The 115,343-nt window shown below is 38.7% G+C and carries 106 protein-coding genes and 2 tRNA genes (2 of these 108 running past the window's edge); 48 read left to right on the forward strand and 60 right to left on the reverse strand.

Features of this window, described 5'->3' with window-relative positions:
- The 6 genes from EHQ52_RS09390 to EHQ52_RS09415 all read right to left on the reverse strand — a co-directional run.
- Window positions 1-595 carry the 5' end (the start) of a hypothetical protein gene (locus tag EHQ52_RS09390; RefSeq protein ID WP_135614940.1) on the reverse strand. The gene continues 1,235 nt to the left of window position 1, outside the view, so only the first 595 of its 1,830 coding nucleotides appear in the window; the start codon lies at window positions 593-595; its stop codon lies off the left edge, out of view.
- A 2-nt stretch (window positions 596-597) separates the two neighbouring features.
- Window positions 598-1,188, reverse strand: coding sequence for a LolA family protein (locus tag EHQ52_RS09395; protein ID WP_135614941.1), 591 nt, complete (start codon window positions 1,186-1,188; stop codon window positions 598-600).
- 32 nt (window positions 1,189-1,220) lie between these two features.
- On the reverse strand, window positions 1,221-2,180 hold the full coding sequence (locus EHQ52_RS09400) for an electron transfer flavoprotein subunit alpha/FixB family protein (RefSeq protein ID WP_100708958.1): 960 nt from the start codon (window positions 2,178-2,180) through the stop codon (window positions 1,221-1,223).
- Window positions 2,181-2,191: 11 nt separating this feature from the next.
- Entirely contained in the window at window positions 2,192-2,953 is a 762-nt protein-coding gene (locus EHQ52_RS09405) for an electron transfer flavoprotein subunit beta/FixA family protein (RefSeq protein ID WP_100708959.1), read from the reverse strand.
- Window positions 2,954-3,049: 96 nt separating this feature from the next.
- Window positions 3,050-3,346 (reverse strand): LIC10362 family protein, encoded by a 297-nt coding sequence (locus EHQ52_RS09410; protein ID WP_135614942.1) that lies wholly within the window; start codon window positions 3,344-3,346, stop codon window positions 3,050-3,052.
- An 11-nt stretch (window positions 3,347-3,357) separates the two neighbouring features.
- Window positions 3,358-5,799 carry a glycosyltransferase family 39 protein gene (locus EHQ52_RS09415; RefSeq protein WP_135614943.1) on the reverse strand — a complete coding sequence of 814 codons (2,442 nt, stop codon included), beginning with the start codon at window positions 5,797-5,799 and terminating at the stop codon, window positions 3,358-3,360.
- Window positions 5,800-5,953: 154 nt separating this feature from the next.
- On the opposite strand from EHQ52_RS09415, the gene EHQ52_RS09420 reads away from it, so the two are divergent.
- From EHQ52_RS09420 to EHQ52_RS09435, 4 genes are all read left to right on the forward strand, one after another.
- Window positions 5,954-7,141, forward strand: a complete 1,188-nt coding sequence (locus tag EHQ52_RS09420; RefSeq protein ID WP_135614944.1) for an acyl-CoA dehydrogenase family protein — start codon at window positions 5,954-5,956, stop codon at window positions 7,139-7,141.
- Between the two features lie 141 nt (window positions 7,142-7,282).
- Entirely contained in the window at window positions 7,283-8,368 is a 1,086-nt protein-coding gene (locus EHQ52_RS09425) for an LIC_10091 family lipoprotein (RefSeq protein WP_135614945.1), read from the forward strand.
- Window positions 8,365-9,471 (forward strand): CapA family protein, encoded by a 1,107-nt coding sequence (locus EHQ52_RS09430; RefSeq protein ID WP_135614946.1) that lies wholly within the window; start codon window positions 8,365-8,367, stop codon window positions 9,469-9,471. Before EHQ52_RS09425 ends, EHQ52_RS09430 begins: the two co-directional genes overlap by 4 nt.
- Before the next feature lie 133 nt (window positions 9,472-9,604).
- Window positions 9,605-10,708, forward strand: a complete 1,104-nt coding sequence (locus EHQ52_RS09435) for an alkene reductase (protein ID WP_135614947.1) — start codon at window positions 9,605-9,607, stop codon at window positions 10,706-10,708.
- A gap of 49 nt (window positions 10,709-10,757) precedes the next feature.
- Here the strand turns inward: EHQ52_RS09435 and EHQ52_RS09440 are convergent, their stop codons facing one another.
- Complete coding sequence (locus EHQ52_RS09440) at window positions 10,758-11,843, reverse strand: SH3 domain-containing protein (protein ID WP_135614948.1); 1,086 nt, start codon at window positions 11,841-11,843, stop codon at window positions 10,758-10,760.
- A 35-nt stretch (window positions 11,844-11,878) separates the two neighbouring features.
- Complete coding sequence (locus EHQ52_RS09445; protein ID WP_100708967.1) at window positions 11,879-12,406, reverse strand: LIC10415 family protein; 528 nt, start codon at window positions 12,404-12,406, stop codon at window positions 11,879-11,881.
- Between the two features lie 368 nt (window positions 12,407-12,774).
- Between EHQ52_RS09445 and EHQ52_RS09450 the strand changes: the two genes are divergently transcribed.
- Window positions 12,775-13,299 (forward strand): hypothetical protein, encoded by a 525-nt coding sequence (locus tag EHQ52_RS09450; RefSeq protein WP_135614949.1) that lies wholly within the window; start codon window positions 12,775-12,777, stop codon window positions 13,297-13,299.
- A 74-nt stretch (window positions 13,300-13,373) separates the two neighbouring features.
- On the opposite strand, the gene EHQ52_RS09455 is transcribed toward EHQ52_RS09450, so the two are convergent.
- The gene (locus EHQ52_RS09455) at window positions 13,374-14,564 is read right to left on the reverse strand and encodes an LptF/LptG family permease (RefSeq protein WP_244244831.1); all 1,191 of its coding nucleotides are present in this window, start codon (window positions 14,562-14,564) and stop codon (window positions 13,374-13,376) included.
- 72 nt (window positions 14,565-14,636) lie between these two features.
- On the opposite strand from EHQ52_RS09455, the gene EHQ52_RS09460 reads away from it, so the two are divergent.
- Together EHQ52_RS09460 and EHQ52_RS09465 are read left to right on the forward strand one after the other, a co-directional pair.
- A complete protein-coding gene (locus tag EHQ52_RS09460; RefSeq protein WP_135614950.1) occupies window positions 14,637-15,110 on the forward strand; it encodes a HEAT repeat domain-containing protein in 474 nt (157 codons plus the stop codon).
- Window positions 15,111-15,119: 9 nt separating this feature from the next.
- The gene (locus tag EHQ52_RS09465) at window positions 15,120-15,881 is read left to right on the forward strand and encodes a HesA/MoeB/ThiF family protein (RefSeq protein WP_135614951.1); all 762 of its coding nucleotides are present in this window, start codon (window positions 15,120-15,122) and stop codon (window positions 15,879-15,881) included.
- On the opposite strand, the gene EHQ52_RS09470 is transcribed toward EHQ52_RS09465, so the two are convergent.
- The 5 genes from EHQ52_RS09470 to EHQ52_RS09490 all read right to left on the reverse strand — a co-directional run bounded on the left by EHQ52_RS09470 (window position 15,875) and on the right by EHQ52_RS09490 (window position 23,252).
- Window positions 15,875-17,413, reverse strand: coding sequence for an LA_0442/LA_0875 N-terminal domain-containing protein (locus EHQ52_RS09470; RefSeq protein ID WP_425269385.1), 1,539 nt, complete (start codon window positions 17,411-17,413; stop codon window positions 15,875-15,877). The two genes, EHQ52_RS09465 and EHQ52_RS09470, sit on opposite strands and share 7 nt — an antisense overlap.
- A 20-nt stretch (window positions 17,414-17,433) precedes the next feature.
- A complete protein-coding gene (locus EHQ52_RS09475) occupies window positions 17,434-18,762 on the reverse strand; it encodes an LA_0442/LA_0875 N-terminal domain-containing protein (RefSeq protein WP_135614953.1) in 1,329 nt (442 codons plus the stop codon).
- 144 nt (window positions 18,763-18,906) lie between these two features.
- On the reverse strand, window positions 18,907-20,184 hold the full coding sequence (locus EHQ52_RS09480; RefSeq protein WP_135614954.1) for an LA_0442/LA_0875 N-terminal domain-containing protein: 1,278 nt from the start codon (window positions 20,182-20,184) through the stop codon (window positions 18,907-18,909).
- Window positions 20,185-20,315: 131 nt separating this feature from the next.
- Window positions 20,316-21,359: a tetraacyldisaccharide 4'-kinase gene (gene lpxK / locus EHQ52_RS09485; RefSeq protein WP_135614955.1), complete on the reverse strand. Its 1,044-nt coding sequence runs from the start codon at window positions 21,357-21,359 to the stop codon at window positions 20,316-20,318.
- Window positions 21,360-21,368: 9 nt separating this feature from the next.
- A complete protein-coding gene (locus EHQ52_RS09490; RefSeq protein ID WP_167492198.1) occupies window positions 21,369-23,252 on the reverse strand; it encodes an ABC transporter ATP-binding protein in 1,884 nt (627 codons plus the stop codon).
- Window positions 23,253-23,261: 9 nt separating this feature from the next.
- Between EHQ52_RS09490 and EHQ52_RS09495 the strand changes: the two genes are divergently transcribed.
- On the forward strand, window positions 23,262-24,758 hold the full coding sequence (locus EHQ52_RS09495) for an ABC transporter substrate-binding protein (RefSeq protein WP_135614956.1): 1,497 nt from the start codon (window positions 23,262-23,264) through the stop codon (window positions 24,756-24,758).
- Here EHQ52_RS09495 and EHQ52_RS09500 read toward each other — a convergent pair.
- Window positions 24,733-27,123, reverse strand: coding sequence for a transglycosylase domain-containing protein (locus tag EHQ52_RS09500; protein ID WP_135614957.1), 2,391 nt, complete (start codon window positions 27,121-27,123; stop codon window positions 24,733-24,735). The two genes, EHQ52_RS09495 and EHQ52_RS09500, sit on opposite strands and share 26 nt — an antisense overlap.
- A gap of 207 nt (window positions 27,124-27,330) precedes the next feature.
- On the opposite strand from EHQ52_RS09500, the gene EHQ52_RS09505 reads away from it, so the two are divergent.
- Window positions 27,331-28,233 carry a class I SAM-dependent methyltransferase gene (locus EHQ52_RS09505; protein ID WP_135614958.1) on the forward strand — a complete coding sequence of 301 codons (903 nt, stop codon included), beginning with the start codon at window positions 27,331-27,333 and terminating at the stop codon, window positions 28,231-28,233.
- A 3-nt stretch (window positions 28,234-28,236) separates the two neighbouring features.
- Here EHQ52_RS09505 and EHQ52_RS09510 read toward each other — a convergent pair whose 3' ends face one another.
- The 6 genes from EHQ52_RS09510 to EHQ52_RS09535 form a co-directional block, all read right to left on the reverse strand.
- A complete protein-coding gene (locus EHQ52_RS09510) occupies window positions 28,237-29,493 on the reverse strand; it encodes an NAD(P)-binding protein (RefSeq protein ID WP_135614959.1) in 1,257 nt (418 codons plus the stop codon).
- Window positions 29,494-29,579: 86 nt separating this feature from the next.
- Window positions 29,580-31,424 (reverse strand): OmpA family protein, encoded by a 1,845-nt coding sequence (locus tag EHQ52_RS09515; RefSeq protein ID WP_135614960.1) that lies wholly within the window; start codon window positions 31,422-31,424, stop codon window positions 29,580-29,582.
- 69 nt (window positions 31,425-31,493) lie between these two features.
- Entirely contained in the window at window positions 31,494-31,811 is a 318-nt protein-coding gene (locus EHQ52_RS09520; RefSeq protein ID WP_135614961.1) for a hypothetical protein, read from the reverse strand.
- Between the two features lie 59 nt (window positions 31,812-31,870).
- Window positions 31,871-32,131 (reverse strand): hypothetical protein, encoded by a 261-nt coding sequence (locus EHQ52_RS09525; protein WP_135614962.1) that lies wholly within the window; start codon window positions 32,129-32,131, stop codon window positions 31,871-31,873.
- A gap of 177 nt (window positions 32,132-32,308) precedes the next feature.
- The gene (locus EHQ52_RS09530) at window positions 32,309-32,818 is read right to left on the reverse strand and encodes a TIGR04452 family lipoprotein (RefSeq protein WP_135614963.1); all 510 of its coding nucleotides are present in this window, start codon (window positions 32,816-32,818) and stop codon (window positions 32,309-32,311) included.
- Between the two features lie 165 nt (window positions 32,819-32,983).
- Window positions 32,984-33,349, reverse strand: coding sequence for a DoxX family protein (locus tag EHQ52_RS09535; protein ID WP_135614964.1), 366 nt, complete (start codon window positions 33,347-33,349; stop codon window positions 32,984-32,986).
- A 1,057-nt stretch (window positions 33,350-34,406) separates the two neighbouring features.
- Between EHQ52_RS09535 and EHQ52_RS09540 the strand changes: the two genes are divergently transcribed.
- Window positions 34,407-35,030 (forward strand): hypothetical protein, encoded by a 624-nt coding sequence (locus tag EHQ52_RS09540; protein ID WP_135614965.1) that lies wholly within the window; start codon window positions 34,407-34,409, stop codon window positions 35,028-35,030.
- A gap of 35 nt (window positions 35,031-35,065) precedes the next feature.
- Here the strand turns inward: EHQ52_RS09540 and EHQ52_RS09545 are convergent, their stop codons facing one another.
- The 3 genes from EHQ52_RS09545 to EHQ52_RS09555 form a co-directional block, all read right to left on the reverse strand.
- Window positions 35,066-36,301, reverse strand: coding sequence for a glycosyltransferase family 4 protein (locus tag EHQ52_RS09545; protein ID WP_135614966.1), 1,236 nt, complete (start codon window positions 36,299-36,301; stop codon window positions 35,066-35,068).
- A gap of 84 nt (window positions 36,302-36,385) precedes the next feature.
- Window positions 36,386-37,450, reverse strand: coding sequence for a hypothetical protein (locus EHQ52_RS09550; protein WP_135614967.1), 1,065 nt, complete (start codon window positions 37,448-37,450; stop codon window positions 36,386-36,388).
- Window positions 37,451-37,525: 75 nt separating this feature from the next.
- A complete protein-coding gene (locus tag EHQ52_RS09555; RefSeq protein WP_135614968.1) occupies window positions 37,526-37,912 on the reverse strand; it encodes a YfeK family protein in 387 nt (128 codons plus the stop codon).
- A gap of 136 nt (window positions 37,913-38,048) precedes the next feature.
- Between EHQ52_RS09555 and EHQ52_RS09560 the strand changes: the two genes are divergently transcribed.
- Window positions 38,049-38,627, forward strand: coding sequence for a hypothetical protein (locus tag EHQ52_RS09560; protein ID WP_135614969.1), 579 nt, complete (start codon window positions 38,049-38,051; stop codon window positions 38,625-38,627).
- Window positions 38,628-38,645: 18 nt separating this feature from the next.
- Here the strand turns inward: EHQ52_RS09560 and EHQ52_RS09565 are convergent, their stop codons facing one another.
- Together EHQ52_RS09565 and EHQ52_RS09570 are read right to left on the reverse strand one after the other, a co-directional pair.
- Window positions 38,646-39,191: a hypothetical protein gene (locus EHQ52_RS09565; protein WP_135614970.1), complete on the reverse strand. Its 546-nt coding sequence runs from the start codon at window positions 39,189-39,191 to the stop codon at window positions 38,646-38,648.
- Window positions 39,192-39,232: 41 nt separating this feature from the next.
- On the reverse strand, window positions 39,233-40,012 hold the full coding sequence (locus tag EHQ52_RS09570) for a class II glutamine amidotransferase (RefSeq protein ID WP_135614971.1): 780 nt from the start codon (window positions 40,010-40,012) through the stop codon (window positions 39,233-39,235).
- A gap of 126 nt (window positions 40,013-40,138) precedes the next feature.
- Between EHQ52_RS09570 and EHQ52_RS09575 the strand changes: the two genes are divergently transcribed.
- From EHQ52_RS09575 to EHQ52_RS09610, 8 genes are all read left to right on the forward strand, one after another.
- On the forward strand, window positions 40,139-41,266 hold the full coding sequence (locus EHQ52_RS09575) for a glycosyltransferase (RefSeq protein ID WP_135615704.1): 1,128 nt from the start codon (window positions 40,139-40,141) through the stop codon (window positions 41,264-41,266).
- Complete coding sequence (polA, locus tag EHQ52_RS09580; protein ID WP_135614972.1) at window positions 41,263-44,025, forward strand: DNA polymerase I; 2,763 nt, start codon at window positions 41,263-41,265, stop codon at window positions 44,023-44,025. Before EHQ52_RS09575 ends, polA begins: the two co-directional genes overlap by 4 nt.
- A 59-nt stretch (window positions 44,026-44,084) precedes the next feature.
- Complete coding sequence (locus EHQ52_RS09585) at window positions 44,085-45,041, forward strand: aldo/keto reductase (protein ID WP_135614973.1); 957 nt, start codon at window positions 44,085-44,087, stop codon at window positions 45,039-45,041.
- 78 nt (window positions 45,042-45,119) lie between these two features.
- Complete coding sequence (locus EHQ52_RS09590; RefSeq protein ID WP_135614974.1) at window positions 45,120-46,016, forward strand: alpha/beta fold hydrolase; 897 nt, start codon at window positions 45,120-45,122, stop codon at window positions 46,014-46,016.
- A gap of 84 nt (window positions 46,017-46,100) precedes the next feature.
- On the forward strand, window positions 46,101-46,922 hold the full coding sequence (locus EHQ52_RS09595; protein ID WP_135614975.1) for a histone deacetylase: 822 nt from the start codon (window positions 46,101-46,103) through the stop codon (window positions 46,920-46,922).
- Window positions 46,923-47,039: 117 nt separating this feature from the next.
- Window positions 47,040-47,396, forward strand: a complete 357-nt coding sequence (locus EHQ52_RS09600) for a PilZ domain-containing protein (protein ID WP_100708995.1) — start codon at window positions 47,040-47,042, stop codon at window positions 47,394-47,396.
- A 100-nt stretch (window positions 47,397-47,496) separates the two neighbouring features.
- Complete coding sequence (locus tag EHQ52_RS09605) at window positions 47,497-48,276, forward strand: GNAT family N-acetyltransferase (protein WP_135614976.1); 780 nt, start codon at window positions 47,497-47,499, stop codon at window positions 48,274-48,276.
- A 175-nt stretch (window positions 48,277-48,451) separates the two neighbouring features.
- Complete coding sequence (locus EHQ52_RS09610) at window positions 48,452-49,546, forward strand: hypothetical protein (RefSeq protein WP_135614977.1); 1,095 nt, start codon at window positions 48,452-48,454, stop codon at window positions 49,544-49,546.
- A 10-nt stretch (window positions 49,547-49,556) separates the two neighbouring features.
- Here the strand turns inward: EHQ52_RS09610 and EHQ52_RS09615 are convergent, their stop codons facing one another.
- Window positions 49,557-51,299 (reverse strand): acyl-CoA dehydrogenase family protein, encoded by a 1,743-nt coding sequence (locus EHQ52_RS09615; RefSeq protein ID WP_135614978.1) that lies wholly within the window; start codon window positions 51,297-51,299, stop codon window positions 49,557-49,559.
- Window positions 51,300-51,311: 12 nt separating this feature from the next.
- A complete protein-coding gene (locus tag EHQ52_RS09620; protein WP_135614979.1) occupies window positions 51,312-53,336 on the reverse strand; it encodes an oxidoreductase in 2,025 nt (674 codons plus the stop codon).
- Window positions 53,337-53,472: 136 nt separating this feature from the next.
- On the opposite strand from EHQ52_RS09620, the gene EHQ52_RS09625 reads away from it, so the two are divergent.
- Complete coding sequence (locus EHQ52_RS09625) at window positions 53,473-54,123, forward strand: TetR/AcrR family transcriptional regulator (RefSeq protein WP_135614980.1); 651 nt, start codon at window positions 53,473-53,475, stop codon at window positions 54,121-54,123.
- Here the strand turns inward: EHQ52_RS09625 and EHQ52_RS09630 are convergent.
- The 3 genes from EHQ52_RS09630 to EHQ52_RS09640 all read right to left on the reverse strand — a co-directional run bounded on the left by EHQ52_RS09630 (window position 54,112) and on the right by EHQ52_RS09640 (window position 58,502).
- Window positions 54,112-55,587: a flavin-containing monooxygenase gene (locus EHQ52_RS09630; RefSeq protein ID WP_135614981.1), complete on the reverse strand. Its 1,476-nt coding sequence runs from the start codon at window positions 55,585-55,587 to the stop codon at window positions 54,112-54,114. The genes EHQ52_RS09625 and EHQ52_RS09630 overlap by 12 nt on opposite strands.
- A 157-nt stretch (window positions 55,588-55,744) precedes the next feature.
- Window positions 55,745-57,751, reverse strand: a complete 2,007-nt coding sequence (locus tag EHQ52_RS09635) for a sensor histidine kinase (protein WP_135614982.1) — start codon at window positions 57,749-57,751, stop codon at window positions 55,745-55,747.
- Window positions 57,735-58,502 carry a response regulator transcription factor gene (locus EHQ52_RS09640; protein WP_135614983.1) on the reverse strand — a complete coding sequence of 256 codons (768 nt, stop codon included), beginning with the start codon at window positions 58,500-58,502 and terminating at the stop codon, window positions 57,735-57,737. The genes EHQ52_RS09635 and EHQ52_RS09640 overlap by 17 nt, the downstream gene beginning before the upstream one ends.
- A gap of 111 nt (window positions 58,503-58,613) precedes the next feature.
- Here EHQ52_RS09640 and EHQ52_RS09645 point away from each other — a divergent pair, with 111 nt between their 5' ends.
- Window positions 58,614-59,879 (forward strand): sugar transferase, encoded by a 1,266-nt coding sequence (locus EHQ52_RS09645; RefSeq protein ID WP_135614984.1) that lies wholly within the window; start codon window positions 58,614-58,616, stop codon window positions 59,877-59,879.
- A 12-nt stretch (window positions 59,880-59,891) separates the two neighbouring features.
- Window positions 59,892-60,305, forward strand: coding sequence for a hypothetical protein (locus tag EHQ52_RS09650; protein ID WP_135614985.1), 414 nt, complete (start codon window positions 59,892-59,894; stop codon window positions 60,303-60,305).
- Window positions 60,306-60,422: 117 nt separating this feature from the next.
- Here EHQ52_RS09650 and EHQ52_RS09655 read toward each other — a convergent pair whose 3' ends face one another.
- The 4 genes from EHQ52_RS09655 to EHQ52_RS09670 form a co-directional block, all read right to left on the reverse strand.
- Entirely contained in the window at window positions 60,423-61,448 is a 1,026-nt protein-coding gene (locus EHQ52_RS09655) for an LEA type 2 family protein (protein WP_135614986.1), read from the reverse strand.
- A 141-nt stretch (window positions 61,449-61,589) separates the two neighbouring features.
- The gene (locus tag EHQ52_RS09660) at window positions 61,590-64,940 is read right to left on the reverse strand and encodes an efflux RND transporter permease subunit (protein WP_135614987.1); all 3,351 of its coding nucleotides are present in this window, start codon (window positions 64,938-64,940) and stop codon (window positions 61,590-61,592) included.
- A 410-nt stretch (window positions 64,941-65,350) separates the two neighbouring features.
- On the reverse strand, window positions 65,351-66,451 hold the full coding sequence (locus EHQ52_RS09665; protein ID WP_135614988.1) for a DegT/DnrJ/EryC1/StrS family aminotransferase: 1,101 nt from the start codon (window positions 66,449-66,451) through the stop codon (window positions 65,351-65,353).
- A gap of 174 nt (window positions 66,452-66,625) precedes the next feature.
- On the reverse strand, window positions 66,626-66,841 hold the full coding sequence (locus EHQ52_RS09670) for a hypothetical protein (protein WP_100709009.1): 216 nt from the start codon (window positions 66,839-66,841) through the stop codon (window positions 66,626-66,628).
- A gap of 157 nt (window positions 66,842-66,998) precedes the next feature.
- Here EHQ52_RS09670 and EHQ52_RS09675 point away from each other — a divergent pair, with 157 nt between their 5' ends.
- From EHQ52_RS09675 to EHQ52_RS09685, 3 genes are all read left to right on the forward strand, one after another.
- The gene (locus EHQ52_RS09675; protein ID WP_135614989.1) at window positions 66,999-68,018 is read left to right on the forward strand and encodes a helix-turn-helix transcriptional regulator; all 1,020 of its coding nucleotides are present in this window, start codon (window positions 66,999-67,001) and stop codon (window positions 68,016-68,018) included.
- A gap of 9 nt (window positions 68,019-68,027) precedes the next feature.
- A complete protein-coding gene (locus EHQ52_RS09680) occupies window positions 68,028-69,266 on the forward strand; it encodes a M48 family metallopeptidase (protein ID WP_135614990.1) in 1,239 nt (412 codons plus the stop codon).
- A gap of 110 nt (window positions 69,267-69,376) precedes the next feature.
- A complete protein-coding gene (locus EHQ52_RS09685; RefSeq protein ID WP_167492199.1) occupies window positions 69,377-70,324 on the forward strand; it encodes a tetratricopeptide repeat protein in 948 nt (315 codons plus the stop codon).
- Between the two features lie 77 nt (window positions 70,325-70,401).
- On the opposite strand, the gene EHQ52_RS09690 is transcribed toward EHQ52_RS09685, so the two are convergent.
- On the reverse strand, window positions 70,402-71,544 hold the full coding sequence (locus tag EHQ52_RS09690; protein ID WP_135614992.1) for a DJ-1/PfpI family protein: 1,143 nt from the start codon (window positions 71,542-71,544) through the stop codon (window positions 70,402-70,404).
- Between the two features lie 116 nt (window positions 71,545-71,660).
- Between EHQ52_RS09690 and EHQ52_RS09695 the strand changes: the two genes are divergently transcribed.
- Window positions 71,661-72,773, forward strand: a complete 1,113-nt coding sequence (locus tag EHQ52_RS09695) for an AraC family transcriptional regulator (protein WP_208653471.1) — start codon at window positions 71,661-71,663, stop codon at window positions 72,771-72,773.
- 3 nt (window positions 72,774-72,776) lie between these two features.
- On the opposite strand, the gene EHQ52_RS09700 is transcribed toward EHQ52_RS09695, so the two are convergent.
- Window positions 72,777-73,199: a VOC family protein gene (locus EHQ52_RS09700; RefSeq protein WP_135614994.1), complete on the reverse strand. Its 423-nt coding sequence runs from the start codon at window positions 73,197-73,199 to the stop codon at window positions 72,777-72,779.
- A 574-nt stretch (window positions 73,200-73,773) separates the two neighbouring features.
- On the opposite strand from EHQ52_RS09700, the gene EHQ52_RS09705 reads away from it, so the two are divergent.
- The gene (locus EHQ52_RS09705; protein WP_008595389.1) at window positions 73,774-74,109 is read left to right on the forward strand and encodes an LIC10421/LIC12816 family protein; all 336 of its coding nucleotides are present in this window, start codon (window positions 73,774-73,776) and stop codon (window positions 74,107-74,109) included.
- A 63-nt stretch (window positions 74,110-74,172) separates the two neighbouring features.
- Here the strand turns inward: EHQ52_RS09705 and EHQ52_RS09710 are convergent, their stop codons facing one another.
- Window positions 74,173-74,409, reverse strand: a complete 237-nt coding sequence (locus tag EHQ52_RS09710) for a hypothetical protein (protein ID WP_135614995.1) — start codon at window positions 74,407-74,409, stop codon at window positions 74,173-74,175.
- A gap of 128 nt (window positions 74,410-74,537) precedes the next feature.
- On the opposite strand from EHQ52_RS09710, the gene EHQ52_RS09715 reads away from it, so the two are divergent.
- Window positions 74,538-76,100, forward strand: a complete 1,563-nt coding sequence (locus EHQ52_RS09715) for an LA_3751/LA_3752 family putative glycosyltransferase (RefSeq protein WP_135614996.1) — start codon at window positions 74,538-74,540, stop codon at window positions 76,098-76,100.
- A 79-nt stretch (window positions 76,101-76,179) separates the two neighbouring features.
- Here EHQ52_RS09715 and EHQ52_RS09720 read toward each other — a convergent pair whose 3' ends face one another.
- Window positions 76,180-76,587: a 5-fold beta-flower protein gene (locus tag EHQ52_RS09720; protein ID WP_135614997.1), complete on the reverse strand. Its 408-nt coding sequence runs from the start codon at window positions 76,585-76,587 to the stop codon at window positions 76,180-76,182.
- Window positions 76,588-76,676: 89 nt separating this feature from the next.
- Between EHQ52_RS09720 and EHQ52_RS20325 the strand changes: the two genes are divergently transcribed.
- On the forward strand, window positions 76,677-76,808 hold the full coding sequence (locus tag EHQ52_RS20325) for a hypothetical protein (protein ID WP_279638300.1): 132 nt from the start codon (window positions 76,677-76,679) through the stop codon (window positions 76,806-76,808).
- A gap of 23 nt (window positions 76,809-76,831) precedes the next feature.
- Here the strand turns inward: EHQ52_RS20325 and EHQ52_RS09725 are convergent, their stop codons facing one another.
- Entirely contained in the window at window positions 76,832-77,137 is a 306-nt protein-coding gene (locus tag EHQ52_RS09725; RefSeq protein WP_135614998.1) for a hypothetical protein, read from the reverse strand.
- 163 nt (window positions 77,138-77,300) lie between these two features.
- On the opposite strand from EHQ52_RS09725, the gene EHQ52_RS09730 reads away from it, so the two are divergent.
- The 11 genes from EHQ52_RS09730 (at window position 77,301) to EHQ52_RS09780 (ending at window position 88,828) form a co-directional block, all read left to right on the forward strand.
- Window positions 77,301-78,260: a helix-turn-helix transcriptional regulator gene (locus EHQ52_RS09730; protein WP_135614999.1), complete on the forward strand. Its 960-nt coding sequence runs from the start codon at window positions 77,301-77,303 to the stop codon at window positions 78,258-78,260.
- Window positions 78,261-78,279: 19 nt separating this feature from the next.
- Window positions 78,280-80,157, forward strand: coding sequence for a leucine-rich repeat domain-containing protein (locus EHQ52_RS09735; RefSeq protein WP_135615000.1), 1,878 nt, complete (start codon window positions 78,280-78,282; stop codon window positions 80,155-80,157).
- A gap of 45 nt (window positions 80,158-80,202) precedes the next feature.
- On the forward strand, window positions 80,203-81,096 hold the full coding sequence (locus tag EHQ52_RS09740; protein ID WP_135615001.1) for a 4-(cytidine 5'-diphospho)-2-C-methyl-D-erythritol kinase: 894 nt from the start codon (window positions 80,203-80,205) through the stop codon (window positions 81,094-81,096).
- A 10-nt stretch (window positions 81,097-81,106) separates the two neighbouring features.
- Window positions 81,107-81,182 (forward strand) — tRNA-Gln (locus EHQ52_RS09745).
- Window positions 81,183-81,207: 25 nt separating this feature from the next.
- Window positions 81,208-81,963, forward strand: a complete 756-nt coding sequence (locus EHQ52_RS09750; protein WP_135615002.1) for a sugar phosphate nucleotidyltransferase — start codon at window positions 81,208-81,210, stop codon at window positions 81,961-81,963.
- The gene (locus EHQ52_RS09755) at window positions 81,960-82,901 is read left to right on the forward strand and encodes a ribose-phosphate diphosphokinase (protein ID WP_135615003.1); all 942 of its coding nucleotides are present in this window, start codon (window positions 81,960-81,962) and stop codon (window positions 82,899-82,901) included. Before EHQ52_RS09750 ends, EHQ52_RS09755 begins: the two co-directional genes overlap by 4 nt.
- A 17-nt stretch (window positions 82,902-82,918) precedes the next feature.
- Entirely contained in the window at window positions 82,919-83,554 is a 636-nt protein-coding gene (locus tag EHQ52_RS09760; RefSeq protein ID WP_135615004.1) for a 50S ribosomal protein L25/general stress protein Ctc, read from the forward strand.
- Between the two features lie 42 nt (window positions 83,555-83,596).
- Window positions 83,597-84,160, forward strand: coding sequence for an aminoacyl-tRNA hydrolase (gene pth, locus EHQ52_RS09765; RefSeq protein WP_086447991.1), 564 nt, complete (start codon window positions 83,597-83,599; stop codon window positions 84,158-84,160).
- A 176-nt stretch (window positions 84,161-84,336) separates the two neighbouring features.
- Window positions 84,337-86,316 carry an ATP-dependent zinc metalloprotease FtsH gene (gene ftsH / locus EHQ52_RS09770; RefSeq protein WP_135615005.1) on the forward strand — a complete coding sequence of 660 codons (1,980 nt, stop codon included), beginning with the start codon at window positions 84,337-84,339 and terminating at the stop codon, window positions 86,314-86,316.
- Window positions 86,313-86,792, forward strand: coding sequence for an EVE domain-containing protein (locus EHQ52_RS09775; RefSeq protein WP_135615006.1), 480 nt, complete (start codon window positions 86,313-86,315; stop codon window positions 86,790-86,792). Before ftsH ends, EHQ52_RS09775 begins: the two co-directional genes overlap by 4 nt.
- An 11-nt stretch (window positions 86,793-86,803) precedes the next feature.
- Entirely contained in the window at window positions 86,804-88,828 is a 2,025-nt protein-coding gene (locus EHQ52_RS09780) for a PP2C family protein-serine/threonine phosphatase (RefSeq protein ID WP_135615007.1), read from the forward strand.
- On the opposite strand, the gene EHQ52_RS09785 is transcribed toward EHQ52_RS09780, so the two are convergent.
- From EHQ52_RS09785 to EHQ52_RS09815, 7 genes are all read right to left on the reverse strand, one after another.
- A complete protein-coding gene (locus EHQ52_RS09785; protein ID WP_135615008.1) occupies window positions 88,803-89,180 on the reverse strand; it encodes a hypothetical protein in 378 nt (125 codons plus the stop codon). The two genes, EHQ52_RS09780 and EHQ52_RS09785, sit on opposite strands and share 26 nt — an antisense overlap.
- A gap of 149 nt (window positions 89,181-89,329) precedes the next feature.
- On the reverse strand, window positions 89,330-90,829 hold the full coding sequence (locus EHQ52_RS09790) for a polyamine aminopropyltransferase (RefSeq protein ID WP_135615009.1): 1,500 nt from the start codon (window positions 90,827-90,829) through the stop codon (window positions 89,330-89,332).
- A gap of 1 nt (window position 90,830) precedes the next feature.
- A complete protein-coding gene (locus EHQ52_RS09795) occupies window positions 90,831-91,031 on the reverse strand; it encodes a hypothetical protein (protein ID WP_135615010.1) in 201 nt (66 codons plus the stop codon).
- 9 nt (window positions 91,032-91,040) lie between these two features.
- Entirely contained in the window at window positions 91,041-93,002 is a 1,962-nt protein-coding gene (locus EHQ52_RS09800; RefSeq protein WP_135615011.1) for a DUF4178 domain-containing protein, read from the reverse strand.
- A gap of 75 nt (window positions 93,003-93,077) precedes the next feature.
- Window positions 93,078-93,914: an adhesin OmpL37 family surface protein gene (locus tag EHQ52_RS09805; RefSeq protein ID WP_135615012.1), complete on the reverse strand. Its 837-nt coding sequence runs from the start codon at window positions 93,912-93,914 to the stop codon at window positions 93,078-93,080.
- A gap of 76 nt (window positions 93,915-93,990) precedes the next feature.
- Window positions 93,991-96,306 (reverse strand): heavy metal translocating P-type ATPase, encoded by a 2,316-nt coding sequence (locus tag EHQ52_RS09810; protein WP_135615013.1) that lies wholly within the window; start codon window positions 96,304-96,306, stop codon window positions 93,991-93,993.
- Between the two features lie 4 nt (window positions 96,307-96,310).
- Window positions 96,311-96,517, reverse strand: a complete 207-nt coding sequence (locus EHQ52_RS09815) for a heavy-metal-associated domain-containing protein (RefSeq protein WP_135615014.1) — start codon at window positions 96,515-96,517, stop codon at window positions 96,311-96,313.
- A 136-nt stretch (window positions 96,518-96,653) separates the two neighbouring features.
- On the opposite strand from EHQ52_RS09815, the gene cueR reads away from it, so the two are divergent.
- The gene (gene cueR / locus EHQ52_RS09820; protein WP_135615015.1) at window positions 96,654-97,046 is read left to right on the forward strand and encodes a Cu(I)-responsive transcriptional regulator; all 393 of its coding nucleotides are present in this window, start codon (window positions 96,654-96,656) and stop codon (window positions 97,044-97,046) included.
- Between the two features lie 61 nt (window positions 97,047-97,107).
- Here the strand turns inward: cueR and EHQ52_RS09825 are convergent, their stop codons facing one another.
- From EHQ52_RS09825 to EHQ52_RS09855, 7 genes are all read right to left on the reverse strand, one after another.
- Complete coding sequence (locus EHQ52_RS09825) at window positions 97,108-97,890, reverse strand: SDR family NAD(P)-dependent oxidoreductase (protein WP_135615016.1); 783 nt, start codon at window positions 97,888-97,890, stop codon at window positions 97,108-97,110.
- Window positions 97,891-98,003: 113 nt separating this feature from the next.
- Entirely contained in the window at window positions 98,004-99,179 is a 1,176-nt protein-coding gene (locus EHQ52_RS09830) for an MFS transporter (protein ID WP_135615017.1), read from the reverse strand.
- Window positions 99,176-99,559: a PilZ domain-containing protein gene (locus EHQ52_RS09835; RefSeq protein WP_100709034.1), complete on the reverse strand. Its 384-nt coding sequence runs from the start codon at window positions 99,557-99,559 to the stop codon at window positions 99,176-99,178. Before EHQ52_RS09835 ends, EHQ52_RS09830 begins: the two co-directional genes overlap by 4 nt.
- Window positions 99,560-99,566: 7 nt before the next feature.
- Entirely contained in the window at window positions 99,567-100,313 is a 747-nt protein-coding gene (locus tag EHQ52_RS09840) for an NRDE family protein (protein ID WP_135615018.1), read from the reverse strand.
- 1 nt (window position 100,314) lies between these two features.
- Complete coding sequence (gene lsa66, locus EHQ52_RS09845) at window positions 100,315-102,087, reverse strand: fibronectin-binding adhesin Lsa66 (protein ID WP_135615019.1); 1,773 nt, start codon at window positions 102,085-102,087, stop codon at window positions 100,315-100,317.
- A gap of 34 nt (window positions 102,088-102,121) precedes the next feature.
- Window positions 102,122-102,676 carry an NUDIX hydrolase gene (locus tag EHQ52_RS09850; RefSeq protein ID WP_135615020.1) on the reverse strand — a complete coding sequence of 185 codons (555 nt, stop codon included), beginning with the start codon at window positions 102,674-102,676 and terminating at the stop codon, window positions 102,122-102,124.
- On the reverse strand, window positions 102,673-104,532 hold the full coding sequence (locus EHQ52_RS09855) for a carbon starvation CstA family protein (RefSeq protein ID WP_135615021.1): 1,860 nt from the start codon (window positions 104,530-104,532) through the stop codon (window positions 102,673-102,675). The genes EHQ52_RS09850 and EHQ52_RS09855 overlap by 4 nt, the downstream gene beginning before the upstream one ends.
- 105 nt (window positions 104,533-104,637) lie before the next feature.
- Here EHQ52_RS09855 and EHQ52_RS09860 point away from each other — a divergent pair, with 105 nt between their 5' ends.
- Window positions 104,638-105,549: a DnaJ domain-containing protein gene (locus EHQ52_RS09860; RefSeq protein ID WP_135615022.1), complete on the forward strand. Its 912-nt coding sequence runs from the start codon at window positions 104,638-104,640 to the stop codon at window positions 105,547-105,549.
- On the opposite strand, the gene EHQ52_RS09865 is transcribed toward EHQ52_RS09860, so the two are convergent.
- Window positions 105,550-106,008: a YHS domain-containing (seleno)protein gene (locus tag EHQ52_RS09865; RefSeq protein ID WP_135615023.1), complete on the reverse strand. Its 459-nt coding sequence runs from the start codon at window positions 106,006-106,008 to the stop codon at window positions 105,550-105,552.
- Between the two features lie 46 nt (window positions 106,009-106,054).
- Here EHQ52_RS09865 and bufB point away from each other — a divergent pair, with 46 nt between their 5' ends.
- Entirely contained in the window at window positions 106,055-106,867 is an 813-nt protein-coding gene (gene bufB / locus EHQ52_RS09870; RefSeq protein ID WP_135615024.1) for an MNIO family bufferin maturase, read from the forward strand.
- Window positions 106,864-107,619 carry an HvfC/BufC N-terminal domain-containing protein gene (locus EHQ52_RS09875; protein ID WP_135615025.1) on the forward strand — a complete coding sequence of 252 codons (756 nt, stop codon included), beginning with the start codon at window positions 106,864-106,866 and terminating at the stop codon, window positions 107,617-107,619. The genes bufB and EHQ52_RS09875 overlap by 4 nt, the downstream gene beginning before the upstream one ends.
- On the opposite strand, the gene bufA2 is transcribed toward EHQ52_RS09875, so the two are convergent.
- Window positions 107,609-107,866: a BufA2 family periplasmic bufferin-type metallophore gene (gene bufA2, locus EHQ52_RS09880; protein WP_100705733.1), complete on the reverse strand. Its 258-nt coding sequence runs from the start codon at window positions 107,864-107,866 to the stop codon at window positions 107,609-107,611. The two genes, EHQ52_RS09875 and bufA2, sit on opposite strands and share 11 nt — an antisense overlap.
- A gap of 161 nt (window positions 107,867-108,027) precedes the next feature.
- Window positions 108,028-108,615, reverse strand: a complete 588-nt coding sequence (locus EHQ52_RS09885) for a YceI family protein (protein WP_135615026.1) — start codon at window positions 108,613-108,615, stop codon at window positions 108,028-108,030.
- A 170-nt stretch (window positions 108,616-108,785) separates the two neighbouring features.
- Between EHQ52_RS09885 and EHQ52_RS09890 the strand changes: the two genes are divergently transcribed.
- Window positions 108,786-110,375 carry an LA_3751/LA_3752 family putative glycosyltransferase gene (locus EHQ52_RS09890; protein WP_135615027.1) on the forward strand — a complete coding sequence of 530 codons (1,590 nt, stop codon included), beginning with the start codon at window positions 108,786-108,788 and terminating at the stop codon, window positions 110,373-110,375.
- Here EHQ52_RS09890 and EHQ52_RS09895 read toward each other — a convergent pair.
- The 3 genes from EHQ52_RS09895 to EHQ52_RS09905 are packed head-to-tail and all read right to left on the reverse strand — an operon-like array spanning window position 110,364 to window position 112,977.
- On the reverse strand, window positions 110,364-111,059 hold the full coding sequence (locus EHQ52_RS09895; RefSeq protein ID WP_100709045.1) for a glycosyltransferase family 2 protein: 696 nt from the start codon (window positions 111,057-111,059) through the stop codon (window positions 110,364-110,366). The two genes, EHQ52_RS09890 and EHQ52_RS09895, sit on opposite strands and share 12 nt — an antisense overlap.
- On the reverse strand, window positions 111,056-111,850 hold the full coding sequence (locus EHQ52_RS09900; protein WP_135615028.1) for a hypothetical protein: 795 nt from the start codon (window positions 111,848-111,850) through the stop codon (window positions 111,056-111,058). Before EHQ52_RS09900 ends, EHQ52_RS09895 begins: the two co-directional genes overlap by 4 nt.
- 11 nt (window positions 111,851-111,861) lie before the next feature.
- The gene (locus EHQ52_RS09905; RefSeq protein ID WP_135615029.1) at window positions 111,862-112,977 is read right to left on the reverse strand and encodes an LIC_10450 family protein; all 1,116 of its coding nucleotides are present in this window, start codon (window positions 112,975-112,977) and stop codon (window positions 111,862-111,864) included.
- 590 nt (window positions 112,978-113,567) lie between these two features.
- Between EHQ52_RS09905 and rpsT the strand changes: the two genes are divergently transcribed.
- The 3 genes from rpsT to glmM all read left to right on the forward strand — a co-directional run.
- A complete protein-coding gene (rpsT, locus tag EHQ52_RS09910) occupies window positions 113,568-113,837 on the forward strand; it encodes a 30S ribosomal protein S20 (protein WP_135615030.1) in 270 nt (89 codons plus the stop codon).
- 16 nt (window positions 113,838-113,853) lie between these two features.
- Window positions 113,854-113,926 (forward strand) — tRNA-Val (locus EHQ52_RS09915).
- Window positions 113,927-113,963: 37 nt separating this feature from the next.
- Window positions 113,964-115,343: the 5' portion of a phosphoglucosamine mutase gene (gene glmM / locus EHQ52_RS09920; RefSeq protein WP_135615031.1), read on the forward strand. 12 nt of this gene lie beyond the right edge of the window; only the first 1,380 of its 1,392 coding nucleotides appear in the window; the start codon lies at window positions 113,964-113,966; its stop codon lies beyond the right edge, outside the window.

Here is a 115,343-nt window from a genome sequence, read left to right on the forward strand (position 1 = left end):
AGATCTCTGGAGAAATTTCATCTATAAAGAGTGAGTCTAGTGAAATGAAGTTATTAAAAAACTTATTAAAATTCAAGACCACATTATAAACCAAGGGTCTCCAATGTCTCCAGCCTTGGCTTTCCGCAAGTCTGAGAGCTTGTAATGTGGAGATGATCTGATCTTCTTTTAATGCTTTGAATAATCTTTCTACCGAAGGCGCAATCTTAGAATTTCTTCCTAAGAATCCGACTTCAACTGTTCCGGTGTCTTTTGCAAATTTTGTTATATTCGCGTTTCCACCAAAAAGGTTTGCAAGGAATCCAAGTCCTGGTCCAGCATCCGGTTGTTTTTTTACAGGCTTAGGTGCTGTTTTAGAAGAAGAGGAAGATTGAGATGATTTGGAAGATTTGTCCTCTTCTTCAGATTTTTTGCCTGATTCTTCTTTCTTCTTTAGTTCGAACTCTTCATCCACTTTTTTCATCAAGTCGATGCGTATAAATATATCGTTCGATTTTTGTATGACTTCGTCTATCTTCTGTTGGTGTTCCGGAGAACGTGTCTTGCGATAGAGGTCCGCGAAGACCTTATGGGCGTCTGTGCGAGAAGTAGACAAACTTATTCCCTCTCGTTAAGCGGGTTCTCCACAATTTGCGCGTTGGAAGGTGCTCCGAAATTGAAGAGAGACGCAGGTAAACCTATACCGGTTTGGACTCCGGAAAAACTTACGGAGGTATATTCTCCGGTGGATCTGCTCTTCATTCTGAGGGAACGAGGAGTATTATCCGGACCTAAGGTGACTACGATCTCTTCGTAAGTCCTTGTTGCGGATTTTAGTCGAAGTGAACCTCCCACTGGAGTTACTTCTTCGTATCCCGAAAGAAGGCCGGCCATTCCACCGGTCATACCTTTTACGTCTTGTTTTCCTACAATTCCTCTGGAAGGGGAATAAAACCAAAGATAACGCCCGTTGGAAGCGATGACCCTTCCGTCGGAGAATTTTACATGTATATGATTTGGTCTTTGATAAGAAAGAGTTCCGGTGAGTTCGTTATTGATCGTAATACTCGCCCGAAAGCTGGAAATTTCGGCCATCTTTCCGATGACGCCGCTTAACCTTTCCTTGCCAGGATCGGATAAAATAGAAGTGCCGCAGACCAGTAGAGCTGCGGCACCCAAAAAGGATAATATACCCTTGGATGAAGCCATAATCGTTCCTACTATGGCTTCATTAGACGAAATTATCCAAGTACTTTTTTAAACTCGTCGGTAAGTGCCGGTACGACTTCAAAAAGGTCCCCTACGACTCCGTAGGTAGCTACTTTAAAGATTGGAGCATCTCCGTCCTTATTGATAGCCACGATATACTTAGAAGAGCCCATTCCGGCCAAGTGCTGAATTGCTCCGGAAATTCCGCATGCGATATAGCAGTTCGGGGAAACGGTTTTACCAGTTTGACCCACTTGATGGCTATGAGAAATCCAGCCAGCGTCGACCGCAGCACGGGAAGCTCCTAAAGCTGCGCCTAAAATGTCCGCCAAACCTTGGAGAACAGGCCAGTTTTCAGGTCCTTTAATTCCGCGTCCGCCAGAAACGATGATAGAAGCTTCTGCCAATTGAACTTTGTTCCCGCCGCTTAGATCGGAAGATACGATTTTAACTTTCGCGTCTCCTGCGGATGGACTTGCAGCTTCAGCAGCGCCTGCTCCAGCTTTTTGTACTACTTCTTGTGAGTTTGGACGAACAGTGAAAATAGCGATTGGGCTGGTAACTTTGAAATTACCGTATGCTTTTCCAGAGTAGATTGGCTTTTTAGCCACTACTTTTCCGCCGTCTACAGAAAGACCAACTGCGTCAGCAATGATCCCTGCTCCTACTTTTACAGCTACTCTTGGAGAATAATCTTTTCCTTGAGAAGTGTGAGGAACTAAAACAACAGAAGGATTTTTTTCCTTAATAACTCCGGCTACTAAATTCGCCCAAGTTTCTGCGTTGAAGTCTCCTGCATTTACAGTAACTACGCTATCAGCTCCAACTGCTCCCAGGTCTCCTGCGAATTTTTCAACTCCGGATCCGATGAGAAGAGCGGTAACTTTTCCTCCGAGTGCGTCCGCAATTTTGCGGCCAGCGGAAGTGATTTCTTTGGAGATCTTTTTGAGTTCTCCGTTTTTGAGTTCGCCTACGATTAAAACGTTGCTCACGGGTGTTCTCCTTAGATAACCTTAGCTTCTTCGCGAAGAGCTTTTACTAATTGTTCAGCATAACCTTTCGCATCAGCCGCTTCTAACTTGCGACCAGGAATACGAGGTGGAGGTGGCTCCAATGCTACTACTTCGATCTTGCTTGCAGGATTTCCTAAATCTGCAGGCGTTTTGGTTTCGATAGGCTTCTTCTTAGCAGCCATCAAACCTTTCAAGTTAGGATAACGAGGTTCGTTTAATCCTTTTTGAGCAGTGATCGCTACTGGTAGGCTGGTCTCCACAACTTGGGTTCCACCTTCTACCTCTTTAGTAGCTTTTACGGATGTTCCGCTGATCTCTAAGCTAACTGCGAAAGAGATATGAGCGATTCCGAGTCCTTCTGCAACTTGGATCACTACTTGGGAGCTGTCGCTATCGATAGATTGGCGTCCGCCGATGATGATGTCTGCATTTTCAGCTTTCGCGAAGTTTGCGATCAATTCTGCGGTTAAAACGGTATCAAAAGGAACGTAATTGTCCACTTTGATCTGAACGGCACGGTCCGCTCCCATTGCGTATGCTTGGCGTAATGACTCTTGAACGCGATCTGGTCCTAGAGAGACTGCAATAACCTCTCCACCATTTTTCTCGCGTAATCTAAGCCCTTCTTCAATTGCGAATTCGTCGTACGGAGAGATAATCCATTTAATTCCGGCTTCATTGATGGACTTGTCCCCGACTTTGATATTCGTTTCGGTGTCAGGCACCTGTTTCACTAAAACGATGATCTTCATGAACTTTCGTTCTCCAAATTAATAGTGCTATAAACACGAAATTTCTGAAAAGCGTGAGTGCAAACTACTTTTTTGCACGTATTCCGGAAATCTCGCCTATCGAAACAGAATGAGTGTTCTGCTCCAAAAATAGATCCAAAACAATCCCAAAATGATAACCAAAACATTCGCATCAGATTGAAGGAAGAAGGTTAGGCCCCAGAAAAACGGTAAAAGGAAAAAGCTGATCAGAAATAAGAACCAGATCCAAGATTTTCCGCTAAGAGGGGTCGCGAATGAGGCCTCGATCTCTGATTGGATCTCTTCTAAACTTTTAGGAAATTTTCCTAGATTGCGGATCGCGAGAAATAAAGTGAGAAGGCAAATTAAAGTTAATACGACAGAATACAGCATATTGATCCTCTTCAGGGAATTCTAGATAATTGCAGAGATTTTAGGACAGCTTGGTTGTCCTTTTTGGTGTGGAACCTGATCTGAACATCATCCGTTTCAGGATTTTCCACTGAAAATTCGATACTCATCTTCTTATCATCCCCAGCTCCTGAGGATTCATGTAAAATTAACGAAGAAGATTGGTTAGCGGTCACGCTGAAAGTAGCCTGGCTTAAAGATTCGCCTTCGAATTCTGCTCTAAACTTTCCCTTAGGATCTTTTGGGATAAAATGATCGTAGGCTCTTACTTCTTCGTAAACATTTAGATTATTTTTACGTTCCGATCTAACTGTTTTAAGCATGTATGCAAATTGAGAAGGAGCTATGGAAACTGCTTTTTTTGTTTGGGAAGAAGGTTTGGGATCTAATCCTAATTTATAAACCTGTAAAAAAGTTCCTCTATACAATAGAGTATCCGGATAACGATTCACTGTATCTACAGGATAATTCCCTTCCAAATGGATATTATCTACTTTTTCTAAAGTAACCGGTCCATCTTCTAAGTTAAAATCTTCGTCGATTAGATAAACATTCCAACCAGATTTGATTAACTGGCTTGCATTTTCTAAAAAAGGACGTGTCTTGCGGATAAGATAAGTGTCTTTCCCGCTTAAATAACGCAGGGGACTCGCAAGGTCTTCTTTTTTGGTAAAATAAATCGCCTTTTCACTAGGGAGAGAAATTGATAATCTTTCGAATTCTTCTGAGTATCCGGACAACATTCTTTCGAAGAAGATCAACCTGTCTCTATTATAAAGATGATATATATAACCTGCAAAAATGAAAACGATCAGGGCTGATTTGATTATTTGCCTTTTGATCGGTAATGAATAAAGTCCTATGACTCCCATAATACATGCAAATGGAATAGGGAATAAGACCCAGCGCCTCGAAGCCCAGAAATGGTCTGGGTAAATACTCGGTTCGTAAAAATAAACAAAAGAGAGAAGAGAACCTAATAACAAAAATACCAAAGAACCTGAGGAGTTCTTTCTGAAGATCAAACGATCGTAACCACCAATCCCAAATAGAACTAATATTAGAGGAACATAAAGTAAGAAGAATATGAAACCGTTCTTTTTGAAATAAAAGAAATCACTAAGATTTTCTGCGTTGGTCATCACAGGTCGGATGGAATACGCGAAAGTGATCAATAGGAATAAAAAGGATAAAATCCCGATCCTTAAGAACTTTCTATTCTTTAGGATAATATTTCGTAGAGATTCAATGGATTGTTTTCCAGACTTTAAGTTAGAGAAAAATAGAAGACCGGACAATAATACAGAAGAGAAAACACAGAAGAATGTTAATTTTAATAATTGTTTCGTTTTCCAGAGATCTATCATGTATGGTTTAGAATTTATATAACCATACAAAACTCCCAGGATAGAAATCGCCGAATATCCGAATAGAAAATTGAATCCTCTCCAAAGACTTTTCTTTCTTAAAAATAATAAATAACCTACGAAGATCACAATTGCAGGAAAATAAATTAAGCTATCGATCCGATTGAAACTGCTTAATCCTAATATGCCGCCTGCAAAGAACATCCATCCATTATTCTTACGAAAAAAATAAAGAGCTAAATAAGAAGAGAATAAGATCAGCAATTGTCCTAAGGGTTCGGATAAAGTTGTCCTAACATTCCAAAGTTGGGCCGGATTAAATGCGCAGAAAAATACTGCCATCAATGCTCCCCAAGGTCCTATCCATTTTTTTACGATCAAAAATATAAAAACTAAGGACAATACACCGAATATTGAGTTCACTCGGAACATTGCATCTAATCCGAATAGATCCGTAGATAAGGCTAAGTAAGTGGGTAAGAGTGGATAGAAGCGGGGAGAAAGAGAACCAATCGGAACAGAAGGGTCCTGTGGGGAATAATCAGAATGGATTGCAGGATAACCATAAATGATATTATTTCCTAAAACTTGGGTCAAGTCTTGGTAGCGGAAATCATCAAAGTTCAGGCCACCAGTTTTCTGGATCTTACTTCCAAAAACTACATACAATCCGTGGTCTCTATCTCCTTTTATATATTCGATAGGAAAAAGAGAATACATAGCTCCCGCGCTAAGAAGCAACAATGCAAGAGTAATGTTCGTAAGTAAATTTCTGGAACTGTCCCATCCGGAAATTGGGTTTAATCTAAAATCAATTTTTCGAAAGAGTATGTATATAATGAGTGATCCGGAGACTAAAAGTTGGATCAATACTACATACAGAATTTTATATGATTCGAAAGAAACTAAAAGAAGTGCGATGGACCCGGCTATTAAAATGGAGAGGGTGAAAGAGACTAAGTTTCTGGATAAGGGTTGTGGGAGTCCTTTTTTATGAAGAATGACCGATATAAAATAAATATTTAGGATGATACCTAAAAAAAATAAGAAATTTACCAAGGAAACCACTGCCTAATACGAAATAATATCTTATCCTAGATTTGTAAAGCTTGTATTTGGAGATGAAGATTTAGCACTTCTTAAATATACTTAAGTCTCGTAACTCGGTTGCAATTTACAGTGGGTCCAAAATACTTAAGTTGAAACTGAATAGGGCATTAGAATGAAGGGAATCCAAGAAAAAAAAATAGATCTATATAATCCAACCGATGATCATCTTTCCTTAAGAGAGAATGTAAGCGCTTTCGCAAAAGAGAATTTGGATCAACAAGCAAAGGATCATGACGATGAAGAATCCTTTAATAAAGATCTATTTCGTAGATTAGGTGCGGAGCTGGGAATCTTTGGAGTTACAGTTCCTCAAGAAGATGGAGGAATGGGGTTGGACCCTGTTGCAAGTGTGATCATTCACGAGGAATTCTCCGCATATGATCCTGGATTTACTCTATCATATTTAGCTCATGAAGTACTTTTCGTGAACAATTTCTATCACAGTGGAAATCCTTCCCAAAGAGCTAAATACATGCCAAAGGTTCTTTCTGGAGAATGGATCGGTGGAATGGGAATGACCGAGCCAGGAGCGGGAACGGACGTTCTTGGAATGACAACAGTTGCTACTCGTAAAGGCGATAAATTTGTGTTAAATGGTAGAAAACAATTTATCACAAATGGGATTGTAGGTCAGGTATTCTTGGTATATGCAAAAACCAGTAAGGATTCTCGCAGAACAACTTCCTTCATAGTAGAGAGTTCTTATCCTGGATTCAGTTTTGGCAAAAAAGAAGAGAAGATGGGAATGAGATCTTCTCCAACCACTCAACTCGTTTTTGAAAACTTAGAAGTTCCAGCAGAAAATTTGATAGGTGCCGAAGACGGGGCCTTAACTCATATGATGAGAAATCTTGAGATTGAAAGAGTAACTCTTGCTGCACAATCTTTAGGAATTGCAAAACGTTGTGTAGATGTAATGTGCGAATATACTATTCTTCATAGAGAAGCCTTTGATAAAAAACTGATAGAATTTGGACAGATCCAAAGATTGCTCGCTGAGTCTTATGCAGATTATCAAGCCGCAAGAGCCTTAGTATATGATGTTGCTTCTAAAATACATCCTGAAAACCGAAACTCACTTGGAGCTGCTTCTGCAAAACTTGTAGCTACTCAAATGGCGGAAAGAGTTTCCAGAAATGCAATCCAAGTGCTGGGTGGTTACGGTTATTGTAGAGAATACCCTGTAGAAAGATTACATAGAGATGCCATCTTGCTTTCCATTGGTGGTGGAACAAACGAGGCAATGCAAAAAAATATAGCTGCTGATCTAAAGAAGCTATATGCAAGCTCAGGAATGTAATCTAATATTTAGTCTATCCGGTCGTTCTTCTTGAGAGACGACCGGCTTTATATCCTTCCCTCGTAAAGTTCTTCCCGTATAAGCCCCGTTTAATAAGTTCTGTCTGCAAGGGCATTTAGTGTCCGGGGATGCAGGAATTTCATGAGAAAAAAAGGGCCTAAGACGGTCGTTTTACTTAAAAATAAAAAGAATTTATTCTTAACGGTTTTATTCATTTGTTCGGTTTTCTATCTTATCGATTGTTCTGCTGGCCAAGGTCAGAGGGATCATTCAGTATTCGGAAGAAGAGCTTCTTTAACTAGAGAAGGATTACAACTTTCAGCAATCGATACTCCTCCAGCAGATCGTCATCTTCATGCAGAACATTATCCTTCTTCAAATGAAAGAAGATTGGACCTGTTTAAATCCAGAGTAGTGGGTTTAGGCGGTGGTTATATGGGAGTTGGAACAGATCAGAATCTAACTTTGATCGCATGGGCAAGAAGTGAATTTGCTTATCTATTCGATTTTGATCCAGTAACAGTTTCCATTAATAGACTTCATCTTCATTTTCTAGAAATTTCTCCTACTTATCCAGAATTTGAAAAACTTTGGGATCCTAAGAATAAAGAGACTGTTCTTCCTATTATCGAAAAAAGATTTTCGAATGATCCAGAATATCAAGTAATTCTAAAGTCTTACCAAATCGCTCTTAGAAAGGGAGCCGTTCCTCAACGTTTAGGGGACTTACATAAGATCTCTAAAGTGTATCCTCAATTTACCTCTTTTCATAATGATACAAAGGATTATGATCACCTCAGAAATCTGGTATTAGATGGAAAAATAATTGCGATCGATGGGAATTTATTGGGAGACAAGACTATAAATTCGATTTCTGAAAAAGCGAAAGAGCTCGAGATCCCGATTCGTATTTTATATACTTCTAATGCAGAAGAATATTTTAGATATCCGGAAGGAATGAGAAAGAATTTCTTAAATCTGTACGGAGATACTAAAAGTATAGTGATCCGCACCGTTACTAAAGGTGCTAAGGTATACGGATTCCCGGATGGAGAGATGTTCCCCGCAGCGTTTCCTTTTCATTATAATATCCAATCTTTAGATAACCTAAAGACTTGGCTGACCAAAGAAAGTGTTCTATATACAACGATACTTCTTCGTAATCGTAAACCGATCGAAAAGGGATTTTCTTTAATAGAAGCATTACCTCCGGAACCTAAAAAATGATCAGAAGCTCTATCTTTTGTTTGGGGATTGCATTTTTTGCAGTTCCTTGTTCTTCTCAGAACGTTAAGACAGGTTCAACCACTGATTCAGTTCGAATTGTAGCAGTGGGAGATATCATGTCTCATCAAACTCAGATAGATACAGCTTATGATAAAGAATGTGACTGCTGGAAATTCGACGAGGTATTCCAAGAAGTGTCTTCCATGATCTCTGAAGCAGATCTTGCCGTTGGAAATTTAGAAACCACTCTTCCTGGAGATCCTAAACAATATACTGGTTATCCTCAATTCGGGGCTCCAGATTCTCTTGCGAAAGCAATTAAGGATATCGGTTTCGATGTGCTTTCTACTGCAAATAACCATTCCTGTGATAAAGGTAAGTTAGGAGTAGTCAGAACCCTTTCCGTGTTGGATCAATTAGGTCTGAAACATTTGGGAACGTACAAGGACAAAGAAGAATATGAAAAAAATAGAATATTATTTGTCCCTGTTGGAAATCTAAATCTTGCATTTTTAGATTATACATATGGAACCAATGGTCTGGAAATCCCTGCTGGAACAGTGATCAATCTGATCGACAAAGACCAAATAGCTTCTGATATTGTTTTGGCCAAAAAATCCAAACCTGATGCAATTATTGTAATGTATCATTACGGAACAGAATATCTGCATCAACCAGATCCTTTTCAGGTAGAAATGGTGGAACATGCATTTTCTTCCGGAGCGGATATTGTTCTAGGCGGACATCCTCATACACTCCAAAGATTTGGTAAAAAAATGATTAAGGATAAATTCGGGATCTCGAAAGAGAGATTTTATATTTATTCTTTGGGTAACTTCATTTCAGGCCAAGACAGACGTTATGTGGATGGAGGACTTATACTAAAATTCTCCTTATCTAAAGAGAATGATAAATTAAATATTTTTGATATATCTTATGAGCCTGTTTGGGTTTACATAGACAGAACTGGGTCTAAGGCGCAGTTTAGATTATTGCCTGTTAAAAAATATTTAAATAATGATCAGGAAAGAAAACTTCCTGAGACTTCGTTCCAAAGAATGAAACAATTCTATAAAGACACTGTAGATCTACTCGGTCCTTAGTCTGGATTCCGAACAACCGACTGGACATAAGTCGACTGAAAAATTCGGCGCCTTCTTCTTATATTTTCCTATCACTTTATGCAAAAAAGGTTCAATCATGAAGTATTTCCCTGTCTAAGAACCGAGGAAAGAAATGAACCTATTATTTACTGAATATACATTAGGAAAGAATAAGCTAAAAAACAGAGCCGTTATGGCTCCAATGACTCGCTCCAGAGCAATCGGAAATATTCCGAACGATTTGATGGCGGAATATTATTCCCAAAGAGCAGGCGCCGGTCTATTGATTACAGAAGGTGTTTCTCCTTCTCCCAATGGTTTAGGATACGCAAGGATCCCAGGAATTTTTTCAGATGAGCAAGTTCAGGCCTGGAAGAAGGTTACAGATGCAGTGCATGCAAACCAAGGTAGAATATTTGTACAGCTTATGCATTCAGGAAGAGTAGGGAATCATCTCAATCTTCCTGAAGGTGCGGAACTTGTAGGACCTTCTGCCATTGGATTAAAAGGAACTGTTTGGACTGACGCAGAAGGAAGCCAACCTTACTCTTCTCCAAGAGAAATGACTTCAAAGGATATCCAAGTAGCGATCCGAGAATATGTGACTGCTGCAGAGAACGCAATCAAGGCAGGATTTGATGGAGTTGAACTTCATGGCGCCAATGGATATTTGATAGAACAATTTTTACATCCAAGTGCAAATCATAGAACCGATGAATACGGCGGAGATTGGAAGAAGAGAAATAGATTCGCCGTAGAAGTTGCGACCGCAGTTGTGGAAGCAATCGGAGCAGATAAAGTAGCGATTAGACTTTCTCCTTACGGTGTATTTAACGATTTAGAAATTCATAATGAAATAGAAGAACAATACAAAGACCTCGCTACATCTTTAGGAAAACTTGGACTCGTTTATATTCATATAGTGGACCATTCTTCCATGGGAGCGATTAAACCGACTGATTCAGTGGTTACTTCGATCAGAGAATCTTATAAATCCGGAAATCCAAACGGAGCTTATATTCTTTCAGGTGGTTATGATCCTGGTCGCGCGGATTCTGATCTAAAAGAAAAAAATGCGGATCTAATTGCATTTGGTCGTAACTTTATTTCGAATCCAGATTTAGTGGAAAGATTGGAGAAGGGAATCCCTCTTGCTGAGCCTGATGCTTCTACATTCTATACTCCGGGAGAAAAAGGATATACTGACTATCCTATAGCTTCTCTTTCTAAAGTTTAAGAAAGATCAAAATCCCGCCGTTTGTATTAGCGGCGGGAACTGAAAAATATTAGCAGGCGTCTCCCGCACCTCTTAATAATAACTGCAAGGTCCCATTCTTTAATTCGTATAAAGATTTGATAGAAGAGTCATAACCTATATCAGTAAATAATAATATAGGAACCGGATCTTCTTCTCTATAAATGACTCCAATCAAATGATAAGAACCGCCGTAAAATCCTAATTCTTCAGTGAGTTTTTCGGATTTTTCGTAAGAGATCAAAATTCTGTCTGTCCCAAACTTGCGTCCTAATAGATAGAGATACCTTCTTTCCGCACCTTTTTTATGATAGGCAATCCTACCGGAAATGAAGGTTTCCTTTTTATTATTTTTGAAAGAATACACTTCTTCCATTGTGGAATGAAGCCATTCGGTTTCAGGATATCCTCTCGCTTTCCAAGTAGTTTCTGCTAAACTTTTGAAAAGAGTATAATCTGTATCTGTCTTAGATAATTCTTGGAGAGGAATAGATTGTAGTCCTAGATCTGGAGAATATACCAACCAATCTTTTTTGGCTTTAATATCTCCTGCAGGTTTTACTTTTAATGCGGGGAATTCTTGGCATCCGTAAGTAGTAGGCGAGGCCGCGGAAAAAGAAGGTCCCTTATCTCCTTCTAATAATGAAAAAGAAGGAAGAGAAGTATTCACACCACTCCTGAATTTATAATCAAATTCGTATTCGTCTTTTGCTTCTTGCCAACCTTTTGGACTGAAGAATGCAAGCGGAACAAAGATGGGAAGATCCTTTGGATCATATCCGGACCAAACAAATCCAATCAGTTTATATTCATCTAATGTGTCTGGTGGGGTGAGTCCTAAATATTTTCTGGAAACAAAACCTGTTCTACCGTCTTCAGATTTGATCTTAGCCCAATCGATAGGACCTTTTGTTTCATCGGGAAGGATTTTGACCTTATTTCCCCTGTTTAGGGTAAAGACGATCTTTCCGGTTTCAGGAGTCTCTCTAACGTTTAACACGCCTGAGGTGATTAGAACATAGTGATATGGATCTGAGGTCTGAGCGACCAAAGAAAGATACAATGGAGGTAGAAGTAATACTAATAAGATCCGGAATTTAAGCGCCATTGCAGCCACAGCATCGTTTTAAGATCCGGGCCCGCAAGAGCTTTTTAATCTTGGATCAGTCTTTCTATCGTTTTCTCGGATAGCTGCTTCATCTGAATATCTTTGCCGGAAAGGTTCTCGATCGATTTCCGGAAATTTTCAGGGTTCTTAAGCATTCCGACTGAGAGCACATTTTCGGATTCCACTTCGTATTTGCGGATAGAATCCATTAGTTGGTCCTTCTTCACTTGAACCTGCTCTCTTAATTGGTTTAGATCCTGATTTGGGTTCTCTACCAATTCTCTGAACAAAGGAGTTTCACCAAAAAGAATATTGATTAGATCATCTTTAGGCGTGCTCTTAGCTTCGCTCAGTACTCCGAGTTTCATTTGTTCTTTAGAAAGTTGTTCTTGGAGAGTCCCCAAGGTTTCTTGAACTTTCAAGTATCTAGAAGTCAAGCTGCTAGAAAACTCGGTTTTGTCGGCTGCGTTTTGGGCTTCCGAGGGTACTCCCGTCTTTCCTGGAACGGAAGATCTCTTGTCGCGGAGAAGTTTCTCTGCTGATGAGACTAGATTCGTAAGTTGAACGTCCATGTTCTTTACCCTCCTTTCGGTGTAATCCGCGAACCCTTGGAAAGATCGGTAGATAAACCCGATTCTTCATTTTCCAAAGAGTTTATGTCGCATCTAAGCGGTTACTCCCTAGGCATATCTGTACTAAGTATCGGTCAAACTTTAGAGAACCAATGAATTTTTTTCAAAATATTCAGTTTTTTTAGAAAAAAATCCGAATAGGAATAACTGGGCGTTTTATGGTTTAAATGGTCTTGCTCGCCTTCTTCCCTTATATTCTAGCCGCTTTGGAAACGTTGACATCTCCTATATGAAATAAATTATTCACATTTTGTCTCGTAAAAGGTTTTTCGGGATAAAAATTGAATAGGTTTACACGGAGTTGAACGATGAAAAAAAGAACCGATATCTTCAAGGTAGTATCCATCTTTGCCTTGTATTTAAGTTTATTTTCTACTGGGGCGTTTGCAGAAGAGGATGATCATTATATCCAGCCAGACGACTATTTTGTTTCCAGGGAAGAATATAACGATCAAACTTATATCAACGTATATATTGCTAAGGAAATGACTCCTGCTTCTGCCACCAAAACAAAAGGAGAAGGTGAATTCTTACAAGTGACTGACGGTAAGAAGTATTGGACCAAAAACTTTTACATGACCCGACTTGCTACAGACAAAGATCTGAAGTTAGGAGTAAAAGTGATCATGTTCGATATGGGAACAGAAGACGGCTACAGGGCGCCTGAATCCAAAGAAGAAGCCAGGACCGGAAGCTGGTTCATGGCAAAAATTACTGATACTTCTGATCTATTCAAAGGGATTATTACTGTTTCCGGAGGATATAAGATCCAAAAGAATAATATAAGAGTGATTGTACCAAAAGCGACTGTTACACCTAAGGGTGGAAAATAATATTAAAAAAATAGAATTCTCTTTTTACGAGAGTATTCTGAAAGCCTCCTTATTGGAGGCTTTCTTATTTTAGGTCAAACTTTTAACCTTTTATAAATTACGTAAAGTCCGGATAGGAAAAGTATAGGAGTGATCCAACTCGCAAGCCAGATAGGAATGACTTCGTTTTCTCCCAAAGATTTGAAAGAAGGATCCATGATCATATAAAGAAGGGCTACTCCGATACTAACTCCAAGAGAGGAAACAATCGCCATTCTTTTGGTAAAAAATCCACTGGCACATCCTACCAAAGTTAATACTACAATCAGTAAAGGTTCTGCGAATAATGTATGTTTTGCAATATCTACATCTCCGTAAGATAATCCTTTACGGATCCGATTTTCCTTTTCTTCTGAAAGTTCAAAGAAGTTCATTTCTTCTACTGAACCTTTTAACTTTTTAAAATAGTCTGGCTTTTCAGGAAGTGTATATTCCTTCTCTGTAAATTTTTGCACAGAGACTACTTGTAGTTCATCGTCAAATTTGGTCTCTTCTACACCCTTTAAGACCCAAACGTCTTTTTGGTAATCGAACTTTGCTTTTTGAGCTACTAAAAGATAATCAGGAGTTTGTTCGCGAGTTAGGCAGATATAATTAAATCCACCTTTGATCTCTTCTTCCTTTGTATCGTAATAATAAATATAATAAAAACCTTCTTGGCCCTTGAAATGTTTTTGGTAGACCACTCCGACTAAAGTGTTTTGGTCTCCCTCTTTTAACATTTTATGTTCTTCGTTCGCTCTTGCGTTTAATGGAGCCACGACAGTTTGTTTTAAGAAGAACGCAGCAAACCAAAGAACACAACTGAATGCTACGATTGGAGTCACAATCCTTCTGAAAGAAATACCAGCAGCCATCATTGCCACTAATTCTTTGTTCGCTGAAAACTGACCCACAGTGAAAGAAACTGAAAATAATATAGCGATGTTCATGATGTACTGGATCAGCATCTGGGGAAGTCGGAACAAAATGAAAAGCCAGCCGTGGATCTTTCCACCTTTGGAGGAGGCCATGTCCCCTTTGATATCGCTATAGGAAGACATAAGGGCCAAAAATCCTAAAGTGATCAATGCACCGATAAATATTTTTACAAACTCAGAGAATACATACTTATCCAAGATCCTAGGAGGGAAAAACTCCTCCTTTATTCTATGGATCCATTCTTTGGGACGGATTTCGGGAAGACTGAATTGCATTCCGAATCCATCATCAAAAGGCCGAGCCATTCCTACGAACCATTTATTTGGGTTGACGATCTTGGCTCTTAAGGGAAGATTTCTCGGTCACAGGAGGAGATCATGAAAAAAAGCGCCATTACGTTCGCAATACTCGCCACTCTTATTTTTACAGTTTCGGTTTCTGCCGAAAAAAGTACGGAAGATCATATTAAGGCACTTTCCAGCGGATCTGATCTGGAAAAAATCGAAGCTTCCCGTTATTTGGGAGATAAAAAAGAAAAATCCGCAATTCCGGAATTGATCAATCTTCTGAACCGTGCAAATGATCCTAAAGTTGCAGTTCCAGCAGGGATTGCTCTGGGGCAAATCGGAGAAGCAGGTGATTCCACTATCGCTTTAAAAAACAAAGTGATTAGCTCTGATAACGGAGACATCGTTTATACTTCTCTTGTTTCTATCCTAAATATCGTAATCAAAAATGAAAAGGCAGAAGACGCTGCGAAAGAAGCTCTTGAGTTTGCGGATAAAAACCGTAGATCCGATGAGTTTGTTTCCGACTTCTTAAACGTTCTCACTAAAAAATTGAAGGGTTAATCCTTTTCGGTGTTGAGTCCGGAAGAACTGAGTCGCTATTCCAGGAATATTCTTCTAAACGAAGTTAAGCGTGCAGGTCAGGAAAAACTCAAAAAATCCGTAGTAACGGTAATCGGAGCCGGGGGTCTTGGATCTCCGGCTTTGTTGTATTTAGGGGCGGCCGGAGTAGGAAATATCCGGATCATTGACTCTGATATCGTTGAAACCACAAATCTGCAAAGACAAATCATATTCAAACATTCTGATATAGGAAGATCCAAATCAGAAACTTCTTCCGAAAACCTTAGATCTTTAAATCCTTATATAAATGTAGAAGGTATAAAGGTCAGACTTAACGAAGAGAATGCAAAAGATCTATTGAGTGGGTCCGATTTAGTTTTAGAAGGTTCTGATAATTTTGATACTAAGTTTCTTACAAATGATGTCTGTGTAAGCGAGAAGATCCCTTTTATAACAGCAGGTGTTCTCCGTTTTGAAGGAATGGTAATGGGAGTTCGTCCTGGAAAAGATGCATGTTTTAGATGTGTTTATGAAAATCCCCCAGCCCCAGAACATGTACCTTCCTGTGCGGATGCAGGAGTGATCGGAAGTATGGCTGGAATGATTGGCACAATCCAGGCCACAGAGAGTATTCAGTTTTTATTAAGTGATTCTGAAAGGGATTCAGGATTATTCGGTAGAATTTTACAAATAGATTCTAAATCTATGGAATTCAGGACAATCTCCACAGTCAGACGTGAAGACTGTATTATATGCGGCTCATCTCACTGAGTTTCTTTTTTAGAGAAGTCTAAAGAATACCCAGCTCCTACAAAGATCGCCTTCGCTATAGAATTTCCTGCAAGTCCTTGTGTTAGAGATTGGATTAAAATAGAAGTAACGTAAGCAGAAACCGGATCTCCACTTAAATCCAAATCTCCTCCGAGGTTTTGCATTTTATAGGATAACTTGGAATATTGAAATCCTCCCCAAAAGAAAACAGAATCCTTCCAGTGGTAGATTAGTTTTCCAGAGATATTTAAACCATCTACTTTCCATTCGTTATTCAGCGCGGCTCTATTTTCATAGGCTCCTCCAAGAATTAAGGCGATTTGATCCCTGGTGTAGATTGAATTTCCATGTAAAAATTGCCTTTGTAATTCAAAACGGGTTTCCCATTTTTCTTTCCACTTAGATTCAATCGCAAGCCCGACTGATGGGCCGCTTAGGTAATCGCTGAAACTGGTTCCATATCTTATGGCCCAATCCACACTGCTAGAATTATTCGGGTCTTTTGGCGAAACATCGTAAGTAGAGTTGTCCTTCCCCGTTTGCCATATTTTATGATAACCTAATATAGGTCTGATTTCAAACAGAGAATCTTTATATGCTGTATAAGAAATTTGGGCATTTATTTGTTTATAGCTGATTGTATTAAAGGGAGCTTGCGCCGTAAATGCTCCTTGGCTTACTACATTTGAAGAGAGATCCGGATAGACGATGTATCCGACACTAGTCGTAGATTCCAAAGAATTCATATGAGAACCGCCGATTTCTCCTACAAAACGATTCCAGGTATATCTTAGATTTATCGTTTTTGCATCCGAGTCCTTGCGGGCCGGAGGATAGTTAAAAAAGCCTCCCCGTCCTCCTAATATTGTTGCGTATCCTTCCACTCCTCTATGAAAATTCGGTACCTGGCTTTCATATTTACTTCTGCCAATACCTGCAAGTATCTCTAATTTGTGAGTTTCCGCAGTGGGTTGAGGTTTTGTTTCTGTTTTAGGTTTTTCTTCGACGACGATTTGTTTATTTTCTTCCTCGATTTCTTTTTGTTTCGCCTCTTCTTCAGCTTTCAATTTTGCTTCTTGTTCGGCTTTCAACTTTGTTTCTTGCTCTGTTTTTAGTTTCTCTTCCTGTTCAGTTTTTAATTTAGCTTCTTGTTCAGCTTTCAGCTTTGCCTCTTGTTCTGCTTTTAACTTTGCTTTTTGCTCGGCTTTCGACTTTGTTTCCTGTTCGGCTTTTAATTTTGCTTCTCTCTTTCGTTTTAGCTTCGCTTCTCGCTCAGCTTTTAGCTTTGTTTCTTGTTCGCGCTTTGCTTCGATATCTGGTTTTTTAAAAACGATTCTTTCGACAGAGTTTTTTAGTATTTCTACTTCTTTCCCTTCTGCGTTTTTGAATTTGATTTTATCGGAGTTTTGATGGAGAACTTCTCCTTGGAGAATTCTTCCATCTTTCATATACACGTATTGTGTTTCGGAAAAAATATTGATTGGAATAAGGGCGAGTAAGCTTAAAACGAAAATTCGTTTCAAATAAAACATATCACGGGGATTAGACGATTTTATTTGTTAAAGTCGTACGAGTAAGTCGCACCAATTTGGATTGTGGTGGATTTTGTTTCTTTGAGCGCACCTGGACCAACCATAGATTCGAAAAGTACTTTTCCTATGATATAACTTTGAGGATCCACTCCTGAATCTTCATTGCCCACGCTTAATGCGGTTTGGGACATTTTATATGTCCAACTCATACTATTGAACCCCATCCAAAAACTGACTCCATATTTCCAAGGATATAGAAATTTCAGATCTATGATTGCTCCTTTAGCGACCCATTTATTATATACATCTATATCTTCTCCTTGGGATTGACCACTTACAGGTGCGTAAGCATTCAATTGTCGATCGTAAGTTCCAAAACCTTTCATTTCTAAAATATGAAATCCGGTGCGGATCTCGAACTTTTCGAATTTTACATCGTATTGGACTCCGTAGGAATAACCTTTTAAACCTTCTGCAACGGAAGTTGGATCAGTTCCAAAATATTGATCGCTAAACACAGGAGCGACTCCTGCTCCGAATGCGATAGAATTTGAATTTTCTGTTTTTGTCCAGAACTGATGATATCCAATCACTGGGCGAATATCGTATTTTGGATGTGGATATACTGAGTAAGAAAAATTTCCATAAACATGTTTCATGGAAACATCATAATTTCCCCGGATTAGTTTTGGGAAAGTGCCACTGCTTGGGCCATCTACTCCGATAATATTTTGGGTTGCAGTAGATGTTACAGAGCTTGCACCAACTTCGCCCACAAATCTGTTCCAAGAGTATCTGACTTCGAAAGATCTTGCCTTTCCACTTTTAGGTTTTGGTTCGATTGGATATTCGAATTTGCCGCTATCTTGGCCTAAGCTACTTCCGACTCCGATCACATTATCATAATAATTTGCACCCTGGAAATTTACTGTTCCCGATCCAGCTCCTAAAAATATATCTAAACGATTTCGTTTTGCTTCTTCGATCTGTTTTTTTCTTTTTTCTGCCTTCTCATCTATGACGGCTTGTTTTTTGGAATCTTCTTCCTGTTGTTTTGTAATTTCTTCTGGAGTTGGTGTAGGAGGTCCAACAGGAGTTTTGTCCTTAGGTTCCGGAGTTTTGGCTTCTTTAAATGCGACTCTTTTGATATCTTGTTTTGAAATTTCTTTTGTGGAGCCGTCAGGTAGTTTGATCACCATTTTGAATGCAGTTTGGGAAACGATCTCTGCAGTGATCACTCGTCCATCTTTCATATAGATGACCTGATCATTTGAATGGACAGAGGTTAGGGAAAAGACCATACATCCGAAGAAGATTGCCGCTCTGATTTTATTTTTTAGTCTTCTCATTTCCTATCCAGGTCCCATTCAATTTTTGAATTCTGGGAAATAATCCTTAGAAGGAAAGTAAGATTCAAGCAATAAATTGACATGCCCCGAAACTAAGAGTTGTTATCGTATAACAAATACTACATTAGCGAAAATATACTTCGGTTAATAATTTTCCTCAGGACCGAAGTTCAAGGTTTTGGAAACTCCAAATTGTATCGAAGTCGACTTGCTTGTAGCATTTATAGTTTGGGTTAGAAGTTTCTGGCCGAGATTCCAACTCACAAGTTCAGACAAAGTAGGAGGATCGGAATCCAGAGAAAGTGTGATTGGAAAATTTCCATCTTGAAGAGAGTAACTCCATTGATAAGAATCATATTTGATGAAAAATCCGATCCCCATCTTCCAGAAATAGCTTAACTTTAATGATGTGTGGGTTCCCTTCGCCTTCCAATCAAAACTGTAATCTGCAGGTAACACAAATAGAACGTTAGGAGGACTTAAGGATACAGCAGTATAATCTTGGTGGATGGACTGAGAACCTTTCATGGTTAAAGATTCAAACTCAGGTCTTATTTCAAATTTAGATCCAAATAAATAGGCAAAGCCAAGTCCAACAGAGGTTCCGCCCAAACTTTCAGAAGCTTGGAAGCTAGATTTCCCAGCCACACTATCTGCCTGAAAAACCTGCGACTGTGAATCCTTTGTTCTATTCCAAGTTCGAATATAACCTACACTTGGATATAACTCGAAATTGAATTTGGAAAGAGCAGAATAGGACGCTTTAAAGAAAGCCGCCTTCATTTGTTCCGGATAAGACCCAAAAACTATAATCGGCTCAGCTTCCGGCCCTATATTATTTGAACTCGTAGAAGTATTGGTTTCCATTCCTCCGGCTTCGAAGGAGAATTTTTTGAACTTATAATTGATCCCGGCCGATACAGATTTGCCTGCAGTACGTTTTGGGCTGCCAGCTAGAACAAAAGGAGTCGCTTCTATGATTAAACTTCGGATGTTTTGGTATTTATAATAAAAGTCTATAGTTTGGGGAGAGAAAGTCCCGCTCCCTGCTGCCAAATAAAAATCTATATAATGTCTTTCTAATGGACTTCTGACAACTCTTTTAGCTTGTTTTACAACCGGGGGAGGGGAAACAATTTCAGGTTCTTGCTTTTTGGACTCCTGTTTTTCGACAGGTATTACTGGAGTTTCGGCCTTTTTAGGTTCTTCTTTTTGAGGGTCTCTATAGGCGATTCTCAAGATAGTTTCTTTTTGGATCCGCTTTGTTTCTCCGTTTTGCAATTTTATATCGATATAGGTTGCAGTCTGATTGATGACATCCCCATGTAATATTTGGCCGTTACGCATGTATACTGTTTGGGATTCTGCAAATAGAAACGCCGGTAGGAATAATAAGAATAGAAATAAGATCTTGGATTTCATTTAACCTTCTTTGCTCATCATATGAAAATTTAGTTAAAAATTTATTTCCATTTACTATATTCTTACATAAATATAGGAAAGAGAAAAGAATCATACTATTTTTTAGGGAAAGGGAAAGTGTTTTTATACGATTAGATGAGACTACGGAGGGATCTTAAAAGCTCAGATTCATTTTCCAGAACAGTTTCTAATCTAAGATAGAACCATTTAGAAAAACTCATGTCATTTTTAATAAGCGAAGTGATCTTTACTCCGTCTTTTTCTGTACAGATAATATAATCTTGGCCGGAAGATTTTTCTGAGATTTGGGTTAGATCTTCTTTTGTATAGGAATAATGATCTGGATAGGATTTAGTTTTTAGCTCGAATGGATTTTGATCTTTTAAGGAAGAATAAAACGAGCTTGGATTTCCTAACCCTGCAAAGGCAAATATAGATTTTCCTGTTAGTTCTTTTACAGAAACTTCTGAAGCTGGCGAAGAAAGTGGAACTAAGCGTTGAGGAGAAAATTTAAATCTTAAAATTTGAGAAGGTCTGTATTTTTTGATCCACTTTGAAAGTGATCCTTCGTATTCTTCTGAAAACTTAGAAGCGATCAAAAAATTTGCTCTGGATGCTGAGCTGTAAGATTCTCTTAGTAAACCTAAAGGAAGTACAAATTCCATTTTAGAAAGTTTGGTACAATCTAATAAAACTAAATCCAAATCTCTGTTTAAAGCGTGGTGTTGGAATCCATCATCTAGTAATACAAATACCTTTTGATCATTTGGTATTTTGTTTTCTGATCTGAATTGAAGATAAGAATCGTAACGATTACTTCCTACATAGACTTCCGCAAATGGAAGATTCTTTTTTAAAAGAAGAGGTTCATCTCCAATTTCAGTGGCAGAAGAATTTTCAGTGACTCTTCTGGTTCCTTTTCCAGAAGAACCATATCCTCTACTTAAAATTACGATCGGGGTATTCGGAAAATTAGAATGAATTAATTTTGCTAGATGTAAAGTGAAAGGAGTTTTTCCTGTTCCGCCTACGCTAAAATTTCCTACGCTGATCGTTACGGCGGAAGGTAGATTTCTTTTTTTCTTAAGGCTTCTATCTAAAAAGAATAAGATCTTATAGATTAAGCTGAGCAAAAATAGGATCGGAAAAAATAGGATCTTTCCAAAAGAAATCATATTCTTTTCTTAAACCGGAGATTCTGCGAATTGCATCTCATATAATTTCTTATACTTTCCATCTAAGCGGATTAGCTCTGAGTGAGATCCTGATTCTACTACCTTTCCACCTTCCATTGTGAAAATAGTGTCCGCGATCTGAACTGTGGAAAGTCTATGAGCGATGATGATAACAGTTCTATTTTTGTATAAAGACTCGAGCGCTTGTTGTACTACTCTTTCTGATTCTGTATCCAATGCAGAAGTAGCCTCGTCCAAGATGAGAATTTCAGGATTATTCAATAATGCTCTTGCGATGGAGATCCTTTGTCTTTGGCCTCCGGATAACATCACTCCTCTTTCTCCCACCACTGTATCGAAACCATCTTCGAAAGATAAGATGAAGTCTGTTGCGAATGCGAGTTCTGAAACTTCTCTCATTCTTTCTTCTGTAACATTTTCTGTTCCGTAACAAATATTCTCTCGGATGCTTCCGTTGAATAAGAATACTTGCTGGTTCACGATAGAGATTTTTTTGCGCAAAGAAGCCAGATCTAAATTCCTAAGATCAGTTCCATCCCAAGTAATAGAGCCTTGAGTTGGATCGATTAGTCTTGGCACTAGATCCACCAATGTGGATTTTCCTGCGCCGGAAGAACCGACTAATGCAACAGTAGATCCTTTTTGAATAGAAAGATTTAAATCTGATAATGCGGAACTTTTTGCTCCTGGGTATGAATATCCTACTGAATCGAATTTTAATTCTTTAGAAAGTCTTTTAGGATAGATAGGGTTCGGAGGATTTTTAACATCCGTTTCACTATCCAACATTTCAAAAACTCTGGTTCCTGCTGCCACTGCACTTTGGATGGAGTTGGATAACATTCCCATTTGTTTGAATGGTCTGGTTAAAAACACCAAAGTTAAGAAGAAGATCATAAAATGACCTAAGGTTAATTTTTGTAGTTCGATCAAATACGCGCCGAAGGCCAAAAATATTACTGCGACTATAGAGCTAGAAAGTTCCACCAAAGAAGGGCCTATCTGATGATAGAAATGTCCTTTAAATGTTTTGTCTGAAAGATCATTATTGATCTCCCAAAATCTTCCCGCTTCTGTTTTTTCCATGGAGAATGCACGAATGACCCTGATACCTGAGATCACTTCCTGCAAATGTCCGTTTAATGCAGACAATCTTTCTTGTTGGTTGCGAGTCGCTTTTCTGATCCTATCAGCAAAAGAAGTTACTGGACCCATGATCAAAGGGACTACAACTAAAACAGCTATGAACATTTCCCAACTTAAGATAAGAAGAATTAGCAAATGTGTGATGATATAGAAAAAATCTACGATTGCATCTTTCAGATCCGAGCTGATCAGCTTTGCCAAAACTTCTACATCGTTTACGATACGACTCATAAAGATCCCGGTCTTCTCTTGAACGAAATGATTGAGTGGAAGTTCTTGAGCCTTAGAATAAAGTTCTAATCGTAAATCTCGGACAGCTAGATAACCACCCGAGTTGATACAGTACACAGCACCCGTTAAAAACAAAAGTTTTGCTAGATAGATCGGAAATATGAATAAACAAAAAATGAGAACGAGTTGGTCTTTAGGAAGAGTGGTTAAATAAAAGTTGGTCTTGATCTTTATATCAGCGACTAGGGCTTCTATCTTTTGGATTGCCTCTAATTCTTTTCCTTCTTCCCTATCTTTTAATGCGATACTTTCTTTTTTGGTGAGTGAAATTTGAAAATCTGCTTTTCCACCTTTTCCGATCGCGTTGAAAATTGGAATAACGCTAGTAAGAGAGGCTCCATTGAGTATGGATACAAAAAAGGATAGTACGACCCCGGTGATTAATCTGTATTTATACTTGAAGGAATACCCCAAGAGGCGTCTATAGACGTTCATAGGTCCGGAATGTTTTATCCTAGATTTCTAGACTCGGTCACTTCCCGATTTCAGGTCGGACCGAAACCGACTCTTACCTTTTCCCTGGCTTTCCTTCTTTTGTCCCTTCTTTTTTATGATTGTGGAAAAGCAGAGAGAAGTCCCGAAAAACTGGTATTTTCACTACCTTCTGATCCAATCTCTTTAGATCCGATCCGATCCACTGACTTATCTTCCAGAATTGTTCTAAAATATATCTACCCTAGACTTTTTGAAATAAATGGAGAAGGTACAATTCTTCCTTCTTTAGTAAGATCGTACAAGTTGGCAGAAGGTCCGTCATCCAAGATCAGAAGATTGATCTTGGAACTTCACACTGATCAGAAATCAAATCTAAACGCACAAACAGTCCTAGGATCTTTAGAAAGATTAAGAAATACTCCGGGCCCAAGAAGAAGTACATATTCTTTTTTAAAAGGTGGAAAGGTTCTCACTGAATCCAATTTGGAAATTTATTTTGAAGGAGGCCTCAGAGAAACTTTAGAAAAACTTTCTTTGCCTCAGGCTTGGATCTATTGCGGTCCTCCTGAAACAATCTGCGGAGATTTTAAATTAGCAGAATGGAAGAGGAATAATCATCTTAGACTAGTTGCAAATCATTCCAATGATTTGGGCTCCGAAATTTTGTTTAGAGTTCTTCCCCAAGCAAGTACAGGATTGTATTTATATTTCAAAGACGAATTAGATCTGATGAAATTGCCTGTATTCCTTCTCAAAAACTCGTTAGTAAAAGAAGATCATATTTCTGTTCGAAAAGGAGGAGGAGTTCAATACATTGCGATCAATGCTAAAGAGCCTTGTTTCGATAAGAACTTTAGAAAAGCATTAAATCACTCAGTAGATAAACGAACAATCATCCAAGTTTTATTAGAAGGAAAAGGAGAAGTTTCCGTAGGTCCATTTCCAAAATCCATTTCAGACACCTGGACTTCTTCTGAAGAAATTTATCCTTATGATCTTGCAAAGGCAAAAGAATTACTTTCTAAGTCTGTTTGTTATCCTAAAATTTTAGAAAGAGAATTGGAATTTAGGATGAGGGGAGACGAGGAGAATCAGGCAAACGGTGCTGCGATTGTCCAAAACCTAAAAGAGTTGGGATTGAAGATTAGGATTCTCCCAATGGAAAAAGCTGCATTATATAAAGAGAATGGAGAAGGTAAGGGAGATCTAACATTATTATTTTGGTATGCAGATCTTCCCGGGCCATTTGCATTTTTGGATCCATTATTTGCTGGAGATAGATTTGGGAACGGAGGAAATCGAGCCTTCTATTCTAACCCGAAGATGGAAAAAATTTTCCAAGAAATAAGATCCACTGACAAGACAAATATAAGTCCTCAGATCAAAGAAGCATTTTCACTTTTATCTGAAGATGCTCCTTGGATCTTTTTATGGTCCCCGTATGAATTGTATCTTGTAGGGGACCGTTTACCAAAAGATCTTAATCGTCGTTCGGATCTTCCTTAGCTTTAGGAAGTTCTAATTCTACTGCGTCTTCTCCAGAAAGTGCTTCGTCAGAACTATTTGAGCTCGCTCCTTCCGTTTGAGTTACTGTTGGAGTAGCAGCACCTCCACCAGGTTGGTCTCCTACATAATAGTACTGTCCATAAAGAGGATGTTTACATTCTGCTTCGTTGGATAATAATCCGCCTGTTTCTGCACAAACATCTACTTTTACGTAATCTCCGTTAAATGGAGTAACCAGACTATCACCAAAACCTAATGTTCTGGCTACATAAGAAACATATCTAAACCAAATGGAACCACTTGTTCCTGAACCGGAACCAGGGAAAGGAGCGCCTAAGTCATTACCTACCCAAACTGCAGTGACTAAATTCGGATTCACACCAGCAAACCAAACGTCCCTTACTCCTTTTCTTGCGCCCCAACGTTTCTGCGCTTCTTTAGGAGATTGAACTGTTCCTGTTTTTCCGCCTAGAGGGAATTTTTCTCCTTCTTTTAATGCGATCTTAAGTGTACCTTCTTCAGAAACAACTGCTTCTAATAAGTTTAGGGTCATTGCACAGGCGACAGGATCTAAAATTTGTTCTGCCTCTTTAGGATCAGGAATATTGTTCATATAAAGTTCTGAACCTTCGAAATCAGTGATTCTAAGTATTTCGATAGGTTTTACTTTCTTACCGTTATTCGCGATCGTTGCGTACACGGTTGCTAATTCTTTGGGAGATAATTCTCCAGAACCAAGAGCGAGTGTAAGATTGTGTTGGAATCTTTTACTCAACTCAGAACTGTCCAAATCTAAAATTTTTCCGAGAGTGTGGATAAAATCGCTTACACCAATCTCATCCATGAACTTGACTGCGACTGTGTTCACAGATTGAGCAAATGCGGTTCTGACCTGCATTGCGCCTCTATGACCTTTATACCAGTTTTTAGGAGAATAACCTCTGATCTTGATTGGTTCATCCACAACGATAGAAGTTGGAGTGGCTATTCTTTTTTCGAATGCCATCAGATATACGAGACCTTTGATCACTGAACCAGGTTGTCTCACAGCAGAAACTGCACGATTTAGCCTGAATATATTAGAAATTTTGTAACTACCAACCATCGCCTCTACGTATCCATTTGTAGGATTAATGGAGATCAAACTCCCATTCATGTTTTCGATGATCTTATTTTGTTTAGAAGCTTCGTCAGTTTTGCCGGCTTTTAAATATGTGGCCTTATCCTCAGAAAGTTTCTTGCGGACAGCTTCTATTCCTTCTCTAAGAGAACGTTCTGCCGCTTCTTGTTTATCATAATCTAATGTGGTATAAACATTCATACCGCGGCTTTCTAGATCTATCTCAGAGAAGTTTTCGATTACAAATTGGCGGATCCCAAAATTAAAATCAGAAGCCAGATTAATTGTAAAATCCTTATCGAATCCGTACTTTCCTATTTCGGAAGTGATGACTACTTTATCCTCTTCTTCTTTGGTCTCCTCAACCACATAAGCAGATCGGAACTTACGGATATTGACATCTACCTTCTTCTCAAAATCTTTTTCGATAGATTTAGGATTCGGGTGAAGGTTTTGGTTTTTGCCCATAACGGTCATCACCATCTTCTGTCTTTTGAGAGCTATCTTAGGATTTCTAACAGCATTATAGTTAGAAGGAGCCGGAATTGTTCCTACAAGCAGTGCCGCTTCTGCAGGAGTTAATTCATATGCAGGTTTATTAAAGTAATAACGAGAGGCTTCTTCTACTCCAGTGTTCCCTTCGCCCAAGAAAATACGATTTAGATACATAGCTAAGATCGTATTTTTATCAAACTTAGTCTCTAAGTAGAATGTACAATAAAACTCAGTGAGTTTATTAAATACGCTTCGAGCTCCCAGATCCAAAGTGAGTTTTGCCAATTGTTGTGTAAGAGTAGAACCACCTTGCTTTTGGAAAGTGGTAAGGTTAACGATCATCGCTCTAAGTAATGCTGTGAAGTTTACGCCATTATGTTCGTAAAAGTCTCTATCTTCCGAGCTGAGCAACGCCCATATTATATTTCCATGATTTGCTAAATTATCAGTTCGGATAGGTCTGAATTTTCTGCGTGAAAATTCTCCGATCAATTTTCCATTTTTATCCAAGATGCGGATTGGTTTGATCTCATTTGGATCATATGCATCCGAAACTTCTCTTTGGAAAGTTTCTAGATTGCGGGCAACATCTTCCTGTTTGGTGAGCCAAACAACGTAAGATCCTCCGATCAGAAATGAAAGGAATACGATCCCGGAAATAACCGAGTATTTGAGAATGGTTTTCCAGTTTGTTTTAGAATATTGGAGGATAGAAGCTAAAATTCCAAGGATACGATCTTTGATGTTCATAAGGTCCGTCGGTCGGTTTTCCGTCGTAAGTTAGGGAATGAAAAGGACTTTTTTTAGGGATTTTTGTCCAGATTTCGCTCTCTTATGTCGGTATAGGACATATCCCAAAGGTTTAGATAACAGACAAATAATAGCCGATTCTGGTAGACAGTTCTGAAATTCTATGTCCAATAAAGTTTTGCTTTGGGCAACTAAAGCATAGGAATCATGGAAGACCTGCCTTACAAAAAAGAAATTTTCCTTCGCCATCATTCTTCTTTCCCTGCAAAGACTGAGGTCTGGCCAAAGGTAAAGTTATTATTCGGAAAGGAAGGAATTCCTACAGACCTTTCTCATCTCTATTTGAATGAGCATGGTGAATCCTGGGCCAATCTGGGTTATTGGGAAAACACAAAAGAATACGGAATAGCCTGCGCGAATTTAGCGGAACATTTAGGGAAACTCGCTGGATTAGATAGCGATACCAAACTTTTAGATCTTGGATTCGGATGCGGAGACCAATTTAAGATTTGGGAAAGGTCATTTGGAGTAAATGTTTCTAATATTTACGGGATCAATATCTCTAAAGTACAGATACAATTTGCAAAAAGACGTTATGAAGGTAGAGGAAGTTCTCCCAATTTAATTTTAGGAAGTGTAGAAGGTTTATCAGAATTCGAAGACAAAACTTTTGATACGGTAATTGCCTTAGATAGTTTATATTTTATACCAAATCGAAACAGATTGGTTGGGGAAATTTATAGGATTTTAAAACCAGGAGGAGTATTCGTATCCGCAGAGATATTATTCTCCGATCGAAAAATTTCTTACTGGGAAACTTTCAAAAGAAATCTGATCTCTAAAATGGCAAAGATGTCTTCTGATCTCAAAAAGGTAGAAGGTATCGTCTCGGAATATTCTGCTATCGGATTCAATTTCGAAGTTTTAGAAAGAATAGATCCTTTCGTATTCCCAGGATTTTCCCAATTCATATTAGAAAAAATTAAATCAGAAAAAAAGATACCTAAAAGACTCGCAGGAAGATACGAAATGTTAGGAGAATATTTCGGCTCCGAAACGATCAAAAAACATTTCGAATATTGGATCTATAAGGTCAGAAAACCTGAGTAAGTTTTAAGATCTGAGTGAACCTTCTACCCATCGTTTAACATCTAAGGAAGTGGAGACCCCTGCTTCTAAAAGTGGCATTCCATATTTAGCATATGAACCACAAAGCCATACTTTTTTACCTGGAAGTTCCTGTAGTTCTTTCAGCTCTTCTAAGATCTTTCTGGAGGCAAGGTCTATCACAGGTCTTTCGAATTTTGATCTACTAATAAAATCTTTTTCGTTAGGTTCCACAAGCGGATTCCAGGTTTGGAATACTGCCTTACCTTTCATGGAGGGAAGAACCTTGTTCAGAAGAATAGTAGCAGTCGCAGTAGAACTATCTTGTGAAAGAGAAAAACACATAGGAGCCCAATGTCTTTTCTGTTTGGGCATAAACTTTTCGTCAGAATGAACTACTACTTCGGAAGCCTCATACTTGAGTTTAGATAGTAGATCTTTTTCTTTAGAATATTCGTCGGGAAGAATAGAGATAGCCTGATTCGCAGGAGCGGCGACAACAACTCTATCAAATAGCTCTTCTCCATTATTAAAAATAATTTTTACTTTATCTTTTTCTAAAACGATCTTTTTAGGATCAGTGCTTAAACGAACGGAAGAAGTCCTTTTAGAAAGTTTTTCAGTAACATCTCTGGTTCCTTTTTCAGGAGTTAAAAATCTTAAGAACTTTAAGCCACTAGAATGATAACCTACCACTACTTCTGCAGGATAATTTTTAGCACTTTCATAAGTGCAGGTATTGATTGTGGAAAACATTGGGATCAGATAAAGATCCTCGAATTCTATAGAATAACCGAATCTGCTTAAAAATTGGGAGATAGTAAGTTGTTCTCCATCTAATGATTGGAGTTCTCTTTCTGATTCTTCGTAAAAACGGATCGCATCCGAAAAAATACGTCTAGAAGTTTTATTGGAGAAACAAACCCAATAAGGGATCGGAACAAAATTGCCTCCGATTCCCAAAGTAGAAAAACCGAAATAAGTGGTGCCGTCTCCGTAGTTTAAGGAAAACGAATAATCCACAGGTCTTACTTCGATCCCTGCTTCTTTATAAAGATCCAAAAGGCAGGGATAATAATTACGTTTGAATGCTCTAAAAGGAACATCCACTCGGATAGAATGTCCATTGGAAAAAAGATCGGTGCCGTGAGCATCCATACCGACCAAAGGATGTTTTTCTATCAGAGAGACTTCGTGTTCTTTGCCTAAATACCAAGATGCACTTAAGCCGGCGATTCCACTGCCGATGACCGCTATTTTCATTCCGGATTAGAATCCTTTTTTAAAACAAAAATACAAGGTAAAACCTGAATTTAAGGAAGGAATGCTACAAAAAAGGAACCGAACGGTCAGTCTACAATTTGTAACACAACTCTTCTATTCCTTTGACGGTCCGAAGCGTTATCATTGGAAGAAATTGGTTGGGAATCTCCAAAACCTTGGGTTCTAACTCTTTCACTGTCGATCCCATGCTTAGAGATCAAATAATCTGCCACTGCTTTTGCTCTGTTTTCAGAAAGTTCTAGGTTACGCTCTTTTTTACCTACGTTATCAGTATGACCTTCGACAGAGATTTTGAGTTTAGGATTCGATTTTAAAAAAATTCCTAAACGATCTAACTCAGGTTCGGAATCTTTTGAGATCTCAAATTTGTTTGTCTCAAAAAATAAATTGTTCAGAAGAATTTGGCGCCCCACTGCCAGAGCAGGAAGACGAAATTCAACATCTAACTTTGCATCTTCTTGTTTAGATTCCGTAAGATCTATATTTCTGGAAACGGAAAGATGGCCTTGCTTCTCAGCATAAAAACCGTATTTTTCGCCATAAGGAAGAACTAAACTAAATGAACCGGTTTTAGAATCACTTTTAGCACTTCCTCTTTTTTCTAAACGTGTTAGAGATTCATAATGTATTTCTGCGCTTAAGGGATTTCCATCTTCGTCCAAAACTTTTCCATTGATAACTACAACAGGATTTGGTCTGAAATCGCGGGGAAGATAGGCCATATAGAGTTGACCTTCTTTGCTTACATATGCCCAGTCGCTATTTACTGGAATAGAGAAGAAATTTACACCTTTTAAGTTGGCGGAAACTTCTACAGGTTTAGTCCAATTGTCCCAACCTTCTCCAATTCTTTTGGTCACATATACAGAAAGACCCTTATGTCCATCGCTGCAGAAATATAGAGTCCTATCATCTCCTGCTAAAAATGGAGCTGTTTCCTCGGAAGAAGTATTGACAACCTCTCCTAAGTTTTTGCCAATCCCAAATGATCCGTCTTCTTTTTGGATACTCACATAAAGATCTAACTTACCTTGAGAATCAGGTTGCTGGACAGAATAGATCAATATTCTTCCCGAAGAAGAAAGAGTGGATCCGCCGAAAACAGAAGTATTATTTTTTAAATATAAATTTGCAAAATCAGGAAAATTGATCGGCTTAGGATAAGACCAATATCCTTTTTCTTTATAACTTTTATATAATGGAACGGATGTTTTATTTTGGACTTGATTTAGCTTGCGAAGATATTCATAAGCGAGTTGTTCTTCTCTTAAACGGAATTCCATCTCGTCTCTTGTGTTCCTTCTTAATTCTTCTTTCTTTTCTTGAAACTCGAATTGTATTTTGCGAGCAGCCTCATCATCTCCGAAAGAACCAAAAACGAATAATTCATTATTGCTTGGAAGAACCGCGATCACTGCTGAATTTAGATCATTATTTAAGGGAGCAGGCATCTCTTTACCATCTCTCCAAAAACCTTTATCATCTTTCTCTGCTAGCCAAATCCTTTGAGTGCCTGATTTACCCTTGCTAGAGTATACAGTCCAGAAGATGGATTGTCCATCAGGAGTTACTGTTGGATTAAAAGCGAAGTAACCTCTGTTCACATAATTTGGAATTCTTTTCAAAGTCCAATCAGCAAGACCCTTAGATTCAGAAAAAGGATAGGTCTCATAACGTATCGGGTCGCAATTTTCTCCCCTCATTTGGCAGAGAACACGAATGGTTTGATTATGAAGTCTGGAAAGTTCAGGACTAAGATCGTTGGAAAGCACCTGGATGAACTCGTTACCTGTGCCTAACATCCTACCAAATTGAAGAAGTTTACCTTCGATAATCTTTTCCTCAGCGAGAAGATCGGAAGAGAAAAATAGAAATATAGAAGAAAGTAAAATGGGAAGAAGACGGTTCATATTATATGTTTCGGAGAATAATATCCGAACCGGAAGAGGGGAAAAGAAAAAATTAAAATAAGAGGAAGATCAGGCGATCCAGCCTGGGAAAAACTTGCGGATCAGAAAAAGACCGACCAATAGGACTGCAAAATTAAAAAGAGAAGAAACAAGAATAAAGACGAGTTTGGAAGGCTTATTTTCCTGAGACTTTTCACGACTTGCAGTAAAAGCAGCCCCAATACTCAAAACTAAGCCGGATATAAAGGAAATCTCAGGCAGTTCATTCTTATCATACAGGTAGGAACTCAAACTTTCTGAAACGACTAACATAATACAAAGAACGATCAAAAATACAAAACTTCTGATACACCCTAAAACATAAAAAGATATCAGATCCTTATTCATAAGCCCGCCTATAATTTTGGACGAGCTAAAAGATTTAATGATTACTCAGGCTTGTAAACTTAATTGCAGCTACAGGCGGAACCTTTTCCTCCAATAGATTCTGCATAATTATCGGCATCAGAAGAATAATCAAATTCTTTAAGAATACAAACATTAGAACCTCTAGCAGATTTCATCTGATCCAAAGTGCGAGAATCCGATTCAATTTTACCATCAGCACAGAATACACTATACTTAGTATTTGCTTGGACCTTTGAAGAAGAAAAGGCTAGGCCCAAAATCAAAAAACTTCCAATAATCGCTATCCATAACTTGAACATAAAGAAACTCCAAAAACTAAAAAAGGAGAATACCTTCTTCTAAAACCCTTTCAATAAATTTTTGACAGTGATAAAGATAAAGATGAGCGATTTTACACGCAAAAGAAATTAGATCGATTGTATATGCAGGATTTGAAACCGGCATAAGAATTCGATGCCGGTAGCTTAACTCTAGAATTATAGTTTTTCGGTTATCGTTTCTGCAAATTTAGCTTCTTCCGGTTTGCATTCGGTAAAGAATAAAGGAAGACCTAAAAAAACAGGGGCCGTCGGAACTTGGCATTGAGCATACACGCTCCATTCTTTTGAATAAGGAATAAGAGAAGCAGCGTAGGCTCCGTATACAAATTCAACACATTGATTGATAGAATTTTCAGTGTAATATTTCCCTTGGCTAATTGAGGATTTCAAATATGGATTGATGAATAAGATGCTCATCACGGTGATATCGACTCCAGAAATATTTCCAAAGGTTCCCCCGCTCGTACGATCTGGGTAACCGTAAGAAGAGCAGTCTACAGACTCGTTCGGGATATTAATTGAAAATGAGAGATTCTGTAATGCCTCTTTGATCTTTTTTTGAGCGTCTCCACCGGAAATTGTGACCGGCCCTCCTGAATAATTACAGTTAATTACTATAGAAAGAAGAAATGAAACAGATAAAAAATAACTTAATAAATTCCGCATATAAATCCATAATTTCAACTAACGCTGAAATGTCATATTTTTAATGAGGTTATCTTCCATGTAGAAGAACCCAGACACGGTTTTTGGAATTTTGCTAAATATTTAAAGATTTTTTAAAGTATACTATAGCTGAGGAATCGGCCGAGACCGACTCCTTGATTTCAATTAATACGTAAAAGTATAAGCCCAGTAAATCAAAAGCAACTGCAAAGGAAGTCTTAAAATTAAAGCCCAGGTAGGGGGATCTTTTCTGGTTCTTGACTGAAAGTGATACACGTTAGCTGGAAACACAGCAATCAAAAGAAGGACCACGCCCCATGCCGCCAATACTTTAGTTTGAGGAAAGAAAAGTCCAAGGCCTAAAGCGATCTCTGCGATACCGCTGAGTTGGACCATAAGTTTATGATACGGGATCCAAGGCGGCATGATCCTCATATAAAATTTAGGGATCACAAAATGAAGAATGCCGGCAATCGTATAGATCGTCCCCATGATCCAGAGACTGATAGATTTAGCGTCTAGGTTTTCCATGGAAAACCATGATAAAACAACTATGGTGACAAGGTCTGCCTTTTTTCTCTGTTTTTATTACGAAACCTTCTCTGCCTGGAATGAGAAGACTTGTTGGCGATTTTTAGGAAGGTGAGATATTTTTCTCTGGTGACGAAGGGACGATTTCTTTCTCGATGATCCGTACGAGGTCCGGGAAATTTCAGCATAGGCTTTGCTCCTTGCCGTTAAATTTGCCAGTCATTATAGTAAGGGCGAAGAAAGTACAAGCGAAAAAAAAGATCTTCAAAAAAATTCCGAAACAATTTATTATAAAAGTTTGGGCGCGTCCCTTGCAATGCAAGGGTCGGTCTTTTACGGACTCGCGGAGACCCGCTCGGTCCTTCGGACCAAGTCCTGCAAAGACCTCGCGCGTTATATGTTACGATTTTGTTTTTCTAAGAAATGATTGTTTAAAATCCGAAATATTTGAGTTCAAAATCATTCGGTTCAAAGGCTTGGACTTTAGGAATTAGGAATATAGAGTTTGTATCGCAAGGAAGGATAAGTAGAGATTCTGCGAAATGTTCTATATCTTTCTTTCGATAATAAACCGAACTTGAACAGGCTCCTTTGCAGCTAAGATACCCAGTGTAATTCGTAGCGTTGATTTGAATGACGTCACTCGGGTAGCTCAGGTTGCTTTGGTTGAGGCATTTTATAAATCTAATCCAAGAGACATTAGATACTTTATCTAATGCTTCGCTTCTGGGGATTAGGTTTGTTTGTAGATTTGCTTCGATGTCGATGAGGATGCAGTTTGACAGGAGTAGGAAGAGGCCTATAAGAATGATCCGGAATTTTGGTAGTGTATAATGAAAATTCATTTCTTTGCATCTCATTCCACTTCTTTAGGAAATCTTAAATCATTTATATAATATAAAAAGATATAATAAGAGAAGAGTGATGTGGATCAATTTTTAGATTTGTAAATTCACTTGACGCAATATTGAAAATATTTCGTTTTATTTCAATAAATAAACATAGTTGAGAATTGCTCTTGGGTGCCTGTTTTATGCGATTTTGCTTGAGGAAATGAATGATTATAAGTGTAAAAAATAAAATTCTAATATTTTTAATTTTAATGTTACTTTCTTGTTCTCGACAACCTTATATAAAATCTATTCCGGAAATTTCTCCAGGGAAAGAAGTAACTCTGAAAATTGATTTTGATAATTCTTTAATGCCAGAATACGAAGAAATGGTAATAACTAAGTTTTGTTTGGGAAGGACTGAACAAGACTTGGACAGGAATTGTGAGGTAGATCCGATCATAAGCGATTATCCTGTTAAATCAAAAGAACCGATGCGTTTAATAATTCCTGAAGGTTACTATCCATATGGGAAAATGATATTCTGGGCGAAGAGCCCCTCCTTTGGTTCTCGGAGTTCGATGGCAGTAGCGTATTTTTCCAAGGATTTTGAAAAGACTTTAGATAAGAAAGATTGCAAATTAAAGGGCGTCTCTTTAGAGGGAAGTGTTAGCATTCTGCGGTATAATTGTAGAGGATTTATCTTTAGGAGCAAAGAAACTCACCTTGTGACATTTCGTGTAGTTGATGAATCCTATATGGATGGGTTAATACTATATACTGCCTTTACTCCTTTTCCCTTAGGCGGAGATTATCAAGCTGCTGAAATTGGTTATTCGATACAGAAATAATAAGAACGGTTTCTATATATTTTTCCTAATACTTTTTAGCTCCTGACCATCTGCACTTTCAACTTAATCGCTTTCTTGGCTTTCGTTGCCTTTTTCTTAGAAAGAGAAAGTTTCGAATAAGTCATCTCCAAAGAATCAGTAACATCTTCCCAGGTGCAGGAAGCGGCGATCTTTCTCGCAGCGAGACCGAGTTTGGCTGCTAACTTTTTGTTTTCTGCTAATAGACAAGACTGTTCTATAAATTCTTCTTCTTTGTCGAAACCACTGAGCAAGGCGGACTTGCCGTGTTTGAGATGTTGGTTGGCGGCCGCGTAATTATAAGCTACGATCGGAAGTCCGGATGCCATCGCTTCTACGATTACATTTCCGAAAGTTTCTGTTAGGCTTGGGAATAGAAATAGATCTCCGGTAGCATAATGTTCTGCCAGTTCTTTTCCTTTTCTCATTCCTCTGAATATAAAATCCGGATTTTCTTTTTGCAATTTTTCTTTGGAAGGTCCGTCTCCCACTAAGATCAATTTTGCATTTGGAACTCTTGTTTGGAGTCTGCGAAATGTTCTTACTAATAGATCCAGATTTTTTTCTGGAGCTAATCTTCCCACGTATAGAACTCCAAGTTCAGAAGGTTTTAACCCCCATTCTGTTTTTAATTTGGAATTCCTACGAGCAGGATGAAATAGATCTGAATCAATCCCTCTGGAAACCACTTGCACATTTGTGTAACCTTGTTCTGTTAGCTGTTCTCTGATCTGAGCAGTTGGAACCAAGGTCATCTGTGTTCTATTATGTAGTCCTTTTAGGTAATTATGGACCAGTTTTCCTGCGAATCCGAATTTATAATATTTTGCGTATGCGTGGAAATTTGTCCTAAAATCGCTGATGATTGGAATTCCAACATGTCTGGCTGCCCTGACTGCGGACCAACCGAGCGGCCCTTCCGTGACCACATGTACTATATCAGGTTTTTCTAATTCGATTAATCTGCGTAGCAGGTATTTTTCAGGAAATCCGAATCTTAGATCTTCGTATAAAGGTATTTTTGCACCTCTTACAAGTACTTCTCTGTAGTTATTGCTTGCTGTTGCATAATCATTATGGCCTTGTTTTGGGCGAACCAGAATGATCTCGTGACCTCTTTGTAAAAGATCGCCCAACATTCTATGAAGTGTCTTGGCGACTCCGTTGATCTCCGGAGGAAATGTTTCGGTCACCACTAAAATTCGAAAGGGACCTGCTTTAGGATAAGAACTGATATATGTCGATGGAAGCATCGACTTTTGATCATCTTAAATTTTTGTATCTACTCCATGAAGAGAGAATTACTTTTTCGTTACAGAGTGCGGACCGAGGGCAGATTATTGTTCGATCCCTGTGGCGAATGCCTTTCTTAAAAGCCTTCCACAATAAACTGATTCTGCGTAAGCCAGGCCGGATGTGGAATATCTGGAGATTATTCCATAAGTAGTGACAGTTGGATCGATCCAAGGATAAAACCCGAATTTTCCGGGGCTGCTATATGCGGAATCATTTCCGGAAGAATCTTCTACCCAATGTCCGTAAGAATAATGTACATCTTCCAAAACAAAGGGTGAATATTTTGCTTGGGTTGGATGCGCAGAAGGTAATGTAGGAACAAGATCGGCGCCCAAATAAGTTCGGATCGTTAAATCAGAATTTAATATTCTTCTTAAGAATTGTGCATAAACGGAAGCAGAAGTCCTAACTCCTCCTGCAAGTTGGGGAACAGCATAGTCTATCCCAGGATTGGATCCTCCGAATAATGTGTTTCCTATCTCAGTTGCTAATTGTGCGCGAGTATAATTTGTAAGTGCAGGAGTTAAGCCGCTTGGATTCAAAGCTGCATACGCTTGGAAATGTGCTCCATTATAATAAAAATAATTTAGATCACTTGCATTATAATAGTTATTATTATTTGTATTATCTCTTCCTGGACCGTTCGTAAAACAGGCATTTACTGTAAGAGCAAGATTACATTTGTTATCGCTTAGGTTATCGTAACCGGATCTCATTCTAAGGTACGATTGTTCTACCGATGTTGGAGGAGTTACTAACTTCTCCAACACATAAGCTCCCCAGATCCATTTAGATGCGGAAGCTATTAAAAGTAATGTGGATCCATTCACAGAACCATTTACGGAAGAATATCCATAAGCTCCATTTACATCTCCAATTTCCCAATAGAAAGCACCCAGTTTGGTACAAGTAGAATTTTTGGTCGCTGTAGCTTCTACCGCATCTAATTGGGTTTGTTTAGTAGAATCCACTACAGTGAATTCTGCAGGAACTCGCATATTCGATAATGCTAATGTAGACATTAGAGAAGAAAGTGGATCTTCGCTAGGCGGGGGAGGACAGGCAAAAAAAAGAGAAACAGGAAGAAGATACAAATACTTTCGCATAATAACTCTCTAACTCAATTCGACGCAGTCATCCTAGAATAACTGCTGAGTTTAATTGATTTTTCGTTTAGGTAGTTATTTTTTCTTTTTTGGTTTAGCTGCCGGTGGAGGATTACGAAGTTCGTTCAATTTATCAGTCAGCCATTTTTCGGATTCTACTTCCTTTCCGTCAGGAAATTTGATCTTATATGCTGTTCCTGTGATTGAGGATTTGCTTGCTAATCCTTTGATAAAATCCTCTGTGCTAGTTATCTTACTTTTGGCTGCGTCATACTTTTTAAGTAAGTGAGCTTTTGCTTCGTCCAGCTTATGTTCCGAACCATTTCTGATAAAAACACAACCTTTGCAAGAATCTAAGGAAGATACTAATGTTTTGATCTCGTCTTCGGGTTCTGCTCCGAAAACAAAATTGGAACTTAAAATTAAAAACACGATCAGAAGAATGGATGAGATTTTTTTCATAGATAGTCCGGAGAATTAAATTTGGTCTGCTTACTTATGGCAATCAAGTATTCGAAATTCTATAATTTTCTTAGGTTCCTTTTTTTCGTGACTGTAAAGATCCATTTTGCGTATTCTTCCTAAAAGGAAGCCCTGGGTGAAAAAATTCGTTTTATTTTGTATATTCTTATTTGGTCTTACCTCCCTTCATTCTCAGGAGCAGACAACTTCTCTCGAAACAAAAGATAGATCTCGTTGGGATCTTGTATGGAGGAGTGCCGTTGTCCCGGGTTGGGGACTTCTTCATGCAAAAGAATACAGAAAAGCTAGATTCACTATGATAGTCACTTCTATATTAATTCTTTCTGAATTGAAAGGACATAAAGAAGAATTAGAAAGAAAAGAAGAGTTCGAAAACGCAAAGAATCTATTTATCGCGTATTCTAATTTTTATCCTCAGCCAGATCCTGGAACGATGATCTTTTTAGCGAATTACCAACATAGTAAAGAGGATGATTTGGAGGGAGTTCGCAGCAGGAATGATCTTAGGTTGGCTCTTTTAGGAACAAAGTATATTCTTCAATTGGCTTATACGTATTGGAGAGGTATCAAATGGGAAGAAGGAGATAGTTCTTCTGGATTCGATTTTAATATTCGAACTTATGCACAATCAGATGCGAGATATCAAGTTAGAGATACATTTGGAGTGGATTTAAAGTATAATTTTCGTTTTTAAGACTTCTTCACTTACCGATCAGTTTTTCGAATATCGATCCAATAATATGGAACTAAAGAATAATATGGAGAAGATGAAAAAGTTCATAAAGATCCAGAAGTAAAAGTAGTTGGAGAACACCATATCCCAAGGAGGCCAAATAGAATAGACTAGATTTATATTTTGAGCCTGATCAGTAAAAAAGTAACTTAAGACTTGTACAAAAGTATACCAAAGAAAAGATCCAAGCCAAGGAAGGGGAGTGATACCAATCTTTCTCAAACAATAAATCGATAAGATTGTATATAATGAATGTGTAAAATAGGATAGTTTATCTAAAGTATAATCGTTTAATAGTTCGTCCGAAAGCCAAAAGATGGAACCTAATATCGCCCAAAAACCTCCAATCCGGATTCCCTTTCGAAATCCAAAGATCAGGCTTCCAGAGAGAAGGAATGCAGAAACATGACAGATCCAAAAATAATTATTCGGTTCTCTCCATAAATAATTCGTAATTACTACATAGGAAAAAAGGAAGATTCCTAAAATTCTAAAATGATCCGGATATTTTCCGAAGGGCTTCATAAGTTTATTTTAGAAACTAAAATGGATCTAAGAGTTCCGAACTATGGAGAAAATCTTTGCCATTGTTTTCCTTCTTTCCAGACTTGAAATTCTCCAGGTAAAAACTGGGTCCAAATTTCATTTTGGGTCAAAGGACTTGTGGCTAAGACAGTTACTACGTCTTTCGGATTTGTATGTTTACTAAAGTCGATGCTTAGATCTGCATCTATAAGTTTGGCCTCTCCGAATGGTGCATGTCTTGTGATATAAACAAGTTTTGTAGAACAATATGCGTATAAATATTTAGAATCGGAAATTAAGATATTCGAAACTCCTTTTTTGCCAAGTTTGGAAAGTAGTTTGCGGATCTCTTGGGAGAGTTGTATTTCGTTTTTAGGTCTTGTCTTAAACTTCTTCTTTAATTCAGAAAGCACCCAACAAAAAGCATATTCGCTGTCAGTTGTTCCTACAGGTGCAAAATCTTTTAATGGTTCCTTTTTCACTCCTTTCAATTGTCCGTTATGAGCAAAGGTCCAATAAAAACCCCAGAGTTCTCGAACGAATGGATGCGTATTTTTCAGATCTACCTTACCGCGATTTGCTTTTCGGATATGTGAAATGACTAAATTACTTTTGATCGGAAATGTACGGACCAGTTCCGCCAACTGAGAATCGACACTTGCTTGAGGATCTTGAAAGACCCTGCAACCTTTACCTTCATAAAATGCGATCCCCCATCCATCTTTATGGGGTCCGGTTTTCCCGCCTCTTTGGACAAGGCCGGTGAAACTGAAGCATATATCTGTAGGAACATTTGCGCTCATTCCCAAAAGTTCGCACATTCTGGATTTCCTCTGTTATATTAGAATAATTGTCGCTAATGCGAATCCTGTTTGTCCAGGACTTTTTTCCTAAAAAGAAATGGCGGAACTCTTGCAGAATTCAAGCCAGAACCCCAATTTGATCGGGTGATTCTTCATATCGACACGGAAACCGGCTGGAGAGGAGGGGAAAGGCAACTTTTTCTTCTCGCAGAAGGTTTAAAAAAACACAAAATCCCTCAGCTCATTCTTTGTAAACCAGGCTCTGCATTAGAGACCCGTGCTAACGAGGTTGGACTTCCAACAGTTACTCTTCCTTTAAAAGGAGAATGGGACTTTGGTTCCGTAAAGGCACTCCAAGAACTCATCGTATCTAAAGGGATCAAACTCATTCATGCACATACTGCAAAAGCACATTCTATTGCTTGGATGGCGAAAGCAAAACATCCTAAAGTGAAACTTGTAGTTTCGAGAAGAGTGGATTTCAGGCTTAGGAAGAATTGGTTTAGCAAACGTAAATACGTTTCTGATCGAGTGGACCTTTACTTAAGTGTTTCAAATCGTATCCGCGAAATCCTGATCATGGATGGGATTGATCCAGCTAAAGTTGTGACTGTATATAGCGGGATCGATTTAGGTATTTCTAAAAAAGCTAGTGATACTTCTTACTTAAGAAAAGAATTCAATCTTTCTAAAGATGAACTGATCATTGGAAATATAGCTGCATTAGTTGATCATAAGGATCAAAAAACATTACTCAATGCTTTATCCAATATTGAAACGGATAAAAAGTACAAGGTCCTAATCGTTGGCGAAGGTGAACTCAGAAAAGAGCTAGAACGTATCGCTTCTGAGAAAAAACTTTTGGATAAAGTGATCTTCACAGGATTCAGAACAGATATCTCCGAACTTCTTTCCTTATTCGATATTTTCACATTAACTTCCAAAGAAGAAGGCCTCGGAACTTCTGTATTAGACGCGATGGCATCTGGCTTACCAATCGTAGCAACAAATGGTGGTGGCATCGCGGAAATGTTGACTGAAGGTAAGGGTGCATTCGTTTCTCAGGTAGGAGATGCAATTTCTCTTGCTTCTTCTTATAAAACCTTATTAGAAGATCCTAAAGTTCGAAAATCTATGGGAGCATTTAATAAAGAATCCGTAAAAAGATTTTCTGTTAAAAACACCATCAAGAAAACTGAACTGGCATATTATAGTTTATTGGGCGAAGAGATCTATTCTAACTCTAAAGGAAAATCCGGGGAAGCAGCATGAAAAAATTACTCATAGTAGACGGCCACGCATTCGCATTCAGGGCGTATTATGCTTTTGCGGCTTCCAATTTGAAAAATTCTAAAACAGGACAACCAAGTGGTGCGGTTTTCGGATTTTTTAGAATGTTATTCAAACTATTCGAAGATTATTCTCCTACTCACGTAGCAATGACATTCGATCCTGGCGGACCATTAGAAAGAGGGGCTACATTTGCAGAATATAAAGCAAATCGTAAACCTATGCCGGAAGATCTTCGCCCCCAATTGAATGAGATCATGGAAACCTTAAAGGTTCTAGGTTTTAGGATCCTGAAGATTGAAAAACACGAGGCGGACGATATCATCGGAACTCTTGCAGAAAATTATAAATCTTCTGCAAAAGAGATTTTGATCTTCTCCGGAGATAAGGACTTATACCAATTATTAGAAAAAAAGAATATTAAAATGCTCAGAGGTAAAAAGGGAGTCACTGAATTTGTGGAAATTGACTCCGCCTGGGTAAAAGAAGAAGTGGGTGTAGACGTAAAACAAATCCCTGACTATATGGGGATCGTTGGAGATACTTCTGATAATATTCCTGGTGTTAAGGGTATTGGAGAGAAGGGCGCTTCTAAACTAATCCAAGAATATAAAAACCTAGAAGGGATTTATAAAAATATAGAGAAGATCAAAAACCCTGGTTTAAAGAACAAACTCATTGAGCATAAAGATAATGCGTTCATGTCCAGGCAATTGGCCACGATCAAAAGAGATTTGGATCTTGGTATTAAAGATGATGATCTTAAACTCCCAGACTATGCGTCTGACGAAGGGATCAAATACCTAAAGAACCAAGGATATAATGTTCTATCCCGGGACTTAGCTAAGTCTGTAGGAAAAGAACCTCCTAAAGATGATCCAGAAGAAGCAACAGCAGGATCTGCAAAAGGCCCAGCAGCCAAAAAAGGAATTTATAAACGAGTAGAGAGTATCGAAGAACTGACCAAACTTGCAAGAGCTTGGAAAAAATCTCCGATCCTTTCGGTGGATACCGAAACCACTTCCCAGTATGCATTTGATGCGGAACTCCTTGGAATTTCTTTGTGTAACCAAGAAGGAACCGGTTTTTATATTCCAGTTTCCCATACACAAGAGGGCTTATTTGCATATAAGGAACAACTTCTTCCTCTGGATCAGGTTCGAGAAATATTAGGACCTATATTAGCAGATCCGAATATTCCTAAAGTCGGCCAGAATATTAAGTATGATTTGATCGTTCTGCAAAACCACGGATTTGAAGTCACAAATATCGTTTTTGATACTATGATCGTGGCTTATATTTTGGCGCCTGAAAGCCGCAGATTTAATATGGATGATCTTGCAGAAGATCTTCTAAATTATAAGACGATCACTTATGCTGAACTCGTGGGAACAGGTAAGAACAAAAAAAATCTTTGGGAAGTGGATCTGGACAAGGTCTCAGAATACGCTGCAGAAGATGCGGATATTACTTTAAGATTATATAATGTTCTTCGTAAATCCTTGAAACAATCCGGTTTGGAAAGTGTATTTAAGGATATTGATCTGCCATTGATCCCTGTTTTGACTCAAATGGAGAAGGCCGGGGTTGCAGTAGATTCAAAATATTTTGCAGAACTCTCGAAAGATTTCCAAAGAGAAGTAAAAGATTTGGAAAGGGGAATCTACAAAGCGGCAGGAAAAGAATTCAATATCGCTTCTACCAAAGAACTTCAGAAAATATTATTCGATGAGTTACAACTAAGAGTTGTAAAAAAGACCCAAACAGGTTATTCCACGGACCACGAGGTTTTGGAGGAATTATTGGGAGAACATCCAATCATTGAAAAACTTTTGGATTATAGAAAATATACAAAGTTGATCTCTACTTATGTGGATACTCTTCCTAGTATGGCTTCTCCTAAAGATGAAAGAATTCATACCAGCTATAATATGACGATAGCTGCGACAGGAAGACTTTCTTCTACAGATCCGAACTTACAAAATATTCCGATCCGAGAAAAAGAAGGAAGATTGATCCGAAAAGGTTTTATCTCCGGTCATAAAGATTTTGAGATCTTAAGTTTAGACTATTCTCAGATAGAACTACGGATCATGGCTCATATATCCAAAGATCCTGCAATGATGGATGCTTACAAAAAAGGTATCGATATCCACAAAAGAACCGCTGCGGCAATCTACGGAGTTTCAGAAGATCTGGTTAGCCCTGAAATGAGGGATAAGGCAAAAGTAGTTAACTTTTCCGTAATATATGGGGTCACTCCTTATGGTCTTAGCCGAAATCTAAGGATCTCTAGAGATGAGGCAAAAAGTTTTATAGAAAGATATCTAACTCAATATCCAGGTGTCCAAAAGTATATGGATGATACAGTCGCCTTCTGTGAAGAGAAGGGTTATGTAGAAACCATGAAAGGAAGAAGGAGACCTGTTCCGGATATTACATCCACTCATCGTCAGGCAAAAGAAGGAGCCAAAAGGGTAGCGATCAACACTCCTATCCAAGGAACCTGCGCAGACATGATCAAGATCGCAATGATCCAGATCCAAGACGAGATTGAAAAAAGAAAATGGAAATCCAAACTTCTACTCCAAGTACATGACGAATTGGTATTCGAAGTCTATAAATCGGAAAAGGATGAGTTCCTAAAAGTTTGTAAAAAGCTGATGGAGAACGCGCTTCCTCTGGATGTTCCAATCAAGGTAGAAGGAAAATTCGGACAAAACTGGGACGAGGCTCATTAATTTTTAGTTGAGTCTTCGGCCAAACTACTCTTAAAATTCGGCCGCTTGGAGAGAACTTTATGGAAATCTCTTATTCCAGAAAAAAGTTCCTGAAACTTTTGGCGTTATCCGCCGCGGGTTTAGGATTGTCGGAGAAAATGATTTCTCCGTTATTCTCCCAAACGTCCGGAGCTTCTAAAATGTTAAAACGTAAGATCCCAAAAACTGGAGAAGAAATTCCTGCGATCGGTTTAGGCACTTGGCAGACTTTAGATGTGGATCCGGATCCTTCTTCTTTGGCTCCTTTAAAAGAAGTTTTGTCGGAGTTCCTACAAACTGGAGGAGGAGTGATAGATTCTTCTCCCATGTACGGTCGTTCCGAGGAAATTTTCGGGATCTTATCCAAGGATTTTTCCGACGCTGAAAAAAAGAAATTTTTTTTAGCCACTAAGGTTTGGATCAGGGGAGAAGCGGCCGGAAAATCACAGATCGAGGCTTCTTTCAAAAAGATGAAAGCCGACAAGATTGATCTATTCCAAATCCATAATTTACTAGATACTCAAACTCATCTCAAAACATTAAGAGGCCTGAAAGAAAAAGGGAAGATCCGATATATAGGCCTAACTCATTTTACTACATCCGCGTTCTCTGAAATGGAACGGATCTCTGAAAAAGAAAAACCGGATTTTTTGCAGATACCTTATTCTATCCAAACACGTGAAGCAGAAAATCGGATTTTACCTTTCGCCCAGGAACATGGGATCGCAGTCCTAATCAACCGCCCTTTCGAAGAAGGTGGGCTTTTCAGAAATACAAAAGGAAAAATATTACCTGAGTATTTTAAAGAATGGGATTGTAATTCGTTCGCGCAAGTCTTCTTAAAATATATTCTTTCTCATCCGGCAGTGACTTGTGCAATCCCTGCTACTTCTAAAATTTCTCATCTTAAAGATAATATGGGAGCGGGACTTGGCAGATTTCCGGAAGGCAAAGAAAGAAAAGTTTTTCTATCCAACCTTCTAGACGCAATGGACTGAAATTTCCTCTACGTTACCCATTTTACACTTCCCATTCCGAAAGCAGGGAGTACAATATTGCTCCTTCTGGAGGAGTCTATGTCGGAACCGCTTTGGAGAACCCACCCTTTAGCCTGGAAGGCATCGGGAGCTTTCTTTGAATGGAAAAAAAGGAAACTATTCTATCGGATAGGTGGAGAAGGAGAAGCTCTTCTTCTTTTACATGGATTTCCCACTTCTTCCTGGGATTGGAAGGACGTATGGGAAACTCTTACGCATCAGTACAAAGTCCTGACCTTAGATTATCTGGGTTTCGGCTTTTCTGAAAAACCTAAAGACGGACATTATTCTATTTTTGAATACGCTGACCAGGCAGAGTTCTTCCTACAAGAGCAAGGCATCAAAAAGGTACATATTCTTGCTCACGATCTGGGAGATACCGTCGCACAAGAATTGGTCGCAAGATTTAGGGAGAAGTTATCTGGGCAGAGGATCGGCGGACCCGACTTGGAGTCTGTATTCTTTCTAAATGGTGGAATTTTTCCGGAAACTCATAGACCTAGAGCAGTTCAGAAATTATTAAACGGACCCTTGGGATTTTTATTCTCTCGTTTAGTGAACAAAACTTCCTTTCAAAAAAGTTTTTCAGAAGTTTTCGGACCGAATACAAAACCTCCTCAAGAGGAGTTGGATGGTTTTTGGGAATGTGTGAACAACGGAGGGGGGAAGTTGATCTATCACAAGTTGATAAGATACATGAGAGAAAGAAAAATTTTCAGAGATAGATGGGTGGGATCCATACTCGACTGTCCAATTCCTTATGCATTGGCAGATGGTCTGGATGATCCAGTCAGCGGCAAACATGTGGTGGATCGATTGAGAGAGATGAGACCGGATGCGAAAGTTTACGAACTCCCAGGTATAGGACATTATCCTCAGACAGAAGCTGCAGACCAGGTTTTGAAAGCGTACTCAAACTTCAGATCTAAACTTTGATATTTCTCAGATAGTTTGGTGACCGGATTTATTTCCTTGAAAAAAGGAAGAAACCTGCCAGACTGTAAGAAAGCGAAAGATTAGATGGGTAAGGTTGCATACAATAATCCGCGTTTTTTTGATTTTGTATACGACGACTTTTTATGCGCGGCGGTGGACTCTCATGTCGCGCAATCTGGAGTTCTATTCCACTCTTTAACCAAAGAAAGCGTTTGGGAACTTTTCGAGATCACTGGAGTTCTGGCTGAACTTAAAAAAAGAGGATACGATTCCTTTGAGCTGGATCTTTCCGGAAGTGATGATACCTACCAAAAATTAATTCTCACTTACCAGAACGAAATTTTAGTACATCTACGTTTGAGCATCCAAGAATATAGGATCCGTCTCAACGATTACTTCTTCAAAGAAAAATATCTGGTTGTGAATTGGCTCCAGACACGTCATCCGAAACAGGAAGGAAGAGATTCTGCTCGTTTATATCCGGGCCAAGATGTTCCTGGTCTTGGGATTTTTACTGAGATGGCTGACCTGATCGGGTTTCTGATCATTTCACTCAGATTGAATGGAGCTGTGATACGTCCTGAATATTTTCATGATGCAGTACTCTTCTCCCGTAAATTCCATTTTTTAGAAGCGGACTCCAAGGCTCTTTATCAGTCTTTGAGAACTACATTCCCGAAACATTCTATCCGAGCTATCTCTACATTATTGCAGCATGGAAAGATCGTAGATGCAAAACGTGGAGTGATAGAATGGAAACCTATAGAGATGATTTTCTTTTTAGAAAAATCCCTGAACTTCTTCGTATTCAATCGTAAGTTTGAGAAGAAGGTTTCAAAATTCCGTTCTACTTATAAACTCTCTCTGGTCGAAGGTGCAGAGGCAGAATTAGGACTAAATACTTAGCACTATTTTGAACGAGTGTTACGCGATTATTTTTCGTAAGAAAACCGTTTTCTTCTCCCGTCTTATCCAATTATAATATAGGTTTGGCCATTATTCTAATATCCGGAGGGTCCTCGGATGGAGAAAAGAAAACAGGTAAGGGTGGTCCCTTTCCCTAAACAACCAGTTCAACTCCAATTGATGGGAAATGGTTTTTTAGACATTCTCGTGGCCCAGGACGTTAGCGAGGGAGGGATAGCAGTTCGTGTTCCTCATAGATTTGATGGATGCGATATTCATTCCAGTGTGGAAATCGTGGTTTCTCTGCCAGGATACAAACCATTTAAAGCATTAGGTAAGATCAAACACTTGAGCGCTTCCAAGGAAGCACAGGGCCTTTTCGGGCTCCAATTCACTCAAATCGACGTAAAAGGTAAGGGATTTCTCCTCGATTATGTCAAAAAACTGACTTCTCTCCGCAGAATGGCAGGATAATCGGCCAGGACAGTCATCGGAATTTCTTTCCAGCGTAATCCGACTGTAACCATTTAGGATGATACATAGAAGCATCCTAACAAGGAAAAGAAGGACGACAATGGGATCAGGCACAGTCCAAAAAAAGCAAAAATTAGAACGCAAGCTTGAAGTAAGGATCGCAGAGAACCAACTCGAGATCGAAAGAACTTTAGCTCTTCGTTATGACGTATTCAATCTAGAGCTTGGAGAAGGTTTACCTCAATCCGCAGCTACACGTAAAGACAGAGATGAATACGATTTATTTTGCGATCACCTTATCGTAGTAGATAAGAACAGAAATGATATGATCGTCGGAACTTATCGTATCCTACGCAGAAGTGTCGCTAAGGCAAATCTAGGATTTTACTCAGATAACGAATTCGATATTACTAAAATTTACGAATTAGAAAGAGAACCTGCAGAGATCGGACGCAGTTGCGTTCATCCTGAATACAGAGATGGATCCGTAATCTCTCTTCTTTGGGGCGGACTCGCTCAATACATGAAGAAGAACAATATCGGATACCTTTTCGGTTGTGGTTCCGTTCACAGCACTGACGCTCTATCTGCAAACGAAGTTTACGCGTTTTTGAAAGATAAACAAGCTCTTGCTGGAGAAGCTTTCGACGTTAAACCTCTTCCTGGATTCGAGATGCCAGGTTTCGATCAGAACTATTCTCCAGAAGACATCAAAGAAGTTTCTAAAAGAATCCCTGCATTGATCAAAGGGTATATTAGAGCCGGATCAACAATCTGCGGAATTCCAGCATTGGACGCAGTTTTCAAGACTACCGACTTCTTCATTATCTTCGATATCAAAGACATCGAAGCAAGATACAGCAAACATTACTTAGAGTAGAACTAAGACTTTCTTAAGTTTTCTCGTAAGGACGGGTCTCATCAGAGGCCCGTTTTTGTTTTTAGCCCCTTTGCAGCGCCTAAATATTGGCCGATACACCTTGACCGTTTGGGCTTCTCCTTTTTTTCTATACTAAATTCATTTTAAATAAGCGAAAACCCAGTTTGGGTGCCTCATGAATCAAATCGATTTCCAACATCCCTCTTTTAAGGACCAGATCCGCTTTTATACTCTCGTATTTCTGTCCTTTTTGACCATGAGCGTCGGCTATTATTTAGGGATTTCTTCTTATATACTTGGCTGGTTCGCATTCTGTATCTCAGCGTTTTCAGTGGCCGGTAACGACGCAGTCCAAACTGTTGGAACATTTATAGAAAGTAAAAAGTCTGTACATTGGTTCCCAAAACTTGCCGCATTAGGTGGACTTCTTGCTTTAGTGTTCGGATATGCTTGGTGGTCTGGAAGCGGAGAAGTTCATTTTCATAGGTTGGATAATTTTACTCCTCCTGCAGAATATAATTTTTTGCAGCTGATTGCGCCCATCATTTTAGTCATCATCACTCGGATGAAATCTCCGATCTCTACTACATTTTTGATCCTGGGATTATTCGGCGGGCAGAATATAGAGAAGATGCTGACCAAATCCTTTTTAGGATACATGATCGCATTTATCACTGCGTTAGTAGTTTGGGGAATTTTAGTAAAAGTTGATCCGAAAGAATATTATGACGATCATATGCCCGATCCAAGAACGGAAAGAAAATGGGCGATCTTACAATGGTTCTCCACTTTGTTTTTATGGGCGGCTTGGCTTGCACAAGACGCTGCCAATATAGTTGTATATCTTCCTAGACAATTGAATTGGATGGAACTTGCTAGCGCTGTTTCTATTTTGATAGGAGCTCTTGGTATCATATTATATACAAACGGTGGAACGATCCAAGAGATAGTTACGGAGAAGTCCGACATCCAATGGTCCAAGGCTGCCACTATCGTAGACTTAGTATATGCTAGTATTTTAATATTATTTCAGAAGATCAGTAATATGCCTATGTCCACCACCTGGGTTTTCTTGGGCATGCTTGCTGGAAGAGAGATCGTGCTAAATTTCCTTACCTACAGGGACGCTCCTTATTTGGAGACATTCCGCAAAGTAGGTAAGGATGTACTTCTTGCATCTATAGGAATTGCAGTGAGTATTTTTATCTTCTTACTTGCTTCTCAGTTTTATCCTGAGAAGACTTCTTTTATTCCTAAATTTCTAAAATAATCTTAAGATTCTATACGGCATTCTCTATTCTATAGATACATGCTTTAGAAATTGCAGTACTATCGATTACAAACGCTCTGCAATCTTTTGACCAACGATCAAATTGGTTGGTTTGTTTCAGTTTTGCAACGGCTTTCTCATACAACATACTACATAGATATCTCGAAGTGATGATCATTAGATTTTCAGCGACTCTTTCTTTAGCTTGATCATCTTCGATTGATTTAAATTTCGAAATTGCGTCTTCAAATATTTGGGCTTGTTCATTTAGATATTTAGAAGGTGATTTTACATCTGCTTTGATCGATTCCAAATATTTTTTGAAATTTCCTTCTCCACTCATTCCAGCTACAATCGCGCCGACAGCAATTCGAACATGGATCTGGCTTGTTCCTTCGTAGATCGTATTGATCCGGGAGTCGCGAAATATTCTGGCTACATCGTAATCTTCTGTATAACCGGCTCCACCATGGATTTGGATGGCGAGGCCTGCGCATTTATGTCCTTCTTCTGAACAATAGTATTTAGAGATAGGTGTAAGAACGGTGGCGAGATTTCCCCATTTTTTGACTCTTTCGTCTTTGCGGATCTCTCTATCTTCTTTATTTGCTTTTTCCAAACGGATCTGATGGTGCTGATACATATCCACAACACGAGCAGTTTCGAATGTGAGAAGTCTCATCGCGTTAACTTCTCTTTGGATTTTATGAAGCATTTCTGCAACTGCTGGAATTTCTCCGATGGCCTTTCCAAACTGTTGTCTTTCTTCCGCATACTTTTGAGATTCATAATATGCTCCGGCAGCACTTCCTGGGCCGCAAGCAGCACTTCCGAGTCTCATAAAGTTTGTCATCCCAGTAGTGTATCTGGTGAGACCAAGTCCTTCTTGTCCTAAAAGTTCGCCATGGCTGTTTTCATATACGATCTCACAAGTCGGAGATGCATGAATTCCCATTTTGGTTTCGATTCCTGCAACAGTTACATCTTCACTTTTTACTAGGAATACGGATAAGCCTCTAGCTCCTCCATTCCCTGTTCTTGCAAGAGTTAATAAGCTAGATGGATAGGGCCCTAATCCGCAACCTTGGGATATAAAACGTTTTGTTCCGTTTAGACGGTAAGACCCATCTTCCATTTTTACTGCAGTCGTTCTGACGTTATTTAGATCGGATCCGAAATCTGGTTCAGTAAGTGACATCGCAAAAAGAGTTTCGCCAGTTGCTGCTTTCGCTGCAAAATTTTCTATTTGTTCTTCTGTTCCGTATCTAGAAACAATCTGTGCTAGATTTAGTAGAGCAACTGTCATACAAAAAGAAACATCCGCTCTTGCCATAACCATTCCGTAAAATGCACTAATGGTTCCTGGCAGTCCTAGTCCTCCCGCTTCTCTTGAAATAGAGAAGGGCATAAGTCCAGTATCTCGGAATTTTTCGTAGACTGATGTTGTTTCATCCGGAAAGATCACTTTTCCATTTTCATAGCGTAAATGTTTTTTATCCATCACGCTAGAAAGTTGAGAAACATCCTTTCCGAAAAATTCACCCAAGGATTCAAGACTTGATCTGTATAATTCTACAGCTTCTTCGACGCTAGAAGGAGCCATTTCGTATCTTGGATTATTTGTTTTCTTATAAAGTTCGTGTTCGAAAAATTCTTCGCCCTCAGTTGATTTTACGATCGAGGCCCAATCAATCAAATGTTCGAAAATTAGTTTTAGATCTTCATCGTCTGTAAAATAATTATTAGCTATCATATATTCCCTTATTTATGCGTTCGCAGTAATTTTGTCTTCTTTTCCGATACTATAAGCCGCGTTCAATCCTTCTAAAAAGGCTCTCTCTGCGTCAATTCCTTTGGAGTCCTTTGCTCCTCCGATAATGAATATCTGCTTTTGTGGGTGTAAAGATTTGTATGTTTCATAAAGAGAATATTCTCTTTCCTGTCCCACACAAAGAACCAATGAATCGCATGGATAAAGAACCTCTTCTCCATTTTTCAAAGTTATCTTTAAGCCTTCTTTAGTGATTTCTTTATAGTTGAGTCCCTGGAAGAATTCTACTCCGGATGCTTCTAATTCTTGTTTGAGAGCCCAGAAAGTAGTAGGTCCCAAGCCGGCACCATGTTTTCCACTTCTTCTAAAAATCGCAACATCTCTTTCTGATTTATGAGGCTGGATAACAGTGTTCGTATACGAATCGATATTATATTTTTTTGAATAAGATTCTAGATTTGGATCGTTTTCTTCGGTCAGTTTATGAGCCACATCAACGCCGATCCCTCCTCCGCCGATCACAGCCACTTTTTTTCCTGCTTTAAATTTCCCAGTCAGATAATCCGTATAATTTCCGGCAGGAAGATTATCAATGCCAGGTAGTGTGAATTCTCTGGGTTTAACACCTGTTGCAAATATGATCGCATCCGGATCTAATTCTTCAAGTAAGTTTAGATCACAATTTGTATTTAAACGAATGTCAACTCCAAGCGCTGGAAGTTCGTTTTTAAAATAACGGATCGTCTCTTTAAATTCAGATTTGCCTGGAATATTCGAAGCAAGCTGGAACTGTCCACCTAACTGATCCGCTTTTTCGAGTAATATAACTTCGTGGCCCAAAGATGCACTTGCTCTTGCTGCTTCCAAACCTCCTGGTCCAGATCCGATCACCACAACTTTTTGAGGTTTCACATTGGAATCAATTTTGTATTCCAATTCATTTACAGCTTGAGGGTTCACTAGACAGGAAACTGATTTATCTATAAAAGCATGATCTAAGCAAGATTGGTTACATGCAATACATGTATTGATCCGATTTGACATACCTGTTTGGATTTTCTTAACGATAAATGCATCTGCAAGAAATGGCCTCGCCATAGAAATTATATCAGCCTGATCCGTATCAAAAATTCTTTGTACTGTGCTCGGATCATTCACTCGGTTTGATGCGATGATAGGAATGCCTGGAGTTTTTTCTTTGATCTTGCCTGCAATATTTGCCCAAGCTCCTCTTGGAACTAATTGGCTTATAGTTGGGATCCTTGATTCATGCCATCCAATCCCTATATTCAAAGCAGACACACCTTCTTGTTTTAGTGTCTGAGCTAGATCACATACTTCTTCGAAAGTTGGATTACCTGGGATCAAATCTATTCCTGACATTCTAAAAATAATCGGGAAACCTTCCGGAAGATTTTTTACGACTGCTCGAAGAACTTCGACAGCCATATTCATTCTTCTTTTGTGATCTCCTCCAAAATGATCATCTCTATGATTTGTTACAGGAGAGAAGAACTGGTTAATAAGATAACCTTCGCTTCCCATAATTTCTACTGCTCCAAATCCTGTTTCTTTTGCGAGCTTTGCCGCGATCCCGAAATCTTCTGCAGTTTTCCAACATTCTTCTTCTGTGAGAGCTCTAGGAACATATCTATTGATTGGAGCGCGGAGCGCAGAAGGGCCTACGCAGTTTCTATCAAATGCATAACGCCCTGCATGAAAAAGTTGAGCGCACATAGTGCCGCTTCCATTCAGAAGATCATTCATCTTCTTTAGTTCGGATGCATGTTCTTCATTCTGTATATTAAAGAAGTGTTTAGATCCTCTTCCTTCTTCGTTTACACTTATTCCGCCGGTGACTATAAGGCCGACACCGCCTTCAAAACGTTTTCCATAAAATGCGGCCATTCTTTCTGCAGTTTCGGTTTTGCCCTCGAGCCCTAGGTGCATAGATCCCATTACAAACCGGTTTGGAAGTGTAAACTTTCCTATGTTTATGGGCTGAAATGCTTTTTCCATGGTACAATTCTCCGCTGAATTATGTATTGAAGCGATTATTTACCAATGGTAATATAAATGATCTAAGATTCAAGAGATAAATTACCAGTGGTAAATATGTTCTTGCAAAAAATTGGAAATACTAAGAATCGTTAGTATGCCCGTAAATAAGAAACGCCGCCAACAACAGGGTCCTGGAAGGCCGTTTAAAAAAGATAAGATCACTGTCAGGGAAGATCTTATATCAGCGGGCACCGAATTATTAAAGACAACTTCTCTCGAAGAAATCTCTTTGCGAAAAGTTGCATCTCTTGCAGGAGTGAGTCATGCGGCTTCATATCATCATTTCGAAAACAAAAACGCTTTGCTTGCTGCAATCTCCGAAAGGGGATTTCAGAAATATTTTTCAGAATACCAAAAGGAACTCGAAAAAACGGAAAACGATTTCTTAGGACGTTTTCGCGCTCTTGGTTGGACCTATATTCAGTTTATTCTGAACAACCAGCAGTTTGCGAGGATCATGTTCGGTGGCATTGATATCAATTTACATCCCACTTTGTCGGCAGTCTCCAGAAGAACATACAGACAGTTACATGAAATTATACGCATGGGTCAAAGACTGGGAGCAATTAAGCCAGGACAAACTCGCGAAAAGACTGTAGCTTCTTGGTCTATGATCCATGGAATCGCGATGCTCTTCTTAGAAGGTCGGATAAAACCTCAAAAGGACAAAGAGGACATGAAAAAATTTATCTTGTCCGTAATAGAGTGCGCTTACACAGGAATGACATTGCCCTTAAGCAGATAGAATTTCATATTCGGATAGATCAATCTTTCTAGTTTTATAAGAATATTCGTAAGTATGACCAGGCCAATTGTTTGTATTCTTACCAGAAGCATTGATATACCAGTTCGTACATCCAGTGTCCCAAACGAATTTATCAAATTTTTTATTTAAAGATGTATTGTAGTTTTGCATACTTCGAGTTTTAGGGATCAATGCTTGGATCCCTTTTTTATTCATTTCACTTAATGCAGAAATAAGATAACGTACCTGGGATTCTATCATATACACAATAGAATTATGAGCTAGATTTGTATTCGGTCCGTATAGAATATAAAAATTCGGGAAGCCTGCAACAGTTACTCCTAGATAAGCCTCTGCTCCATTTTTCCAAACTTCATTCAAATCTTGGTTTTTAGTTCCTTTTACTTTCATGGGAGAAAGGAATTCAGTGGCCTTAAATCCAGTTCCAAAAACAATCGCATCGAATTTTTGGAGACCATCTTTAGTTACGATCCCTTCTGGTGTTGCTTCTTTGATGGATTCAGAAAGAACTTTTGTATTCGGTTTTGCTAATGCTTCATAATAATCATTGGAAAGAAGGATACGTTTACATCCGGCAGGATAATCAGGAGTTAGGATTTTGCGTAATTCTGGATCTTTTACGAATTTTTTCATATGAGAAAGACTCATCCATTTTACGATCTTATTTGCATGATTATTCTTTTGGAATGCGATCATTCGAATTTCGTTCCAGATATAGATTTGGAATCTATGCAATAGCCTAAGCCCAGGAAGATATTTGAATAAAAACTTTTCGAAACTAAAATATTTACGATCAGGTTTTGGAACTACCCAAGGTGCGGTTCTTTGAAAAACAGTTACCTCAGCTCCTTGGTTTACGATTTGTGGAATGAACTGAATTGCACTCGCACCAGTTCCAATGGCTGCTACCTTCTTTCCTGAAAAATTATAAGCAGGATCCCAATTTGCGGAATGAAATATTCTGCCTTTAAAACTCTCTAAACCTTTGATAGAAGGTAGAGCAGGGCGATTTAATTGTCCCACAGCAGAAATAAAAACATTATGCTCTAAGGTTTCGTTCTCAGAAGTTTTGATCTTCCAAATTCTGGAAGAATCATCCCAATCAGCAGATTTGATCTCGATACCGAAACGAATATGAGAAAGTATTCCGTATTTTTCTGCACAATGTTTTAGATAGGAAAGGATCTCAGGCTGAGCAGAATATTTTCTAGGCCAGTTTGAATTTGGTTCAAAAGAAAAAGAATAAAGATGAGAAGGAACATCGCATGCAGCTCCTGGATAAGTATTTTCTCTCCAAGTTCCTCCTACCGAATTTGATTTTTCGTAAATTACGAAATTATGGAATCCATTCTTCTTAAGTTGTATTGCAGCACATAAACCGCCGAAACCTGTACCTACAATCGCGATAGAGATCGATTTTTCTTTTTTGTTTTGTGACTGCATGCTTTCCAAACTCCGGATAAATATCGTGAACAATTGTTCACGGAGATTAATTTTTTAGGTCTCGACTTAAGCGCATCATTGAAAGGAAAATCATTCTAGCAAGTCGATTTTTGTGACTATAATTGTATCGAACCTTGTTAAATATCAACTTAAGGCTTTATATTTTGGGAGAAGGTAGGAAAATGTGGATCATCGCTTCTTTAGAACTAGGAAATTCTAAAGTTAAGGAACCTTGAAAAATTTTCAATAAAGCGCTATGTATTTTCAACCCTTGGCCGGATGAACGTACGGATATAAGATCCTTCCCTATTTCGTTTTTGATCTGAATGAATATGCCGTTTTCATATTGAATATGAATGTATATGCCTGATCTTAACTCTCCGGAATATTTTACTGCGTTACGTAAGGATTCTCTGAATGCATAATACAAAACTTCCTGAACTTCTGGAGGATAGTTGTCTATTTGAGAATTCATATTTGGATCTATTTCCCAAATTAGATTAGAATCTTTTGCTTCAGAATTTTTTAGTTTTTGTAACATTGGAATTAGACCCAGCCTGGAAATTTCCAAACCAGTATCCGACATTTCTCTTAATAGAGAAGAAATTCTTTTATGAAGTTCAGTAAGGGAATTTGCATATTTAGAGTTAAGACTCCCTGATTTTTCATTAGAGATGTCTAAAATAAGAGAATGGATTTCTGGAAGTATTTCATCATGCAGAATTTGTCTGGTTTTTTGATCTGAAAGCCTTTGTTCTTGGATTTTCTTTCTTTGTAATTCTTCTAAGATATTTCCAGTTTCTTCTAAAAATAAAGAATGCACGAGCCAGGTGCCCGTGACCTGTGCGATTTCAATTTCTTCTTCTGCGAATAATCCTCCGTTTTCTTTTTGGCCCAAGATTAAGTAAGCATCCTCGGAAAGAACACTCTCTATTTTCACTCGGATCACAAATCCAGAGAATTGATCTTTGTCTAGATATTGGATATTTGGGTTTTCTGGATTTAGGGCTATTTTAGAAAAATCAAATGTTTCCGGCGCAGTATTTTCCGGATAATAGATATTTGTATCTGATATATATGGGATTTTTCCTTGGAAAATCAAAGCAGCTTTCGTTGTTTCTAATACATCTTTGCATAAATATCCAAAAGAAAGTTTGATTGAACCTGAAGATAAGATCTTTTTTAATACTTTGTTTTGGTTGGAGCTGACTTCTTTGTTTTTTCGGATCGTGAAAAATCGAGAAAGAAAGAAAGAATAGGAGAATATGATAGGTATTTCTGCTCTAGGATAACCTAATTTTGCAAAAACAAAGTATAAGCAAGAAAGTACTAAAGCGATATAAATTGAATTTTTCCATTCTTGTTTTAAACTGATCTTGGGTAAAATTCTACCCGTAAGTATTTCGTAAGAAGTTAATGCCCAGCCTAAAATCAAAATAGAGACACAAATTAATAATTGGATACAAAGTACGAATCCATAAAAGTATTTGGGTTCTTTTTCTGCTTTTAAGATTGGATTTTCTATAATTCCGAATTCATCCCCTACGAATAGAACAGAAACTAATAACACTACACCAAATAAAGAAAATCCGATTCCTTTTAAAAATGGAACTGCCTTTTGTCTTCCTAATTCTGAAAGACTATTATCGGAAATTTTAAATAAGAATAAACAAAGTAAGGAGAGAGATATACAGACGAAAATATAGATCAAGTAAGCGGATTTAAATGATAAAGGAACAAATTTCCAATATTCAAATAAGCTGATATTCCAAGTTCTTCCTGGATTATAGACAAGCAGAATGGAGACCGCGACTAATTGGCAAAAAGATAAGATATAGAATAAGAAGAGAAAGATCCTTTTCTTTTTTAGAAATCCAAAAAACCAAACTATAACAACAAACCATCCGAATGGGATGAGTATTAATAAGATCAATCCCGGAAAAAAATATAAGATTGGATAAGAAGATACTACTGAAAACCCATTTTGGCCTACGATAGCCGAAAAAGAAAATAATAGGGAAGATACAAGTAAGGTAAAAATGCTAAAATACGCAGCAGCGTTTTTCTTTTCTAAATTTGTTCCGGTTGTTGATCCTAACCAAAACAAGTTTGTAGATAGAAAAATAAAAAAGGAACAGATTAATATTTCAAGATCTATTGTCAATATTACCAGCCCAAGGAATTCTTTCTCCGGAAGAATTCCTATAAAATATTTTTTCGTCTTCTCCCCATTCTAAAAATCGATTGGATAGTACAATGAGTGCCGCTCTTGTTCGTGCGACTTTTTCGTCTGAATTGGTTTCGTTAAGTCCCCAAGCAGAATAGATCTGGCCGTTGATCCTGCTGATTGTTCTTTTATCTTTAAATCCAAAATGTTGCGCGATTTGTTCATTACTAAATCCTTGAGCTAACATTTCTGCTACTGATCTTTCGTTTGGTTCTAATACGGCAAGAGGAGAATTTTCGTCCTTTTCCCTGACTTCTGTAACTCTGGATTCGATTTCTGGATCTATAAAACTTTTTCCGTCATAAGCCAATCGAATGAGAGGGACTACCATTTGTGGTAAAAGATAATTTGATTTTCGAACGTAAGCATAATGGCTTAAAATTCCGGAACTTCTGAATGTTCTGAAATATTCGTCACTGTCTTGGATAGAATAGATGACTACAGGTTTACGCGGAAATTCTTTCCGAATCGAGATGATTGTCTCTATTCCATTTAATTTTCCGGCAAGTCTTACATCCAAAAGGAGAACGTCTGCTTCCCCTTCTAAACAATGACGGATAGCTTCTTCTCCTGAGTCACAATCGAATACTGATTTTATTTTTCCGGATTCTTCTAAGCCAGAGATCATCGCCTTTCTAAGCTTTAGATTATCTTCTGCAACCAGTATTTTGAGAGGCTCGACTTTCATGTGTTCCCGGAATTTTAAGATAAGAAGAAGTATAAGGTCAAGCACTTGAGTGCTTAATGATCTGCACTCGGAAGGTGGGTTTATTTTTGAAAATTCGATATTCTTTCATCTATGAAACGAATTTTAGAAATTTTTTTGGCTTTGGTAGCGTTACTTGTATTCTCCTTGGTATTAATTGGGATCTCTTTGCAGATCTTTTTCTTTGCTCCCGGTCCGGTTTTCTTTCTGCAGGAAAGATTGGGCAAAGGAAAGAAAATATTTCGGATCTGGAAATTCAGGACCTTAAAGGATGGAGTTCCTACAAGGATAGGTTCTATTTTAAGAAGTACTGGTTTGGATGAACTTCCTCAGATCTGGAATATCCTAAAAGGAGATATGAGTATTGTAGGCCCTCGGCCTTTGACAGAAGAGGATGTTCTGAGATTAGGCTGGGGTGGGGAAGGTCTTAAAAGTAGATGGTTCATTCGTCCTGGGATTACTGGACTTTCTCAATTGTATTCAGGAAGAGGATCTAAATATTCTATTTGTTTCGATCTTTCTTATCTTAAAAATAGGAATTTTTTCTTAGATCTTAAGATCGTAATTTTAACATTGGTGATGAATCTTTTCGGTAAGAAAAGAATTAGAAATTTATTATGGAGTCGTCTTAAAAAAAGAGATCGAGGATTCCATTGGGGAAATTGGGCCAAACATTTCAAAAAGAACGTAGATCGTCCTTATCCTATCGTCCAAGAGCAGGTCATTGGTTTTATTCCTCAAAAGAGACTTCCTGTAGCTAAATCTCTTGCAATCTTTCAGTTGGGAGAATCAGGAGAAGGCAGGATCGCAAAAGATATAGACAATGTAAATATTTACGGAGTAGATCCAAATTATAGAGAAGCACTTAAACTTTTTGTAAAAGAAGAAGGACGGCATGCTCGTATTTTAGGGGACTGCGTTCGTGCGTTAAGAGGAGAACTGATCCAGGCCAATTGGACTGAAAAACTTTTTCATTTTGGAAGGAGACTTTTAGGAACTAGACTTAAACTAATGGTGCTTCTCGTTGCAGAAGTGATTGGGATCTGCTTTTATAAAAAAATCGCTGAAAAAATTCCATTTGGTTCCGTTAAAAATGCACTTTTACATATCGCAGAAGATGAAGAAAAACATCTGATCTTTCATTGTACATTTTTTAAGATACGACTTAAGAACCCGGTCACTCGGTTCCTTTTCAAGATCATGTGGAGATTTCTTTCTTTGGTAGCTTGTCTTTCTGTCTTAATGGACCATCGCAAAACCTTCAAGGCATTGGAAATTCCGATCAAAGAATGTTATCTACAATTTAAGAATATTTCCCGAAACACTGAGAGAAAAATCCTCCAGACCTTTTTTGCCTAAGGAAATTCTTTTATGAATATTGTTTTAGTATTTAGAAGAAAAATTCTAGGTTATGGATTCGAATGTGAAGAAGAAGAGATTAACTATCAATCAAATCGTATCCGAGATCGTTTAGATAGATATTTACTGGAGAATCAAATTCAAAAGAAATCTTTCGCGGCAAAATGTGAAAGCTCTGGGAGAATGTTTAAAGGATTTATTGGTTTTTTTGCAGAAGGGATTTCTTATTTTCCTGAAGATTTAGAAGAAGTGGAGATCGAAACAGGAAAGTATTTAAAATTTTGGAATTCGCCGTTGGTTGATGGAACTATTTTGGAATTTTGTGCTGATAAAAGGATCCAAACTTACTTGGAAGAAAATAATATCAGAACGGATTGGATGAGATTTTCTTCTGGGAGAAATTCGTATCTTAGGGTAATTAATTAGATAATTATTATATCTTGGATTAGTAAAGCGCAACGGATCGTAGCGGAAATCAAAGCGAAGCGGATTGGAGCGGAGAGCCGGGTGCTCGCCAACTATGGCGAGCATGCGCCCAAACTTTTAGTTCCAGCTAAAAGAACCGGATTTGTCGAATTTGAATGGGACCTGTCCGGTTCCGATCTCGGGGGCTTCGGTGGTTGCCTTTCCGTTCAGTCGGAATGCTGCGGATCTTTTGGAAACTGCATTTGCAATTCCTTGTGTGACTGTTCCGAGTGGGAAGGAAGTGCGGACGCTTAGAATGGATTCTTGTCCTTGGTTTTCGATCCGGACAGGTTGGCCAGTTAGGAATTTTTCTTTTTCGAGAGTGAGTTCAAATTCAAATTCAGAAAATTGTAATCTAGATGTAGCTCTGTTTTTTAGTACGATCTGGAATTCGGTATCTACTTTTAAGTCGAGTGCTGATAATCCAGCAGCGACTGCTGAGCCTGGGGATTTTTTCTGAGGACCAAGTAGCGTGTCTAAGAACGTTGTCGCTTTTTTCGCCAAATCTTCTGTGCCTGCTGAGGTTAGGATAGTGGAAGGATCCGGTTTGATAATTTTAAAATTTCGGATCTCTATGTCTGGAAGAACTGCTGGGATTTTTCTTTCTTCTTCGAATGGGAAGTCGAGTGATGCAGCACCTGCAATAGATCTGTATTTTTCCGGAATTGGAAGTGAAACAACTCCTTGTACTTTGACTAGTAAGTCTATCTTTCCTGGAACTTTTTTATAAAGTTCTGCAAGATCATTATAAGCGAATGTTAGATCTACTGGAACTGGTTTGTTGGAATTCCCACCAACAGTTGGGATTTTGGTTTTTGCCTTTGTAAATTGTTGGCCTTCGATCAGGATATTCATCTCAAGATTGGTTGCAGGCAAAGCAATTGGATATGGATTTTTTACTTTAGAATCAACTCTAAGTTTGATCTCGGATAAATTGATCTCCGCAATGGAAACTTTTTCTAAGATGAAAGAAGGTTTGTCGAGGTCCTCGATTTTTTCTTTTACTTTTTTTAGATCAATATTTTGTAATTGAGCACAACCGAATAGAAAATTCGCTGCGAGTGTAATTCCAATATAAGCACGTAAGGAAGTTTTTTGGATCATAAACTCCTCCTAAAGGTGAAGTCTTTATTTGGGATTTGATTATTATTGGGAACTAAGTTTTGGAGGATTGGAAATAAAAAATGGAGTTTTGTGTCACTGCATCGGCCCCCCACCGAGAGAGGTGGGGAGCACTTTTACAGATTACTTTTTCTTCTTAGAACTACTTGCTTTCTTAGGTTTCTCTTCTACACCTTGAGCCCATTCACTTAAAGAAGGTTGATTATGATTCGTAGATCCAGATCCACCTTCGCTGTGGATTGTCGCAGTCATATCTGGACGGAACTTACCTTCTATCCATTCTCTGAACTTATCGATACCGCCAAAGATAGAAGGAACCACAATTAATGTAACTAACGTGGAGAGGATTAGACCTCCGATGATCGCGATACCCATTGCAGTTCTGGACTTAGCAGCTTCTCCAAGGCCGAGTGCAATTGGAACAGTTCCCATGATCATCGCGATAGAAGTCATTAAGATTGGACGTAATCTTACGAGACCTGCTTCGAAGATAGCTTCGTCTCTTGTAATACCTCTTTCTCTCACTGCCTGCATCGCATAATCCACAAGTAAGATCGAGTTTTTAGCAACGAGTCCCATGAGTAGGATGAGTCCGATCATCGAGAAGATATTCAACATTTCTCCTGTTAAGAAGAGAGCGAAGAATGCTCCGGAAATTGCAGGAGGGATCGCGAATAAGATCGTGATCGGAGTTATGAATGATTCATAAAGAGACGCAAGAACCAAGTAGATAAATATCAATGCGAGACCAAATGCTACGATGATATTCAAGAATAGTTCTTTTAAGTCTTCCGACTGACCTTGGAAATTAAAACGAACTCCTGGAGGAGGAGGAATTTCTTTGGTGATAATCCTAGTCGCTTCTTCCATTGCAGTTCCGATTGCACCACCTGGTGCAAGGTTTGCGTTTACAACAACTGCTCTTGCTCTATCAATACGATTGATCCGAGAAGGACCTAAATTTTCTTTACCATTACTGATTGCAGCCAGAGGGATCAATCTGTTAGCGATATTCGGAACCTTGGTCTGTCCATAAGCAGCTCTCAAGTTCCTTTGGTCCGGTTTGAGTCTCATACGAACTTCGTACTCAATCCCTTTATCGTAAAATTTACTGACCTGGTCTCCAGCGATCTGGTATCTTAACTCAGAACCGGCAACACCTGGAAGAACACCCACTAATTGCATTTTAGAATTATCTAAAACGATTTGGTATTCGGGCTTTCCTCCTCTAAAGTCGGAGTCAATGTCCGCTAGGTCTTTGATGCCTTTTAGTTTTTCTATTACTTTTTTAGAATATGCTTCCACTTCTTCCAAATTATTCCCTTTGAGAACTAATTGGAATGGATACTGGACCCCGCCTCCCACAGCGGAATAATCCGAAACCGCAGGCCTTGCATAATCATAAGCCTTTAACATTGTTCGGATCTCTTCTTTGATGGAAGTTGTATCCCTGGATCTTTTTTTAGAAGAAACAAGCGCGATCGCGAGTATTGCAGTGTTTGGTTCTCCACCATCAGGCTTACCGATTGTAATCGCGATCTTATCCATCTCAGGGAATTTTTGGAGTTCTGCTAAAACCTTATCTGAAACGTCTTTAGTTCCTTGTAAGCTAGTGCCAGGTGGAAGATCCAAAGTCACCATAAACTCACCCTGATCATTCGCAGGTAAGAATGTCTTTTTCACAAAAGCGCAACTTACGAAGGAAAGAATAAATATTAAGAAAGTGAGAAGTATGATCTTACCTGGATGGGCCAATGCGTAACGCATTGTGATCGTATAAATTTTTTCGAGCCAAGTTTGGAAACGGTCAAATGCTTCTACTGCAGCGTTCTTTTTATCGTGGGTTAGTTTACCCGCGAAGTATGCGGACAACATTGGTGCCACAAAAAGACCGTCGAAAAGTGAAATGATCATGGCAAAAACTACAGTCAATCCAAACTGTTTGAAGAATTGGCCTACAATCCCGGATAAGAATCCAACAGGGAAGAATACCGCGATCACAGTTAATGAAGTTCCAATAACCGCAAGAGCCACTTCCATGGTTCCTTTTTCCGCGGCTTCCATCACGGTTGCACCTTCTTCCAATTTTCGGAAGATGTTTTCCCGGACCACGATCGCATCGTCGACGAGTAGTCCCACCGCGAGAGATAAGGCCAACAAGGTCATAACGTTAATTGTGAATCCCATGATCCACATGATGATGAATGCACCTAATAAAGAGTTAGGCAATGCAAGACCAGTGATGATCGTAGATCTTAAATTTCCTAAGAAGAAATATACAGTGATTACCGCGAGTAATATACCTAGAACGATTGCCTCGGTAACATCTTCTACGTTGTAGCGGATCCATCTGGAACCATCACGGATCAATCTGATCTTAGGTTTTCCTTCCAGAGGTTGGATATCCGCATTTAACTTATCGATCCTTTTTAAAACCTCGTCCGCAACTGATACAGTGTTCGCCCCGGATTGTTTATAAACGTCGATGAATAAAGCAGGCTTCAGTTCTTTCTCTATAACTGGCTCTTTAGTTCCGCTTAATTTTGCAAAAGTCCTTTTGACTCTTTTAGGGATTTGAGCAATCCAAGTGAAAGGGTGGGTTAGAAGTGCCGCATCCTCTTCTTCTACTTCGTCACTTTTGGAAGCCCAAAGATAACCTAAGGTTTCTTCATCTTCCGTTCCATCTCTTACGGTTCCTAACTCTTTTATAAGTACAGAATTGCCAACATCTCCACCGAATGAAACGATTGTGTTTTCAATTTGGGAAAGAGTTTCATATCGCCCTAATGTTCTATAAGAAGTTTCTTTTGCACCAGAATCAAATTTACCAACTGGAACGTTTAAGCCCGCAGTTTTTAATCTATTGGCGATCACCACCATCGGCATTTGATAAGAAACTAATTTATTTCTATCTAATTCGATTTGGATCTCTCTTCTAGTTCCACCAACTAATTTAACAGAACCAACACCTGCAATTTGTTCCAACTTAGCCTTAACGGTTTCTTTAGCTAGGTCGTACATTTTTGCCTGATTCAGATCTGCAAACACTGCCAAACGAATGATCGGTTGATCCGCCGGGTCGAAACGAACAACTTTAGGTTCTTTAATTCCGTCTGGAAGTTTAGGACGAACCGATGCAGTCTTATCTCTAAACTGCTGTTCTGCGTATTTGATATCAGTAGAAAGAGTGAATTCACCTAAAACGACGGAAACACCTTCCTGGTTACGAGAAGTGATCTTCTTTAAACCTGCAATGGAAGAAAGTTCTTCTTCTAAAGGTTTAGAGATCAATTCCTCGATCTCTTCCGGACCTGCTCCAGGATAGATCGTAGTTACAGTCACCACCGGGATATTTACATCCGGAAAAAGATCCACTCCCATCTTGCTAAGAGAGAAGATACCAGTGATCAACATAAGGATCACAAGACTGGTAATAAAAATGGGACGTTTAATAGAGAGGAGCGCGATATTCAAGTTGCCTCCGGAGTATCCTAACATTTCGAAATTCGAATGAAGGAACTGCTCAGAGGTCCATTGCCATCCATTCCTGAATTTTCGAAAACAAATTCGCGGACCGCGGTTCGGAAATTTAGAAAGAAAGGTTTTGGAATCGGACTAAGTAGTTTTGTTCTGAGAAAATTAAAGAGACCAAAGTCGGTTTGAATGGACGGGGGATGCCTCCCCCGCGCTACAGCCGCGTTACACGCGTCTTTCGCTGCCCCCTCTCTTGGGGGAATTTTTCGCTACGAAGGCCCCAAGCCCCGGTGCAACTGGTGACAAAAATACTGGAAAAACGCTATTAGTAGGAATTCCTACAGAATTTCAAAACGAAAAATCTCTGTGTTCTCGGTGAACTCTGTGCGAAATGTTTTCGTGCTTAGGTCTTAGTAAATTCTACGAATCGCCTGAGAGATCCTTTGCACATTATCCTTAGTTAAGTTTGGATAAATCGGAATGCAATGACCTCTTTGGTACAATCTTTCCCCGTTAGGGAAATCTGAATTAGAAAGTTCAAGAATATGATGGATCGGTTCTGCAACAGTTCTACGAGTACCAATTTGTAAAGAACGGAAGTACCTTTCTACCTGCTCATAATTACCTGGAGCAATGATCACGAAACGATTGAATGTTTCAGAATTCGGATCGTTAAAATGAGAACCAACTTGGGAACCTTGGATGGATTGCAGATAAACTTGAGCGATCTTTCTTTTTCTTTCTAAGATCACACCAAGGTTGGATAATTGTTCGATCCCTAAAGCCGCTTGGTAATCGATCATGTCGTAATCTAATCTAGGCTGGCCTTCTTTGCGTGGATAAGGTGCTTTACCTTCTTTTCTGGCTCTAATCTTTTTTGCCAATGAATCATCATCAGTGCAGATCAAAGCTCCGTTTCCGGTAGTGATTAGATATTCTATAGAAAGTCCACAAATGGAAATTCTTCCCTGTTTCCCTGGAGTGAAAGTTTCAGTTCTTGCACCAACAGTTTCTGAAAAATCTTCGATTACAGGACGGTTTTTGAAATCGTATTTGGAGAAGTCCGCCAAAGATCCGAAAGTGTGATCTAAAACCACAGCTTTTACGGATTCATCTTCTAACGCGGAAGATAATCTTTCAGGACAGATATGGAAAGAATGTTTTCCCATATCCACAACCAAAGGTTGTGCTTGCATTAAGAAAATTGCATCTAAAGCAGCAAGAGGAGCGAATGTGGAGATAGCAATTTTATCTCCTGGTTGGATTTCCAACGCCAATAAGGACAGGTGATACGCAGCAGTTAAACTATTTGCGGAAACTACTTGTTTCGTCCTGAAAGTAGAAGAAAAAGCTTTCTCAAACTTATGAGTCACTGAACCGGAAGCAAGATGGTCTTCTACCAACGCTTCTAAAACTGTTTTCAGGTCTTCCCGAGAAAGAGTCGGTTTATGGAATTCGATATCGGTCTTTTTCCGGCTTGGTTTCTCTAAAACTTCGGTTTCCGCGCTCATCTTCCCTTCTCAGGTTCCAGTAATTTTATTATGTCGCATTGTAACCCATGTACTTGGCCCGTAAAGATCTTTTTCAAGATCCACGGGCTTAGGACCAACTAGGACACTTAGCGCAAATAATCAGAATACCAGCGGAAATGTCTAGACGTTTTCGTACAAGAAAAAAAGAGGGGATCAATCTCCGAAAATTTTCTTACGGATCCCAATCCAGATTTCAGGCAAATAAGCCCCTATAATGATCAATATCAGACCTGTATAGGTCCATTTATTAAAATAAGACTCACCAGCGAAACGAAGTGTGGCTACATTGATGATAGTTGTCCACCATCCGAGTAAAATAAGAATGAGACCTACAAAATTCGGAAAAAGAAAACCTAGTATTTTACCCATAAAAACCTCTAAGAATAAGCGACTGAAACGAGAGAATTATCGAGATATCCATCTTACTCATCAAGTTGTTTTTTGAGACTTTCTCCGAATTCAAAAACAAGGCAGAGATTTTTCCTTGCCCAGGGACTTTATAAAAATCAAAATTTAGAAACGAGCCATGAAAGAAGAACTAGACAAAGATATAGATCAGGAAATCGAGCCGAGGGAAATGAATCCCACAGAGTACAGGCTTCTCACATTATTATTCAATTTTTTCAGATTTCCGGATGGGATCACTTTAAGCTCTCTAAGAAAGATCATGGAGGGATTCTATGACAACGAGAACCGAGACTCAGACAGAAGAAAACTATCCAGAGATATAGAAGAGTTAGGCGCCCTAGGATTTCATATTAAATATTATCCACAAAAGAATGGAAAAGATTTTGTATACGTACTCGTAAAAGATCCACTTTCCAAAACTCTTGAATTCACTGAAGAAGAACTAAGAGAAATTTCCGCACTTCTATTAAAGGGATATTCAGAAGCTCCAAAATACGAACTTTATACCGCTGCTAGGAAAATATTCGCAGGAGATCTGGAATACTTTCCTGAAATCCCAGATAGCACTGAGGAAAATTCAGAAGAGTTCGGCGAGGCAGCATTTCAAATATTGGAAGCTCTCAAAAACCATACTCCAATCCGAATTAAATATTATAAAACCTTTCCTGAAGATTCTTATCTGAAAGAAGCAGATCCAATCCGATTGATCCGAAAAGGCGGCCAGGATCATTACCTGCTGGCTTATGACAGAGAAGAAAAAACCAAAAAAAGATTCGTTCTACCTAAGATCTTATCAGTGGAACTACTACAAGGGGATCCACTTTACCAGGCAAGGGGAGCTAAAAAGGAAACAGAAGAAGATCTGATCATACATGCAGGATTATTTCCAGTCCATGAACCAAAAAATGTGGAATGGATCTGCAAAGAAGAAGGTCTCGTAAAAGCAAAACTATTCCTGACAGGGATCAAATATGCCGAAGAGAAAAATAAACTCAGTTTCCAATCGACCAACTTGGAAGGGTTATTGCCATTCCTGTGGAGATGGCCGGATGCAATCGAAACAGTTCTTCCTGAAGAATTGAATTCAGTTTTCCGAAACTCAGTGAAACAGATCTCAGAACTCTACGAAAAAGTATAAAACTATTACATGAAACTAAGAAACATTTTATTCTCTTTATTTTCCTTACAAATATTACTCACTCTTGTAATGAAATATTTCTCCTACCAAGGAGATCTATCTCCAGAGTTACATGAAAGAATCTTAAAATATTTTACCCAAGAAGATATAAATTCAGGAATAGACTACGAAAGAAGAGGATTTTTTGTTTCTATCATAAGCTCCTTACTGGACTTCGCATTAGCGGGAGTATTTGTTTTTACTCCTATTTCAGTGAAATTAGAAGAATACTTTAGCAGAAAAACAGGAGGAAGATTTTACTATACTGTATCTCTATTTTTTACTTCCTTCTATCTCGTAGAATTTATCATTTCTTTACCATTCAGCTATTATTTTGGATTCGTGATAGAGCACGAATTCCAATTTTCTAATATGACATTTGATGATTGGGTCTTATATAAAGAAAAGTCTTTCGGACTCGGATTGCTTATTGGAGAAACTGTCGTTCTCGTAGTAGCATTCGTGCTTAAAAATCTTCCACGCGCTTGGAAATATATACTTCCTATCTTATCTCTTGGATTCGGATTACTTATGTCCGTATTATATCCAATCCTAATCACACCAATCTTTTATGATTATGGTCCTATCCAAGAAGGAAGCCTAAAAACAAAAATATTAGCACTCAGCCAAAAAGCAAATATCCAAGTAGAAAATATCTACGTAATCAATGAGAGCAAATACTCCGGCCATACAAATGCATATTTCACAGGCTGGGGAGAAAGTAAAAAGATCTTCTTATACGATACACTCATCAAGAACCACACCGAAGAAGAAGTAGTAAGTGTACTAGGACATGAAATCGGTCATTGGGTTCACAATCACCAAACGATAGAGATTGCGCTCAGCACTCTGGAAACTTTCTTAATGTGTTTCTTATTAGGATATATATTTCAAAAAGTAAGAGAAGAAGAATCGATCCCATTAAAAGAATTTTATTCTCCTTCTTCCTTACCATTTCTATTTTTGATATTATCCCTAGTTGGAACAGTACTTGGACCTTTTTCTGCAACACTCTCCAGGGCATTGGAAACCCAAGCAGACAGAGAAGCACTCGTGCTAACCAATGATAAAAAATCATTCATTAGCACCGAGATCAAATTGGCAAAAGACAATAAATCCAGATTGAACCCTCACAAACTGGAAGTGATCTTCGAACATTCTCATCCAACCGCTTTGGAAAGAATAGAATTCGCAGAAGACTGGAAGTAAGATAATCATTCTTTGCGACGCAATAGATGTAGAAAAATTACCCGATAGTTGAACTTTATATGATCGATCTTAAGTTAAACTTTAAAGCAAATATTATATTGGTATTTAATATGAAACGTATCAAATTACTTTTCCTGATGATTTCGTTCTCATTATTTGCTTCAAGCCTATTCTCGCAAGATCATAATACAGACATTCGAGATATTAATAAATTGAAGAATATAATCGACGGAGATGGCAAGTATCCTCTCACTTTACTGAATAAGAATGAGGCAATCTTATTTTTGGGTTATTTCGGAGGATCTACTGACTCGGGATATTTATGTAACTTATTAAGTAATGAGAAATTTAGGGATCATTACATATCGATTATTCGAGCATTAGGTTTGTTACGCTCCGATAATTCTGTTTTGTGCCTAATTCAAAATTTAAAGAAAAACGAAAACGTAATTGAGAAATGGCATATATACGACGGCTTAGTATACAGTATAAAGGGTTCCAGCCGAGAAAAGAATGCGATAAATGAATTAGAAAAAGCGATGAAAGAATTGAAAGGTGATTCTAGGGAAAATTTTAGGAAGCTCCTGATTCGTATAACGGACGATAAGAGTGGGAAATATATCGAGGGAATTAATTTCGAAGAAATTGGTTCCATTTTTGCATCTAAAGGAATGACATCTGAAATTCTGGTCCCAAAGATGCTTGCTTTAGGTCCAAAACGTGATCAATATGCGTCTTTGTTGTCTAGTTTGGAATCGACTATTAAAAAGAACAGAGACCTCTGGGTCGGATATTTACTTAGAGGATATTGTTTTTATCAGCTTAAAAATTATGATGAAGCGGAAGTTAATTTCAAAAAGTCGATAGAATTAAATCAAAAAGATTCAAATTCCTATTTTTATCTAGGCGATATTTACGGTATTAAGGGCGAAAAAGTAGTATCTAAACAATATTACGTAAATGCTCTGAAATATTCTCCATCAATTATCAATAAAATAATCATAAATGAGAAAATTCAAGACATTGACAACTCACTCGGAAAGAGTTTTATAAAATAGCTAAATCCAATTTCCAAATCAAACTAAAGAAACTGGATAAGGGTGATAAGATCCTTATCCTCAAATCATGATCTTTCCTATTTCCTCCAAGGATATTCCATCTGTAGAGCCACGAAAGCTGCAGTGTTTGTTCCGTATTTGGATTCGATCTCTGATAAATTCTTATCATAAGCAGTTACTGCCGCTATTCCATTCAGATTTTCTAAGATAGAATCTAAATTGGCGGCTTCTGCTTGCGTTTTGTCTACGTGTAATAACAAACCATTCTTGGTTCGGATTTGTTTTTGGTCTGAAACAGAAAATACTTCCGATCTATAAGTTCTGGAAAAAGAATCCGCTTGTAGGGCTAATACAATTTCATCTGTTCCATCCGAAACTCTAACTCCTAAATTCTCATAATTCCAAAAGCCAAGATAGTTTTTCGCGGCAATGTACATGTCTTTGCTGCTTAAATAAAAATCGGTACTTTTATGAGTGGGCTTCCAATCTTTAGCTCCTAAACTTGCCGCGATTTCTGAAGCCTTTTCTTTTCCGGAGATTGCTTCGATCAAAGCTAATGAAACTGGAATAGAAGCAGTGATCCCAGTAGTAGTGATGATCTTTCGATCTGCAATGTACCTTCTATCCTTGATCCATGTAGTCTCAGGAAATTCTTTCTCTAAATTAGAAAAAGAAAACCAATGACCAGTTGCCTTATGATCTTTCAGAATTCCTGCATTTGCGAGCACCCAAACTCCGTCGCATACTCCTATAATCGTAGAACCTTTTGCAGATTGTTTTTGTACGAATGATAGAAGATTAGGATCATCCGCATAATGAACTGCTGGCACGATCACATAATCCGCTCCTTCTGGATATTCAGAATCAAAAAGATCGAAAGACTTCTCCGCTTCCATCTTAAGCGCAGGAAACATTTGGACTGGGCCAGTTTTAGGAAAAACAGAGATTACCTTTGCGATCTTTGCAGAAGTTAAAACTCCATAAGGGATCATAAAATCAGTTAGCTCAGTCATTCGGTTCTCGCCGATCACAGCAATGATTGGTTGTTTTCTGCCGAATCTGGACTGATAGGCTGGGATCTTAGAAACTTCTTCTTGGGTTGGAGTTTTTGAGATTTCGGAAGATATTCCGTATTCTACAGTCCCGAATAATAGTAAGAGAGCTAAGCTCCCGCAGAAGAATTTCATAAAACGATTTGGTTGGAGGCTAAGATGTTTCATGCATTCAGGATACGACCTTTTCTGAATATGGTCGTCCTTCCGTATCCGGACGGACTAAAAAAAGAAAAATCCTGAAAAAATCTGGACATCCAATTCTGATAGGACTCTTTCATTTTATGGATACGTTTCTGGCGTTTGGAGCAGGACTTTCGTTCTTATTGGCCATTTCTGAATTTATCAGAACGGACAAACGTTCAAAAATCCAAGATTCAAATACAGGATCCGAAACCAAGTCTGCATTTTATCAACCCATCGCCTTCTTCTTTCTTTCTCTTTCCATAGTGCAATTTCATCTGTATTTGGAATTATCCAACCAGCTAAAGGAACAGTTATGGTTTGCAGAAATCCATATCCCTTTCCTATTTTTCACAGGACCTCTCGCATATTTGTATTTTATAAGATTGGGAGGTCTTCCAGCAAGAGCACTTAATATGGTGCATTTTGTTCCTGGGCTCGCGGCGTTTTTATTCCTTCTACCTTTCGTTCTATCCAATCCGAATTCCAAATTAGAATACATAAGCGTATTCCCTCCCAGGAGTATGTATTTCCAGTTTTTGTTTGGACTTTTGGTTTTAGGAACAATCTCCAATCTAGTGTATCCGCTTTTACTGATCGGAAAGATCCGCAAATGGAAAACCTTCGTCCAAAAAGAAGAAGGTCGAGCATTCTCTCCTTTTCTTGTGCTCTTCTACGCGAGTATATTTGTGATCTTCTTGTTTGTGATCGCTCAGATCTTCTTCATGCCTTTGTTCACTGTTGCGGCCGCAGGTCTCGTTTTAATTGTATGTTCTGTTTTTTTAAGCGCTTCTACTTCTCCTGATCTGATTGTTTCTTTCGAAAAAACAGCAAAGGAAGCAGGTTATAATGAGACCAGGCTCCAAGGCCTGGATGTGGATTCAGTCATTCAAAAGATGGAAGAATTGATGAGAGATAAAAAACTTTATCTGGACGAAGAGCTTACACTTCCACTTCTTTCAGAAGAATTAAAGATCAAAACTCACCAATTATCAGAGATATTAAATGATAAGATGAGGATTGGTTTCAGAGAGTATATTACTGGGTTTCGTTTGGAAGAAGCTTCCAAATTATTAAGAGAAGAGCCCCAAAGATCAGTGCTTGCCGTGATTTACGCGGCAGGATTTAAATCCAAATCCGCGTTCCATAAATTATTCCAAGAGAAATATGGATGTTCTCCAGGAGAATATCGTTCTTCTTATTCTAAAAACTAACTCTTACCATTCTCCGGTATTCGTCATACTCTTCCAAGGTTCTGCAATCTCTAAAGATTTCCCTTTCTGAAGTAACTCAATAGAGATAAGATCAGGTGATCTAATAAAAGCCATCCTACCATCTCTAGGTGGGCGATTGATGATTACTCCTTTAGCCTGAAGATTTGCGCAGGTTTCATAAATATTATCTACTTCGAAAGCTAAGTGACCGAAATTTCTTCCACTTGTATAAGCGGAATCTTGATCCCAATTATAAGTTAATTCTATTTCAGGAGAATTCCTATCTAACTCTGATAAGAATACAAGAGTGTATCTTCCTTCCGGATGATCATGTCTTCTTGTTTCTTTTAATCCTAACTTATTGCAGAAAAAATCCAATGCTTGATCCAGATCTTTTACTCGGATCATAGCGTGTAAGTATTTCATTTTGTGTCCCTTGGGAGAAATCTTCTAATAAAAAGGAGATTTGTTCCTTATTTATTGAAAGGGTTCTCTGGATTTTCCCCATGACAAGCCCAAAGCAAAGGTGAAAAATTGAACAAATTAGAAAATTCCGCCATATTGGATTTTTCCGATTTACCCCTAAAAACACCCTTTTTGACCCCATTTTTGCCTATGTAGAAGGCGAAATGCCCAATTTATGTGCTCAAAAAATAAGCATTTTCCGAATTTCTAATAAAGAATTGGCTTGAAAAAAACAGCCTTCGGAACGATACTTGTACTATATTCAAGCAGCGGTATGAGAAATCATCCGATTCCGCTTCTTTTTTATTCAATATGAATGGATAGAAGCTAGTTGAAACAAGGTGCTTAGAAAATTAGATAATTCTAATAAATGTAAATGTGATAAATGGTTCGTTGAGTTCGTTTAACAAAAATTTTTAATTTTTTCTTTGTATAAAAATTTTTTTGTTCCATTCGCCTATGCAAGTAGGTCATATGGATATAAGCGAAAACAAGAACAGAAAATATAAATAAAATAACTTGAGGTTTCAATTTTATGAAAATCAACAAACTCACTTCTCTTCTATTGGTAGTAGGCTTCTTAGCAGGATCTTCCGTTTTTGCAGTTTCTCAAGATACTGAAGATCGTCTTTTAGAGCAAGCGTTGGTATCCGCTGCGGTTACTAAAGAGCAAAAAGTTGCAGTAGCTACTTACTTGAAAGCAATCGCTCAACAAAAGAACGAAAGAGCAGAAGAGTTAAGAGCATTGGCTAAACGTTCTACTGGTGGAAAATTCCTCGCTAGCAACGCTCAGTCTGAGAAATTCTTAAGACAAGCAAAAGCTCTTGAAGCAGAAGCTGCAAGAACACAAGAATTTCTAAACAATCTTTAATAACATAGGCAACAAATCCTAAAAATCCATCGACTGCAAGGCGCCGTAAGGCGCCTTTTTTTGTTACTTAGAGATTTTCTTATCTTTAGGAAAACAACTCATACTGAAACCTTCTATCATATAACAAATAGCGTCCTTGGTTTCACATCTCAATGCGTCATTATAAGTAGTGCTTTGGATTTCAAGGTCCATACGTTCACAGACCATTTTTTCTTTGGTAGAAGTTTGGGTGCTCGTGTCTTGGCCGAGTAAACTTCCGGCGAATAAGAAACAAATTGTGAATGATACCGATTTTTTCATAATACTCTCCGGAAAATTCTCTGATTCTATGACCCTTTCAGGTTTCCTCCCTTGAGTCAATCGATTTGGGATTAGGTAAATCTTCGAAAAAGGATTGTGAGACCGTTTGAACCTTCTATTTTGCCCTGATGAGTTTTCTGGGCGGAAAGTTTCACTCCAAATGGACAAGGCTCACGTTTTGTTTTTTGTTCCTTCTTCCTTTATTATATCCATTCTTATTAAAACCTGGTGAACAATTATACTCAGATCATTTGGGAAAATTTATACTGGGAGAATCCGTAGGAAGAAACGGATTTCTTTCAGGCAATTTGGCTCTACCTTCTAAAAGTTTAGATCCGGAAGGAAATTTTTGCCCGACTGAATGTATTCGTATCGGGGAAGAGTTAATCAGCCCATTTCCCGCTGCCTTAGGTTATGTATATGCGGCGCTTCTTCCTTGGAGTGGGATCGTAGGAGTCTATGTCGCAGTTGCGATTTTGGTACTTCTATCCTTTTGGCTTCTTTCTATTTTGTGGGATTGGGATCCGATCTACTTAGGAGTTTTGGTCTTAGCCTCTCCATTTCTAGTGAACGGGTACTTTTTCCCGGATGTAGGTATCGCTTCCTTTTTGTTCATAGGAGGAAGTTTTTTATTCTTAAGACCGGATACATCATCTTCTTGGCTAAGATTTGTAAGTTCAGGTTTTATCTCTGCTTCTTCTGCTTGGTTTAGGATAGAAAGTATCGTATTTCCATTAGCATTTATATTTTTCTTAAGTATATACAAGTTTTCTAATGTAGAAGAAAGAAGGAAAATTTTAGCGTATTCGCTTGGATTTTTGATCGGAGTAGGGCTTTTGTTTGGAATTCAATATGTTCTGTATGGACATCCATTGGGTCCAAGATTCTCTTTCAATCAACCTACAATGTTTTTGCTTCCTTGGAAGAAGTGGAAAATTTACACAGGGTTATTGATCGCAAATCCAAATCGGATCGGATTTTTTGGATATACTCCTGGGTTTTTGATCGTTCTATTTTTCTTTATATATTATATTTTAATTAAGAAGAATCCTTTTGAAAGAAGTTCTGCACTTGAGATGTCAAATCGGGATTTGTTTGTTTATTCTGGTTTGGCCGCGTTTTTAGCTTTAGTGATTTCTGCTCCAAACGATGGAATTATAGATTTTGGTTCTAGATATCTTCATTTAAGTTTGCCAGCTTTTGCAGGAATGTTTTTGATCTTACTCGAAAATATAGGGGAGAAGTTCCGTAAGATCGCAAAAATTTTTCTTTATACGATCCTTCTCTATTCAGTCTATATCAGTTTTTCTTATACCCAAATTTTAGGAAAATACGGAAGAAAGACCACTAAACTGAATTCGATCTATTTGGAACAAAAGCCTGATTTAGTTGTAGTTCAGATCAGGACTTATTCTCAGATTTTAGGAAAATACTTTTTCCAAACTCCTTCTGTTTGGCTTATGAAAGAAGGTCATATTAAAAACTTCTTCTCTAAAAATAGTCCTGAGCAATTTAAGAAAATATTATTCGTGCAAACGAAAGCTTCTATCGCGCAAAGTTTAAATGAGTCTGATCCTTTTCTGAGAAATAAATATTATGAAAGTATTACGCAGGCTTTGGGTCCTGAATTCAAAAAGGTTTGGTCAGAAAATAAAGAAGATGTTTTGATCTTTTCTATGGAAAGAAAATAAAACCTGGGAATGCTGGAATGTTTTGCACTGCTTTCTCAGGACGGAGGCAGCGCAAAACGATGTGTGGCTTTTTTCGATCTTACTCGTTCAAAAAGTAGAAGAAAAAGAATCCTGCTGCTTGTGCTCTTGGAATTCCTACTGCACTACCGATCAAGGAACCATTTTTTCGTACGTCGCCATTACTATCGATACGTCCGATCAGACTTCCGTTCTTGCGCACATCTCCGCTGGAATCAATCGAACCAACTAGTGATCCGTTCATTCGAATATCTCCGTTAGAGTCGATTCTACCGATTAGGCTTCCGTTTTTCCGAACGTCCCCGCCGGATTCAAATCTTCCCACGAGAGACCCGTTCAATCTTACATCTCCGCTGGAGTCGATACTGCCAATAAGAGAGCCATTTTTTCTCAGATCACCTGCCTGCAAAGAGCTCAAACCAGCGCTTAAAAAAAGGACCGCAGCTAAGAGTTTCAAAATTGGTTTCATTCGTGTATCTCCGTTTTCTTGTTCAATTTGTATGTCTAAGGCAACAAGTATGGAAATATTTTTTTGCGTGGTATGTTCTTGGAAATGTATTGTTCATTCCCTTTGCAGGAAATGCAAGAGCCTATTTCAAAAATACTTTCAGATTGAATGAAGCGGTCCGTTCAGTAGGCTCATTTCTATCCAATGGTTGTAATTTATCTAAACAAAAGGTAGTTAAATAATAAGTAAATAGGTGCGTTATCCGTTATTCTATATCTTCATCAGATTCTAATTCTATTTCGCAAAATTTGGAATAATATTTGGATTGTACCTCTTTTCTTTCTTTTACAATTCCTGAGATCGGAATAAAGAAAATGGATTTCAGTCCGTACAATCTTCCATACACTCCATCTCCTTTTTTATACGAAACTCTGGAATCTATGCGAAATCGTAAGATCCTCTTTCCTATAATTTGTACTGTGGCCAAAAACACTTGCTCAGAATCAAATAACTCCAGATAAAATTTAGGAAGAAGTCTAAATGTATTTTTTAAAAAAGACGTTTGGGTCATATAACCACATTCTATTAGAAAGAGCGGACAAATAGGTATCATCCGTCTTAAAATCCCGTGTTTTCGATTACGATTCTGTAAAAAGAAGGGCCTGAAAAAATCCTTCTCAAATGATACGTATTTTTGATTGTCTCTGAATTTCCCCGAAGAAAGAATGTCCGGCATGAATCCAAGTACGAAAAAACTCCAAACCAAATTAGCGGTGATTCATCTTTTGCAGGAGAACAAAAGAATGAGTTTGGAGGATCTTTCCAAATATTCCGGAATCGATGATATAAAAGATCTTAAAAAAGAACTCGGAAAATTATATATGGTGGGTTCTTATCCGTATACTCCAGACCAATTTGTGGAGTTGGATTATGATGGAGAGACGATCGGTATTCGTATGCCTATAAGCTTGGAACAAGGTTTGGTACTAAGCGTTAAAGAATGGGCCACAATCCGAAAATTGTTTTTGGAAGAAGATGAAAAAGAAACCGGCTCTTCCAGAAAAAAGATCCTAAAATCTATATTAGATAAAATTCATACAATTCTTCCTTCTGCGGGAATACCTAGTGAAAACGAATTAAAGAAGAATATAGAAGATTCTATATCCGAGGGTAAATCTTTACAGATCAAATATCGCGCCCAGGGAGAATCAGAGCCAGAATCCAGAAAAGTAGATCCTTGGGCTCTATTGAGTTTTAGAGAAGAATATCTGATTGGATATTGCCATTCCAGAAAAGCACCCAGAACATTTAGATTGGATTCCATTCTTCAGTTGAATAGAACCCAGGAAAATGTTGCAGAGATCCCAGACGTAGAAAGAAAGAATGCAATCTCCAAATTAAAAGAATTCGTCCAGGGTGGAGAAGGGGACTCAAATTTCGCGGAGATCTATCATACTGCAGAAGTATATTTTAATCTACATTCTCGTCTTCATTTGGAAAGGACTTCTAACAAAAAGCAGATCGGAGATACAACATATTATCTTTCTAAGGCTAAAATTAGAAACCAGGATTGGTTTTTGTCTGTTCTGAAAGGTTTTGGTCCGAATGTAATTCTTCATAATCCAATTAAATTAAAAGAAAGAATGATGGCTTATTGGTCTACCGAAAGGGATACATTTAGTAATAATCAGTGAAATCTTTAACGAGGAATTCGTGAATAGCAAAACTCTTCTTGTCTCCGTACTTTTACTTTCTGTTTTCACATTTTTTGATTCAAATGCAGAGTCTGAAAAACCTGAATTTTACAAAATTAGTTACCAAGATCTCACGGAGAATTCTACGGTTTTTCAAATTCCTTTTGATTTTGTGGTTCCCAAAGATTATTCACTCGTAAGTGAACCTCGTTCTGTATTAACTCAATATGTTATACATAACGAGGATATAGATTCAATCAATTTGAATGGAGGAGTGATCGATGAGAGCAAGCTGAATTATCCTATGTATTCTATCGAACCTTCTACACTCTTCTTTTATGCGAAGCAGAAATTTTATGGAGAAGATGAAAGGGACGGATTAAAGAAGACTAGGATAGACACTAAAGGATTTCCCGTACTTACGATCCAGGGAGAGAATAAAAGAAAGGATTCATTTAATTTAATATTGATCCATCCAAATTCTGGAAACTGGGTAATATTTCTTAATTTCATTCCATCCAAAAAACAGCCTGAAATTTCACAAGTATTATGGGAAAACTTAATACAAGGGATCAAAGGGGAAAAATCTGATTTAACATTTTCATCCATTCCAAAAAGGAAATTTGTTCCTACATACCCTGATTCGAAAGAATTCAGCAAAGATGTTTATTATAATCAATACGTTCAGCCTATGAACTTTCCGGATATTTTTCCTGAACCTGGAAAAACTTCCGAAGCAGAACTTTATCAGATGAATCCAGAGACCTCTATTATTCGGAGATATACGCTTTCGAAGCCGATTATTTGGACCAAAGGGAAGAAGGAGGTCAAGTTCGATTGTTTTATTGAATACCGGATCAAAGAAAAATCAGAAACCTTCCAAGCCCCAGGAATGCAAGGATTCCGAAGATTAGAAACTTTCAGATACAGTGTCTTTTTATATAAGGGAACTGTAATAGAATTTGATTTGGTCCATAAAATAGATAAATCGAAAAATGAAGAGATATTCGGGCCCAAAAACAAAACGATAGAGGAAACCAAAGGCGATTTTGAACATCTGAGAATTTCCTATCTTCGGGAAAGAAGTCCTTCATTTAGAAAAACACAAGGGGGAGTCCGATTTTATGAGGACTATTTAGAATTATCAGAAGTTGAGAAGAATGAGATTACTGAACTCGAATTAAAGTATTTAACCGAGTTCCCTATCGAATTATTTAAATTTAAAAATTTGAAATCTCTTACTTTAGCTGGCAATGGACTAACTGAAATGGATTGTAAATCGATAGAAGGATTGAAAAGCCTAGAAACTTTGAATCTGTCCAAAAACAAATTTAATACAGTTCCAGAATGTTTGTTACAGTTACAAAGTTTAAAAAAATTGAACTTATCCTATAATCCTCTTAAAACCATCCCTTCTTCTGTTTTAAAATTGGATTCGATTATTGAATTAGATCTGAATGATGCTCAAATATCCGAAATTTCTGACCGGGTCCCGAATTGGTCTCGTTTAACTCATTTATATTTATCTGGCAACCGCATTAAACGATTCCCTCTATCTTGGGGAAATTTAAAAAGTCTGAGTTATATAGATTTAAACGAAAATCGTTTAAAAAAACCTCCTGAATATTTGTCAAATATTAAAAATTTAGAATATATTTCTTTGGAAGAGAATGAAATTTCAGAGTTTCCTTCCGAATTACTTAGTTTAAACAAATTGATACGATTGGATTTGGCACAGAACAAAATTACTTTTTTACCGGAGACTTTATGTGGGAAAAGGAAAAATCCTTATCCTCCGACGATATATGTGGGCGAAAATCCGATAAATAAATCGAATTTTAAAAAAATCAAATCTTGTTCCAAAAGTTATGGAATATATCCGAACGAGCTAAATTAGGAATCGATTGACTCTTCTCTCTTTACAATTGATTCAGGATATACCTTGCTTTCTCCCGCAAAGATCAACCTAGGGTTAGAGATCCCATACAAAAGGCCTGACGGATTTCATGAGATCCGAAGTGTATTCTTACGTTTGAATTGGGGAGATGATATCCTGATTGAACCTATCGCTTCTGGATCTTTTGAATTGATTTCTGATAACCAGATCATTTTGGAAAAGAGACGTTTGTACGACGAGGTTTCAGAGAAAGGAGACCTAAGTAAGAATATTCTTTTCAAAACATTCTCCAAGATCAGAGCTCATTACAGAGAACTACCAGGTGTGAGGATCCATCTTACTAAAAAAATTCCTCCTGCTGCTGGCCTAGGGGGTGGATCTACAAACGCCGCATCACTTTTCTCTTTTTATTTTGGTTTGAGTCCTGAGTTTAATTCGGATCATATTTTCAAATTGGCAGCTGAGATCGGGGCTGACGTTCCCTTCTTCTTATCCGAAAATCATTGTTTGGTGTCCGGAAAAGGTGAGATCTTAAAAGACATTCAAGTGCATTCAGGACAGGGAATTTTAGCCTTAACTCCTCAAGTGCTCTCGACCGCTGAAATGTACGCAGGTCTCAAAAAGCCTTTACAAGCCGACCCTCCCTCGAAAAGATGGATTTCTCTAGGCAATGACGTCGAGTTTTCTTTAAAAGAAGGAAATTGGGCGGCTTTGAGAGAAAAGCTCGTAAACGACTTCGAGCCTCTTGCCTTCCAAAAGTTTCCCCAATTAGGGAAATTAAAGGAAAGTTTTTTGGCGAATGGAGCTAGTTACTCCTCCTTAACTGGATCAGGATCTTGTGTCTATGGTTTGGTGCAGGGATTGGAAATACGGGAAGAGCTGTTAGCCAAAATGCAAACGGAATTTCCCGACCTTACGTTTGTAAGCTTTAATTATTAAAGAACGAAACTGGGCCGTCGCCAAGTGGTAAGGCAGCGGTTTTTGGTACCGCCATTTCATAGGTTCGAATCCTATCGGCCCAGCCACTGTTTGATTTCACCGGATTACTGAATGGACGCCAAAAAGGAAGCAGTCGCCGTAGTATTAGCTGCGGGAAAGGGAACCCGCATGAAGACGGAGCTCCCAAAGGTGGCTGTTCCTTTAAATGGAAAGCCCCTTTTAAACCATGTTATTGATCACCTCAAAGAAGCGGGTATCAATGACATAGTCATAGTTGTAGGCTATAAAAAAGAAGAAGTCCAAGCACTTTGCGCTGGGATCCCCGGCATTCGTTTCGCCGAACAAAAAGAGCAATTAGGCACAGCTCACGCAGTATTAAGCGCCGAAGAATTTGTAAAATCCCATAAAGGTCCTATCCTTGTAGCCTGTGGTGATGTTCCAATGATCACAGGGGACACATTCGGTTCTCTCATTTCCACTCATGTCCAAAATGAATTCTCCGCTACTCTTCTTTCAGCAAAGGTAGATGTTCCTACCGGTTACGGAAGGATTGTTCGTAATTCTTCTGGAGATGTAACTGCAATCGTTGAGGAAAAAGACGCAGATGCGGAACAGAAAAAAATAAACGAGATCAACACCGGAACTTATGTATTCAGTTCTGAAATTCTTTTCGAATCTCTTAGAAAAATAGGAAACAGCAACGCTCAGGGAGAATATTATCTTCCTGATCTAGTAGAGTTGTACAAAAAAGAAGGAAAAAAGTTGGGCGCAGTGATTCTTAAAAACAGCGGAGAAAGCCAAGGTGTGAATTCTCCCGCGGACCTGGAAAACTTAGCGGCAGTTTTAAATGGAGCGGTTGCAAAATGAGCGGCTCTAATATCGCAGTTTTTTCAGGATCTTCCAATCGTACAATCGCAAATGAAATTTGCCAAGAGTTAGGAATAGCTCCAGGCAAGATCAATCTTCGTAAATTTTCCGACGGAGAGATCGCGGTTAAGATAGAAGAGAACGTACGAGGAAGAGACGTATTTGTAATCCAATCTACTTCTGCTCCAGCAAACGACAATTTAATGGAATTACTTTTGATCATGGACGCGTTAAGACGTGCTTCTGCAAAAAGTATTTCTGTAGTTGTTCCTTATTACGGTTACGGACGCCAAGATAGAAAAGCGGAACCAAGAGTTCCTATTTCTGCAAGAGTAGTTGCGGATCTGATCGAAGTTTTGGGCCCGACTAGAGTCATCGTAATGGATCTTCATGCGGATCAAATCCAAGGTTTCTTCAAAGTTCCTGTGGATAATTTGCATTTCAGCCCAGTGCTAGTAGAATATATTTTAAGCAAGAAATTCGAAGATTTAGTTATCGTTTCTCCTGACTCTGGCGGTGCAGAAAGAGCCAGATCTTTCGGTAAAAAAGTGAACGCAACTTTAGCGATCATAGACAAGAGAAGACCGAAGGCAAACGTTTCCGAAGTGATGAATGTGATCGGAGAGATAGAAGGTAAGAATTGTATCCTTCTGGACGATATGATCGACACTGCTGGAACTATCTGTAAAGCAGCTGACGCTCTTTTGAAAAATGGAGCTAAATCTGTGTATTGTGCAGCTACTCACGGAGTACTTTCCGGAGAAGCTATCGATCGTTTGAACTCTACTCCTTTTACGGAGGTCGTATTATCTAATACGATTGAGATCCCAGAGTCCAAAAAAATCACTAAGTTAAAAACTCTCTCGGTTGCTCCGTTATTCGCGGCTGCAATCCAGAGAATATCGACCAATCAATCGGTCAGCGACCTATTTATATAAGAACAAGGGTAAAGAAAATGAGCCACAAATTAGCTGTTAAAAAAAGGACTGAAACCGGCAAGAACGTAAACAATCGTCTTCGCGAAGCTGGACAAGTTCCTATTAACATTATCGGAGGCGGAAATGCCGCATCCGGTTCCGTAAACGAGAAAGAACTTGAAAAACTAGTTCATTCCGGGATCCGTCAATCCACTCTAATCGAGTTGGAAGTAGAGGGAGAAGGAGTCCAAAAGGTTTTCGTTAAAGAAGTACAACGTTTTCCTGAGATCGACAGAATTCGCCACGTAGACTTCTACAAAGTTGAGCCTGGTAAGAAGATCGTTACTAAGATCGGAATTCGCACCGAGGGAACTGCAAAAGGTTCTAAGATGGGTGGTCAGTTCGATCATTTGATCCATGAGATCCGTGTGAAAACTGTTCCTGAGGATCTAATCGAAACTCTGGTTCTAGACGTAACTGATCTTGATGTAGGCGATTTTATCAAAGTTAGTAACTTAAAAGTTCCTGCCAGCTGGGAAATTTTAGTGAACGGAGATCCGATCGTAGCAGCAGTTCTGAAAACCAAAGCATTACTTGCTCAAGAAAGAGCAGAAGCTAAGGAAGCTGCCGGCGCGAAACCGGGAGCAAAAGCCGGAGCGAAAAAAGGGAAATAATTTTCCCTTCCCGAGATCTAAAAAATTGGAGTACGTTATTGTATGAAGCTAATCGTCGGATTGGGTAATCCCGGAGACAAATACAATAATAACCGAGCAAATATCGGCTTCAAAATTTTAGACGTGATCGCCAATAACATCAATGTTGAGATCAAGACTAAGAAGAAAAAGTCTTTGATCGGGCGCGGCGATTTTGAAGGAGAAGAGGTTGTATTATTAAAACCTCAAACCTTCAGCGATCTATCGGGCGAGTCAGTTCTGTACATAGCTTCCTTCCTGAAAATTCAGGTACAGGATATTCTTGTAATCCACGAAGATTTAACCTTACCCTTGGGTAAAATTGTAGTGGATAAGGGAGCTAACGGGAACGAAAATCCTGGGATCAAATCAGTGATCCAATCCTTACGTTCTCCAAATTTTATCCGCATCCGTATCGGGATCGGTAACGACCAATTCGATGGCACTAATTTGGACGGATTTTTGAAGGAAGATTTCCAACCTCTCGAAAACTTAAGTTTGATCCAGATCATCAACGACGCGGAAGCTGCAATTCGCTCCATCAGTTTGGGCGATATTGAAGACGTGATCGAAAAATACAGATTGTAAAAATCCTTTACTTTTCCGGAAAAAAAGGGACTCTGATTATGGGGAACCTTTTCACTCGAAGCGGTTTCCAAGTAGTATCCGGTTTACGATTCCGGCAGGTCCAATGCCTGCTTCCTTTAGTCTAACCTACGGGAAGAATGTGGCTCCGAAGAGATGGCGGAGCTTGGGAGTTACACATGAATAACAATAATAAAGGTCTTAGATTACTTATACTTTTTATCTTAGTAATCCTAGGATTAGCAGTTCTTGTACCGCAAATCCACAATGTTTTGGAGAAACCAAGAGTATTACCGTTCTCCCAATTTATGAATATGGTAGAACCGGATGCTAACTCGAAGCCTAAGGGAAAATTAGTCAAAGTCAAAGATGCTAATTTCCCAGGATGCGATAAGTTAATCCTGAAAGGTGAGATGATCAAAGGTTGTTACGAACCTACGGACGAAGGAACAGCAAAACCTATTCTCCAATTTGAAACTATTATCCCAGGACCTTTGGACAAAGACTTTCTTGCTGCTTTAAGAAAAACGAATATAGATTTCGAAGTAGTTCCTCCGGAAAGCAGCCAAGGATTGGGAATGTTGAGTACCTTCCTGCTGATCGGATTGATCGGTATTTTCGTATTTTACTTTTTTATTATGCGCCAAGTCCAGTCTACCGGCAATAAGGCTTTCTCTTTTGGAAAATCTAAAGCTAAGATGACTGTAGATCCAAAGGTTAAGGTAAGTTTCGCAGACGTTGCAGGATGCGAAGAAGCTAAAACCGAATTGGTAGAAATTATAGAATTTTTAAAAGACCCTAAAAAATTCCAAGCTATGGGTGCAAGGATCCCAACCGGAGTTCTTTTAGTAGGCCCTCCGGGTACAGGTAAAACTTTACTTGCTAGAGCAGTTGCAGGAGAAGCTGGAGTTCCTTTCTTCAGTATCTCTGGTTCCGACTTCGTAGAAATGTTCGTGGGTGTGGGAGCTTCTCGTGTCCGCGACTTGTTCGAACAAGGTAAGAAAAATTCTCCATGTATCATCTTCATTGATGAGATCGATGCAGTGGGAAGATTGAGAGGGGCTGGATGGGGTGGTGGTCATGACGAAAGAGAGCAGACCCTGAACCAAATGCTCGTCGAGATGGATGGTTTCGAGAAGAACGAAGGTGTGATCGTAATGGCAGCGACTAACCGTGCTGACGTTTTAGATCCTGCGTTACTCAGACCGGGACGTTTCGACCGCCAAGTGATGGTAGATCTTCCTGACTTAGTAGGAAGAGAGCAGATCCTAAAAGTGCATTCTAGAAAAGTTCCTTTAACAAGCGATATCTCTTTGAACTCTATTGCAAGAGGAACCCCTGGATTTACAGGTGCGGATCTTTCTAACTTGATCAATGAGGCAGCTCTACTTGCTGCACGTAAGAATAAAAAACGTGTAACCCAAGAAGAATTAGAAGAGGCTCGCGACAAAGTGATGATGGGCCCTGAGCGTAGATCCTTCTTCATTTCCGAAAAGGAAAAAGAAGTAATTGCGTATCACGAAGCGGGTCACGCGATCTTAGGAACACTTCTCGCTTATACAGAACCTGTTCACAAGGTAACTATCATTCCGAGGGGAAGAGCATTAGGTCTTACTCAATCTCTTCCAACAGAAGACAAACATATTCATACTAAAGCATATTGGCTGGATCAAATCGTAGTTTGTATGGGTGGTTTCATCGCAGAAGAGTTTAAGTTCAAAATGACTTCTACCGGATCTAGCAATGATATCCAACAGGCTACCAATATCGCGAGAAGAATGGTCTGTGATTGGGGGATGTCCGAAAAACTGGGCACAATCAATTACGGAAGCGGCCACGAAAGTCCTTTCTTAGGAAGAGATATGGGCCAAAGTAATAAGGCTTATAGCGAAGAATTTGCTGCAATGATCGACAAAGAGATCAGAGGGATCGTTCAAACCTGCCTGGATAAGGGTAGAGAACTGGTCCGTAAGAACTCTACCAAGTTTGAAAATCTTGCGAAGGCTCTTCTTGCAAAAGAAACGGTATCTCACGATGAGTTGATGGCGATTGTTCATCCTTCTCATGAAGAAACTAAAAAGAAGGCAGAACGTTCTAGCAAAAAGGAAAAAGCGGGAGAAATTCCAAACAAACCAGCATACTCTACTGGTATTGAATGAAATTCTGGCTTTTTAAGACCGAGCCTGACGTTTTTTCCATAGATACTTTGGCTTCTTCTCCCGGTAAAACAGCGCCTTGGGAGGGAGTCAGAGGTTATGGAGCAAGAAATTACCTAAGGGATGAGATCAAAAAAAAGGATCTCATCCTATTCTACCATAGCAGCACTAAACCACCTCATGTAGCAGGACTTGCAGAAGTAGTCAAAGAAGGTTATCCGGATCATTTCGCTTTTGATAAGAAACATAAGTATTATGATCCAAAAAGTGATCCACAAAAACCGACCTGGTTCATGGTAGATGTGAAATTTAAGGAAAAATTTTCTCGCCCAATTTCGCTAGAAGAATTAAGATCCCACGGGCAACTAAAAGGAATGGTGCTTTTGCAGCCGGGTGGTAGACTTTCTATCCAGCCTGTCAGCGAAGAACAGTTTCATTATATTTGTAAATTGGCCGGGGCAAAAACTCTCCTCGGTTAGGGAGATTTCTGGTGAATATTTTCCGAAAAATTCGGAATATCAGCTTCATTCTGCTGATCCTTATCCTGGGTATAGGCTCTCTATATTCTCAGGAAGATGTTCCCGTTTTTCCGATCTCCGGTTCTATGTCCGGAACTCCTATAAATAAATTTACCTTTATCCGAAAGATACGTCCTGGAGAAGTAAAAACTTCTACTGATCTAGAATCAGGCGACTGGACTAGAATGGAAAAGGACAGTCTCTCCTACAGTTTCACTGATGATCAGTTTTTAATTAAGTTCAAGATACAAGCTCCTCCTAAAGAAGGAACGATCTCCTGGTATTTAGTTTTGAATAACCCAGGAATGGAAAATCTCACAGTATTCAAAAGAGTATGGGGACCACAAGGATGGGCTTGGTCTGAACTTTCCAGAGATATGAGGATGTCGTACATCCAACCTGCATTCTTAATAGAAACTCCTCCAAACAAACAGGAAGAATTTTTAATCCACGCATCTACCAGAAGATCATTGGTTTTGAATTTCCAAGCCTGGGCGCCTAAGGAATTTGCTGCTCATATCCAAATGGAGAATTTGTTCCTAGGGATTTTTTTCGGGGCAATTGGGATCATGTTAGTGTATAACGGATTTCTTGCCTTTGTGGTAAAAGATTCCAGTTATTTCTTCTATGTTTTTTATCTGCTATTCTATGGACTTTGGCAGATGGCAGTCACAGGAGTTGGTGCCCAGTATCTGATCCCAGCTCCAGCAACTTCTTGGAATGATTATCTGACCGGATTTGCATTCTTATCAGTTGCATTCTCACTTTTATTCACTCGTTCCTTCTTACATATGGAAAGAGAGACCGGCTGGAAAAATTACGCTTTCTTAATATTGTCTGCGATTGCCATTTTCGGTTTTATTGCCTCTTTGTTCTCCAGCATTTACGGACCTATGATCTGGGCGGTTTCATGGTATCCTTTTTTGGCCGCAGTGTTGGTGATCTATTCTGCCGCGATCCGTTTAAGAAGAGGATATCGCCCCGCTCGTTATTTCCTATTGGCATGGTCTGTTCTTATTCTTTTTGTTTTGATCACTGCTCTTAGGAACTTGTCCATTATTCAGGATACAGAACTCACACATTGGTCCGCTCAATTCGGCTCTTTGGTAGAGATGACACTTCTTTCTTTTGCTTTGGCAGATAGGATCAAAACATTAGAGAAGGATTCTCTCCAAGCTCGACTGGAAAATTATGAAAGCCAATTGAAGTTAACTGAGATCGAACAAGAGCTTAAGATCGCGAGAGAACTGCAAGAGTCCATTCTTCCAGATCGTTTGCCTGAAGTTAAAAATTTGAAACTTTCAGTGAGAGGGGAGTTTGCGAGTTCCGTAGGCGGGGACTTCTATGATTTTCACCAATTGGAATCCGGTAAATTAGGGATCTTCTTGTCTGATGTTTCCGGTCACGGTGTACCTGCTGCGATCATTTCTTCCATGGTGAAATTGGCCTTTTCCATCGAATCCAGAAAGAACGAAGATCCTGCAGAAGTTTTAAGAAGTATTAATAGATCTTTAAGCGGTAAGTATGGAAAACATTTCATTACCGCGGCTTATCTTATAGTCGATCCCGCAAATGGAAAAGTAACTTATTCTAATGCGGGACATCCTCCTATCGTTGCGATAGACAAAGGATCTGGGGATACTAAGGAAATTTTCCTGCCTGGTTGGATCATGGGAATGGATCCTAACTTAAAAAACTCCGTAGTTGAATTCCAGATGAAACCTGGTGATCGTTTGATCATTTATACTGACGGTATCACAGAAGCCAGAAGTAAAAGTGGAGAAATTTTCGGATTTCAGAGATTTTATAAATTGTTAAGCGAACATATGCAATCTTCTGGAGAAAAACTAGGTGAAGATCTATTTGCTACTGTCAGAAGTTTTACAGGGAACAGAAAACATTTCGAAGACGATTTAACATTTCTCGTCCTAGATTATTTGCCGATCCCTGATGAGAGTGTGATTAAGGAAACTACTTCGAGTTTTTCAAAAAGCTGATCAGCTCATTTGAAACTTGGATCGGGCGTTTTCTGTAACTCTTCTTATAATCTTTTTTATATTCTTTATGACAGTTTTTGCAGGAAGACTCCAAATCTCCTGAAGCAAGAGCTTTATCAGTGATCTCTTTCCATTTTGTTTTTTGTTCGTCTAAGGCCCAGTTCGGCACTTCTTTTAAGATCTTTTCGAGAGCAGCCTTATCACCTTTCTTAGCTTTTTTAGAAGCAGGTTTGGTATAATCTTCCATGAAGTCGTGTAACGTGGTTTCTGTGGTTCCAGATTGTGCATAGGAAGCAGAAACACCTAATAAGAATAATAAAACGATGCAGATAGTTTTAAGTTTATGGTTCATCTAAGAAAGTCCTCTTTTTCCTATATTTTTAAGTCTTTATAAGTTTAGGGAAGTTCTTTCCTCTTTTTAAGAAAGAATCCTAGTTTAGAAAAATCACCGCACGTTTGAAATTTTGGGAACCTAAGAAGAGTGAGAAGTTCGTGATCTTTTTAATCTAAGATACGATTCCATTCTTGGTCGTAATAACGTACAAGACTTTGATTATCCAATCGGTTTGGTTCAGTCGGCACTCTGGACATGTCTTGAGGAAATTCCGAAATAGATTTGAGTTCTGTTTCATTCAGGAATTTTAATCCTGCAGGAAGATCTTTTCTATATCCTCTTAAGTTTCCTACAGATCCTAAAACAAATCCCCATTCTCCGAAAGAAGGAACGTAAACGTGTAAGGCTCTGGTATTAAATCCAGATTCTTTGAGAGTGGCTTCTACACACCAGAAAGACATTCTTGCAAACAGGGGAGAAGTTGATTGTATCTCTACGACTGAAAATTCGTTAAGCCTTCTTTTTAAACTTCTGTAAAATGCAGTGCTATATAATTTTCCAATGGAGAAGTTGCTTGGATCCGGGAAATCTATCAGCACGACATCGAATACTGAACTTGATTCTTCTAACCATAAGAAAGCGTCTGCGTTTTGCACTTTTACTTTAGGGTTTTTTAAACTAGATCCATTTATCTCAGTGAGAATAGGTTGTTCCGAAAATATACGAGTCATCTCAGGATCCAAATCAACTAATGTAATGGATTCTACACTTGGATATTTTAAAATTTCTCTGACTGCTAAACCATCTCCTCCTCCTAAAACCAATACTCTTTTTGGATTTGGATGAGAGAGAAGTGCTGGATGCGCCAATGTTTCGTGATATCTATACTCGTCTCTTGAACTGAATTGTAAGTGCCCGTTCAGAAAAAGTCTAAGTTCACTTTTGTATCTGGTGACTATGATCTTTTGAAAATTGGTTTGTTTAGAGTAAATGATCTCATCTGAAAAAAGATTTTCTTCACTGTAATTAGTGACCATCTCAGAGAATGCGAATCCTAACCCAAGTAAGGTCAGCACAAGTGCAGATTTTGCTCTTAATAAATTTTTATGTTTTTCGGATAGAGGAAGAACGAATGTTCCCCATAATGCTGTTCCTGCATTTAATAAACCGAAAAAGAAGGAAGTCCTTACCATTCCTAGTTTAGGAGCGAAGAAGATTGGAAATGCCAATGAGGCCAGAAGTGCTCCTGCATAGTCCAAGCTAAGCACCTTGGAGACCATATCACGGAATCCTAATTTATTTTTTAGGATGCGTAGAAGCAGAGGTATCTCCATTCCTACCAGGGTCCCAACTGCGACTACAATACTAAAGAGTGGGATTTGGAAAATTCTGGTCTGTCCAAAACTCAAGAACAGAATTGCAGCGCTAAATCCACCTAATAGTCCTAATGCGAGTTCTACATCTAAAAACTTAGGGATCAGATCTTCTATTAAGTATCTAGAAAGCCAGCTTCCAATTCCCATGGAGAATAGATAAACTCCGATGACTAAGGAGAATTGAGTGACTGTTTCTCCGAGTAAGTAGCTCGCTACGGTGCCTGCTAATAGTTCATATACTAAGCCGCAGGAAGAAAGGATTAGGACGGAGATTAATAGGGCTCTCTGCAGTTTATTTTCCCCCTGGGAAATTTCTGGTGAACCAAGAGTAATGAGAACGATAGATCCCTGGATTTTGTCTGACAGTTTTAGGGACCTGATTTACTTCTTCGAAATCAGTGGTAGCTCCACCCTTCGTGTATTCCGAAAAAAATCCTAGGCCCATTGAGGCAGCGAATAGGGGATAAACAAGACCTTTTAAAAAATTCCACATAATAAATCCTTAAACTCTTTTGGATTCGAAAGAATAACTTCTGAAAAAAGTATAGATCAAAGGAAGCCATAAGAAGATTGAAAATAAGAAGAATGGAGAGGGACTCATAACATCTCTTATGATTTTTACATTGTAGACGGAACCCCAACCTTCCGGAAAGTCTGATTGGCTTTCTAATCTAAGATAATATCTTCCTGGAGGGATTTCCGCCAAAGATTTAGAGTCCGATCTGGAACCTTCTGACCAAGATTCTCCGTCGTCCACTCCATGATAATAACTAGTTTCGATAGAAGTATCATAAGCTGTATCGGTATCTTCGTTAATTAAAGCAGCGGAGAAGAATATATATTTATTGTCTATATTAGGAGCTTCGATCTGGATCTCTACATTCTCGTTCGCAGATCCTTTTAGTTCGAATACATCCGTTACAAAAGAATTGTCTCTGAAACTTGAACTTCCTATCTCTGCGTTCGGAGCAGAGGTTTGCACATATTTGAATTTTCCCTCATAGACTACTTGGTTTTTGGCCTTGATACATCCATATACTTGGAAAACTAAAAACAATGCGGAGAGAGCGGCTGCCACCCATAGATTTCGTTTTAATCTGATCTTGAATGGATTAGGTTCACATACTCCAACTATTTCAGGTTTTCTGAATTTAGAAGCAGTATCCAAAGGAACTGCAGACTTCATTGTATCAAAAGGTATGAATACTCCTTTAGACCAGAAAAGTTCCTTATCCGTTCTCTCGGAAGAGATCATATAAGGAGGAGAAATAAAATCTTCGAGCTGCGCCTTCTCCCCAGCGGAGATTTTCCAGTAAAATTCTCCTAACGCGAAGTCAGTATTAGAATCAGAATTAGCAAACCACTTATAAGATCTTTTTTGGAAGATACGTTTTAGTCCCGGCGCCCATTTTGGAACTCCAGGAAGTGGCTCGAAATAGGTCCAGTTGTCCCCGTTCTCATTTAACCAAGAGTATCCACCTTTGTATCGGAGAAGGTAATCAGTCCAAGTATAAGTCTCATCGTCTACCTCAGTAGATTTTCGCAAAATACCAATGACCTTGGATTCAGGAAAATTAGGAAGTTTGATTGGAGTTCCTAAAGGAAGAAGAACATTATCTCTGGAAACTTGATCGAATTTAGCGATGATCTTTAGATCATCACTTTCGGTATCCATTACGGATCCGCAATATTCGCATGCTAAAGATTTAGAGAAGTCAGGGCTAAATTGATTGAGAGAAGCTCCACAACCTTTACATTCAATCGACTTTGCTGGGATCTGAGCTTGGTTGTATGCTACTTCTTCTTGCCTGAGCCCGGTTAAATTCAATTCTTCTAATGGAGCAAAACTTCCGGAAAATAATAATGCAGGGGATTCAGAATAATCCAAGGTTCCGAACATTCCATCTTCGCTAGCTAGATCTAATAAAACTGCTTCGTATCCAGTTTGGAATCCGATAGGAAGTTCACCTTCTCCACCTATGCAGCTAGCTTTCATGATCTCTTTTAGGGTCCAGTTTTCTCCCAGATAAAAACTGTCTCCTGGAGTGATCCTTTCTCTTCTGCCTGAAGCGATTACGATTGGATCTTCTGCACCTTCTAAGGTTGGGATCTTGTCTGTTGGAATTCCATCATTTAGTTTTGTATAATAATAAGAACCTTGTGCTTCTCCTAACCATGCGGAACTTCCATCTCCTTCCATGAGATGCCATTCGTTCCAGAAGCCTAATTCGAATTTAAGTTGGATCCTTCCTATAACTCTGAACGGAGTGCCTTTATAATTCCCTTGAGTCCCGAGTTGTACGATAGAATGATCATCAGCGAGTTCTCCCGCTGTGCCGATCTTTTCCAGATTCACATCTTTTTTGAGGGATAGAGTTTTACAACTGGAGCAAACCGCGTACACGGAAGCCTTATTGATGATGGGGACCGGGGCTCCACAATTAGGACAACTTAGTTCGGACACAAAGAAAGGTGATAACTTCAGGAGGATACTCTGTCAATCCTGGTTTTAAGTTGTCGAAAGAAATTTCCTGAATTTTTAAGGAATGACGGAGCGTTTCGCCATTCTTCTTGCCCGATCGCTGGCAGGATCTATATCTCCCAAAGCTTTTTCCAATTCTTGCAGGCCTGGATTCTCCCAAGTAGCTTCGTATAGATTCTGAGAATTGAAGATATGAAAATGGTTATCGAAATGGATCCGATTATAATAGTCTGCCTTGCTGAACATTGCACGATTGATCTCATTATAAATTTCTTCGAATTCAGTGGTTTGTAGATCCGGTTCAAAGTCGGAAAGAAATTTTAAAGAAAGAAGAATGACGTATTCTCTGGATTGTTTTAATAATTTCAGAGCTTCGTATAAGTATTGGGTTTTGATTCCAGGCAAATAAGGTCTTGTGTTATCTGCGATCGTTTTCTTTTGGTTAGAGGCCCCGTATTCTCTATAACCCATTTCCAAATGATGTCTTGCTTCTGCATCTTTTGTTCTGAGAGCATACTTGGATAAAAAATCCAATTCTCTTCTCACGCTGGTGGCTGATGCTTCTACTGCTTTGCCATATAATATAACTAATAGTCTTTGGGTTTGGCGCATTTCATCGTAAGAATGGGAAAGATCAAATTGTAAATATAGAGTGAATGTCTCTATATGATGTTGAAGGCATCTGCGGAATAATGCCTTATCTTCTTCTGTTCCGTAATTTGAGATTGTACTATTGATCGCTTTTAGATGAAATTCGTTTTGTTTTAATCCTCTTTCTACTCGGACCAAAGCCGTAGCCCTATTACTGTCTAAGTCTGCTTTTGTTTGTCCAAAAGGAAGAATTATAAATGCGAAAAGAAGAATGATATATGTAAGATTTCTTTTCGATCCCATATTAGGATTTTCGGAAATAAGAGGGGTCCAAATTGAACCCCGTTATAGGATAAATTTTACTGAACGATTCTTTATCTTATGTCCTTTTCTTAAGTCGGAGTGCATTTAAGACCACGGAAACGGAACTGAATGCCATCATAGCGCCTGCAATCCAGGGAGCTAATAATCCTGCGGCCGCAATCGGGATCCCGAGAGTGTTATAAGCAAGCGCCCAGAAAAAATTTTGCCTGATATTTCCAGTTGTCGCCTTTGCAATCAGGACTGCTTCTGCAATTTTTTCCAGATCTCCTTTTACCAAAACTACTCCAGCGGTTTCGATCGCTACACCTGTTCCTGTGCCCATTGCAAATCCTACATCCGCTTTTGCTAATGCAGGTGAATCGTTGATGCCATCGCCGGTCATTCCTACTGTTTTTCCTTTGGATTGTAGATCGGAAAGTATCTCTGCTTTCTCTTTTGGTAGAAGAGACGCATGCACATTTTTGATCCCGACTTTAGAGGAGATATTTTCCGCTACGGATAAATGGTCTCCGGTTAAGAGTAGTGTTTCGATTCCAAGAGAATCTAATTTTTCTAATGCGGATTTTGCATTTTGTCGGATTGTATCTTCAATTGCGAAGATGATCCATGTAGGAGTTCCAACATCGGCGCTTACGGCAGAATTCATAGTGGTAGAGCCGGCCGCGCTATTAGAGTTGACACTTTTCCCGTTCTCGGATCTTGCCCAAACTACTGTTTTTCCTGCTTTTTCCCAAGAATTAGAAATATCTAATAAATCCTTAGGTAAACTTTCCTTTTCTTCGAAAAACTCCAGTTTTCCTATCTTGATCATATTTTGATTTATTTTAGCAGTGACCCCAAGGCCTGGAACAGTCTGTAAATTTTCAGGAGAAAGTATAGAATGACCTTTTGATTTTACAAAGGAAACAATCGCCTTTCCTAAAGGGTGAGAAGATGCAGATTCTGCGGATGCAGATGAAGAAAGAAGACCCGACTCTTCTCCTGCAAATTTATAATCTGTTACGGAAGGATTTCCTTGAGTGATTGTTCCGGTTTTATCGAAAGCTATCAGATTGAGAGAAGCTGTGGTTTCTAAAACTTCTGAGTTCCTGAATAGAATCCCTTGGCTTGCTGCTTTTCCTGTTCCGACTAAAATTGAAATTGGAGTGGCAAGTCCTAAAGCACAAGGACATGCAATCACTAAGATCGCTATAGATTTTTCTAAAGCGGAACCTAATTCTCCTGCTTCTAAAAAGAAGAACCATAATAAAAAGTTAAACAAAGAGATCAGGATTACCGCAGGAACAAATACTGCAGAAATTTTATCCGCAATCTTTTGGATGGGTGCCCTGGAACTTTGTGCTTCTTCGACAGTTTTGATAATGGATGCGAGAACTGTTTCGGAACCAACAGAGGTTGCCTGGACGATCAGGTTTCCGTTCCCGTTTACTGTTCCCCCGAACACTTGGCTGTCTTTCTTTTTATCTAAGGGAAGACTTTCACCTGTTAACATAGATTCATCAACTGAGCTGAAACCTTCTAATACTAACCCATCTACTGGAAATTTTTCTCCAGGTCTGACTTGTAGGATATCACCTTTTTTTACGTATTCAGTTGGTATCTCCGACCAAACTTCTTCTTTTTTAATACGAGCTGTTTCCGGTTTTAATTCCAGTAAGGTTTGGATTGCAGAAGAACTTTTCCCTTTTGCTTCTGCTTCCATCCATTTACCTGCGAGTATAAAAGAAAGTAATACAGCGGATGTTTCATAGTATAACGGCGGAAGTGAATGAATATGTGCGCCTTCTACCCAGAAAGATGAGAAGAGCAGATCTCCTTGTCGGGTCCCTTGTAAGAGAGAAAGTATAAAGCTATATCCGAATGCCGCAGAGGTTCCTAAGGAAACCAAAACATCCATGTTTGCGCTTCCGTTTTTGATTGCTCTGAATGCACTTTTATAAAATGGAAATCCGATCCAGAACTGAACTGGAAACGCCAATACAAATTGTATCCAAGGATGCATGAGTGCTTTTGGATTAGGTAAAAATTCCAAAAAAGAAAAATGGGAAACCATTGAGTAGAATAGGGGAGAAGCAAACAAAAGTGAGATAAAAAATCTAGATCTCAATTTGGATCTTTCTTTTTTATGTAGCTCTTCTGTTTCTTTATAATTATTCTCTGAGTGCAATTTTGCAGAATAACCTAGGGATTCTACTTTAGAAAATAATTGTGTAGAATTTACAGACTCATTGAATCTTACGAATGCAGTTTCCCTTCCGAAATTGACTCGAGCCTCTTCTACACCCGGGACTTTGTTTAAACCTGTTTCTATTCTTCTTGCGCAGTTTGCACAGGTCATTCCAAAAAGATCTAATGTGATTTCCTCGCTCATCTTTTTACTCCTGGTTGATGGAAACCACTGGATAACCTTCTTCTTCCAACATTTTAGGAAGAGAGGAAATATCCTTCTTGGTTTCAAAACGTGCAGTCTGGGAGTTTAGATCCACTACTGGTTTAGACTCTGAATCGAAGGATTGGATTGTTTTAGATACGGTCCCTACACAATGATTGCAGGTCATTCCTGATAATTTGATCTCGTACATTTTATTTCTCCTTGATCTATAATCTTATTGTCAACCTTCCAATAGTGGGAAGGTCAAGGCCCAAATCCAAAAAAATCCGATTTTTCATAAAAAATAAGACTTTCTAACCTTCTAATGACTGGAAGGTTATGAATTTATGAATATCGGAGAAGTCGCCAAATTATCCGGGGTAAACCCAAAATTAGTCAGGCATTATGAATCCATTGGACTCGTCTCTAAACCCATTCGTGCAGATTCCGGATATAGACTATATTCAGAAAAAGACATACATACATTGAGATTTATCAAAAGAGCCAGAGGTCTTGGATTTTCTTTGCCTGAGATCAAACAATTATTGGGACTTTGGAAAAATAAATCCAGGGCAAGTGCTCAGGTCAAATCTTTGGCTCTAACTCATGTAAAAGAAATGCAGGCAAAAATTTTAGAATTACAATCAATGTGTGATACTCTCACTCATTTAGCAAAACATTGTCATGGAGATCATAGACCGGATTGTCCTATCTTAGAAGAGTTAGAAGGATACGATTAAAAATTCATTATAGTAATTGATAAATGTACTCCTAATCGCCTTTCCTATATAAAAAAATGGATCAAAAATTTTTAGGAGTCTCCGACAAAAGAATTTTTGTTCTGAGCCAAAGGGGCACGATCCTCCCTATCCGAGTAGCCAAAGCGGTTCCGTATGGGAAACGGTTTTCTTTCCATTCTTTTCTAAAGCCCTTTAGGACTAGGTTAGCAGCCTCATTCTCACTGATTTGATTCGGAGCAGGAATTCCGTCATTCTTTACCGCTTCCGTATCCACAAATCCAGGATGTATTGTTTGGATCCTTATATGTTTTATTCCGAAATGTTCTAATTCCATTCTTGCAGTTTCTAAAAAAAGACGCGCGGCGCCCTTGGAAGCAGTATAATCACCTTGCATTGGGATTCCGAAATAGGTCGCCAACGAATTCATATGAGAGATCATACATACTTCTTTTTGTTTTTTCATCTGCTTCATAAGGGGAACATAAAAGTTAATCAAAGAACTGTAGTTGATATTCATACAGTCTAAGATTGTTTTAGAGGTTGAGGTTAATGTATTAGAAGGAGGACCGATCCCGATATTAAGTAGAGCGATATCTATCTTTCCATACTTCTTTACTATTTCTTGTATTACAAATTTTGCATGGGCCTTGTCTCTTCCATCTCCGGCAAAAGAGATACAATCACTTCCTAATTTCGTGATCTCTTTCGAGACTTCTTGGAGGAGATTTTCCCTTCTTGCGGTAAGTATTATTTTATTTTGAAATTTAGCCAGGGCTAATGCAGTCGCTTTTCCAATACCGGAAGAAGCTCCCGTGATTAAAATTACCTTGTTTTTATAGTCCATACGAATCAGCCGATAAGAAATAATTAACTAAAAAGTGAGTAAATGCTCACTTTTGTAAAGTAAAATCTTTTATTAAAAGTTTTCGGAAAAAGGAAAGATCGGATCCTTCAATCTTAATTTCCGGATTTGGAAAGAGAAAGACGGATGAAATAGAATGAAACTATTACAGAAACTAAAGCCGTGATAAGGAACATACTTTTAGGTCCTGAATAAAACCAGATCAACCCTCCGAGATTACTCGCAACCAAAGCAGCAATACTGTTTAAGCCTGCAAATGTCCCGATTGCAGAAGCTGAATCAGTTTTAGGAATTATATTAGTGATTAACGCCTTGGAAATACCTTCTGTGCTGGCAGCATAAATTCCGTATAAGAAGAATAAGGAATAGAAGTGGATCTTATCTTCTGCGAAAGCCATTCCTCCGTATACAAAAGCAAATACAAATAAGCCGAAGACCAAAGTTGGTTTAAGACCAATCTTATCCGCAAAGATACCTGCTGGAAGAGAAAATAAAGCATATACTAAATTATAAAATATGTATATTCCAATCACCTGAGAATCTTCTAAACCTTTTGCTTTTGCCATTAAAAGAAGAAAAAGATCTGAACTATTAACTAGTCCAAAGACTAAGAGGCCGATTACTATTTTTTTATAAGAAATCGGCGCATTCTTCCAATAAAGAAAATGAGATAGAAAGTTTGATTTCTCTTGTGTGACGTTTTTTTCTTTCTTCTTTTCTTTTAGAAGACCTGAGATCAAGAACGCTGAAAGACCTGGGATAGCCGCAATAAAAAATAAAATAGAATAATTCTCAGGATAAAAATGCAAAAATACTAATGCGAATGTAGGTCCTAGTACTGCCCCCAAAGTATCCATAGAACGGTGAAATCCGAAAACTGTACCTTTGGTTTCTGGTGTTGCTTCGTCAGAAAGTAATGCGTCTCTTGCACCTGTTCTGATACCTTTTCCCAATCGATCCATAGTTCTGGATAAAAAGATCCAGATTGGGAATGTGAAAAACCCCATGATTGGTTTGGAGATTGCGCTTAATAAATATCCGAACTGAACGAATGGAACTCTCTTACCATTTTGGTCTGAAAGTTTTCCGAAATAACCTTTACTTAATCCTGCGATCGCTTCGGCAAATCCTTCTAGGACTCCAATTAGTACGACTGAGAATCCTATGCTCTTTAAATAAAGAGGCATGATAGGATATAACATTTCGCTGGATACATCAGTAAAAAGACTGATGAATGAAAGAACCCAGACTGCTTTGGTGATTTTTTTCAGGATAGAGGCTTTTTGTCTTTGTCAAAAAACTTTTTGTGGATCAGGTCTTGGATAAGATCTTTGTCTTCTTCGGAAAGAGTAATGAAGATTACGTTGGCTTTTTTTCCGGAAACTCGGATTACTTCTGACTCGAGTTCCATATTTTTGCCGTTGATATTTCCGTATAGGATGATCCGGTCTCCCTCGAAAACGGAAGTGCGGGTCTCAATGCCAGCTCCTCCAGTTCCTATATCAACGATGAATACTGGAAATCTTTGAGTTCGCCCTTTAACTATAAAATCGCCGTCGATGGTGATTTTGACGCGAGCGTTCTTCCTCTTCTGTTGAGAAGGGTCCCGGTATTCGTATTTATCGTCGAAAAGGGAGTTAGTGCCCGCCATACGACAATCATGCAGAAGTTCGAAATTCAGTCAAAGTGAAATTGTAATCCTCTTCTGGTCCCTCTTCACAAGGTTGAGAATTCTTGTAGGAGAAATAAACAGAAGATCCGTCCAAAATGATTACGGTTCTGGAAACTGAATGTGCGTCTCTTCTATGCATACAAGGCGATAGAGCGCCTTGTTCAGGCAAATGAGAAGATAAGAATGCCTTAGCAATATTTGTAAAACCTGCGGCATCAGGAAGGGAAGAAGGACGAAAATTTTTTTCGAAGGTTTCTCTTCTTGCTACCTGGGCTTTTGGTCCTTGAGTAAAGGAGCTTCCGAAAACTGAAAATGTTTCGGAGTCTGTTTCTGTTTGGTAAGTTTTACCATCCCAAATAAATATTTCAGTCTTCTCTTTGTTTGCTTTGAATAATTTGAACGGATAATATTTTTCCAACTCTGATTCCGTATAAGATTCAGGAGTTCTTTCTCCAAGTAGAATGGAGCGAACTAGTAGTCCTCTACTCACAGGATTGCGCAATAATTTTAAGGTGGCTTCGTAGTAGTTTACTAGACAGATAATTTCGCCTCTTTGGGAAACTCCGATCCAAGTACCGCCTGCTTCTCCATCGATCGGAGCGATTGCTTTTCCTGAATTTGATTCTAACAGCTGAGGCGATAAAGAAGGTTTTCTTTTGGTAGATTCGTCTCTGTTAAATCCGACTCCAAGTATTCCTTTGTTTGGGTCTCTATAGATTAAAGAAGTGCACATTTTATTTTCCTACACTTAGGAAGAAATCTACTCTTTCATTTCGATCTACTTCGTAAGCTCCATTGCCTGGGATCAAAGGTAATGTTTCTCCATAACCTCTGTATCTATATCTTCCGAATTCATAATCTTTTCCGAATAAAGATTGGAATACTTTTTTAGCTTTTTCTTCAGAAGCTCTTAGATTATATTCATCGTCTCCTCTATGAGAAGTATGGATCTGTAACTCTGCTTTATATCCGGGAAATTTACTTAAGACTGATTTTAGTTTAGAAGGTAATGTCCACCATTTGTCTTCATAGATCCGATTTGGGACTGAAAATCTAAATCCTTCTTTTTCTTTTACTACTAGGATATCTGTTTTGATATCTCCTAATTCTAATTCTTCTTCTCCACCAAATACGTCTTTGTAAGAAAGAACAAATCTGAGTTCTGCAAGAGATCCTATTCTTCTACCCTGATCGTCCAAACCATACCAGATTAATTTGTCTGGACCATTGCCGGTTCCGTTCCAGCTACGTACGATCCTTTCTTCTTGTTTGTCCCCGTCAAAATAAGATTCCATAATATTGATCTTCCAGGAAACGATTGGAAGTCCCTTTGATTTTAGACGGATCTCGACCAGATCTTTTTGCCAATCTCCATCAGGCGTAAATCCACCGGGAGAAACATCGTAGGAGAATTTTGGCTTTTGGTCTGAAAGTTGGAATTTTTTAGGAATACTAATATGTTTATCGTATCTATTATAAACCGTTAGACGATAAAAATAAATTCCTGGGCCTAAAGGTTTGTTTTCTTTGTTCTTTGGTTCCCAGATCAGTTCTGCAGGAGGTTCACCTAAAGATTTTTGGGAGAAGACTAAATTATCTTCTTTTGCTTCGTTCTTGAAAATTTCCAGTTCATAAGAATCTGATTTTAATTTAGAAGAAACGAATGAGTTAAATTTAATACGATTTAATGGATTGTTTGGATCAGAAGGAAATAAATCTCCTTCTACGTTTAAATCTACTCCGGAAGAATCATTTTTAACAGTAAGGTTTTCGATTCTATCAATGGATTCGTTTCCCGCAGGATCTCTTCCTGTGAGTTTATATGTATACAGACCTGGAGGAACTGGTTTGCCATTGGAATCAGTTCCATCCCATACGAGTTGATAAGGAACTTCTCTATTTCTCCAAGTATAAGCTTTTAAGGATCTGCCTTCGAAGTCTAAAAATTCTCCTATAAAAATATCTGCAGATTCTCCAGAAGTCTTTTGTTGTATGATGATCTTGGATAAATTCCTGTCATCGCTCAATAATAACTTAGTCTTACAATTTGCTTCTGCTTTGGGAGGTCTTGCATCTAAGTAGAATGTAGATTCTTCAGAAAGGATCCTTTCTTTGTTTGCGGTCAGCAAAAATAACTGATACGTATAATATCCATCTCCAACTGGAGTTCCGTTTTCATTTTCTCCATCCCATTCTAGTATAGAAGGTAGATAAATATCTTCTGCTGCGAATTCGTTCTCGTCCGAAAATAATGTGAATCCTTTTTTTCGGATCTTTCCTGCTTCAAATTTTCGAACAGTTTCTCCAGAGGCGCTTCGGATTGTTAGCTCCCAATCTTGCAATTTTGGCAAAGAAGAAGTTTGTATTTTGAATCTTAGAATGTCAGAGACCCCATCCCAGTTCGGAGAGAAGGAGCCGGATTCAGTGCTGATAAGAGAATTTGCGGAAATCGAAGATGAGTATAGAACTCCCAGAAGACCTAAAAAAGGAAAAATTTTTCCGAACATGCTACTAGGAAATTCCTTCCGAGAAAAAATGCACTTATGTTTTATCCTCTAGTTTTCTATTACGGATAGAACCCATATGAGTCACTGCGTCAGAGGACATTCCAGGTTTTTCAGTATAACGTTTTAATGCAAATGTGACCGAAGCAAATGCGATCTCTTCCCAAGGGATTTCTTCCGGGGAGAATAGTTTTACTTCTTCCGATTCTGAGCTTTCTGAAAAAATGCCGTCGATCAAGTTTGCAAGGAAGAACATATAAACTTGGCTGATATGAGGAATGCTATATACAGAATGAAGGCGAACGATATCTATCTTTGCGTTTGCTTCTTCAGAAGTTTCTCTGGCCGCGCCTTCTTCTACTGTTTCTCTATTTTCTAAAAATCCGGCGGGAAGAGTCCAATATCCCTTTCTAGGTTCAATCGCACGCTTGCAGAGAAGTATTTTTCCTTCCCAGATAGGAATGGTCCCAACGATTACCTTTGGATTTTGGTAATGTATGGTCCCGCAGTTCTCACAAACATGTCTTGTGAGACTGTCTCCTTCCGGGATTTTTTGGACTACTTCAGAGCCGCAAACGCTGCAAAATTTCATGGTTTAGAAAACCTTCTCCAAGCCAGGATAGCTTCTACTAATAACCAAAGGGTTAGAAAGATCAAAACTCCTCCTACAGTCGCGAGTAAATAACTAGGCGATTTGGAGAATAAGAAATCGTAGAAGTTAATAACCATTGCCCAGAGTGTAGCGCCCAATACGAATATCATTGGTATAAAACTGATCCAGGTCTTTTTCTTAGAATACAATAGATAGATTGTGATTACAAGCAAAGCAAGTCCTGCAAGTAACTGGTTTGTAGTCCCGAATAGTTTCCAAAGTGCGAGTCCAGCTGTGGTCTTTTTGCCTCCTTGATCGATCTGTAAGAATGCAAAAAATCCGATCGCTACACATGCAATAATACTGGAAACATAACGATTTCCTAAAGTCTTTCTGATTGTTTCTGATCCAAAACTTTCTGCGATCTCTTCTATATTATATCTTAATAATCTGGTTGCAGAATCCAATGAGGTCAAAGCGAAACTTACAACTACAAGTGCGATAAAACCTTGTGCAAAACCTTCGTCAAAACCAAGTTGAGAGATAAATCTTCCGGTTCCGTAAATATAAGCTCCTACAGAAGGGGCCAAACCTTGGATACCTGACCATGATTTATAGAAGGAAGACCATTCTCCAGCAGATGCAAATCCGATCGTGCATGCAACGACCGATGTAAGACCTAAAAGAGATTCTCCGATCATTCCGCCGTATCCGATCACTCTTGCGTCAACTTCTCTATCCAATTGTTTTGCAGTAGTTCCAGAACTTACCAATGCATGGAAACCTGAAACTGCCCCACATGCGATCGTGATGAACACAAAAGGAATAATATCCATATCTACTTTTTCAGTTCGGATTGCTTCTGCATTAAAGGAAGAAAATTCTCCGAAGATACTTCCTTTTACAAAACCGAAATAGATAGCGATGATTCCCAAGTATAATAAGAAAGAATTGATATAGTCCCTACTTTGGAGAAGTAGCCAGACTGGAGTAACAGACGCTAAAAAAGCATATGCAAGAAGTATAATTTTCCAGATTGGAACACCAGGAGAGTTGTCCACATCGTTCAGACCCGTCCAGGTTAGGATCGAATCATTCATTCCGAGCACCATTACAACCAAAGTAAGTGCCACAGATGCAAATGTAAGAGGTCCAAGCTTCATTCCTTTTTTATAATGAAGCCATCCTACTAAAATAGCAAATACCATGATCCCTGCAGTAGGAATTACTGCTTCTGGGAAATGGCTTCTAAGTTTAATTGGAGAAGAAGGAGTTTCTACTCTAACTTCCGAAGGATGTACATGGTCTTTGATACTCGGAGTGGTTTGAGTTTGTTCAATTTGTGGAGGAGGAGTAACAGGCGCCTGTTTCAATTTAGGATCCGCAGAGAACATTTCCGCGAGAACGATTACGAATACGCCCATTGCCAACGCGACTAAGAAAAAAATGATCGCATGAAATAAACTTCTCGCCCTTGGTCCTAAAAGATCCTGAGCAACTTGCCCGATTGATTTTCCTTGGTTGCGGACTGAAACTACGATTGCTCCGAAATCATGAACACAACCTATGAAAATTCCTCCGAATACCACCCAAAGCATTGCAGGCAACCATCCCCAGATCACTGCGACAGCAGGTCCTAGGATGGGAGCGAGCCCTGCGATGGAAGCATAATGGTGTCCAAATAGGACTGCAGGCTTTGTGGGAAGATAATCCACACCGTCATTGAACTTATGAGCTGGGGTATCACCCACAGTGTCTTTGAGTTGGAAGATGGACTTGGATAAAAATCCGGAGTAAAACTTATAACCTAAAAAATAAAGAGTGAAACAACCGAAAACCGCGAGAAGGGGTAACATGTGGGAAAAATCTCGTTTTATGCGGCCCGGATCAAATCTTTTTTCTCGGGAAAATGAATAGACAAACTCAGGTAAGGCCAGAGGGTCTAAGTATAGGTTTTCGCTTTGAACGCCCGTAGTTTCGATCAGGTCAAATCATCCTTAGAAGACGTAATCTTTGAATTACAGTCAGGGACCAACGATTGTGAGTGGTTTATTTCCTCCGAAAAACTGATCGAAATTTTAGAGATCCGACGAGAGGATTATTTTAAACTTCTATATACTCTCCGAGGAGAAAGGGAATATTCTTCCAAAGGTTCCCAAGGATTCACCCAAGATAACGCGGATCTTCTTATTTTATTATTGGAAAAGGTCCTAAAAATCGAAGGCCTCGCCTACGAATTCGCAAAGGGCGGAGTATATTTTGACGACGCTTATTTGGACGAATTCCGTGCCTTCTTGAAAGAGATCGTTCTTTCCAAATTAGAAAGGCATGATCTGGACAAGGAACTTCTACTTTTACTTATATCTTCTACCAAAAAATTCGAAGATGCGTTCGATTCGTACTTCGACGATAAATTCGATGTGCAAAGATTAGTGGATAATGGGATCACCGAATTTCTGGAAAGAAAAGGATTTTCAGGAGATTACGGGGCCGACGTATTCTTGAGGAATTATTTCTTTCAGATCTTAAATACAAAATTATTCCCTATCCGACAAATCACTTCAGAATACAGAGACCGCGCGTATTACGAAATTTTCGGAAGATTTAGAGAAGAAGAGAAAGAAAAGACTAAAAAGAAAAAATCGAACTTCCGCAAAAAATTCACTTCGAAATCGTTTTACGAAGATGAAGATGCGGAAACAAGAGAGCATCGCGAATTTTTAGGTCTCTCCGAAGATTATTCAAAAGCAGAATTAAAAAATAAATACAAAGAGATGATCAAAAAATACCATCCTGACGTAAACAAGAACGGATTGGAAATGACACAAAAGATCATCGCTTCATATAATTATTTAGTAATGAAAGATCGTTAGTTAAGGATTTGATTCCTTTCTAGGTAAAACCTTCCACTGATTATCCGCTTTTGTAATATTTCCTGGAACATCCCTTTCCCAAAAACCGTGAACCTTCTCATTATAGTTTAGATATAATTTGCCAGAGACAATTTTCCAAGCCTTAGGATCTGTTTCATAAGCTTCACCATCTCTCATTGCATAAGCACAATAACCTCCATACTGAGGTGCAAAGTTTTCCGGTGACTTCTTAAATGATTCTAGATTTTTTTGAGAGGAAAATCTCCAGTCAGCACCTTTCCAACGAAAACTAAATTTAGGATTTCCTTCTTTAGGTTTGGATTCAGTAAAATAAGAAACTGGATCGTAACCGCTGATTGCGGTTTTTCCATCAGGTTTAAAAACTGGCTCCACGAGTTGTCTACTTCCGCAGTCCAAAAGAAGTAAAAATACGATCGGTAAAAAATACGACTTGTTCATGTATCTTTCTTCGGATCGAATCGAAATAGGTTACATCGGAGAAAACATGTCTTCCATAGGAGTTGGCTTAAGAAAAGAACATTATCCATATCTAAGAAAGGGAGAGCCTGTTCGGATCTCTTGGTTCGAAGCAATCACCGAAAATTATATGGATACCCAAGGTCGTCCCTTGGAAATGTTAGAGTCAGTCCGCAAAAATTTTCCTGTGGCTTTACACGGAGTCTCCTTATCTATTCTGGGCGGTACTTTTCCTGATAAAAAATATATACAAAGATGGAAGGAGCTTATCCAAAGAATAGATCCATTTATAGTTTCTGACCATCTTTGTTGGACAGAACAATCCGGAAATTATCTGCACGATCTTCTTCCTTTTCCATTTACAAAAGAATTTTTAGAATTTGCGATAGATAGAGCTCAACAAGTCCAAGAACTTTTAGGAAGAAAGATCTTATTAGAAAATGTTTCCACATATTTGAGTTTTCCCCAGAGCGAAATGACTGAATGGGAATTTATCTCTGAACTTTCTAAAAGAAGCGGGTGCGGGATTTTATTAGATATTAATAATATATATGTAAATTCCATCAATCATGGATTTTCAGCGCAAGAATATCTAAATTCTATTCCTTGGAAGAATGTGGGCCAGATCCATTTGGCAGGACATACAGATACTGGAGAATTTTTATTCGATACTCACTCTAGGCCGGTTGCCAAAGAAGTTTGGGATCTATTTTCTTCCTTTGCGGAAAAGATCCGAGGGATTCCAATCTTACTCGAATGGGACGAAGACATTCCAAGTTTTCCAGAAATGGAAGAAGAAGCACTCAAAGCAAAATCTATCTTGGGATCTCTAATAATATGAATCCAGAAGAATTCAGGAAAATTTTTTCAAGTGTACTTTTAGGAAAAGAAGAAGGTCCGCTATTGTCGGATCAGATCCTGCCCGGCGGGAAATTAGATACTGATTCTGCAATTGCAGTCTATCAAAACGCTTATAGTGCAAGGTTTACGGATGCACTTGGAGAAAAATACGAAACAGTTTGGCGAGTCCTAGGAGACGATGACTTTTTTGAAACAGCAAAGAACTTTATTAAGGAGAATCCATCACATTCTTATAACCTATCAGATTATGGAGAAAAATTTCCCGACTTCTTGAAAGAGAATTTTCCAGAGCATCCAGTTTTGGCAGAAATCTCAGACTTTGAGTATCAAGTTTTTGAAATATTCCATCTTCCTAAAAATGAAGGAACCAATTTGCAAAACGGTTTGCCTCAAGGAGAAGCAGAAGATCTAAAGATTAGTTTTCATTCTTCTATTTTATTTTTAGAATATTCTTATCCGGTTTATGATCTTTGGAAAACTGAAGATCAGGATAAACTTCCTGAATTTTTAAATCAAAAAAAACAATATCTCGTCCTGGGAAAAAAAGGATCAGATTTATTCGTATCGGAACTAGATGAATGGGAATGGACTTTTGGTAAAAGTTTGCAGGAAGGAAAAACTATTTTAGAGTCTTTGGAAATTGCGGGAAATCCCCCGAAAGGACTCGGATCCATTTCAGAATTCCTCTCGGGGATGACTATAAACGGTTTAGTAATCCAAGTTAACTCTTGAATGTGCCTTTCTTAGAATCACATTCTTTTTTAGTAAGAGAGATCCAACCTTCTCCTTTGCAGGAATTTTTTCCAGCACAGCTATGTCCTTTTCCTCCACAGTCTCCGGTTCCCTTGCAAGAATTGATGCCGTAACATTCTCCCTTTGGCTCTTCTGTTTTTGCTTCTTTCTTTTCAGCCATAACTCCTGTGGTAAATAAACCAGTTAAAGCTGCGCCTATGATCATACTTTTTGTCAGATCGTTCATGCTTTTGTTTCTCCAGACGAATTAATCTAGATCGAATTCGGATCATTCGATCTGTTTTTATTTCGTTGGATGGATTGGATGGTTACAGGGGAAAGAGAAAAGAAGAGAAAGATCGGAAATATCGGGACCTTCTCTCGAAAGTCCCGATTGAATAATATGAATTATTCTGGAAGTGCTTCGCCTTCAATACGGATAGAAACTTCTTCTCCGATCAAAAGTCCGCCTTTTTCTAAAGGTTTGTTCCAAGCGATATCAAAATCAGCTCTTTTGATCTTAGTTTCTGCTTCGAAACCTAGGTGAGTGTTTCCCCACGGGTCTTTTGCAGAACCTGCAAATTTAACATCTAAAGTAACTGGTTTAGTCACTCCTTTGATAGTTAATTCTCCTTGGATCTTTGCAACTCCACCTTTTTTAACTGTAGCTTTTTTAGCTTTGAAAGTAAGAGAAGGATGATCTTCAACATTGAAGAAATCTTTTCCTTTTAGGTGTCCGTCTCTTTTCTCATCGTTAGTGTGAATAGAAGCTGCTTTGATAGTTACGTCTAGGTCGGTAAGAGTGCCAGTAGCTTCATCGTAAGAGAATTTTCCGCTGAAGTCTTTAAAACTTCCGGATACGTTAGAAATGGTAAGGTGTTTGATCTTGAAGCCAACGCCAGTATGAGCGTTATCTAATTTGAAATTTCCAGCTTGAAGACTGCCGAAAGTTAAAAGCACCAGAAGGCTAGGGATCAGATAAAGTTTCGTTTTCACGAGTGAATTTCTCCTTTGAGAATGTTTGGGTTTTAGACTGATCTGCCGGTGTAATTATTGAAATTACAAGTAAAAATACAAAATTTATTTCGAAAAAGGGAAGGGTGGGTGTTTGTACCGGCAAGAATTCGTTTCATAAATTAGGGGGTGGGGGATGCTTGCCTTCGATCATGAAAACAACTGGAATTTCAAAAGGATTCTTTCTATTTAGCGCAATTTATTTCGCGATCCTAATTTTACTAAAACCTTGGGAGGCACTTTTTTCAGATCAGTTTTTGAAATACCACCAAGCGTATTCCATGTTCCAATCCGGTTTCAGCACCGAAAATTTGATCTATCCTTCTTTGGATCTAGATCCGACTTACAGTTATTTTCTTTGGAAAGCACCGATGGTTTTCCAGATCGGAGATAGAATGATCGGTCAATATCCGATCTTTCTCACACTTCTAATTGCTCCATTTTTAGTTTTAGGTTGGGTTCCTATCGTTTCCATTTTGATGGGAATATTCAATCTTATCTCTGCTTATATTTTGAGAAGGTTTTGGGATCTTTCCTGGTTCTGGCTCGCATTTACTTTTTTCGGGACTTATATCTTTTTGATGGGACCCGAACTTTCGGAACATCCTCCTCTTCTTCTTTTAGAATTATTAGGGCTCACTTTCTTTTATAAAACAGAAGATAAAATTTTGAATAAGCTGATCGGAGGTTTTGTTTTAGGACTTGGAGTTTGGTTAAGATTAGAAGTCCTGATCTTTTTTGTGATCTTCTGGGGGAGTGGTTGGATTGTTTTCGGAAAAGATTGGTGGAAAAAATCTTTTTGGTTCTCTGTATCTTTTTCAGCTATAGTACTTCTACTTTTCTTATTTCATACATTGGATTACCAACATCCAATCGGACCTAGATATTTCCAAAATTTTAATACTGGCGAAGACCAAGGGACGGTTCTGTCCAGGGCATTCACAATCCTGATCGGGACTTATTCCATGCCAGGGCTTTTGATCTATTTACCGATACTTCTTCCTCTTCTATATTTTTTTGTGAAAAAATCCAAAGAAGGAAAGATCCAAGCTTCTTTCACTCATTTAGGGATTAGCGCGTATGTATTCATTATACTAATCGCTTTCCTAGCTCCAAACGATGGTGTTTCCAATTGGGGACCAAGATATGTAGGACTCGCATTGATCCCGTTTGTTTTGGTTTTAAAAGAAGTGACTGAAGTTTTGGGATGGAAGCTTGGAAAATCAGGCAAAAACTTAGCATTTTCTATTTTAGTAATTTATTCTTTTACAATGACCTTGGCCGGATTTGTAAATTATCAAAGAAGTTCTAAAGAGATAAGGTCAATCCGTTCTATTTACAAGGATTCTCAAGCGTCTAGTTTATTATTCTTGGATGATGTTCTTTGCGGATCTATCGGACCTTCTTATTTCCAGAAGAGAGTATTATGTATTCATAATGAAACTTCTGCCCAAGGAATGGATACTATAGTATCTTTTCTTTCTAAAAAACATCCTGGTGAGAAGGTGGGATTTATTTCTTATTCGGATGCTGTGGTGGAATACGCTGCAAAACTTCCTGAATCGAATAATATTTTAATGCATAAATATCGCATGAAAGTATTAGCAGAGGCGGCGATCCGTCCTGTTTGGCTGGAATTATTTGGTCATGCTTGGAAAGAGGGGGAAGTGAAAACGAAAGGTCTTTGGGAATATCGAGAATACGAAATTCCCAAAGAGATGAATGGAATATTAAGAAAATAAATTGTATCTTAGGATACAGTAGATTGCTCTAAAGCCGTCTTTCCAACCTATCTTTTTACCTTCTGCGTAAGTGCGTCCATAGTAAGAGATCCCTACTTCGTAAACGCGAATGTCTGGGATCTTTGCAATTTTTGCAGTTATCTCAGGTTCGAATCCGAAACGATTCTCTTTAATATCGATTCCTTGGATTACTTCTCTACGGAATGCTTTATAACAAGTTTCCATATCAGTCAGATTAATGTTCGTGAACATATTGGAAAGAGTGGTAAGGAATAAATTTCCTAGACTATGCCAGTAGTAAACGACTCGATGAGGTCTTCCACCCATGAATCTGCTTCCGAAAACTACGTCTGCTTTTCCTTTGTAAATCGGATCGATCACATCTGGAATTTCAAACGGATCATATTCAAGGTCCGCGTCTTGTACGATAACTATATCACCTTTGGCAGCTTTGAATCCCGTGCGGAGTGCAGCGCCTTTTCCCTGGTTTTTCTCGTGGAATATGAGCTGGTCCACCAACTTCTTAAAAGGAGCGGTTTGTAGGAGTTCCCTCGTTCCGTCCGTGGAAAAATCGTCCACAAGGATGATCTCTTTATCCTTGTATGGGACCTTCTTTACGGTTTCTAGAATGTTTTTGATGGTCTGTTTTTCGTTATAACAGGGAATTACAATAGAAAGTTTCATTTAGCGTCCAGACCGACTAAGTCGCTCATCCGGAAATCCCGGATGATATTTTCGGCTTTAACGATTATTTTTTCCAATGCGATGCCGAAAAGTAAATTCTTATACGCTTCCGAAGCTTTCGGATAGTCTCTATCGCTGACTTGTACGGTCATTCTGTCGCTGACCCTGTTTTTCTCCACACATTCTAGAGCGGTCTTTCTGAGTGCTGCGAGCGCGATACATACTTCTTTCAGAATGTTCTGGGAATCCCTTTCCATTGCGGATTGGTTCCCGTTCGCATCTAATAATGCCTTAATATGTTCTGAGATACGAAGAGAAGGCATCCCTCTTTTTGTAACTCCGACCCTTTCGATCATAGAGATACTATCTTGGAAGGCAGAATATTCAGGAGTTCCTCTGAATATATGGATTAGGACAGGAAGGTCAGTTTCTGCAAATGCAGTCATAGCCCCGTAAAAAAATCTCATTTCCGGTCTGGCTAATGGATGGAAATCCACCTTTTGGTATTTGGAAAGTTTTTCCTCTTGTTCGTCCAGGATACGATTGATCGTTTCTCCCTTAGAGGCGTTCCTTCTTTCAGTAAGTTCTTTATGTTTAGTTTTGATCTTTTCCAGAAAGTCTACTTCGTCTTTTAGGAAATTGTCCAGATTTCCCCTATGTTTTAGGGTTTGGATATAACGATCCTCAAAACCTTTGGCGTCGAAAACTTTAGGACTTTGTTTGGACCCTTCCCGGTATTCGGTTCGGAGTTTTTCTACGATTGTTTTTATCTCTTGATCGCTAAGTGCCATGCAAAAGGTTTCTATCCTTCGCTATCGGCCCATTTTTGCAAGGAGATAAGTAGTCCACCTATATCTTCTGAACAATATAATAAGGCGCTTCTGGCATCCTTATACATCTGTTGTTGGTTATATGCTACTTGTTTTAGGTGGTTCTCATTCTTAGTATTTAGTACGTTTAAGGCGTTCAGGACCATTTTTTTGACTTTTCTAGTCAGGTCCAAGAGAAGTTCCTGCATTTCCCAGCGGATCACTAATTTTAATTTTTCGATATCAGAAGTTTTGGACTGCAGCGCCTGTTTACGATGAGATTCGTACTTCGCTATATAATAGGTGATGGATCTAGGATAAGAAGTTAACTCTTTATGATAATTTAATATCTTATCCAACTTTTGGAAGAATTCTATATCGAATTCTCTTGCTAGGTTGCCTACTATGTTTTTGTTCTCCGATGGATCTCCAGTAGCTTCGAAAATTTTAGAATTTCGAATATTATTTAATACTGATTCGATCCTATCTTTGATCTTCTGGAATTGTTGAACGCTATCTTCGATATATTTTGTTTCTCTGTTGGAGCCAGCTTCTATATTTTCTATAAAGACCGGAATATCTTCTTTTCCAACATTAGAAGAAAGCCCTGCATCTGATATATTCAGATCTACTTTCGAAAGATCGAATATATCATTTTGGACAGAATTCATTCTGGCCGAAAGATCTGGACCTTCAGAAGGAGTGATATCTAATTCTTTTGGAGTGTTAGGAATATAAGCAGGTTTTTCTGAATTTGCAGAGCTTGGCTTAGTATGTTTTGTTTTTTCCGCCAGGTTTTCTACCCAGTCAGCACTTGGATGTTTTGTACTTTTAAGAAGATTGGATAATTTCTGTAAATCTAAAGGATTGGATGTAGCCTTAGGATTTACTCTACCTAATTTAGGTTTATTTGCTTCTGCTTCAGAAGCTTTTTGAAGAGTGATACGAATGATCTCCGCCTTTCTGCTTTCTTTATTAAAACGAACGGCATAACGGTTCCCGTTCCTATCCAAATACTTGGTTCCTAATTGAGCCAAAGAAAGTTTATTAGGATCGATCTCGTCAATCGAGTTCACGATGATATAGTCTTGTGCTTGTCTTGATATCATGCGAGGCGTCCTGGGTCTTCCTATAGGACGTATAATTAATTTCCAATCTTTCGAATTACAAAAAATAGAATAAAAATCCTTGCAAGCAAAGCAAAATTTTTCTTCAGACCTTAGTTTAGGAAATTTATTTCAGACATACCTCGTTTAAGGTAGAGGCGCGGTTTAACCTTACTGTTGGAACTTCAGCAAGGCAGTTACAAAACTAATTACTTAAGTGCGAATAACGCAATCGTCAAATTCGAAATGGTTTTTTGTATGTAGCGTTGGGTTGGGCGTATCCGCCGAGACATGGGCGGATCTTCGCTTTGTTTGGCACGTCGCTCTTTCTCACGCAAAGCCGCTAAGAAGAGAAGATTTTTGAATAAGTTAAGTAAAAGGCTCTTTTCAGCTTCGCGACTTCGCGTGACAAAAGAAAGGAATACCAATAAATCCGGCTCGAAGAGTTGCAAATAAAGTAGGCCAATACGGAAATACTCTGTCCAACAAACCTCTCTGTGTTCTTCGTGCGGACCAAAAGATATAAAAGCTCGTTGACAGGCTGCCTGGGTACGAAAATCTGGGCTCAATCCCTGAATAGGAAGTAGAGATCCTTGGCGAATATTAAATCTTCAGAAAAAGATATCCGTAGAACGAAACGCAGAAATGCGGCGAATTCTCAAAACAGGAATCGCCTTAGGACCCAAGCTAAAAAGATCCTTAAAGCGCTCCAAGACGGAGAAAAAGACTCCTTAAAATCTTTGTTCGGACAATATGCATCTCTTCTGGACAAAGCTGCGAAAACCAACCTGATCCACTCTAAAAATGCTGACCGCAAAAAGAGTCGGATGGCATTGCGTATCAATCAGGCTGCAACCGCATAATAACCGTTTTCATAACGGGCGATTAGCTCAGCTGGGAGAGCGCCTCCCTTACAAGGAGGATGTCGGCAGTTCGATCCTGTCATCGCCCATGTTCTCATCCCAATTTAAAAAACATTCCTCGGAATCATGGCTCTAAATCCTCAAAAACCGGTCTTCCAACATCCGGATTTGATGGTTTCAGTGTCCGGAATCCGAGGAATTATTCCCACCGGATTAAGTCCCGACGTAATTTTCCATTCACTTATGGCTTTTGGGTCCAGACTCAAAGGAAACACAGTAGTCATCGGAAGAGATTCTCGTCCGAGCGGCGCTTATATAGAAAATATCGCGATCGGGATTATGCTCGCAATGGGCAAAAAAGTCATTCGTTTGGGGATTGTTCCTACACCTACTGTTAAAGCAGTGGTTGCTCAGTCAGGAGCCGCTGGCGGGATCATGATCTCCGCTTCTCATAATCCAGTGATCTGGAATGCGTTTAAGTTTATCGGGCCTGGTGGTTTTTTTACAAACTCAGAAGACTTAGAAGGCCTTTTAGATCTGGTCCGAAAAGAAGATTATAAACCTTTCCAATTCAAACCGAATACAGATGTCGAAGATGGAACCGATAGGATCCAAGCTCATATAGATTCCGTTTTGGCTCGAGTGAATGTATCTGCGATCAAACGTAAAAAGTTCATAGTATTTTTAGATGCAGTCAACGGCGGGGGAAGCTTCGTTTTACCTGAATTGTTAAGTCGCTTGGGTTGTAAGGTCATTTTGCAACATTGTACTCCCGACGGAACATTTCCTCGTCCACCTGAACCTACACCTGATGCACTCAAACAATCTTCTCGTCTGATCAAAAAATCTAAGGCAGATATTGGCTTTGCTTTGGATCCAGATGCAGACAGGCTTGTGGTTTTATCTCCTAAAAAAGGAGCTATTTCAGAAGAATTAACTCTTCCTCTCAGCTTTATGTCCTACCTTGCTTCTAACTCTATTCCTAAGAAAGCATCCATCACCGTGAACCTCTCCACAAGTTTTGTGAATGATTGGGTCGCGGACTCTGTTGGAATTCCGACTTATCGATCTAAGGTGGGAGAAGCAAACGTTGTGGCAGAAATGATACACCGTAAATCTGTTTTTGGCGGAGAAGGAAACGGAGGAGTCATTGATCCGGCGATCCCTTCTTTCGGAAGAGACTCTCTTTCGGGGGTGGCTCATATACTGAATCTGCTTGCCCTAAAGGGGGAAGATGCTGAAACTGTGATAGGTGGTCTTCCTGCGGTCCATATGCGCAAGATTGCCTACAAGATCGCGGGTCAGAAGACGGAGCAGATTTATTCTAAGTTTCGCAGCGCCTTCTCCGAATATAAAGAAGATTCGAGAGACGGATTACGTTTAGTGAATCATGACTCTTGGATACATATTCGACCTTCGAATACCGAGCCGATCCTCCGGTTGATTGGAGAAGCCAGAACCAAAAAGGATCTGGAATCCCTTTTAAATAAAGCCGGAAAGATCATG

Origin of the sequence: Leptospira koniambonensis, assembly GCF_004769555.1 — a bacterium.
Classification (GTDB): Bacteria; Spirochaetota; Leptospiria; order Leptospirales; family Leptospiraceae; genus Leptospira_B; species Leptospira_B koniambonensis.

Coding starts and splice junctions, on each gene's coding strand:
- EHQ52_RS09395 (WP_135614941.1), bottom strand. CDS start 1,188: ATGGCTTCATCCAAGGGTATATTATCCTTTTTGGGTGCCGCAGCTCTA.
- EHQ52_RS09405 (WP_100708959.1), bottom strand. CDS start 2,953: ATGAAGATCATCGTTTTAGTGAAACAGGTGCCTGACACCGAAACGAAT.
- EHQ52_RS09410 (WP_135614942.1), bottom strand. CDS start 3,346: ATGCTGTATTCTGTCGTATTAACTTTAATTTGCCTTCTCACTTTATTT.
- EHQ52_RS09420 (WP_135614944.1), top strand. CDS start 5,954: ATGAAGGGAATCCAAGAAAAAAAAATAGATCTATATAATCCAACCGAT.
- EHQ52_RS09425 (WP_135614945.1), top strand. CDS start 7,283: ATGAGAAAAAAAGGGCCTAAGACGGTCGTTTTACTTAAAAATAAAAAG.
- EHQ52_RS09430 (WP_135614946.1), top strand. CDS start 8,365: ATGATCAGAAGCTCTATCTTTTGTTTGGGGATTGCATTTTTTGCAGTT.
- EHQ52_RS09435 (WP_135614947.1), top strand. CDS start 9,605: ATGAACCTATTATTTACTGAATATACATTAGGAAAGAATAAGCTAAAA.
- EHQ52_RS09445 (WP_100708967.1), bottom strand. CDS start 12,406: ATGGACGTTCAACTTACGAATCTAGTCTCATCAGCAGAGAAACTTCTC.
- EHQ52_RS09450 (WP_135614949.1), top strand. CDS start 12,775: ATGAAAAAAAGAACCGATATCTTCAAGGTAGTATCCATCTTTGCCTTG.
- EHQ52_RS09455 (WP_244244831.1), bottom strand. CDS start 14,564: ATGGCTCGGCCTTTTGATGATGGATTCGGAATGCAATTCAGTCTTCCC.
- EHQ52_RS09460 (WP_135614950.1), top strand. CDS start 14,637: ATGAAAAAAAGCGCCATTACGTTCGCAATACTCGCCACTCTTATTTTT.
- EHQ52_RS09470 (WP_425269385.1), bottom strand. CDS start 17,413: ATGTTTTATTTGAAACGAATTTTCGTTTTAAGCTTACTCGCCCTTATT.
- EHQ52_RS09475 (WP_135614953.1), bottom strand. CDS start 18,762: ATGAGAAGACTAAAAAATAAAATCAGAGCGGCAATCTTCTTCGGATGT.
- EHQ52_RS09480 (WP_135614954.1), bottom strand. CDS start 20,184: ATGAAATCCAAGATCTTATTTCTATTCTTATTATTCCTACCGGCGTTT.
- lpxK (WP_135614955.1), bottom strand. CDS start 21,359: ATGATTTCTTTTGGAAAGATCCTATTTTTTCCGATCCTATTTTTGCTC.
- EHQ52_RS09490 (WP_167492198.1), bottom strand. CDS start 23,252: ATGAACGTCTATAGACGCCTCTTGGGGTATTCCTTCAAGTATAAATAC.
- EHQ52_RS09495 (WP_135614956.1), top strand. CDS start 23,262: ATGTTTTATCCTAGATTTCTAGACTCGGTCACTTCCCGATTTCAGGTC.
- EHQ52_RS09500 (WP_135614957.1), bottom strand. CDS start 27,123: ATGAACATCAAAGATCGTATCCTTGGAATTTTAGCTTCTATCCTCCAA.
- EHQ52_RS09505 (WP_135614958.1), top strand. CDS start 27,331: ATGGAAGACCTGCCTTACAAAAAAGAAATTTTCCTTCGCCATCATTCT.
- EHQ52_RS09510 (WP_135614959.1), bottom strand. CDS start 29,493: ATGAAAATAGCGGTCATCGGCAGTGGAATCGCCGGCTTAAGTGCATCT.
- EHQ52_RS09515 (WP_135614960.1), bottom strand. CDS start 31,424: ATGAACCGTCTTCTTCCCATTTTACTTTCTTCTATATTTCTATTTTTC.
- EHQ52_RS09520 (WP_135614961.1), bottom strand. CDS start 31,811: ATGAATAAGGATCTGATATCTTTTTATGTTTTAGGGTGTATCAGAAGT.
- EHQ52_RS09525 (WP_135614962.1), bottom strand. CDS start 32,131: ATGTTCAAGTTATGGATAGCGATTATTGGAAGTTTTTTGATTTTGGGC.
- EHQ52_RS09530 (WP_135614963.1), bottom strand. CDS start 32,818: ATGCGGAATTTATTAAGTTATTTTTTATCTGTTTCATTTCTTCTTTCT.
- EHQ52_RS09535 (WP_135614964.1), bottom strand. CDS start 33,349: ATGGAAAACCTAGACGCTAAATCTATCAGTCTCTGGATCATGGGGACG.
- EHQ52_RS09540 (WP_135614965.1), top strand. CDS start 34,407: ATGATTATAAGTGTAAAAAATAAAATTCTAATATTTTTAATTTTAATG.
- EHQ52_RS09545 (WP_135614966.1), bottom strand. CDS start 36,301: ATGCTTCCATCGACATATATCAGTTCTTATCCTAAAGCAGGTCCCTTT.
- EHQ52_RS09550 (WP_135614967.1), bottom strand. CDS start 37,450: ATGCGAAAGTATTTGTATCTTCTTCCTGTTTCTCTTTTTTTTGCCTGT.
- EHQ52_RS09555 (WP_135614968.1), bottom strand. CDS start 37,912: ATGAAAAAAATCTCATCCATTCTTCTGATCGTGTTTTTAATTTTAAGT.
- EHQ52_RS09565 (WP_135614970.1), bottom strand. CDS start 39,191: ATGAAGCCCTTCGGAAAATATCCGGATCATTTTAGAATTTTAGGAATC.
- EHQ52_RS09570 (WP_135614971.1), bottom strand. CDS start 40,012: ATGTGCGAACTTTTGGGAATGAGCGCAAATGTTCCTACAGATATATGC.
- polA (WP_135614972.1), top strand. CDS start 41,263: ATGAAAAAATTACTCATAGTAGACGGCCACGCATTCGCATTCAGGGCG.
- EHQ52_RS09585 (WP_135614973.1), top strand. CDS start 44,085: ATGGAAATCTCTTATTCCAGAAAAAAGTTCCTGAAACTTTTGGCGTTA.
- EHQ52_RS09590 (WP_135614974.1), top strand. CDS start 45,120: ATGTCGGAACCGCTTTGGAGAACCCACCCTTTAGCCTGGAAGGCATCG.
- EHQ52_RS09595 (WP_135614975.1), top strand. CDS start 46,101: ATGGGTAAGGTTGCATACAATAATCCGCGTTTTTTTGATTTTGTATAC.
- EHQ52_RS09600 (WP_100708995.1), top strand. CDS start 47,040: ATGGAGAAAAGAAAACAGGTAAGGGTGGTCCCTTTCCCTAAACAACCA.
- EHQ52_RS09605 (WP_135614976.1), top strand. CDS start 47,497: ATGGGATCAGGCACAGTCCAAAAAAAGCAAAAATTAGAACGCAAGCTT.
- EHQ52_RS09610 (WP_135614977.1), top strand. CDS start 48,452: ATGAATCAAATCGATTTCCAACATCCCTCTTTTAAGGACCAGATCCGC.
- EHQ52_RS09615 (WP_135614978.1), bottom strand. CDS start 51,299: ATGATAGCTAATAATTATTTTACAGACGATGAAGATCTAAAACTAATT.
- EHQ52_RS09620 (WP_135614979.1), bottom strand. CDS start 53,336: ATGGAAAAAGCATTTCAGCCCATAAACATAGGAAAGTTTACACTTCCA.
- EHQ52_RS09625 (WP_135614980.1), top strand. CDS start 53,473: ATGCCCGTAAATAAGAAACGCCGCCAACAACAGGGTCCTGGAAGGCCG.
- EHQ52_RS09630 (WP_135614981.1), bottom strand. CDS start 55,587: ATGCAGTCACAAAACAAAAAAGAAAAATCGATCTCTATCGCGATTGTA.
- EHQ52_RS09640 (WP_135614983.1), bottom strand. CDS start 58,502: ATGAAAGTCGAGCCTCTCAAAATACTGGTTGCAGAAGATAATCTAAAG.
- EHQ52_RS09645 (WP_135614984.1), top strand. CDS start 58,614: ATGAAACGAATTTTAGAAATTTTTTTGGCTTTGGTAGCGTTACTTGTA.
- EHQ52_RS09650 (WP_135614985.1), top strand. CDS start 59,892: ATGAATATTGTTTTAGTATTTAGAAGAAAAATTCTAGGTTATGGATTC.
- EHQ52_RS09655 (WP_135614986.1), bottom strand. CDS start 61,448: ATGATCCAAAAAACTTCCTTACGTGCTTATATTGGAATTACACTCGCA.
- EHQ52_RS09665 (WP_135614988.1), bottom strand. CDS start 66,451: ATGAGCGCGGAAACCGAAGTTTTAGAGAAACCAAGCCGGAAAAAGACC.
- EHQ52_RS09670 (WP_100709009.1), bottom strand. CDS start 66,841: ATGGGTAAAATACTAGGTTTTCTTTTTCCGAATTTTGTAGGTCTCATT.
- EHQ52_RS09675 (WP_135614989.1), top strand. CDS start 66,999: ATGAAAGAAGAACTAGACAAAGATATAGATCAGGAAATCGAGCCGAGG.
- EHQ52_RS09680 (WP_135614990.1), top strand. CDS start 68,028: ATGAAACTAAGAAACATTTTATTCTCTTTATTTTCCTTACAAATATTA.
- EHQ52_RS09685 (WP_167492199.1), top strand. CDS start 69,377: ATGAAACGTATCAAATTACTTTTCCTGATGATTTCGTTCTCATTATTT.
- EHQ52_RS09690 (WP_135614992.1), bottom strand. CDS start 71,544: ATGAAACATCTTAGCCTCCAACCAAATCGTTTTATGAAATTCTTCTGC.
- EHQ52_RS09695 (WP_208653471.1), top strand. CDS start 71,661: ATGGATACGTTTCTGGCGTTTGGAGCAGGACTTTCGTTCTTATTGGCC.
- EHQ52_RS09700 (WP_135614994.1), bottom strand. CDS start 73,199: ATGAAATACTTACACGCTATGATCCGAGTAAAAGATCTGGATCAAGCA.
- EHQ52_RS09705 (WP_008595389.1), top strand. CDS start 73,774: ATGAAAATCAACAAACTCACTTCTCTTCTATTGGTAGTAGGCTTCTTA.
- EHQ52_RS09710 (WP_135614995.1), bottom strand. CDS start 74,409: ATGAAAAAATCGGTATCATTCACAATTTGTTTCTTATTCGCCGGAAGT.
- EHQ52_RS09715 (WP_135614996.1), top strand. CDS start 74,538: ATGAGTTTTCTGGGCGGAAAGTTTCACTCCAAATGGACAAGGCTCACG.
- EHQ52_RS09720 (WP_135614997.1), bottom strand. CDS start 76,587: ATGAAACCAATTTTGAAACTCTTAGCTGCGGTCCTTTTTTTAAGCGCT.
- EHQ52_RS09725 (WP_135614998.1), bottom strand. CDS start 77,137: ATGACCCAAACGTCTTTTTTAAAAAATACATTTAGACTTCTTCCTAAA.
- EHQ52_RS09730 (WP_135614999.1), top strand. CDS start 77,301: ATGAATCCAAGTACGAAAAAACTCCAAACCAAATTAGCGGTGATTCAT.
- EHQ52_RS09750 (WP_135615002.1), top strand. CDS start 81,208: ATGGACGCCAAAAAGGAAGCAGTCGCCGTAGTATTAGCTGCGGGAAAG.
- EHQ52_RS09755 (WP_135615003.1), top strand. CDS start 81,960: ATGAGCGGCTCTAATATCGCAGTTTTTTCAGGATCTTCCAATCGTACA.
- EHQ52_RS09760 (WP_135615004.1), top strand. CDS start 82,919: ATGAGCCACAAATTAGCTGTTAAAAAAAGGACTGAAACCGGCAAGAAC.
- pth (WP_086447991.1), top strand. CDS start 83,597: ATGAAGCTAATCGTCGGATTGGGTAATCCCGGAGACAAATACAATAAT.
- ftsH (WP_135615005.1), top strand. CDS start 84,337: ATGAATAACAATAATAAAGGTCTTAGATTACTTATACTTTTTATCTTA.
- EHQ52_RS09775 (WP_135615006.1), top strand. CDS start 86,313: ATGAAATTCTGGCTTTTTAAGACCGAGCCTGACGTTTTTTCCATAGAT.
- EHQ52_RS09785 (WP_135615008.1), bottom strand. CDS start 89,180: ATGAACCATAAACTTAAAACTATCTGCATCGTTTTATTATTCTTATTA.
- EHQ52_RS09795 (WP_135615010.1), bottom strand. CDS start 91,031: ATGTGGAATTTTTTAAAAGGTCTTGTTTATCCCCTATTCGCTGCCTCA.
- EHQ52_RS09805 (WP_135615012.1), bottom strand. CDS start 93,914: ATGGGATCGAAAAGAAATCTTACATATATCATTCTTCTTTTCGCATTT.
- EHQ52_RS09810 (WP_135615013.1), bottom strand. CDS start 96,306: ATGAGCGAGGAAATCACATTAGATCTTTTTGGAATGACCTGTGCAAAC.
- EHQ52_RS09815 (WP_135615014.1), bottom strand. CDS start 96,517: ATGTACGAGATCAAATTATCAGGAATGACCTGCAATCATTGTGTAGGG.
- cueR (WP_135615015.1), top strand. CDS start 96,654: ATGAATATCGGAGAAGTCGCCAAATTATCCGGGGTAAACCCAAAATTA.
- EHQ52_RS09825 (WP_135615016.1), bottom strand. CDS start 97,890: ATGGACTATAAAAACAAGGTAATTTTAATCACGGGAGCTTCTTCCGGT.
- EHQ52_RS09835 (WP_100709034.1), bottom strand. CDS start 99,559: ATGGCGGGCACTAACTCCCTTTTCGACGATAAATACGAATACCGGGAC.
- EHQ52_RS09840 (WP_135615018.1), bottom strand. CDS start 100,313: ATGTGCACTTCTTTAATCTATAGAGACCCAAACAAAGGAATACTTGGA.
- lsa66 (WP_135615019.1), bottom strand. CDS start 102,087: ATGTTCGGAAAAATTTTTCCTTTTTTAGGTCTTCTGGGAGTTCTATAC.
- EHQ52_RS09850 (WP_135615020.1), bottom strand. CDS start 102,676: ATGAAATTTTGCAGCGTTTGCGGCTCTGAAGTAGTCCAAAAAATCCCG.
- EHQ52_RS09855 (WP_135615021.1), bottom strand. CDS start 104,532: ATGTTACCCCTTCTCGCGGTTTTCGGTTGTTTCACTCTTTATTTTTTA.
- EHQ52_RS09865 (WP_135615023.1), bottom strand. CDS start 106,008: ATGAACAAGTCGTATTTTTTACCGATCGTATTTTTACTTCTTTTGGAC.
- bufB (WP_135615024.1), top strand. CDS start 106,055: ATGTCTTCCATAGGAGTTGGCTTAAGAAAAGAACATTATCCATATCTA.
- EHQ52_RS09875 (WP_135615025.1), top strand. CDS start 106,864: ATGAATCCAGAAGAATTCAGGAAAATTTTTTCAAGTGTACTTTTAGGA.
- bufA2 (WP_100705733.1), bottom strand. CDS start 107,866: ATGAACGATCTGACAAAAAGTATGATCATAGGCGCAGCTTTAACTGGT.
- EHQ52_RS09890 (WP_135615027.1), top strand. CDS start 108,786: ATGAAAACAACTGGAATTTCAAAAGGATTCTTTCTATTTAGCGCAATT.
- EHQ52_RS09895 (WP_100709045.1), bottom strand. CDS start 111,059: ATGAAACTTTCTATTGTAATTCCCTGTTATAACGAAAAACAGACCATC.
- EHQ52_RS09900 (WP_135615028.1), bottom strand. CDS start 111,850: ATGGCACTTAGCGATCAAGAGATAAAAACAATCGTAGAAAAACTCCGA.
- EHQ52_RS09905 (WP_135615029.1), bottom strand. CDS start 112,977: ATGATATCAAGACAAGCACAAGACTATATCATCGTGAACTCGATTGAC.